Source organism: Actinokineospora fastidiosa (genome assembly GCF_014648415.1).
GTDB lineage: Bacteria > Actinomycetota > Actinomycetes > Mycobacteriales > Pseudonocardiaceae > Actinokineospora > Actinokineospora fastidiosa.
In genome coordinates, this window is sequence record NZ_BMRB01000009.1 from 113,457 (window position 1) to 194,991 (window position 81,535).

Below are 81,535 nucleotides of genomic sequence, written 5' to 3' on the forward strand. Positions count from 1 at the left end.
CCCTGAGCCCGTTCCAGGCCGAGGGCCACGACATCGCCCGGCCGCACCGCGGCCAGATGGACAACGCCGCCAACATGCGCGAGCTGCTGGCGGGCACCCGGCTCGCCGTCGAGCACGCCGACCTGCGCAAGCAGGCCAAGGAGCAGCAGACCGGCGACGTCTCGCGCACCGACGTGTGGATCCAGAAGGCCTACACGCTGCGCGCGATCCCGCAGGTCGTCGGCGCGGTCCGGGACTCGCTGTACCACGCGACCGCGACGGTGGAGACCGAGCTCAACTCCTCGAACGACAACCCGCTGTTCTTCGAGGGCAAGGAGGTCTTCCACGGGGCCAACTTCCACGGCCAGCCGGTCGCCTTCGTCATGGACTTCACCGTCATCGCGCTGACCCAGCTCGGCGTGTTCTCCGAGCGGCGGACCAACCGCCTGCTCAACCGGTACCTCTCCGGCCTGCCCGAGTTCCTGGTCGGCTCCGGCGAGCCCGGCCTGCACAGCGGCTTCGCAGGCGCGCAGTACCCGGCCACCGCGCTGGTCGCCGAGAACCGCACGATCGGCCCGGCCAGCACGCAGAGCGTCCCGTCCAACGGCGACAACCAGGACGTCGTCAGCATGGGCCTGATCGCCGCGCGCAACGCCCGGCGGGTCGAGTCCAACAACAACTACATCCTCGCCGTCGAGTACCTGGCCGCCGCGCAGGCCGTGGACGTCTCCGGCCGCTACGCCGGGCTCAGCGCCGCGGGCAAGGCCACCTACGACGCCGTCCGCGCCCTGGTGCCCACGCTGGAGCAGGACCGGTACATGGCCGACGACATCGAGGCCGTGGCCGCGGCGCTGGGCCGCGGCGAGTTCCTGGACGCCGTCCGCCGCGCGGGCGTCCAGCTGCGCTGACCGCCCGAGAACCGAAAGGTGCGCGACATGACCAACCCGACGTCGGCGGAGCGCTTCCCGGTGTCCTACGCCCAGCAGATGCTGTGTGTGTTCGACGCGGGGGAGGAGGACTCCGGCCCGTTCGGCCCCCGCCACAACATCACCTGGAGCTGGCGGATCCGCGGCAGCGTCGACAGCGCGACCCTCGCCGACGCGCTCCTCGACGTCGTGACCCGGCACGAGGCGCTGCGCACCAAGATCGTCCGCGAGGGCGACGAGCTGTACCAGAGCGTCGCGCCGCCGAGCCCGGCGCGGGTGTCCGAAGTGGATCTGTCGGACACCGCGCCGGGCGACCGCGACCGGCGCGCCGAGCGGCTGGTCATCGAGTTGGAGGGCGGCCGGTTCGGCATGGAGCCGCTGCCGCTGATCCGGGCAGTGCTCGGCCGCTTCGACGACGAGGACTCCGTGGTGGTGCTGATCATGCACCACGCCGCGATCGACGGCTGGTCGGCCCAGGTCATCGCCAGGGACCTCGCCGAGGCCTACGCCCGCAGGCGCGGCCACGACATCCCCGAGCGCCCCGAGGCCGTCCAGTACCGCGAGTTCGCGGTCTGGCAGCGCGAGTCGCCGGAGGAGGTCGTGCCGGAGAAGTCGGTGGCGTTCTGGCGGGAGAAGCTCGACGGCGCGCGGATGGCCACGGTCACCATGGACTTCCCGCGCTCGGCCGACCTGCCGAAGAACACCGCGGTCCTGCGCTACGCCGTCGACGACGAGCTGGCCGCCGGGGTGCGGGCGGTGGGCAAGTCCTGCCGCAGCACGCCGTTCATCGTGCTGCTGGCGGCGTACTACGTGCTGCTTGCCCGGCGCACCGGCGCGACCGACATCACGGTGCCGACCATCGGCGCGCACCGCAAGCAGGCGCGCTTCCAGGACACGGTGGGCAACCTGACCAACTTCCTCCCGCTGCGCACGGACCTGGCGGGCGCGGAGACCTTCGCCGACGTGGTGGCCAGGGCCCGCGCGACCTTCCTGGAGGCCTACTCCCGGGAGATCCCGTTCCTCGAGGTGATCGGCGCCGCGCCCACGCTGATGGCGGGCGCGGTCGAGGACGACCAGGCGCTCGTGGCGTTCCAGGTGCTCCAGCTGCCGTTCACCATGGACGGCGAGGTCGTCGGCGACCTGGAGCTGCGCACCGTGCCGAGGCGGATGTCGCAGGAGCGGGCCACCGAGATCCCCGACGGCGCGCTGTGGCAGCTGGACATCACGCCGAGCGGGCAGATCCACGCCTACCTTGGGTACAACACCCACAAGTTCACCGAGGCCACCATGCAGGCCCTGGCCGACGAGTTCGCCCAGGTGCTCAAGGAGACGGTCCTCGACCCGCAGGCGCCGCTGCGGTTCTGACGGAGAACGGGGTTTCAGACGTGAGTGAGTTGGCACGCGTGCCGGACTTCGGGCCTGCCGTCATCGAGGCGGACGACCCGAGGTACGAGAGCATGCTGCGGGGCGCGAACCACCGGTTCGTCGCCAAGCCGGACCGGGTCTGCGTGGTGACGACCACCGAGCAGGTCGTGCGGGTGGTCGGCGAGGCCGTCGCGGGCGGCCTGCGGGTCACGGTGCGCAGCGGCGGGCACGGGTACGAGGGCTTCACCGCGGCCGAGGGCGGCGTCCTGCTGGACATGTCGGAGATGGCCTCGGTCTACTTCGACGCCCACCGCGCCGCGTTCGCCATCGAGCCCGGCGCCACCCTCGGGCACGTCTACCGGGTGCTGTTCAAGGGCTGGAACGTGACCATCCCCGGCGGCGAGTGCACCGAGGTCGGCGTCGGCGGGCACTTCGCGGGCGGCGGCTATGGGCCCCTGTCGCGCAGGCTCGGCGCGGTCGTGGACTACCTGGTCGCGGTCGAGGTCGTGGTGGTCGACGCGGACGGCACGGCCCGCGCGGTGGTCGCCACCAACGAGCCCGACGACCCGCACCGCGACCTCTGGTGGGCGCACACCGGCGGCGGGGGCGGCAACTTCGGCGTGGTGACCCGCTACTGGGTCCGCGCGCCGGGGGCCACCTCCACCGACCCGGCCGAGCTGCTGCCGAAGGCGCCGAGCCGCTGGCGGATCGGCTACTGCATGTGGCCGTGGGCGGAGATGACCGAGGAGTCGTTCACGACCCTGCTGCGCAACGTCGGAACGTGGTTCGAGGAGAACAGTGCGCCCGGCTCGCGGCACGCCCAGCACTCGGCCTCGTTCTACGCGTCGCACCGCTCCGGCGGCGCGCTGCTGGTGCAGGCCATGGTGGACGACGACGTCCCCGACGCCGCCGCGCTGCTCGACGAGTACTTCGACGCGGTGTCCGAGGGCGTCGGCGTGGCCGGGACGCGCACCCAGTCGGTGAAGCCGTGGCTGTTCTTCGCGGCCTACCCGAACTGGGGCGATCCGGGCACACCGGACGTCCGCCGGGCCAAGCTGAAGGCGGCGTACCTGCGCAAGGGGTACACCGACCCGCAGCTGGCCGCCGTGTGGGAGCACCTGACCCGCGAGGGCTCCGAGCACAACCAGTTCATCCTGATCGGCTACGGCGGCCAGGTGAACACCGTCGCCCCGGACGCCACCGCGACCGCCCAGCGCGACTCGGTGCTCAAGGCGGCGTTCATGTCCGTGTGGGGCGACGAGGCCGACGACCACGACCGCATCGGCCGCCTGCGCGAGTTCTACCGCGACGTGTACGCCGAGACGGGCGGGGTGCCGGTGCCCGGCGAGCACAGCGACGGGTCGTACATCAACTACCCGGACATCGACCTGGCCGACCCGGAGTGGAACACCTCGGGGGTGCCGTGGTCCACGCTGTACTACAAGGACAACTACCCGCGGTTGCAGCAGGTCAAGGCGAAGTACGACCCGCGCGACGTGTTCCACCACGGGTTGTCCGTCGAGCTGCCCTGACCCGAGGGGCGCGCGGCCGGTGAGTCCGAGATCTCCTCGGGCCGCCGGCCGCGCGCGTCCCCTCGGTGGCAGTGTTGATCAGGACGGAGCACGTTGGAAGAGGACAACGGCGTCCGGACCGCTCCAGACTGGACGCGTTCGTGCCGGTGACCATGCCCGGCTGGCTCCTGCCACAAAACCGCTGCCACAGGACATGAGGTGATTTCCCACATGGCGGAGAAGACGAACCCGGCGGGCGAGCCGGTGATCGCCCGGCTGCGCGCCGAGGTCGGCGGCGCGGTCCTCGTGCCCGGCGACCCGGACTTCGACAAGGCGTGCACGATCTACCTCGGCGGGCTCGACGAGCGGCCCGCGGTCGTCGTGCGGCCCGACGGCGTCGCCGACGTGGCGCGGGTCGTCGCGGTGGCGCGCGAGACCGGGGTGGCGCTGGCGGTCAAGGGCGGCGGGCACAGCCCGTTCGCGCTCTGCGACGGCGGCATCGTGCTGGACATGTCCACCATCCGCGACCTGGAGATCGACCCCGAGACGCGCACCGCGTGGGCCGGGGCCGGTCTGACCGCGGGCGAGTTCACCAACGCCGCCCACGAGCACGGCCTCGCGCTGGGCCTCGGCGACACCGGCAGCGTCGGCCTGGGCGGCATCACCATCGGCGGCGGCATCGGCTACCTGGTCCGCAAGTACGGCCTGACCATCGACCACCTGCTGGCCGCGGAGATCGTCACCGCCGACGGCGAGCTGCGCCGCGTCGACGCCGAGAACGAGCCCGACCTGTTCTGGGCGATCCGCGGCGGCGGCGGCAACTTCGGCGTGGTGACCCGGCTGCGCTACAACCTGGTGGAGCTGCGCACGGTCGTCGGCGGCCTGCTGGTGCAGAAGGCGACGCCGGAGACGATCTCCGGGTTCGTCAAGCTCGCCCAGGAGGCGCCCGCCGAGCTGACCAGCATCATGAACATCTTCAACGCCCCGCCGATGCCGTTCGTCCCCGACGAGCTGGTCGGCACGCCGATCATCATGTCCATGATGGTCTACGCGGGGGAGGGCGAGGCCGCCGAGCGCGCCCTGGCCCCGTTCCGCGAGCTGGACGCGCCGATCGCCGACATGATCGAGACGATGCCGCTGCCCGGCATCTACCCGCCCGAGGACGAGGACGAGCACCCGATCGCCGCGTCCCGCAACCTCTTCACCGACACCGTCGACCTCGACGACGCGACCCTGATCCTGGACCGCATCGCCGCGGCCACCGCCGACATGGCCGCCACCCAGATCCGCGTCATCAACGGCGCCGCGGGCACCGTCCCCGCCGACGCCACCGCCTACGCCCACCGCGACCGCGACATCATGATCAACCTAGCGGCCATCTACAGCGACCTCGCCGACACCGACAACCAGCACCGCTGGATCGACGAGTTCACCACGGCCCTCGCCAAGGGCAAGCCCGCCATGTACGTCAACTTCCTCGACAACCGCCGCGAGGGCCGCATCCGCGAGGCCTACCCCGACGGCACCTGGGAGCGCCTGCGCGCCATCAAGCGCACCTACGACCCCACGAACGTGTTCCGCGTGAACAACAACATCCCCCCAGCCGACGCCTGACCACCGCCACCCGAAGCGGGCCCGCCCCACCGGCCGGGCCCGCTTCGTCGTGCGACCTGAAGGACCGGAAGCGCGCGGCCTACTAAGGGTTATCGGGTTCAGCGAGTCTTTCGGGGTCGGTCTGCGGCCCGGACAAACCGGTCGTGCCCTGGAAGCCGTCGAGTTCCTTGAGACGACCGCGCAGCCGCTCGGCCTGGGCGTCGTCCCGCAGCCGCGTGGCGGCGTGGAGGGCCTGGGACCACGCGGTGGCCGCCCCACGGCGGTCGCCGCGGTGGTGGTGGATGGTCCCGAGCAGGTCCAGACCGCTGGCGACCAAGGGCAGGGCGTTGATCCGCCGGGCGAGCGTGACGCCGCGGCGGGTGTGGTGCTCGGCCGGACCGACCTCGCCCCGATCGAGGTGCAGACGGCCGAGGTCGACGCAGAGCTTCGCGGTCACCGGCAGGTCGGAGTCGGAGACGAGGGCGAGCGCGCTGCCGTACAGGCCCACCGCGCTCGACCAGTCGTGGACGTCCCGCTTGACCGCGGCGAGGCTGGCCAGCGCGATGGCGAGCGCGGAGTCGTCCCCGATATGGGCGGCGAAGAACTGCGCCTGATGGAGGTGCGTGGTCGCCTCGTCGAGCCTGCCGGTCTGGTGGAGGGCGCCGCCGAGCGCGCAGTGCGCCCAAGTCAGTGCCTCGTGGTCCTGCAGGCGGTGGGCGATGTCGTACAGCCTGCGGTACAGCGCGACCGCGGCCTCGTGGTTCCCGCTGGTGCTCTCCAGATCGCCGAGTGCCTTCAGCACGGCGGCCATGGGCCGGTCTTGGCCGGATTCGTCCGCCCAGCGGTGCGCTTCCTGCAGGTGGCGGCGCGCTTCCTCGATGTCGCCTTCACCGATGAGGAGACGACCGACCTCGAGGTGCGCGGACCCCCAGGCCTCCCCCTGGCCGTCGGCCTGGGCCGCGGCGACGGCGATGAGGTAGGCCTTCCGGCAGTCATGCCGGTGACCCTGGCGCTCAAGGTAGGTGGCGACGTAGTCCACCAGCCGCCAGGCATAGCCGTGGTGGCCGCGTTCGGCCGCCATCGCGATGATGTGGTTGAGGGTCTGCCGTTCCTGGGCGAACCAGGCTCTCGCGTCGTCTTCGCAGGCGAAACCCGCGGCGGTGACGGTCTCCTCGTCGAGCGAGTCGAACGGCCTGGTTGCCTGGGACGGGAACAGGGCTCGGTGGGCTTCGTGAGCGTGCAGCGTGTAGTGCGCGAGAAGACGGCGTTCGGCGGCCCGGATCTCCTCTTGAGTGTCCTCTCTGGCCGCCCGACGTCGGGAATAGCGGCGGGATAAGTCGTGGCAGCGGTAACGGTGGTGGCCGCCCGCGCGGTCCAGCAGGTGAGCGCCGACGAGAATCGCCAGGATGTCCCGGGTTTCCGCGCGGTCCATCCGCGCACACGCCGCGATCGCGTCGAGAGTGAACTCCACGCCCGGGTGAACACCGAGGAGACGGAACAGGCGCTGCGCCGGAGGCGGGAGCGCGGTGTACGACCAACCGAAGACCCGGTCAGCGGATGTGTCGCCGTCCCCGTCGCGGCCGATCTCCAGGATCAGGTCCTCGATCTCGGCCATCGCGGGCGTGGCGGCGTGCGTGGCGAGGTACTGGGCCAACAGGTTGATCATGAAGGGCAGGCCGCCGCACAGGCCGAGGAACGCGGTGAGGTGGTCGGACTCCATGGCGGGGCCCGAGAGCCGGGCGGTCAGGAGGTCGGCCGACTCGGCCGGGTCCATCGGCGACACGGTCAGCGCGCGCCCTCCGGTGCGGGTGGCCAGCGTGGTGAGCCGCTTGCGGCTGGTGACCAGGACCAAGCAGCCCGCCAGCGAGGGGATCAGCCCGAGCACGTGGTTGGAGTCGGCGGCGTTGTCCAACACGACCAGCAGGTGGCGCCCGGCCAGCGCGTCCCGCAGCAGGGCCTGGCGGTGGACCGGGTTCGTCGTCGTGCCTGCGGGCGCGCCCAGGGCGACCAGGAACTCGTCGACGACGGCGTGCGGATCGACGGGCGGCGTGTCGGAGAAGCCGTGGAGGTCGATGTAGAGGTCGCCGTCGAAGTGGTCGCGGACGCGGTGCGCCCAGTGGACGGCCAACGCGGTCTTGCCGACCCCGACCATGCCGTCGATCAGGACCACGCCGCGGCGCGGGGAACCGCCCGCCACCCGGGCGACATCGTCGAGCGCGGCCAGTTCCCCAGCCCGTCCGGTGAAGTCCACGGGATCGGGCGGCAGGCTCCGCGGGCCGTTCCGGAGCGCCGCGCCAGGGCTCGGCTCGGCTTCCAGCGCACGGGTTTCGGAACGTTGTTGCTGAGTCACCAGGTGGTCGTAGTGCCGACGCAGCAGATCGGCCTTCCCGCTCTCCCCTTCCTCGCGCAGCATCGCTCTGATGGACAGGTGGTACTCCGCCGCGTCGCGGTCGTGGCCGCGGGCCATGAGCGCGGAGAGGCGGATCATCGCGAGGCGGACATCGGCGGGATGGTCGGCCTGGACGTCCTGGAGGCCGACGAGAACGCGGTCCGGGTCGCCCATCCTGAGCCAGGCGGTGAAGAGCGTCTCGTACGCGGGGATCAGTTCGTCGCGCACGGCCCGCCTGCGCCAGCGGTCGGCCTCGGCGGTGCGCAGGTCCTCGAGCGCGGGGCCGCGCCAGAGCCGCACGGCGGACTCCGCGGCCGCCGCCGCCCGCCCTGGGTCGGACATCCCGCGCGCGGCGGCGACCAGGCGGCGGAAGTCGTGGTAGTCGATGACGCCCGGGTCGACGTCGAGCCGGTACCGCCGCTCCCGAGTGCTCAGCACGCACCGGGTCGGCAGACGGTGGAGAACCGGTCGGAGTCTGCTCGCATAGCTGTCGAGCGCCCCTGACGGGTACTGCGGTTCGCTTTCCGGCGGCCAGATCCACGCGGTGAGCCGGTCTGATGACAGCCACCGCCCGGGATGCGCCAGCAGCACCGCGAGCAGGGCGCGCAGGCGCGGCGGTCCCCACTCGTCGGTCAACTCCCCGTCGAGCCGAAGTGCTGTCGTGCCCAAGATCGCGAACAGCGTGTTCACCAGCTTCACCCCTAAGCCGGTCAGACTCGAGTTCCGCTTGAACGTCACGCAGAGGCACCTTGTGCTCGACGGTGCGTGATCACGGAGTCTAGCGGAAAGGATGATGACCACGCACCGACAGCACACTGAAAGTCCATCGCCGGGGTTTCCCGTTTACCCCGGTTTTCCTCGTTGCCGCCGGAGAAAGTCGTCGTTTCCGGGGCAGCCATCCGAACAGGAGGCGAAGGGGGACGGCAAGACCGCCGGGGCGACGCTGGGCGCGAACAGGCGTTCTGGCGAGGGGAGTCGCGATGGACACGTCAGCGTGGATCCGCGGTCCGGTCGGCCGCGAGGCCAGGGACCGGCTGACCCGCACTGATCTCAAGGCGGTGCTGGTGCTGGTCCAGACCGTCACCGCGGCCAACCGGCTGGCGGACGTGCTGCCCGTCTTCGACGGCGACCACCGCGTGCAGCCGGTCTACACGGTGCCGCGGGGCGCGGACACGTGGTACGGGGTCGAAACCCACGTGCGCTCGCTCGGCGGTCTGGTGATGCCTTGGGAGCAGAGCGTCCGCTTGGAATGGGACTTGGTGGTGAGCGCGTGCCGCGAAGGCATCGAGCAAGTGCACGGGAATCTGCTCATGCTTCCGCACGGTGCGGGTGCGGGGAAATCCCGCGCGCGCAGTCGCATGTGCGCCGCGACCGAGGCGACGACCGGACTGGACCGGGAAATGCTGACCCATCGCGGCCGGATCCTCCCGGCCGCGATCGCCCTGCCGACCGAGTCCGACCGCGAGTTGCTTTCCGACCGCTGCCCGGAGGCGCTCGACCGCGCGTTCGTGGCGGGCGATCCGTGTCTGGACCGGTTGGTCGCCTCGCGCGTCCACCGGGAGCAGTACCGTGCCGCGCTCAACGTCGCGGCCGAACGGCCGTTGCTGGTCGTCAGCTCGACCTGGTCGCCGGAGTCGGCGTTCGGCCGCCACCCGGGTCTGTGCGACCGGCTCCTCGACGAACTGCCCGCGCACCGCGCCGCGGTCATCCTGCACCCCAACATCTGGGCGGTGCACGGCGCGGCGACCATCCGAGGCTGGCTGGCCAGGGCGATCGCGCGCGGCCTGCTGGTGATTCCGCCGGAGCGGGGCTGGCAGGGCGCACTGCTGGCCGCCGACGTGGTCATCGGCGACCACGGCTCCACCACCGCGTACGCCGCCGCGCTCGGCGCCCGCGTCGTCCTCGCCACCGCAGCCGAGGACAACCTGCGGCCCGGCAGCGTCGCCGACCGCCTCCGCCGCAGCGTTCCGTCCCTCGACCACCGGCGGCCGCTGGCGCCGCAGCTGGCGGAGGCGCGGTGTGCCAACGGTTTCGCCGCCGCGGTGTCCACCCAGAGGGGTGTCGCGCACGAGCGCGTCCGCGCTGTCGCCTACCGCCTCCTCGGCCTTGCCGAACCGCCGTGGCCCGCGCGGATCGGCCCGGTTCCGTTGCCGGAACCGCTGCCGTGGTAGGAGTGGAGCCCATGTCGACCGTCCGGATTCGACTCGTCTCCCGCGCGCCGGGCGTGTACCAGGCCACCTGGGATGACTCCGTCATCGGAGCGGGGGACGTGCTCGTCGCCGACGTCTGCCGGGCGAACGCCCGGTGGTGCCGCGTCGCCGACATCCTCCTCGTGCCCGACGAGGACCCGGTCGAGGCTGTGCTCCAGGCGGTCAGGTCCTATGTGGAGCGTCTTCGCCCGTGTCGCGAGCCAGACGCGACCGCATGAGTCCGGCCTTGTCGTCGTCGACGCCCTCGTACAGGGCGGCGGCCTGCGACCAGGCCTCCCGTGCCGCGGTGGCGTCGCCGGTCCGCTCGGCGACGCCACCGAGCATGGCCAGGATCTCGGCCTGGTAGTAGGGAGACCCGAATGCGCGCATCCGCGCCAACGCGTCGACCAGCACCGACCGCGCCTGGTCCGCGCGCCCCTGCCGGGACCGCACCTCGGCCACCAGCGCGATCGCCCTGGCGTGCTGGGTCGGATCAGCGAGTTCGGCCATCGTCGCCGCGGCCGCGAGCAGGTGGTCGGCCGCCTCGTCGAACCGGCCCAGGTCCGCCAGGACCTCGCCCGACCGTCTCCGGCACAACGCGACGCCGCGGTCCCGCCCCAGCCGCTCGTTCAGCTCACGGGACCGGGCGAGGCACTCCAGCGCCTGTTCCGGGTCGGTCCGGCGAAGCGCCAGAGCGAGTTGCTCCCACGCGGTCGCCTCGCCGGGCACGTCCTCACCGCGGCGCGCCAGCTCCAGCGCCCGCCTGCTCTGGGCAGCCGCGTCATCGGCCTGCCCGAGTTGGGCGTAGGCGTAGCCGAGTTGCGCGCGCAGCCTGCCCTCCGCCCGCATGTTCCCGCAGCGCCGCGCGCTGCCGATCCCCATCCGCTGCAACTCGATCCACTCGCCGTAGCGGCGGGTGTGCAGGAACTGACCCCACAACGCCTCGCAGAACTGCCACACCAGCTCATCCCAGCCGCGCTCCGCCGCGACCTCGACCGCGGCGCGCACGTTAGCCCGCTCCACGGCCGCCCACGCCAGCCCCGCCTCCGGACCGGCGAACACCGCTGCGGGCGCGGCGAACGCGGGCCCGATGCGCGGGCGGAGCGGATGCACGGCCAGGTCGGCGGCGACGGTCCGGTCGAGGTACCACTCGACCATCGACCGCACGACCTCCTCGCCGCCCATCGCGCGGCCGTGCAGCCGGACCAGGTCGTGGAGGGCGTAGCGGCCGTCGGCGACCTCGTCGACCAGCCCGGACTCGAACAGCGTCGCCACCGCGTCCTCCGTCTCCGGGGCAGGCCAGCCGAGCGCGGCGGCGAGCACGGCGGAGCCGAACTCCCGGCCCGGATGCCAGGCGCACGCTCGGTACGCGGCCCGCGCCCGGTCATCCAGGTCGAGGTAGGACACGTCCAAGGCCGCGCTCACCGACACGTCCCCCTCCAACGTCAGACGGGCCAGCCGCTCGTGTTCCGCCGTCAAGGCGCGCACCTCGCTCGACAGCGGGCGCCTACCGCGGATCAACAGCCGCGCGCCCACCACGGACAAGGCCAAGGGCAACCCGCCGCACAACCGTGCCAACCGCGCCGCGGCCCCGGTGTCGGCGCCGACCCGGCTCGGCCCGGCCACCACCTCCAGCAACCGGACCGCGTCCGCGTCGTCCATCGGCTCGACGCGGAGCCACCTGGCGCCGTCCAGCGCCAGGCCGGACAGCCAGGACCGGCTCGTGACGACGACAACGCTGCCCGGCCCGGCGGGGATCAGCGGCCGCACCTGCGCGGCGGACACCGCGTCGTCCAGCATCACCCGGAGCCGTCGTCCCGCGGTCATCGAGCGGTACAGCGCGGCGCGTCGCTCCGCGCTGAGGGGTATGCGCTCGGCGGGCACTCCCAAGGACAGCAGGAACCACTCGGTGACCTCGGCGGCCGACGCGGGACCGCGCAGGTCGGCGACCAGCGAGCCGTCGAACCCGGCCTCGTCCAATCCTCGCAGCCAGTGCACGGCCAGGGTCGTCTTCCCGACACCGCCGATGCCCGTCAGCACGACCAAGCCGCCGCCAGGCACCGAGGCCGACAGCTCGGCCAGCTCCCGCTCGCGGCCGACGAACGCGGTGGGGGAGCGCATGAGCTGAGCGGGAGTCACCTTCCATTCGCTGGGCGCGTGGAAATGGACCTCGTTCACGGCGCCCGCCTGGAGCACGGGGCCCGACACGTCGCCTTTCACGGAATTGGTAGCGAAGTGCCCGCCCGGCCCGTGCTGGTCGCCCACCATGCCCACCCCCGCGAACCGGATCCCACGCCCCTGTCTAGTCGCTCTCCGGCACCTCGAGGCAGCGCTGAGCGACCAGACCACCGGAACGGATCAAAGGTCCGGCAACCCGGGGCTTCCCGCCTCCGTCCTTGACGCCGCCGAAAACCCGTCTCGCGGTGATCGGGGCGTGCTTACGCTTCGTGGTGAAAGCGGCGGCTGTGACGCGCGTGCGGGGAAAGGGCACCTGAGGGTCCACCGCCTACGGCCAGCCGCGAGCAGTTGTCGGCGGCGGACAAATATCACCGGTTATGCGGTGACGTCCCTGCACTTTCGGTGGTGACACCGGCAGTGCTAGGGATACCTCCGCTCAGCTTCTTGTGGATAGGACGTGCATGGACAACTCTGGAGCCGGAGAACGCTGATGCCGTGGCGGCCCGTGGCGCAGGTGGTTACTCTGAGTGCACAGCTCTCGGCGTCCCCTCGACCCGGCATGTCGCACGCGTGGAAGGGGGGAGTCGGTCGTGCGGACTGACGGGGGGCCGTCCGCGGACGACATCACCCGGGCCGCTGGTCTGGAGCTGCGGCAGGCCCGCATCGCCGCGGGCCTCACGCTCGCCCAGCTGGTCGAACGCCTGCCGTCGGGCATCCGCGTGCCGACGCTGGCGGGCTATGAGACCGGAAGCAGGTCGTTCACCGTCGGCAGGTTCGTCGAGATCTGCGTGGCACTGGGGGTCTCCGGGCCGAATCTGCTCGCGGCGGCCGTGCGCCGCGCCCGAGTGAGCCCGATGCGGGCGGGCGCGGTGATCGATCTGCATGCGATCGCCCGGGATCGCCGGGCCGATCGCGCCGCACTGCGCCGGTGGGCGCGTCATCGGTTGGATGTCGATTCCGACGGCGAGGGTGTCGCCATCGTCGAGCCCGCGACGGTGCGGGAGATGGCCGCGCTCTGCGGTCTGTCCGAAACGGCCATGACGATCCTGTTGGAGCAGTACCCGCCGAATAGCTGAGGAACACTCCGCGATCTCGCCCCGGCCTTAGTGGAATCGCCACCAGACGATGTCCAGGAGCGCGGCGCTGTCCACGGCGGCATATGCGTTCGGGGCAAGGACTGCGGCTATCGCGACAGTAAGGAGCATGACCGCGACGCTGCGGCTCAGCCGGTGCTTCAACGGTTCCTCCGGGAACGGTTGGGGATTGGGAGACGCGGAAAGTAGATCTTTTCGCGATTCGCAGAAGATACCGGAGGGGTCGCCCGTGTGTGCGATCGGGGTACTGGAGGTCATGGGAGTGTGCATCCACTTCCCTTGGCCGCGCCACTAACCCGATCGGGGTTAACACGATAGGGCGTTTGGTGTCACGGCGTATAGCCAGGAAAGGCTTGGTTGGGGTACTGCGGGAGCATCCGCGCCGACGTGATCCTGCTTCGGATTCGTGGGGCTTTCCGGCCCAAACGCCATCGACCCCGGGCGAGCGGGGCTCGGCCGGGGTCGGCGGCAGGACGTCCTCCTGGTCGGGGCCTGGGTGGGGTCCCCGCCGGGGCGTCGTCTCAGACCTTTTCGGGGGTGGGGTCCTCGGTGGGCTGCTCGGTCGGGGCGGGGGCGCCGAGCGGGGGGACGTGGCGGAGTTTGACCATGATCATGACCGCGGCTGCCGCGACCAGGGTGGCGGCGATGGCGGAGACGACCTGCATGCCGCTGGTGAAGGCGTCGCGGGCGGTGGCCAGGACGTCCGGGGGGAGGACGTCGGCGACGGTCGTGGCGCCCGCGGCGCTCTCCCGGGCGGCCGCGGCGGCGTCCGCCGGGACCTCGGCGGGGACCGCGTCGCTCATCTGGCCCCGGTAGATGGCGGTGGCGCCCGCGCCCAGGACCGCGAACCCGAGCGCGGCGCCGATCTCGTTGCTGACCTGCGGCATCGCCGAGGCGGCCCCGGCCTTCTCCGGCGGGCTGGAGCTGACCACCAGGCCGATGCCCAGGGCCAGCAGCGGCGCGCCGCCCGCGCACCACAGGCCGAACGCGATCACCGGGACCAGCGGCGAGGTGCCCGGGCCGATCTGGGTGAACCACACCAGCGCGCCCACGACGACCAGCAGGCCGACGCCGATGATGACCGACGGCCGGAACCGGCGGGCCACGATGGGCGCCACCGTCGTGCCGATGGTGGACAGGGCCATGCCGGGCAGCAGCGCCAGGCCCGCCTGCAGCGGCGAGAGCCCGCCGACGGTCTGGAACCACTGGGTCATGAGCAGCAGCACCGCGCCGGTCAGCACGCTGTAGGTGAACAGCCCCAGCAGCCCCACCCGGAACTCGGTGATGGCGAACAGCTTCAGGTCCAGCAGCGGGTCGGCCAGGCGGTTCTGCCTGCGCACGAACAGCGCGCCGATCACCAGGCCGACGGCGACGGCGACCACGGGCACCAGGCCGAACCCGTGCTTGGCCGCCTCCTTGATGCCGTAGATGAGCGCCAGGATCGCCGCCAGCGACATGAGCGCGCTGACCAGGTCGAGCCGCCCGGCGTTGGGGTTGCGGTACTCCGGCAGCACGATGGGACCCAGCACGAGCAGCAGCAGCATGACCGGCACGCCGAGCAGGAACACCGACCCCCACCAGAAGTGCTCCAGCAGGATGCCGCCCGCGATCGGGCCGAGGATCGCGCCCACGGTGAACGCGCCCGCCCAGATGCCGATGGCCAGGCCCCGCTGCTTCTGGTCGTGGAACATGTTGCTGATCAGCGACAGCGTCGACGGCGTCAGCGTCGCGCCCGCGACGCCGAGCAGCGCGCGCGCCAGGATCAGCAGCTCGGGGGTGGGCGCGTAGGCCGACACCACCGAGGCCACGCCGAACACCGACGCGCCGATGAGCAGCAGCTTCCTGCGGCCGATCCGGTCGCCGAGGCCGCCCATCGTGATGAGGAAGCCGCCCACCAGGAAGCCGTAGATGTCGACGATCCACAGCTGCTCGATGCTGTCCGCGCCCAGGTCGGCGCTCAGGTGCGGCAGCGCGAGCAGGAGGGTGAACAGGTCGAACGACGTCATCATCGCGGTCAGGGCCAGTACCGCGAGGCCGGTCCATTCCCGCCTGCCCGCCAGGGCTGGCACAGCGTCGGAAGTCATGTGCTGGGTCCTTTCGGTCCTTGCGTGGTGCGCGGCTCAGGTGGGCTGGAGCCCGCGCTGGTCCTCCGGCGGCGGCGCGGCGCGCCGCGGGCGGGGTAAGGGAGCGGCCATCGGTACTCCTCGACGCGTTCTGTCTCGCACGTGCGCGTACCTGATTCTCCGCGCCCGCCACCACCCCGGACATCTCTCGTCTTGCTCACTTGGAGTCACCTGACAGGCACTTACGGAGACGCCCGCGCCCGTGGTCGGCGGGCACAATCGACGTCGGCTCACTCTGCTGGGAGGCAGCGCCATGAAGGTTGGTTTGGAGCTCGGGGAGTTCGTCTGGGACGGCGGTCCCGCCGCGATGGGTCGCACCGTCGCCGAGATCGCCACCGTGGCCGACGACGCGGGCTATGACCTGATCGGGGTCGGCGACCACGTGTGGCAGGGGCCGCACGCGGGCGGGCCGGGGATGCCGCAACTGGAGTGCTTCACCACGCTCGGCGTCATCGCCGCGCACACCCGCCGGTGCAGGCTCGCCCCGGTCGTTGCCGGTGTCCACTTCCGCGCCCCCGCCCTGCTCGCCAAGACCGTGACCACCCTGGACGTCCTGTCCGGCGGCCGGGCGGTGCTGGGCATCGGCACGGGCTGGGACGCCGACGAGGCCGCGGGCATGGGCATCGACTTCCCGCCGACGGCACAGCGGTTCGCCATGCTGGAGGAGGCGCTGCAGATCTGCCTGCGCCTCTGGCACGGCGACGAGCGGCCCTTCGACGGGGAGCACTACCGGCTCGCGCGCCCGCTCGCCGAGCCCAAGAGCCTGTCGCGCCCGCACCCGCCGATCATGCTCGGCGGCGGCGGCCGCAAGACGCTGCGCCTGGTCGCGCGCTACGGCGACGCCTGCAACGTCTACCCGGGACCGGACCTGGCCGAGAAGCTCGACCTGCTGCGCGAGCTCTGCGACCAGGAGGGCCGCGACTACGACGCGATCGAGAAGACCTGCATCTTCCCGTTCACCGTGGCCGAGGACGGCGCGGGCGCGAGCGAGCTGACCGACGAGCTGCACCGGCTGTCGGCGGCGGGCATCGACACCGCCATCGGCATCGTGTCCGGCTCGGACCCGGTCCGGCAGGTCTCCGTCATCGGCGACAAGGTGATCCCGGCCGTCACCGGATAGGACCGAGACACACGACCGCCCCCACCGGTTCCGGTGGGGGCGGTCGTGTGTCGTCACCCGTTGAGCAGGTCGTCGCGGCGCGCGCGGAGGCTGTCGAACGAGCTGAGGTCCGGCACGGTCCAGCCGTCCAGGTCGTACTCGGACAGGCACTGGTCCACGAAGGACTTGTAGCCGTCGACCTGGCCGTTGGCCAGCTGCGACGACCACAGCTCGACGCGCGTGTTCTCGTGGTTGCCCGCGTAGTTGCGCTCGTAGAGCTCGTGGCGCCCGCCGAACTCGGTGCCCACGGAGTCCCACAGCAGCTTCATGACCTTGACGCGCTCGACCGCGTCGACGCCGTTGGAGCCGCGCACGTACTTGTCGAGGTACGGCCGGATCTCGGGGTTCTTGAAGTCCTCCGCGCTGGAGTTGAGGTAGATCAGCCCGCTGGCGATGTCCTGCTCGACGATCTCCTTGACCCTCGGGTACCCGATCTGCATGAACCACCGGTAGGCCAGCATGTACTGCGGGTTGGGCAGCACCGCGCCGTTGGTCCACGGCACCGGGTTGCGCGCGGCCGCGTCCGACAGGCCCCAGAACAGGTTGCGCCAGGCCAGCACCTCGCCGAGCCTGCTCTGCACGCCGCGGAAGTCCTTCACTCCGGTGATCTCCACCGCCTTGGCCAGCAGCCCGGCGATGAACTCCAGCTTGACGGCAAGCCGCACGCAGCCCTGGAAGGTGAACCGCTCGGGGAACCCGGAGCGGCCGGTGAACAGCTGCACCTTCCCGAGGTTGCCGTAGATGAACACGTTCTCCCACGGGATGAGCACCTTGTCCAGCACCAGGATGGTGTCGTTCTCGTCCATCCGGGAGGACAGCGGGTAGTCGAACGGGCTGCCCATCACCGCGGCCTGCGCGGTGTAGGACGTGCGGCAGATCAGCTTCATCCCCGGCGCGTTCATCGGGATGGTGGCCACGAGCGCGAACTTGCGGTCCTTGATGGGCAGGCCGTAGTGCGCGATGAAGTTGTAGTGGGTGAGCGCCGAGCCGGTGGCGACCACCTTGGCCCCGCTCACCACGAGCCCGGCGTCGGTCTCCTTCTCGACGTGCACGAACACGTCGGCGACCTGGTCCGGCGGCAGGTTGCGGTCGACCGGCGGGTGCACGATCGCGTGGTTCCAGTAGAGGACCTTCTCCTGCGACTCCTTGTACCAGCGCCGCGCGTTGTCCGAGTACGGCGCGTAGAACTCCGAGTTCGCCCCGAGCGTGCCGAGGAAGGAGGCCTTGTAGTCGGGGCTGCGGCCCAGCCAGCCGTAGCTCATCCGCGCCCACGCGGCGATCGCCTGCTGGTCGGCGACGAGGTCATCGGCGCTGTGCGGGGTGGTGAAGAACCGGTGCGTGTAGCCGTCGCCGCCGGTGTCGGTCGGCGCGGTGAGGACGTCCTTGTGCTCCGGGTCGTGCAACGCGTCGTAGAGCCGCGCGACCATGCGCGCCGGGTTGTGGAACGCCGGGTGCGTCGTGACATCCTTGACCCGGTCGCCGTAGAGGTAGATCTCGCGGTCGTCGCGCAGGCTCTCGAGGTACTCCGCACCGGTGAGCGGGCGGGTGGTCGGTCGCGCGACGGGCGCGCCGCTCGGGATGTCCCGATCGTCGGTCATCGGATTCTTCCTTACTCGTCGCTGCTCCGGCAGATGTCGGGTCGTGGCTGTCCCATCGTCCCACCGGGAAACGGCCGGGGGATTCTCGCGGCGTGTGCTGTCTGCGCAATTCGCGAGATGCGGCGGCCGGTCGCCGTTGCGAGAGTTTGGGAAAACGCCTGACCAGGGTGTCTCCTGGCCGACACCGCATCGGCACCGCGCGCCGACGCGGCCCGCTGCCGCCGCAGGACGTCCCTCGAGGAGCCGATGTGACCACAGTGGATTGCTGGGACCTGCTGACCAGGAAGGACGACCTGGCGGTCGGCGAGCCGCGCCCCGCGCGCGTGCGCGCCCCGCGCCCGGGCGAGATCCGGGTCGCGGTCGAGAAGTTCGGCCTGACGATGAACAGCGTCACCTACGCGCGCCTCGGCGACGGCCACATGCCGTTCTTCGCCGCGTTCCCCGCGCCGGAGGGCTACGGCCGGGTGCCGGTCTGGGCGTTCGTGCGCGTCGAGGAGTCGAACCACCCCGGCGTCGCCGTGGGCGAGCGGTACTTCGGCTTCGTGCCGATCTCCACCCACCACGTGCTGCCCGTCGAGCCCACCGCGCGCGGGCTGCTCGACACCGAACCCGGGCGCGCGTTCCTGCCCACCTGGTACCGCACGTTCCAGCGCGTCGCCGAGCCCGACGCGCTCGACGACCGGCGGGCGGTGTTCCGCCCGATCTTCCCGCTGTCGTTCCACCTCGCCGACTTCCTCGCCGGGCACGCCGAGCGGGGCGTGAAGTCGGTGCTGGTCGCGGGCGCGTCGAGCAAGTCCGCGATCGCGCTGGCCGACCTGCTCTCCCGGCGGACCGACCTGTCGGTGGTCGGGCTGACCGCGCCCGCCAACCTCGGGTTCGTCGGCGGCCTCGGCTTCTACGACGCGGTGGCGGCGCACGACGACCTCGCCTCGGTCGCGCTCGCCGGGCCCGCGGTGCTCGTCGACTTCACCGGATCGCACCGGCGCATCCGCGCCGCCCACGAGCGCTTCGCCGGGGAGCTGGCGGCCGTCACGCTGGTCGGCTACACCCACCCGGAGTCGGTGCAGGCGCTGCCGGAGCTGGCCGGCCCCGAGCCGGAGTTCTTCTTCGCCCCCGGGGTGGAGGAGGAGACCCTGGCCGCCGAGGGCGAGGACGCGTTCTTCGCCCGCTACCACGCCGAGGAGGACCGCTTCCTCGCAGCCACCCGGTCCTGGCTCGGCGTGGCGCCGCGCCGGGGGCCGGAGGCGATCCTGGCGGGGTTCCGCGCCCTGCTGGCAGGCCCGCGGCCGCCCGCGGACACCGAGGTGTTCTGTCCGCGGTAGGCGGACATGGACGATCCGACGCCCACAAACCCCCACACGGTAGGAGCAATCGTGACGCAGGAGATGGACAGGGTCCGCACGCAGGCCCCGGATCCGGACGACTTACCCCCGCGGCGGCCGGTGGCCACGGAGCAGGCCAAGCCGTTCTGGCGGCGCCCGTGGATGATTCCACTGTGGCTGGTCACGGCCGCCTTCCTGTACCTGCAGGCAGGCCCGTTCGTCGGCACGCCGGAGGCCGAGGCGCCGGTCCCGCCGCACGACGGCTTCCCGGCCTACTACCCGCTGCTGCTCATCCACATCTCCTTCGCCACCGTGGCGATGGTGACGGCGACGTTCCAGGTGTGGCCCTGGCTGCGCAAGAAGCACCCCGGCGCGCACCGGGTCACGGGCTGGGCCTACGCGGTCTCGACCGTGATCTCCGGCGTGTGCGGCCTGATCATCGTGCCGTTCGCCCCGGTCGTCGGCCAGGTCGGCGTCACCATGTCGACCACGCTGTGGATCGCCACGACCGTGGTCGCGGTCTGGGCGGCGCGCACGAACCGCTTCGCGCTGCACCGCCGGTTCATGCTCTACAGCTTCGCGCTCGTGATGAACAACGTGTGGGGCCTGGCCGCCGCGAAGATCATCATCGGCTACCAGATCCAGATGGACTTCACCTACCTCGCCGAGTTCGCCCGCTGGGTGGGCTGGATCGTCAACCTCATGCTCGTGCAGTGGTGGCTCTACCGCACCGCCCGCAGGCCCGTGGAGGGCCGTGCCCGCCGGGCCGCGGCCGTCCGGTAGCCGCCCGCACCACGAAAAAGAACTCCTCCGGGATCGGTGGTCCCGGAGGAGTTCTTCGTCGTCGGGCGGCTCAGGTGCCGACGACGAGCCACTCGGGGTCGCGCGGGCCGTCGCCCAGGCAGGTGGCGTTGTAGTGGTCCAGCGCCTTCTGCGCCTCGGCCGTGGCGCGGGTGAACCGGGCCAGCGGGTCGGCGCCGCGCACCAGGACGTCCTCCATGGCCGCCATGATCGCGGTCTGGATGCCGTGCGAGCCCGGGAAGACCGGGACGCTGGAGCCGGGCTCGCGGGTGGTGCGCTCCAGCTGCTCGGTGGCCACCCGGTGCACCGGGTGCGCGTCGAACCAGCCCTCGCTCTCCAGCACCGCCACCGCGCCCTTGGTGGCCGGGGTGGACCCGCTCGCCTTGTGCCACTCGGCGGCGTTGCGCGGGTTGTTCAGGTACTGGATGAACGCCAGCGCGCCGTCGCGGGTCACCGGGTCCAGGCCGTCGGCCACCCACAGCGCGTCGCCGCCGATCCAGTTGCCCGCCGGGGCCTTCGCGCCGTTGTAGGGCAGCAGGCTCACGGCCGTGTCGGTGTCGTCGGCGGCCATGAAGTTGATGGCAAACGACGAGTCGACGCGGAAGGCGACGCGGCCCTCGGCGAACGTGGTGGCGTTGCCCAGCCAGTCCTCGAACTTGCCGGTGTAGACGTACTCCCCGCGCTCGGCCAGTGCCCGCCACCACTCGACGTAGGCCATGACCTCCGGCGAGGTGAGGTCGACGGTGGTGGCCCTGGCCAGCCTGCCGTTCTCGTTGTCCAGGAACAGCCCGCCCTGCTGGGCCACCGCCTGCTGGAACAGCTTGCCGTCGACCGGCCAGGTGACCGCGTGCTCCGGGCCGCCGTCGAGCCGGGACAGCGCGGCGCACGCGGCGGTCAGATCGTCCCAAGTGGACGGGATGGCGTCGATGCCCGCGGCGCGCAGCATCGGCTTGTTGCTGTAGAGCAGCATGGTCGACAGCGTCAGCGGGACCGCGGCGACCTGGCCGCCGATGGTGTAGAAGTCGCGGCAGGCGTCGATGAGGTCGTCGAGGATGACCGGCTCGCCGAGGATCTCCGACCGGTCGCCGATCAGGCCCGCGATCGGGGCGAACAGCGGCCTGCCGTCCTGGGTGACGGTGTCCATCGCCTGCTGGCTGGCCCCGGAGTAGTACGACGCGATCGTGGGCGGTTTACCCGCCAGCGCCTCGGCGGACACCTGCGCGGGCAGTTCCTCGTAATAGCAGCCGCGAATGGTGACGCGGTACTCCGGGTGTGCCTTCTCGAATTCCTCCGCCCGTGCGCGGATCGGTCCGAGGAAGTCCGGGAACGGGTACTCGGACAACAGCACGTCGATTTCGGTGCGCGGCGATCGGTCTGCTGCGCTGGACCCCATGGGACCTCCACTCGTGCGAGCGCGCCAGGAACGGGCGCGCGTCGGTAGCGGTTCTTCATCGTCGGGTCCGGCGCGGCGCGGGCGCATCTCCGGGAATGCCCGCCGCCGCCCGGCAACCGCGGAGATGCGGCCCGCGAAGCGCCGGTGCGATTCTGGGACGGCAGCCCATTTAAGGGAAAGGACGTGCTGTCACATGACATCCGTCGCGGCGAGTTTTCCCGAGCACGGCTTTCCGCCCCCGCCCGAACCGGGACTGACCCCGGCGGAGGTCGTCGCTCGCGCGGAGGCCATGGCCCCGGCCCTGGTCGAGCGCCAGGCCGAGACCGAGGACCGCACCTTCTACGCGCTGGACACGCACGAGGCGTTCCGCAAGGCGGGCTTCTACCGGATCCTCGTGCCCCGCCGGTACGGCGGCTACGAGTTCGGCGCGGACACGTTCATGCGGGTGGCCGTCGCGCTGACCCGCGGCTGCCCGTCCACCGGCTGGATGTACACCCTCGGTGCCGCGCACGCGCTGGCTGCGGCCACCATCTTCCCGGAAGAGGCGCAGGACGAGATCTTCGCGACGGGCGAGTTCATCGCGCCCGCGACGATCATGCCGAGCGGTTCCGCCGTGCGCGTGGAGGGCGGCTGGATCGTCAACGGCACCTGGAGCTACTGCTCGGGCTCGCCGTACGCCACGCACTTCATGGGGCACACCCTGGTCTCCCCGACCGAGGGCGCGCCGCCGGAGCCGATGGTGTTCATCGCCCCGCGCGAGGTGTGGCGCAGGCTCGACGACTGGGGCCAGCAGCTCGGCCTGCGCGGCAGCGGGTCGCACAGCATCACCATCGAGGACGGCTTCATCCCGGACCACTACACGATCCCCGGGCACATGAGCCAGTACTCCGTCGCCGACGGCACCCCGGGCGTGCGCCTGCACGGCAACCCGGAGTACGGCGGCGGGCCGCTGAGCTTCATGAACCTGGAGAGCGCCGTGCTCGCCGTCGGCATCGCCAAGGGCGCGCTGGACGCGTACTCCGACCTGATGCGGACCCGGTCGACGCTGTTCCCGCCCGTCGTCGGGCGCGTGCACGACCCGGACTACCAGTACTGGTACGGCGAGGCGGCCGGGATGATCGCCACCGCCGAGGCGGCGATCCTGGGCGCGGTCCGGCAGTGGCAGGAGGCCTGCGCGGTGGGCCCGGAGGCGTTCACCGCCGAGATGGAGATGCGGCTGGCGGGCATCAGCAGGCAGTCGGTCCAGCTGTGCTGGCACGCCGTGGAGGGGTACCTGCTGCCGACCGCCGGGTCCAGCTCGGTGCGCCGCGGTGAGCGCCTGGAGCGCACCTGGCGGGACATGTCGATGCTGCACACCCACGCCGGGTACGCGGTGTTCCTCGCCGCGAAGGCCCAGCGCGAGCTGGCGAAGGCCCACTTCGGCATCCCGGACGGCCTCGCGGGCTGACCCCGGGTCGACCACCGAGACGAGGGAACGGACGTGACCGAGGCAGCTGTCCCATCCGGTGTCCGGGAGGTCCCCGCGACCGCGGCCCAGCACGGGGCGTGGTTCCTGGCGGCGCTGGCCCCCGAGGCCGGGTCCGGCCGGGCGCGGGCGTACCGGGTGCGCGGCGACCTGGACGTCGACGCCCTGCGCGCGGCGTGGCTCGCGGTGGTCGGCAGGCACGACGCGCTGCGGACGACGATCGGCACGCGGGCGGGCAGGCCCGTCCAGCGCGTCGCCGCCGCGGCCGAGGACGCGACGCTCGCCCGGCTGCGCGTGGAGCCGGTGGGGCCGGGGGAGCACGTCGTCCGGATCGAGCTGCACGAGCTGGTGTGCGACGACGAGTCCGCCGGGATCGTGCTGGCCGAGTTGTCCTCGGCGTACGCGGCGGCCGTGGCGGGCGGTCCCGGCCTGGGCGGCACGCCACCGCAGTACGGGGACCACGCGCCGCGGTCGGACGAGGGCGCGCTGGACTGGTGGCGGGCGGCGCTGACGCCCCCGCCGCCCGCCCTGGACCTGCCGGTGGACCGCGAGCGCCCGCCCGCGCCGTCGTCGGAGGCGGGCGTGCTGCGCTTCGCGTGGGACGTCGCGGTCGACGCGCTGTCCGATGTGGAGCCGGTCGACGTGGTGCTGGCGGCGTTCCAGGCGTTGCTGCACCGCTACACCGGGGAGGAGCGCGTCGCGGTCGGGTCTGCGGTCTCGGTGCGTCCGGCGGAGCTGGCGGGGGCGGTCGGGGCGTTCGGCAACACGGTGGTGCTGTGCGCCGATCTCACCGACGCCCCGACGTTCCGCGCGCTGGTCGGCCAGGTGTCGGCGGTGAGGCGCGAGGCGCTGGCCCGCCGCGAGGTCCCGTTCCAGGAGGTCGTCCAGGCCGTCTGCGACGACCGCGACCCGCGCCGGGTCCCGATGTGCGACGCGGTGTTCGTGGCAGGCGGGGGGACCCCCGAGCTGTCGCTGGCCGGGACGTCCGTCGAACCCCTGCCCGCCGACACGGTCCCGGCCCGCGCCGACCTCACGCTGGTCGTCGACCGGACGGCGCCGGTGCTCGCTGGGGCGCTGGAGTACCGTGCGTGCCTGTTCGACCGCGCGTCGGCCGAGCTGATCCTCGCCCAGCTGCACACGCTGCTCACCGCCGCCTTGGCCGATCCCGACCGTCCGGTCCCGGACCTCCCGCTCGACACCCCGGACCGCCTGTCGGCGACCGCCCGCGCCGCCGACCGCCGCCCTGACGGCCAGCCTGCGTCCACCCCCGCGAACGCCCTGGTCCACCGCGCCGCCGCCGACGCCCCGGACGCGGCCGCGATCTCGTGGCAGGGCGGGACGACGAGCTACGCGGACCTGCGCGCCGACGCCGCCCGCATCACCGCCGCCCTGCCCAGGGACCTCGCGGGCAGCCCGGTGGTCGTCCGGATGGCGACGGGGCCGCGGCAGGTCGCCGCGACCCTCGCCGTCCTCGACACCGGGGCCCACCTGATCTGCCTGGGCGGCGGCGACACGGGCGACCGCGGCCGGACGGTCCTGGAGGACCTCCGCCCGGCCTGCCTCGTCGTCGACGGCGCGGCGGGCGACGACCCCTTGGCAGCGTGGTACGCCGAGGAGTTGGACGGGCACGTGGTCGACGTCGCGGACCTGCCTGCCGACGGCGCCGGCGGGCCCGCCCCTGTCGTCCCGGGCTCCTCCGACCGCGCGTACGTCGCGTACACGTCCGGGTCCACCGGGCAGCCCAAGGGGATCCCGCAGAGCCACGGGACGCTCGCGCAGTTCGTCACCTGGTTCGCCGAGGAGTTCCGCGTCGGGCCGGGGTCGCGGGTCGCGCAGTGGGCGGCGCCCGGGTACGACGCCAGCCTGTGCGAGGTGTTCGCCGCGCTGGTGGCCGGGGCGACGGTGTGCCCGGTGCCGGACCGGATCAGGGCCAACCCGGAGAAGATCGTCGACTGGCTGGCCGCCGAGCGGATCACGCACTTCCAGACCGTGCCCAGCTTCGCGCGGGAGGTCCTGCGGGTGGCGGGCGGCGCGCCCGAGCGGCTCGGGGCGCTCAACCACCTGCTGCTGGCGGGCGAGCGGCTGCCGGGGGACCTGGTCAACGGGCTGCGCACCACGCTGCCCGCCGTGCGGCTGGTCAACCTCTACGGTCCGACCGAGCTGATCCTGGCCACGTGGCACGAGATCACCGGGCCCGTGCACGGCACCGCCCCCGTCGGTCGGCCGATCCCCGGCAGGCGGGTCGTCGTGGTCGACGCGCAGGACCGGGCGTGTCCGACCGGGGTGACCGGCGAGATCGTCATCGTCAGCCCGCACGTCACGCCGGGCTATCTCGGCGCGGCCGGCGGGGACCGGGCGCGGTTCCGGCCGCTCGACGACTCCGGGCCCTGCTACCGGACCGGCGACCTCGGCAGGCTGCGCTGGGACGGCGCGCTGGAGTTCCGCGGCCGCAAGGACTTCCAGGTGAAGTTCAGCGGCATCCGCCTCGAACTCGGCGACATCGAGGCCGCCCTGGCCGCGCACGAGTCGGTGGCCGAGTGCGCCGTGGTGGCCGTCCCCGACGCCGACCGCCTGGTGACCCGCCTCGTGGCGTACGTCGTGCCCCAGCGCGGCCCCGACGGCAAGGCGACCGGCGCCCCGTCCGACTGGCGCGCCGCCCTGCGCGCCCGCTTCGGCAAGGCGATGCCCCCGGTGGCGTTCCAGACCCTGATCGGCATGCCCCGCAACGTCGGCGGCAAGGTCGACCGCCGCCGCCTCCCCGCCCCCGCCGCCACCACCCGCCGCACCGTCCGCGGCCCGGAGACGGTGGTGGAACGCGCGATCGCCGAGATCTGGTCCGAACTGGACGCCGAGACCACCACGGTGGACGACGCCTTCTTCTCGGTGGGCGGCCACTCCCTCCTGATCCCCGTCCTCCTCCACGAGATCCACGCCCGCTTCGGCGTGGCGATCCCGCTGTGGGAGTACTTCGCCAACCCCACCGTCGCAGGCCTGGCAGCCCTGGTCGAACCCCACACCGCCGCCGCAGGCCACGACGCCTGACGGGTACGACAGCGGGGACATCGAGGGCCAAGGGGTCGCGGGAAACCCGTGACCCCTGACGCCCACGAGCACCCACCGACCTCACGCCAGGGTCTCGGTGCGTGGAGGTGCGCGAGCCCGCGCCGACCGCGCACGGTGGGGTTCGGTGCCCGCGGGTTGGCGCCCCCGACTCCGCGCCTCCGACCCCGCACCCCCCCGGACCTCCACGCCCCTGGCCGCTGACCCCGCGCGCCCGTCCCCAGGGATCCCTGGTTCCCGGACTCGGGCCAGCCCATCCAAGAACACCAGCGCCCGGCAGCCCCAAAACCACCAGCGCCCCGGCAGGCCGGAAGCCTGCCGGGGCGCTGGTGTCCGTGGGTCAGCTGCCCGCCGTCCCCGTGCGGGGCGGGGAGGCGCCGGGGTCGGCGAGGTCGGGGCGTAGGGCGGCAGCGCCCCGGAGGTAGACGTGTTCGATGCGGGTCGTGCGGTCGGTCTGGACGTGGGCCAGGAGGCGGATGACGCGGGTCATCGAGTTCGGCACGTCGATCTCGGTGGCGCACAGCATCGGCACGTCGGTGAGGCCGACGGCCCGGGCGGCCGCGGCCGGGAAGCCGCTCTTGATGTCCGGCGTCACCGTGAAGAAGATGCTGATGATGTCCTCGGTCGCCAGCCCGTTGCGCCGGATGACCTCCAGCACCAGCGCCCGGGTCTCGGTGAAGACCACGTCCGGGTCGTCGCGGTCCACCTGGACCGCCCCGCGCACGGCGCGCACCGCGATCATCTGGGGGCTCCCGTCCGTGGGTGCATGGCTCCTCCTCGCCGCGGCGCCGGACGGGCTCAGCGGTCCGCGAACTGGCCGGGGGCGCGGCCGGGACCGGCGGGGCCGCGGTAGGCCTGCGCGATGTCCAGCCAGTGGTCGGCGTCCGCGCCGTCGGCGACGAGCGCGAGGTCGTCGCGGTGCCGCCGCCGGGTCGCCAGCAGGCACAGGTCCTCCGCCGGGCCGGAGATCCGCTGCGCGGCGTCCGCCGGGCCGAACGTCCACAGCGCGCCCGACGGTGCCGTCAGCTCGAAGCGGAACGGCTCGGCGGGCGGCGTCAGCCCCCGCGACTGGTAGCCGAAGTCCCACACCAGCGTCGTGAACAGCGCGACGTGCCAGAGCCCGTCGGTGCGCTCCCTGCGGACGCCGAGCGCGTCGGCGATGTCCTGCCCGTGCGCGAACAGCTCCATGAACCCCGCGCAGGCCAGCACCGCGGGCGGCAGCGGCCGCACCAGCCACGGCACCACCTGGTTCCCGGGCACCGCCGCGAGCGCCTTGATCGCGGTGTCGCGCTCGTCGCGCCACCGGGCGAACAGCACCGACGGCGGGTCGGACAGGTACTGGCCGAGCGCGGCGTTCACCGCGCCCTCGAAGTCCTCGCCCGCCGCGGCGGCCATCGCCGCGAAGGTCTTCGGGTCCGAGGCGGCCAGGCCCGCGAGCCGGAAGACGAACGCCACATGGGCGACCTGGTGCGCGACCGTCCAGCCGGGCGCGGGGGTGGGCAGCGCCCACCCGGCTTCGTCGAGTTCGGACAGCAGCCGGTCCACCTCGTCGGCTTCGGCGGCCAGATCGGAAAAGACGTCTCGCTGCTCAGTCACGTGTCGGTCCTCTTTCGCCACGATGTCCACCCGTGAGTCGCGTCAGGGCGCCGGAATACACGATGCCCGGCGCGCCCGCCCGCTGTCTCCTTCCCGAGTGCGCCGCGACTGAGCAATCCAGAAGATGCGCCGATGGCGCATTCCCCGATATACGTTGGCATTTGTCTACGCCCATCCCGGTGAAATCACACGGGGTGCGCGGAGAGTGCGCCAAGGATCGTTGTAAGGTGTCTTCGGCGCGTATAACGAGTCGGTCGACAGTCAAGAGGAGTGCGAACCATGCCCCAGTTTGCGGTGTTGATTTTCGACAAGGAGATCCCGTTCGAGGAGATCCCGCCGGAGATCCTGGAGGCGCACGGCGCGGTCGAGGGCAAGGTCGAGGGCACCGGCGGCAAGATCGTTGCCGGTTACGCGGCCGCGCCGACCGCCCAGGCCCGCGCCGTCCGCGGCGACGACGTCGCCGAGGGCCCGTTCAACGACACCAAGCAGCAGCTCACCGGCTTCTTCGTGGTCGAGGCGCGCGACATCGACCACGCCGTGGAGATCGCCAAGTTCGTCCCGATCATGGACGGCGGCGTCGAGGTGCGCCCCCTGCTCGGCGAGGAGTGACCCCCGCGGGCGGACCGCGACGCGGCAGCCCGGCAGGGCCGTGAGGACGGCCCCTGCCGGGCTGTCGGCTGTTTTCGTGTGTGAGCAAGCGGGAAGAAGGCCCGCCCGGTGCGCGTGGGTACGGTCCCTGGTTGTGCCGCCCGAGCCGCGAAAGCTCGGCGAATCGCCAGGGACAGAAGGGTTTTGCCATGCGCCTGAGCAGAAACCGCGGCGGTCGGTCCGCGGGTCGATTATCGTTCAGCATCCTCACCGTTGCCGGATTGCTCGTCCTGGGCGGGTATTACGGCGCGGCGCCGGAGTCGAGCGCCGCACAGAAACACCGCACGGCCTCGGACTGCGTCACCTGGCAGTGGTCGCAGCCCAACGCGGACAAGTCCAACACCCGCCGCATCCTCAGCCCGATCAACTCCTACAACGTCACCTCGCTCGAGGTCGCCTGGACCGTGCCGATCCGGGTGCCCGCGCCGCCGAACCGGTGGCCCGGCGTGTACGCCACGACACCGGTCGTGGTCAACGGCATCGTCTACACCCAGGACCTCGACTCCAACGTCTACGCCATCGAGCTGCGCACGGGCCGCGTGCTCTGGGTCAAGATGTACAACTCGACCATCAACGGCCCCAACGGCGTCAACGTGGTCGACGGCAAGGTCTACGGCGCGACGACGTCCAACGCGTTCGCGCTCGACGCCCGCACCGGCACGGAGCTGTGGAGCCGCAGCCTGATCCGCACCGAGACCGAGGGCATCAACATGGCGCCCGGTGTCGACCGCGGCACGGTCTACGTCTCCACCGGCCCCGGCAACGCCGACGCGTTCTTCACCGGCGGCGGCGCGGGCGTGCTGTGGGCGCTCGACGCCAGGACCGGCCAGACCAAGTGGACGTTCAACTCCGTCCCGCTCGACCTGTGGGGCAACACCGAGCTCAACTCCGGCGGCGGCATCTGGTACCCGCCCGCGTTCGACGCCAGCGGCGACCTCTACGTCTCGGTGGGCAACCCGGCGCCCTTCCTCGGCACCGAGCAGTACCCGTGGGGTTCGAGCAGGCCCGGCCCCAACCTCTACACCAACTCCATGGTGAAGCTCAACCACCTGACCGGCGACGTCATCTGGCACAACCAGGTGCTCCCGCACGACCTCTACGACTGGGACCTGCAGAACTCGCCGGTCCTGACCACGGCCAACGGCCGTGAGGTCGTCATCGGCTCGGGCAAGATGGGCTACGTCTACCAGTTCGACCGCGCGACCGGCCAGCTGCTGTGGAAGACGTCCGTCGGTGTGCACAACGGACACGACAACGACAACCTCTACGCGCTGAACGGCGAGTACGACAAGCTTCCCACGCTGCCCGTCACGGTGACCCCGGGCGTGCTCGGCGGCGTGATCTCCCCGCTGGCCGTGGACGACACCACGATCTACGCCGCGGTGAACAACCACAGCGCGACCTGGGTGACCCAGCAGCCGCCGCCGCAGATCGCCCCGTTCAACGAGGCCACCGGCGAGCTCGTCGCGATCGACCTGGTGACGGGTCGGATCAAGTGGACGCGCCAGTACCCGTCGTCGGCCTACGGCGCCGCGACCGTCACCAACGACCTCGTCTTCACCACGACCTTCGACGGCTACGTCCACGCCGTGCGGACCCGCACCGGCGAGGAGGTCTGGTCGGTGAAGCTGCCCGCCGCGGTGAACGCGCCGGTGGCCGTCCACGGCGAGTACCTGCTCGCGGCCAGCGGATGGCCGTTCACCCCCGAGGAGCGGGCCGAGATCGTCGCCTACCGGCTCCCCAGCACGAGAGGTGGATCGCAATGACCCTCACCGCGGGATGGACACTGCCCGCGCCGACCGTGATCACGGCCGGGCTGCACTTCCCGACCAGCGTGGCCGTCGCCGCCGACGGCCGGGTCTACGTGGCCGAGTCCGGGCTGCCCTTCGGCGGCGCCCCGCGCGGCGGCCGCGTCTGGCTGCTCGACCCCGCCGCCGACCGGCAGCGCACCCTCGTCGCCGACGGCCTCGCGGGTCCGGTCACCGGCCTCACCTGGCACGAGGACGTCCTGTACGTCTCCGAGGGCGGCGCGGGCCGGATCAGCAGCATCGACGCCGACGGCACCCGCAAGGTGCTCGTCGACGGCATGCCGGGGCCGGGCAACTACCACACGAACATGGCCGTGGTCGGGCCCGACCGCAAGCTGTACTTCAGCCAGGGCGCGATGGCCAACCTCGGCGTGGTCGGGCTCGACGCCTACGAGATGGGCTGGCTGCGCAGGCTGCCGCACGCCAACGACGTGCCCGGGCTGGACATCGTCCTCACCGGCGCGTCCGCGGTGACCCGCAACCCGCTGCCGGACCTGCCCGGCGAGCAGGCCACCACCGGCGCGTTCGCCCAGTTCGGCACGCCGACCGAGCCGGGGCAGCGGATCGCGGCCGCCCTGCCGTGCACCGCGGCCGTGATGCGCTGCGACCTCGACGGCGGCGGGCTGGAGCTGGTGGCCTGGGGCGTGCGCAACGCCTTCGGCCTCGGCTTCCTGCCCGACGGCAGGCTGCTCGCGGTGGACCAGGGCGCGGACGACCGGGGCAGCAGGCCCATCGGCAACGCGCCGGACCTGCTGTGGGAGATCCGGCAGGGCGCCTGGTACGGCTGGCCGGACTTCGTCGGCGGCGAGCCGGTGACCGCGCCCCGGTTCGCCCCGGAGCGCGGCCCGGCGCTGGAGTTCGTGCTCGCCAACCACGACGAGCTGCCGCCGCCGGAGCGCCCGCTGGTGGAGTTCGAGCCGCACGTGGCGGCCACGAAGTTCGCCGTCGTGCCCTCGGCGGCCGAGCGGTTCGCCGGGCAGCTGGTCGTGCCGCTGTTCGGCGACGAGGCCCCGATGTGCCTGCCCTCCGGCGGGCCGAAGCTGGGCCGGTACCTGCTGCGGGTGGACCCGACCGACTGGTCGACGCACCGGATGACGGTCGGGATGCCGCTGCACCGGCCGATCGACGTGGCCTTCGGCCCCGACGGCGGCGCGCTCTACGTGCTGGACTTCGGCGAGTTCGAGATGTCCGACGAGGGCGTGCAGGCCCGCGCGGGGACCGGCTGCCTGTGGCGGGTCGAGGACTGGCCCGGCGCGATGTCCGAAGTGGAGGACTGACCGGGAGCGCGGCGGTGGCGGGCAACGGAATGCCCGCCACCGCCGCTTCGTCCGGTGTCGCACGGTGGAAGTGGGGCGGGCCGGGCGTTCTGATGCATGCTTGATCCGCAGAGCACGGGACGCCGCCGAGCGGCGGACGATTCCGCATGGCCGAAACCTCCGTGGGCGGTGAGTGTGGGCAACGATCTGATCGCCACCCGGACGGTTCCGCCGAGCCGGTCGGCGGACCACGTGCTGGTGCACCGCCCGGGCGTCGAACGCGTCGTCGAGACCGAACTCCCGACGGGCCTGCCGGTCGGCCCGGCCGTCGCGGCCCTGGCCCGCACGGCGTCCGCGCTGCGGCCGGGCGTGCCGGTGCTGGCGGACGTCGACTTCGTCCGACCGCTGGAAACCACCGTCGTCCGGCTCACCGGCCAGGTCCGGGACGGAACCGTCGACCTGGCCGTCCGCGCCGGGGACACCGAAATGATCCGCGCCCAGGCGCGCTTCCCGTGCCCCGACCTCCCCGAGCGCCCGCCGACCGACGCCCTCGCGCTGCCGCCCCATCCCGTCGAGGCGGGCCTGGCCTACCGCAAGACGGGCGCGCGGCACGCCGTCGCCGACGTGGAGACCCGCGACGCGGTCCTGCGGGCGATCCGGTGCTGCGTCCCGGACGCGACCCTGGTCCCGCTGCGGATCGAGCGCCTGTATCCCGCCCGCCACACCGGACCCCTGGTCGTGGACGCGCGCGAGCGGTCGCAGGACGGCGACACCCACGTCTTCGACGTCGACCTGCTCGACCCGGCGGGCGCCGTCGTGGAGCGCTGGGAGGGACTGACGGTGCGCGCCGTGCGCGACCGGGACCCGTCCGCGCCCTGGCACCCCCTGCTCATCGGCGGCTACCTGGAGCGGGCGCTGGAGAAGCGGCTGGGCGGCCGCCGCGCGATCGCCGTCGAGCCCGACCCGCCCGTCGGGGACCGGCGCGCGCAGACCGACCTCGCCGCCAGCCGCGCCCTCGGCCGCCCGGTCCGCGTCCGGCACCGCCCGGACGGCAAGCCGGAGATCGACGGCGCCTCGATCACCGCGTCGCACGGCGCGGGCGTGACCATGGTCGCCGTCGGAGCCGGACGCCTCGGCTGCGACGTGGAGACCGTGCTCGACCGCGACGCCCGGACCTGGGCCGACCTGCTGGGCCGGGCCCAGGTGCCGGTGCGCGACCTGGTCGCCGCCGAGGCGGGCGAGTCGGCCGCCGCGGCGAGCACCCGGGTCTGGAGCGCCCTGGAGTGCCTGCGCAAGACCGGGTCGGTCACGCAGGCGCTCACCGTCGACCGGGTCGAGCCGGGGGGATGGGTCGTGCTGTCCGCCGGGGATTCCCGCATCGCCACCTGGGTGACCACCATCGCCGATCTCACCGCACCGGTGGTCTTCGCCGTCCTGTCGGGAGAGGAGTGATTTGGACACCATGGCCGGGTACTTCGAGATCCGCCACACCGTCGGGTTCGAGGAGACGAACTTCGTCGGCAACGTCTACTACGTCAACTACCTGAGGTGGCAGGGCCACTGCCGCGAGCGGTTCCTCACCGAGAAGGCGCCCGGGGTGCTGGCCGAGATCATGCACGACGATCTGAAGCTGTTCACCCTCAAGGCGGACTGCGAGTTCTTCTCCGAGATCACCGCGTTCCACAACCTGTCGATCAGGATGCGGTTGGAGGAGCTGACCCAGACGCAGATCGAGTTCGGCTTCGACTTCGTCCGGCTCGGCGACGACGGCCAGGAGACCCTGATCGCCAAGGGGCGGCAGCGGATCGCGTGCATGCGCGGCCCGAACAACGCCACCGTCCCCGCGCGGGTGCCCGCCGAGCTCAAGGCGGCACTGGCCCCGTACACCAGCGGCCGCGCGCTCGCGGGCCAGCGGACAGGAGGCTGACACATGGCACAAGACCGCCACCTCGCGCCGGTTCCGTCCGAGGGCGGCCCGCCCACCCCGTCGCCGACGGTGCTGCGCGACGTCATGTCCCACTTCGCGACCGGGATCACCGTCCTGACCGCGGGCGGGGAGCACTGCAACGGCATGACGGCGAACGCCTTCAGCTCGGTCTCGCTCGACCCGCCGATGGTCCTGTGCTGCGTGGCCCGCACCGCGCACATGCACGAGACCATCCTGCGCACCCGGCACTTCGGGGTGAACGTGCTCAGCGCCGACCAGGAGCACATCGCCCGCTACTTCGCCAGCCGCGACCGGCCGAGGGGCATCGCCCAGTTCGCCACCGTCGAGTGGTTCCCCGGACGGCACACCGGGTCGCCGCTGCTGAAGGGCTCGCTGGCCTGGCTGGAGTGCGAGCTGGCCGAGGTCTACCACGGCGGCGACCACTCCATCTTCCTCGGCACCGTCCTGGACGCCGCCAAGCGCAACGGCGACGCGCTGCTGTTCTTCGGCGGCGGCTTCCACCAGGGTCTGCCCTCGCCGCACAGCGCCTGACCCGCTCCGCCTCGCCCGCGATCCCCGCCAGGGGTCGCGGGCGAGGCGCGTTCCGGGCTTGCTCCCGTCTTTAGACCTGCCTGGAACCGTCCGGTGTGTGGAAGCAGGCACCGGGAGGACAGCGATGGCGAGCCCAGACCCCGCCCGCACGGTGGTCGACATCGTGACGGGCACCTGGCGGGCGCAGGCCCTGCACGCCGCGGTGACGCTGCGCCTGCCCGACCTGGTCGCCGCGGGCCACGACACCGGCCCCGACCTCGCCGCGAAGGCCGACGCCGACACCGACGCCGTCGTGCGCCTGATGCGGCTGCTGACCGCGATCGGCGTGTTCGACGGCGACGAGACCGGCTACCGCCCGACCGCGGTCTCCGAACTGCTGCGCGACGTCCCCGGCTCCATGCGCGACATGTGCCTGCTCTACGGCGCGGAGTTCCACCAGGCGTGGGGCGCCACGGCGGAGGCGGTGCGCACGGGACGGTCGGGATTCGCCCACGCCTTCGGCCGCACGCTGCACGGCTACCTGGCCGACGAGCCCGACGCGGGCCCCCGGTTCCTGCGCGCGATGAACGCGGGCAGCGTGTTCTTCACCGACGTGCCCGAGGTCCACGACTTCGCGGGCAGCCGGGTGATCGCCGACATCGCGGGCGGCAGCGGGATGCTGCTGTCCACAGTGCTCAAGGCGAACCCGGACGCCGTGGGCGTGCTGTTCGACCGCGAGCACATGCTCGCGACCGCGCGGGCGCACCTGGCCTCGACGCTGGAGCCGGGCCGCTTCGAGGTGGTGGCGGGCGACTTCTTCGACGCCGTGCCCGAGGGCGCGGACACCTACCTGCTCTCCCGCGTGCTGCAGGACTGGGACGACGACTCGTGCGTCACGCTGCTCACCAACGTGCGGCGGGCCATGCGCGAGGACTCGGCGCGGCTGGTCATCGTCGACCGGATCATCGAGGGCGACCGCGTCCTGCCCCTGCTCTACGACCTGCACCTGCTGATGATGGCGGGCGGCAGGCAGCGGACCCTGGACGGCTACCGGTCCCTGCTCGCCGCGTCGGGGCTGCGCCTGCTGGCCGTGCACGGGCTGGCGCTGGAGAACAGCCTGCTGGTCGTGGGGCCGGAGTGAGGCGATGATCCCCGTCGTCATCGTCGGAGCCGGACCGGTCGGCCTCGTGCTCGCGCTGTACCTCGACCACTACGGGATTCCCTGCACCCTGGTCAACGACGAGTCCACGGTCTGCGCCGTGCCCAGGGGCAACACGCACAACGCCAGGACCATGGAGCACTACCGCAGGCTGGGCCTGGCCGAGGAGGTCCGCGCGCTCGGCCTGCCCGCCGACCACCCCACCGACGTCGCCTACTTCACCCGCTACGGCGGCCACGAGCTGGCCCGCCTGCCGATGCCGTCGACGGCCCAGAAGCGGGCCGCGGTCCGGACGGCGGCGGCCACCGACCAGGTCCCAGAGCCGCTGCACCGCGCCAACCAGCTCTACGTCGAGCGGGTCCTGCTCGACCGGGCCAAGGCGCGGCCGCGCGTGACGCTGCGGTTCGACTGCCGCGTCACGGCCGTGCGCCAGGACGCCGACTCCGTCACCATCAGCACCGAGCAGGGCGACCTGCGGTCCCGGTATGTCGTCGGCTGCGACGGCGCCCGCGGCGTCGTGCGGGCGGCGATCGGCGCGGAGTACCGCGGCGAGGGCGGCGTCGACCAGCCCGTCCTCGGCGGCCGGGCGATCGCGGCGCACCTGCGGGTCCCCGCTCTGCGCCACCGCGTCGGGCGGGCCGGGCGGGCGTGGGCGTACTGGGCGATCACCGAGGGGTTCGCGACCAACCTGATCTCCCTCGACGGCGCTGACGAGTACGTCCTGCTGACCAGCTCCGCCGACGCAGGCGGCGTGCCCGCGCTCGTGCGCCGGGCCGCCGGCGCGGACATCGAAGTCGACGTGCTCGGCCACCGGCGCTGGACGCCCGGCGTCGCGCTGGTCGCCGACCGCTTCGCCGACCGCAGGGTCCTGCTGGCCGGGGACGCGGCGCACCTGTTCACCCCGACCGGCGGATTCGGCATGAACACCGGCGTGGACGACGCGGCGAACCTGGCGTGGAAGCTCGCCGCCGCGCTGACCGGCTGGGGCGGCCCCGCCCTGCTCGACTCCTACGAGCGCGAACGGCGGCCCGTCGCCCTGCGCAACACGGCGGCGGCGCGGGAGCTGAACCGCGGCCTGGCCGGTCTCGCGCCGTCGGCCGAGCTGGAGAGCGACAGCCCGGAGGGCAGGCGGGAGCGGGCCCGCGTCGGCGCGCTGCTGGCGGCCCGCGGCGAGCAGTTCGCCTCGATCGGCGTCCAGCTGGGCGCGCGGTACGACGGCTCGCCGCTGGTGTGCGCGGACGGCGACCCGCCCGCCGACTCCCTTGTGGACTACACGCCGTCCGGCGTACCCGGGGGGCGCGCACCGCACGCCTGGTGCACCGCCGGACGCGGGCCGGGGGACTCGCTGTTCGACCGCCTCGGCGACGGCTTCACCCTGCTGCGCCTGGGCGACCGGCCGCCGGAGGCGGGCGCGTTCACCGCGGCGGCCCGCGCCGCGGGAGTCCCGCTCACCGTGCTCGCGGTGCCGAACCCGGACGTTCGCGACCTCTACGGCCGGGACCTCGCGCTGGTCCGGCCCGACCACCACATCGCGTGGCGCGGCGACCGCGCGCCGGACGACGCCCGGGCCGTCATCGCCGCCGTCACCGGACACCAGGGGAGGACGGGCGATGCCCGCTGAAACGACCGTGCCTGTGCTGATCGTCGGCGGCGGCGGCTCCGGGCTCACCGCGTCGGTCGTCCTGGCCGACCTCGGCGTCCGGTCGCTGCTCGTGGAGCGGCACGCCACCACGTCGCGCTACCCCAAGGCGCACATCCTCAACGGCCGCACCATGGAGATCATGGCCCAGCACGGGCTGGCCGACGACATCTACCGCGAGGGCGCGCCGCCGGAGAAGTCCTCGGCGATGGTGTGGCTCACCAGCCTCGGCGGCGACGCCCCGTACGACAGGAAGGTGCTGCACCGCACCGACGCCTACGGCGGCGGGGCCCTCGCCGAGGAGTACGCGGCGGTGTGCGCGCAGCGGCACGCCAACCTCGGCCAGCGGTGGCTGGAGCCCCTGCTGCGGCGCCACGCCGAGCGGCGCACCCCCGGCGGCGTGCTGTTCCACCACGAGCTCGTCGGCTTCGAGCAGGACGCGACCGGCGTGACCGCCACCGTGCTCGACCGCGGCCGGGGCACGACCCTGCGCGTGCGCGCCGACTACCTGGTCGCCGCGGACGGCGGCAAGGCGGTCGGCCCGGCCCTGGGGATCGGCATGGCGGGCGCGCCGACCTTCACCCACTGGATCAACCTGCACGTCCGCGCCGACTTCTCCGCGTTCATCGAGCACGACGACGCCGTGGTCAACCGGGTCTCCTCGCTGACCGACGACGGCACGGTCGAGCACTGCGGCGTCGTCCCCATGGGCCCGACCCGGTGGGGCAGGCACAGCGAGGAGTGGACGCTGATGGTCGCCCGCCCGCCGGGAGCCGCCGCCGCGATGGACGACCGCGCCGTCGTGGACCTGGTCCGCCGCACGCTGAAGCTGCCCGCCTGCCACCCCATGGAGGTGCTCTCGATCAGCCGCTGGCCGGTCGAGGGCACCGTCGCCGAGCGCTTCCGCGACGGCCGGGTCTTCCTGGTCGGCGACGCCGCCCACCGGCACCCGCCCTCCGGCGCGCTCGGCCTGAACACCGGCATCCAGGACGCGCACAACCTGGCGTGGAAGCTGGCCGAGGTGCTGGCGGGCCGGGCCGACCCCGCGCTGCTGGACAGCTACGAGGCCGAGCGCCGCCCGGTGGCCCGCCGGGTGGTCGACCGGGCGCTGTACTCGGCGTTCAACCAGCTCGCGATCACCGCGGGCACCGGGGTCAGCCCGGCCGCCACGCCGGAGTGGAACCGTGCCCAGCTGACCGCGCTGTTCGCCGACACCGAGGACGGCCGCGCCCGCCGGGCGGTCATGGCCGAGTACTTCGCCACCAACCGGATCACCTCCCGGCACCTGGGCGTGGAGATCGGCTACGACTACAGCGGCTCCCCCTACGTCCTGCCCGACGGCACGCCCGCGCCCGAGACCGACCCGCTGGGCCTGCGCTGCGTGCAGACCGCGCGGCCCGGCCACCGGCTGCCGCACGCCTGGCTGGAGCGCGACGGCCGCGCGGTGAGCACGCACGGGCTCCTGCGCCCGGGCGCGTTCCTGCTGCTGGCAGGCGCGGAAGGCGGCCCGTGGCTGGACGCCGCCGCCGCGCACGGCGTCGACGCGCTGCGCGTCGGCCACGAGCTGCGCGACCCGGACGGGACCTGGACGTCCCTGCGCGGCCACGGCGAGCGGGGCGCGGTCCTGGTCCGCCCCGACGGCTTCGTGGCCGCCAGACAGCACTCCCACGACGACCCGCACGCGTGGCTCGCCCGCGCGCTGGCGGTCGCCAGGGGCCACCGAACACCCACCGAGGAAGGACACCGACCGATGACCACATGGGACGCCGACACCACCGAGGTGCTGGCCAAACTCAAGGAGTACGCGCTCGGCCCGATGCGGTTCATGAACGTGCTGAGCTGCTTCGAGCTGGGCATCGTGGACCTGCTGGCGAAGAAGCCCGGCCTGACCGCGCGGGAGATCGCGCGGACCGTCGGCGGCACCGAGTCGGCCATCGAGCAGCTGCTGTTCCTGCCCGTCAAGGACGACCTGATCAGCCACGACGAGACCACCGGCGGCTACGCGCTGTCCGGCCTGGCCCTGCCGTCGGAGGCCGATCTCAACCGGGTCGTGCCGTGGATGGACATGATCAAGGTGATCTGCCTGCGCCAGCTGTACTACCTGTCCGACAGCGTGCGCACCGGCAAGGTCGTCGGCCTCCAGCGGTTCTACGGCTTCGACGGCACGCTCTACGCGGCCACCGCCGAGAACGCGGACCTGCGCGCCTCGTGGAGCGCGATGATGGACTCGGTCACCGACTTCATCGACGAGTGGTTCTTCGCCCACTTCGAGGTCGCCCCGGGCGCGCGGGTGCTCGACGTCGCGGGCAACACCGGGCTCGGCGCGATCCTGACCCGCAAGTTCAAGCCCGAGGCCGACCTGACCGTCGCCTGCTTCGACTTCCCGGAGAAGGAGGCCGACGCGCTGGCCAACTTCCGCGCGCACGGCGTCGCCGAGCACTGCTCGTTCATCGGCGGCGACGTCTTCCTCGGCCTGCCCACCGGCTTCGACGTGGTGATGATCAAGCACTTCCTGGACATGTTCGACCACGAGAACGTGCTGCGGATCATGCGCAACGTGCACGCCGCGCTCGAACCGGGCGGGCAGGTCTACATCCTCGTGCCGATCCACCCGGAGAACCTCAGGGACACCAACTCGGTGGACTTCTTCCCGGCCTACTTCCTCGGCTGCACCATGGGCGAGGGCGGCCCGCAGAAGCTCTCCACCTACAGCCGGTGGCTGGAGGAGGCCGGGTTCGAGGTGACCGCCGCCCTCTCCCAGGACGTCGCCACGATGCCGCCCGACATGGTCCCCGTGCACGGCCTGCTGCGCGCGACCAGGAAGTGACATCCCGTCCGACACTGGGAGGAACCATGTACCTGCTGGGCGCGCACCGGTCGCCGGTGCGGCGGCTGCGCCTCGCCACCCGGAGGGACCTCGGCGCGGGCACCTTCTTCTGGCACGTCTGGGACGTCGCCGACGACCCGGACCGCCCGCTGCTGCACCGGATCGAGAACGGCGCGGTGCGCGGCTACTCGCTGCGCGAGCTGCGGACCCGCGCCCTGCGCTACGCCAACTGGCACCGCGCGGCCGGGGTGCGCCCCGGCGCCCGCGTCGGCGTCTACACCACCGACGGCCTCGCGGGCCTGCTGCACCACATCGCCATCACCAGCCTCGGCGCGGCCACGGTGCTGACCAACCCGAACATGGCCCCGCCCGTGGCCGAGCACTACTTCGAGCGCACCGACACCACCCTCCTGGTCGCCGACGCCGACCTCATCGCCGCCGCCTACCCCGGCAGCGGCCCGGCCGCCGGATCAGGCGGCCTGGTGACCGCGGCGGTGGCCGAGGTGGACCGGGAGGCTACCGACGCGTCCGTCCCGCCGGGGCACCCCTACCGCACCGCGAACGACGACATCGTCCTGGTGTCGCACTCCTCGGGGACGACGGGCGTGCCCAAGCCGACCTCGTTCGCCCACCGCACGTTCGCCGCGGGCAAGCGGGAGCGGCTGTGGAAGTTCCCGTCCGCGCGCTCCGACCGCATGGTGACCGCGCTGCCGCAGAGCCATTCGGCGGGCATCAGCTACCTGAGCCTGGCCATCATGCTCGGCCTGCCCACGCTGATGACCGACGACCCGTCCGGCGCCGGGGTCGCCGAGGCGATGAACGCGTTCCTGCCCACCGTCGTGATCGGGTTCCCGATCTCGCTGGCGGACCTGCCGGTCGACCGGCTGTCCGACCGGGCCAAGCAGAGCGTCCACACCTGGATGGGCATGGGCGACGCGTCGCACGAGCGGCACATCCGCCCGCTGCTGCGCCTGGGCCGCAGGCCCACGCGCGGCGGATGGCTGCCCGGCTCGACCTATGTGGACGGACTCGGGTCCTCCGAGATGGGCATGGTGCTGTTCCGGAACGTCCACACGCCGGAGACGGACAACTACGGCCGCATGATCGGCAGGCCCGTCCGGGTCGTGCGGTCCGCCGCCGCGCTGGACGAGCGCGGCGCCGAGGTGCCGGTCGGGCAGGCGGGCCTGCTGGGCGTGCGCACGCCCAGCGTCACCCCCGGCTACGTCAACGCCCCCGACCTCACCGGCGACGCGATCCGCAACGGCTACTTCCTCACCGGCGACGTGGTGCGGCGCGACGCGGAGGGCAACTGGTACCACCTGGACCGCACCCCGGACGTGATCCGCACGGCCGACGGCCCGGTCTACAGCCTGCCGCTGGAAGAGGTCGTGCTGAACGCGACGGCCGCGTTCGACACCGCCGTCATCGCCGTCGACGACGGCGCGGGCGCGGCGAGACCCGCCGCCGTGGTGCTGTTCAAGGAACCGTCCCCGCACGACGCCCGGGAGCTGCTGTCGCGGTGCAACGGCGCGCTCGCGGCGGCCGGGCTGGCGCGGCTGGCCGCGCTCGTCGTCGCCCGCGACCGCGCGGAGCTGCCGGTCGGCGTGACCGGCAAGGTGCTCAAGAAGGTCCTCCGCGAGCGGCACGCCGACCTGCTCTCCGCGCCCGGGTCCCCGGCCGTCGCCGTCGACGCGGGCGCGCGGTCGGCGAGCGGGACGAACTAGCTCGATTCTCCAGACCCCGCTGCCAGAGTGGGAACCAGCTACGAGGGGAGCCGTGTGATGATCACGACCACGTTGACCGGCAAGTCGCTGCGCCTCGCCCGGCTGTCGCGCTCGGGGGACGGCCGGTTCCTGTTCGTCCCGCTGGACCACTCCGTGTCCGACGGGCCGATCGGCGACGTGGCGGGGTTCCCCCGGCTCGTCGAGGACATCGTCGCGGGCGGGGCCGACGGCGTGGTGGTCCACAAGGGACGCGCCCGGTTGATCCCCGCCAGCCTGCTGTCGGACTGCGGGCTGATCGTGCACCTGAGCGCCAGCACCGCGCACGCCCCCGACGTCAACGCCAAGGTGCTCGTCGGCGAGGTCGACGAGGCCGTCCGGCTCGGGGCGGACGCGGTGAGCGTGCACGTCAACATCGGCTCGGACACCGAGGCCGCCCAGCTGGGCGACCTGGGCATGGTCGCGTCCGAATGCGACCGCTGGGGCGTCCCGCTGCTGGCGATGATCTACCCGCGCGGCCCGCGCATCGACAACCCCGGCCTGCCCGAGCTGATCGCGCACGCTGCCAACATCGCCGCCGACCTCGGCGCCGACATGGTCAAGACCGTGATGGCGCAGCCGATCGAGCGGATGGCCGACGTGGTGGCCAGCTCGCCGCTGCCGGTGGTCGTCGCGGGCGGCGGCAGCGGCGGCGACCCGGCCGGGCTGGCCGCATCGGCCATGGCGGCGGGCTGCCGGGGCCTCGCCGTCGGGCGCCGGGTGTTCACCAGCGCGTCGCCCCGGCTCACCGTCGCCGAACTGGCCGCCATCGTGCACGGCCGCGCCCCCTCCACCGAGTCCGAACCGCGAACCCGATTGGCAGGAGTGCTGTGAAACTCGCCTGGATCGATCTGCGCACCGTCCCGTCCGACCAGCGCGCGGCCGTCGTGGACGCGGCTGTCCACGCCCGCGTCGACGCCATCGTGGACAGCGACATGGCGGTGCTGGAGACCTTGCCCAACACCGTCAAGCGCGTCCTGGTCGACGGCGACGCGCCGGGGTCGGCCATCGACCTGCGGCCGGTCGCCGACGCCGCCGAGCTGGCCGCGCTCCCGCCGGAGGCCGCCGCCCTCGTCGACGTCGTCGACGACCGGACCCTGCGGCTGGCCTGCGACGCGGCGATCGCGATGCCGCACACCGTGGTGCAGTTCGCCGACCCGACGAAGATCCCGCTGGAGATCGTGATCGCCGCGGCCGACCGCTCGGCGGGCAACCTGGTCTGCCGCGCCGAGGACATCGAGGAGGCCCGGGTCATCGTCGACGTGCTGGAGAAGGGCTCCGAGGGCGTGCTGCTGGCCCCGAGGTCCGCGGGCGACGTCTTCGAGCTGGTGCGGATGCTGCGCGCCACCACCCCGGACCTGACGCTGGCCAAGCTGAGCGTCGACCGGATCACCCACCTCGGCCTCGGCGACCGCGTCTGCATCGACACCTGCAGCCACTTCGACGAGGACGAGGGCATGCTCGTCGGGTCCTACGCGCACGGGTTCGTGCTGTGCTGCAGCGAGACCCATCCGCTGCCCTACATGCCGACCCGCCCGTTCCGGATCAACGCGGGCGCGCTGCACTCCTACGTGCTCGGCCAGGACAACCGCACGAACTACCTCAGCGAGCTGAAGTCCGGCGACGCGGTCCTGGCCGTCGGCGCGGACGGGCGGACCCGGCGCATCGTGGTCGGCCGCATCAAGCTGGAGTCCCGGCCGCTGCTGGGCATCGACGCCACGTCGGAGGACGGCGTCAAGGTCAACCTGATCGTGCAGGACGACTGGCACGTGCGGGTGCTCGGCCCCGGCGGCGCGGTGCTGAACGTGACCGAGCTGAAGCCGGGCGACGCCCTCCTCGGCTACGTGGCCACCGACAAGCGGCACGTGGGCTGGCCCGTCGGCGAGTTCTGCGTCGAGAAGTGAGCACCGGGAGGAACCGATGCGGTCCTGGTGGGGCGCCGAGCTGATCGACCACCGCCCGGACGACGCCGTCTGGGCCGTGGCGCACCACCCGGTGACCGTCGGCAGGCTGCGCGCCGAGACGCAGGCGCTGGCGCGGCTGTTCCGGGTGCAGGGCGTCCGCGCGGGCACCACGGTCGCCCTGCACGGGCGTCCCAGCCTCACCCAGCTCTGGGCGCTGTTCGCGCTGTGGTCGCTCGGCGCGCAGGTGGTCCAGCTCGAACCGGGCGTCGGCGCGGCCGACCGGCGGGCGCTGCTGGCGCTGTGCGCGCCGCAGTACCTGGTCACCTTCGGCGCGCCCGGCACGGGTTTCGTCGCGGAGTGCTCCGTGCTGGTCCGCAGGCTGCCGGGCGGGCGGCCCGCCCGGTCGAGCCACTGCGTGGTCCAGTTCTCCTCGGGCACGACCGGGCGGCCCAAGGTGGTCGGCCGCACCTCGGAGTCCCTGCTCGTCGAGCTGGACCGCTGGCGGGCGCTGGCAGGCGGGCCTGCCGAGGGCGAGACCGTCGCGGTGCTGGAGTCGACCGCGCACTCCTTCGGCCTGATCGGCGGGCTGCTGCACGCGCTGGACGTGGGCGCGACGGTGATGTTCCCGCCGTGCCCGGTGTCGGCGGCGCACGCCGTGCTCGGCTCGCCGCGCCTGCTCGCCGGGCTCCTGGCCGCCGACCTGCCCCGGCTGCGGCTGGCGGTCTCCAGCGGCGAGCCGCTGCCCGCCGACACGCACGCGGCGTTCCTCGCCCGGTTCGGCGTCCGCGTCGGCCAGGCCTACGGCACCACCGAGACCGGGGTCATCGCCGCCGACCTCGCGGGCGTCTTCGGCCCGCCCACCGTGGGCGTCCCGGTGCCCGGCGTGCGGACCCGGGTGGTGGGCGGCGTGCTGGAGGTCCACGTGCCGCAGTCGCCGTACCTGGACCAGGACGAGCCGTGGACCGGCGGCTGGATGTCCACCCAGGACCTGGTCGCGGTCGACCAGGCCACCGGGGCCCTGCGGCTGCTCGGCCGGGCCACCACGCCCGCGCTCGCCGAGATCGAGGCCGCCCTGCGCGCGCACCGGCACGTGACCGACGCCGTGGTGTTCGACGGCGAGCCGATCGAGGCGCACGTCGCCGCCACCGAGGACATCGAGCCCGGCGAGCTGCGCCGGTGGTGCCTGCGCCTGCTGGGCGCCGATCGCACGGTGCCCGCGCGCTACCACGTCGTCGGCGAACTCCCGCGCACCGCGAACGGGAAGCTCATGCGCGACCGGCGACAGATCCTCCACCAGCGCGGGGCGTGACCCGCCCCGCGCGAGAACCCGACAGCGAAGGAGCAGCCATGCCCGTGAGCGCCGGTGAGGTCTACCGCAACCCGCCGTGCAGGCAGCGCATCGTCGTGCGGACCCCGGCGGCCGAGACCGGCGGGACCGCATCGCTCATGGACCTCTACGTCGCGCCGGGCGGCTTCGCCGCCGACTACCACGTCCACCCGCTCAGCGAGGAGCGGTTCACGCTCGTGCGCGGTCGGCTGCGGGTGCACATCGACGGCCGGGACGTGATCCTCGACGAGCCCGGCCGGCACGTCGCCGTGCCGCCCGGCGTCACGCACCGCTTCTTCAGCGCCAGCGACCACGAGGAGACCTTCGCCGTGGTCGAGTTCCGCAACCGCGCCGACCGGTTCGAGACCCTGCTGCTGCGCCAGCTGTTCTGCCTGGCCGAGGACGGCAAGGCCGACGAGCACGGCGTGCCCGGCCTGCTGCAGCGCTCGGTGACCCTGCTGGAGTTCTCCGACGTCCTGCGGTTCACCAGCAGGCCGTGGCCGCTGCAACGCGCCGTCTACGGCGCCATCGCCCCGCTGGCGCGCCTGCTGGGCTACCAGGGGTGCAACCCGGAGTACCTGGGCCGCTGGTCGGGCGAGCGGGCCGACCTGGAGGACCTGCCCGCCGAGGTGACCCGCCACCTCACGGCCGCGTAGCCACCCCGACGGCCCCGACCCGCGCAGGGTCGGGGCCGTCGCGTCCTCAGCCCTTGCGCGCCAGGCTCCGCAGCCCGGCGAAGGCCACGATGCCCACCACGACCACGATCGCCGCCAGCAGGAACAACGCCGTGCGGATGCCGTCGGCGAGCGCGACGGGCCCGGCGCCCGCGCTGGACGCGATCGGGATGAGGATGGCGACGCCGACGGCGATCCCGAGCTGGAACGAGGTCTGCCGCACGCCCGCGGCCAGCCCCTGCTCGTGGTTGGCCACATTGGACGTCGCCGCCAGCGTCGAGGTGACGGTGGTCGCCATGAACGCCATCCCCATCGGCAGCAGCGCGATCGCGTACACCCAGATGTTCGTCTCCGGCGAGACCTGCGACGCGACGAGCGCGATGAGCAGCCCGGAGCCGACGGTGGCCGCGGTGACCGACACCCGCAGGCCCAGCCGGGTGATCAGCCTGCCGAGCACGAAGCCGAAGGAGATGTTCAGGACGCCGACCGGGGCGACGATCAGCCCGGCCTGCAGCGCCGAGTACCCGAGCACCTCCTGCAGGTACATCGTGACCAGCAGGTACGCCGAGCCGGAGCTGATGCCCGAGGCCACCGACACCAGGTTGGCAGCGCGCACGACCGGGGAGCGGAACAGCCCCAGCCGCACCAGCGGCTCCGGGTGCCTGCTCTCCAGCCACAGGAACGCCCCGAGCAGCGCGACGCCCGCAGCCAGCGGCCACAGGAACGCCCCCGAGGTGAGCCCGGAGGACACGCTCTGCGCGGGCGCGGCGACGAGCAGCGCCACGCCGAGGGTGATCAGGATGGCGCCCAGCACGTCGATCCGGTGCGGCTGCCTGGGCACGTCCGGGATGAACCGCGGCGCGAGCACCGCGACGAGCACGCCGACCGGGACCGTGGCGTAGAAGACGCCCTGCCAGCCCCACGCCTCCACCAGCAGCCCGCTGAAGACCAGACCGCTGATGAAGCCGACGACGGTGGCCATGCCGAACTTGCTCATCGCCTTGGCCCTGGCGGGCCCCTCGGGCACCGACGTGGTCAGCAGCGCCAGCGCGGTCGGCGCGATCAGCGCGGCGGAGAAGCCCTGCAGCACGCGGCCGATCACCAGCGTCACCGCGTCCTGGGCCAGCCCGCACAGCAGCGACGTGACGGCGAAGGCGACCATGCCGATCACGAACACCCGCCGCCTGCCGAGCAGGTCGCCGACGCGGCCGCACAGGATGAGGGCGCCGCCGAACGCGGTGTTGTACGCGGTGATCACCGACTGCACGGTGGTGGCGGAGAAGCCCAGCTCGTGCTGGATCTCCGGGATCGCGACGGTCACGATGGAGGCGTCCAGCATCACCATGAACTGGGCGCAGAGCATCAGGACCAGTCCGAACCCCGGACCTCGGGCGGCCGAGGTCGCCGCCCCGGTCGTCCGGGCTGCGGAGTGCGCGTTCATGGCAGTCCTTCCTCGTTGTTCGGGCCGGTCACAGCAGGGCGCCGTGGTCGGCTGAGCTGCGTGGCCGGGGGACCGGCGGGGCGGTCCACTCCAGGCCGGGGTGGCCGGTGAGGATGTGGGTGTAGAGCCGCTCGGTCTCCGGCGCGGGCGCCGCGCGGTGCTCGCGGGCCAGCTCGCGGCGCAGGTCGCCGTAGGCGGCGATGGCGTCGGCCTGCCGCCCCGCCCGGTACAGCGCCCGCATGAGCAGCCGGACCAGGCGCTCGTCGTCGGGGTGCAGGTGCGCCAGCCCGCTCAGCTCGCCGATGAGCTCCAGGTGGCGGCCCAGGCCCAGGTCGGCCTCGATGCGCGCGGCGACCGCGTCCAGCCGGTCGCGCTCGGCCCGGTCGATGGCCTCCTGCAGCAGCGGGCCGGACTCGACGTCGACCAGCACCCGGCCGCGCCAGAGGCCGAGCGCGTCGCGCAGCCGCCGTCGGGCCGCCGCGAGCTCGCCCGCCGCCAGCCGCTCCCGCCCGGCCGCGGCGGCGTCGGCGAAGGCGTCGAGGTCCAGCTCGCCCGGCCGCACGCGCAGCAGGTATCCCTGCTCGACGGTGACGAGCCGGTCGTCGTCGCGCAGCGCCTTGCGCACCTGCATGACGTAGGTGTGGACGGCGGCGACCGCGCGCGGGGGCGGGTCGTAGTCCCACAGCTCCCGCACGACCTGGGCCATGGAGACGGGCCGATTCGCGTTCGCCAGCAGCAGCGCCAGCAGAGCGCGCTGTTTCGGCGCGCTCGGCGTGACGTCCTCCCCGTCCTTGAGGACGGTAAGCGGACCAAGGATCAGAAACCTCACGAGCGTCCCCCGATGCGTCGTTCTCCGAAATGCGTGCGTGAGACCACGCCATTGAGCGCAAACACCGACTGGGAAGCGGCGGTTGCAGGGAGTGATGCAGGTCACAGATCGAATCGGCAATAGTCCGTCTTCATGCGGAGTGTCCCGAATTCAACCCACCTTTGCTGGCGCATCGTCGCTGATCACGAGCACGAAGCGTGATCACTCGATCGGGGAAAACACACGAAAAGAGTAGCCCGAGCGGACTAATATCGAGGCCGAGAGTCCGACCGCTGGGGATGAATTGAAGGTCGCTCACGTTGGGGGAACATCCATGCGGATGAGTTTGCTCGGCCCTGTCGTCATATCGGCCGGGGGCGTCGATCGCGCGCCCACGGCGCCCAAGGTCCGCCAGCTATTGGCATTTCTCATGCTCAACGCCGACACGGTGGTGCGGTCCTCGGAATGCATCGAGGAGCTCTGGGCGCACTCGCCGCCCAAGAGCGCCATGTCCACCCTGCAGACCTACGTGCTGGAGATCCGCAGGACACTGCGCGCCGCGGGCGGCGGCGACGGACTGCTGCACACCCGCAACCCCGGCTACCAGCTCGACGGCCGCCGCGTCGACTGGGTCGAGTTCCAGCGGCTCGCCTCGGCCGGGCGCGCCGCGGCGGCCGCTGGCGACCACCGGCAGGCCTCGGCCCGGCTGTCCGACGCGCTCGCGCTCTGGCGCGGCCCCGCGCTCGCCGACGTCAACCCCGGCCCGCTCAGCGCGGCCAAGGTCATCGAGTTCGAGGAGTCCCGCAAGGTCGTGCTGGAGCAGCGCATCGAGGCCGACCTCGCGCTCGGCAGGCACCGCGAGCTGCTCGACGAGCTGGAGCCGCTCACCGCCGCCTACCCGACCCACGAGAGCATCCACGCCCAGTACATGGTCGCCCTCTGCCGGTGTGACCAGTCCGAGCGCGCCCTCGCGGTGTACCAGCGGCTGCGCGCGGTCCTGGTCGACAACCTGGGCGTCGAGCCGACGCCGCGGCTGCGCAGGCTCCGGCAGGCCGTGCTCTCCCGGGAGCCGGTGCTGTCCTCGGCGCGGTTCGGCGGCACCCGGCGCGCCGCGCTTCCGTGCGCGGGCTACTGACCCGCTCACGCGGGCGCCGCCGCGGCCGGGGCGCAGTGCTTGCACGGCCGGTAGCCGTGCGCCCGCGCCTCCTCGACGGTCCGGAAGCCCCTGCGGTGGCGCTCGGTGATCCGCCGGGCGTTGGCGCAGGTCGGATAGCACACGATGCGCGTGGTGTCGCTGCCGATGAAGAACACCCGGTGCCGGGCCAGGTCGCCCACCTCGTCGAGGTTGACCCGCTCGGCGCGCAGTAACCGCTCCTTCATGGCGGGCCCGAAGACGTAGCCGCCGGGCTCCCCGGTCGCCTTGGTGACCCGGTGGCAGGGCACGAGCAGCGGCACCGGGTTGTTCCCCAGCGCCGTGCCCACCGCGCGCACCGCCCTCGGCCTGCCGATCTGCGCGGCGACCCAGTTGTACGGCCGGGTCTGGCCTGCGGGGATGCGCCGGGTGGCGGCCAGCACGGCCCGCTCGAAGTCGCTGAGGCCGGGCAGGTGCAGCCGCAGCGCCCGGCTCGGCCGTCCGCTCAGCGCGGCCAGCACGCCGGCGGGCGGGGCGTCGGCGCGCCGCAGCGGGCGGCCGAACCGGGCGCGGTACGCGGCGCGGAACCCCCCGTCGCCGTCGGGCAGCGCGGCCGCGGGCCGGGCGTACTCGACCCCCTGCCGGGTGAACGCGAGGAACACCTCGCCCAGCGGGCCGGGGACGGCGACCCACGACGCGTACACCAGGTCGACCAGGCTGCGCGGCGGCTCCTCGGTCAGGTCGCCGAACGCGAACGGGTCCTCGGTGGTCATATCGCCCTCCTTCCGGCGGGGCTGGCGTTGCGATGGATGGTGCGCAGGGACGCCAGGCCGCGGGACACGTGCGACTTGGCGGTGCCCTCCGGGCAGCCGAGCACCTCGGCGACCTCGCCGATCGACATCCCGGCGACGTGCCGCAGCACCACGGCGGCCCGCTGGGGCGCGGGCAGGCGGGCCAGCAGCGCGCCCAGCTCGCGCTGGGTCTCGGCGCTCTCGGCCGCCTGCTCGACGCCGCGGCCGTCCGAGCGCGGCTCGGGCAGCTCCGCGGTCGGGATCGCGGCCGGGTGCCTGCTGGCGGAGCGCAGCGAGTTGCGCCAGGTGTTGATGGCGATCGTCAGCAGCCACGGCCGCAGCCGCAGCGCCCTGATGCGCTCGCCGTCGTAGCCGAGCAGGGCGCGGTAGGCCCGCAGGAACGTCTCGGCGGCCAGGTCCTCGGCGTCCTGGTGCGCCCCGGTGACGCGCAGGGCCACGGAGTACACGACGCGCTCCTCGTGGCGCACGAGCACGGCGAACCCCTCGTCGAGGTCCTCGACGAGGCGGGTCAGCGTCGGGTCGGCGTGGGGGTCGTCCGACCGCGGCCGCGTGCCTGCGCGCGAGTCCTCCATACCCAACAGAACACCAGACCGGCGCGGAGCGTTGCACGCGGGTGGACGGGAACTTTAGCCCCGCCCGCCAGGCTGGCACCGGTCACCACCCGCGCACACAGGGAGGAATGCGGTGTCGACACGCCTGTTCACCTCGGAGTCCGTGACCGAGGGGCATCCGGACAAGATCTGCGACGCCATCAGCGACTCGATCCTCGACGCGCTGCTGGCCCAGGACCCGCGCTCCCGCGTCGCGGTGGAGACGCTGGTGACCACCGGCCAGGTGCACGTGGCGGGGGAGGTCACCACCCGCGCCTACGCCGACATCCCCGCGATCGTGCGCGAGGTCGTCCTCGGCGTCGGCTACGACTCCTCGGCCAAGGGCTTCGACGGCAACTCCTGCGGTGTCAACGTCGCCATCGGCGCGCAGTCCCCGGACATCGCCCAGGGTGTGGACACCGCCTACGAGTCCAGGGTCGAGCACGCCGATGACGAGATCGCCCGCCAGGGCGCGGGCGACCAGGGCCTCATGTTCGGCTACGCCTGCACCGACACCCCCGAGCTGATGCCGCTGCCCATCGCCCTGGCCCACCGCCTGACCCGGCGGCTGACGCTGGTGCGCAAGCAGGGCGCGCTGCCCTACCTGCGTCCGGACGGCAAGACGCAGGTGACGATCGCCTACGAGGGCGACAGGCCGGTGCGGCTGGACACGGTGGTGGTGTCGTCGCAGCACGCGGCGGGCATCGATCTGGAGAACCTGCTGGGCGCGGACGTCCGCGAGCAGGTCGTGCTGCCCGAGCTGGCGAACCTGGAGCTGGACACCGAGGGCGTGCGCCTGCTGGTGAACCCGACCGGTCGCTTCGTCATCGGTGGTCCGATGGGTGACGCGGGCCTGACGGGTCGCAAGATCATCGTCGACACCTACGGCGGCATGGCCCGCCACGGCGGCGGCGCGTTCTCCGGCAAGGACCCGTCCAAAGTCGACAGGTCCGCCGCCTACGCCCTGCGCTGGGTGGCGAAGAACGCCGTGGCCGCTGGCCTGGCGGACCGCGTCGAGGTCCAGGTCGCCTACGCGATCGGCAAGGCGGCCCCGGTGGGGCTGTTCGTGGAGACCTTCGGCACCGAGAACGCCGACCCGGTGAAGATCCAGGAGGCCATCCGCGAGGTGTTCGACCTGCGCCCCGCCGCGATCATCCGCGACCTGGACCTGCTGCGGCCCATCTACGCCCCGACCGCCGCCTACGGGCACTTCGGGCGCACCGATGTCGACCTGCCGTGGGAGCGCACCGACCGGGTCGACGACCTGAAACTGGCGGTGAGCGGGTGAAGCGCATCGCCGTCACCGGCTCGATCGCCACCGACCACCTGGCGACCTTCCCCGCGCGGTTCACCGACCAGCTGGTCGCCGACAAGCTGACCCGGGTGTCCCTGTCGTTCCTGGTGGACGAGCTGTCGATCCGCAGGGGCGGGGTGGGCGCGAACATCGCCTTCGGCCTGGCGTCGCTGGGCATGGCCCCGCTGCTGGTCGGCGCGGTGGGCCGCGACTTCGACGACTACGCGGCCTGGCTGCGCCGCCGCGGCGTCGACATCGGGTTCGTTCGGGTGTCCCGCGAGCGCTACACCGCCCGCTTCCTCTGCACCACCGACGTGGACCAGAACCAGATCGCCTCGTTCTACGCGGGCGCGATGCGCGAGGCGCGCGACATCGACCTGCGCCCGGTGCTCACCGGCCCGGACCGCGCCGACCTGGTCGTCATCGCCCCGAACGACCCCGACGCCATGCTCCGGCACACCGCCGAGTGCCGGGACCACCGCGCGCCCTTCGCCGCAGACCCGTCCCAGCAACTCGCCCGGTTGCCAACGGACGCGATCGAGTCCCTGGTCACCGGCGCCCGCTACCTCTTCACCAACGACTACGAGCGCACCCTGCTGCTGGAGAAGACGGGGTGGACCGACCGCGACGTGCTGGCCCGGGTCGACACCTGGATCACCACCCTCGGCGACCGCGGCGCGCGGGTGGACCGCGCGGGCGCCGACCCGATCCTGGTCCCGGCCGCCCCACCACTGGACACAGTGGACCCAACCGGAGCGGGCGACGCCTTCCGCGCCGGATTCCTCTACGGCGTGGCGTGGAACCTGGGCCTGGAACGCGCGACGCAGCTGGGTTGTCTCGTGGCCACGGCGGCGCTGGAGACGCTCGGCACCCAGGAGTACACCCTCGACCGCACGGCCATCGCCAAACGCGCCGCGAGCACCTACGGATCGACCGCGGCCGGGGACATCGAGGCCGTGCTGCGCACCTGATCGCGGCTGTCGACGGCACAGCCGGACTTGACACGGTCCGGAGAATGGAAAATCGGCGTGCTCTCCAGAAATACCAGGAGAACCCGCCGAACCTGGTGCCAGATTAGCCGTTGTGAGGGGCATGTGTCAACTCAGGGGTACGACGAGGAACTGCGGTCCGAGCAGGACTACGTGGCCGGGCTCTACACGCGGCTCGACGCCCAGCGCGCGCGGATGAAGGCGAAGCACGCCGCCGCGCTCGGGGGAACCGGCGGAACGGCCATGGAGCGCGACGACGAGGTCCGCGCCCTGGCCAAGGAGGTCCGGCGGCTGGACGTCGCGGACAACGGCCTGTGCTTCGGCAGGCTCGACAGCCTCTCCGGCGAGGTGTCCTACATCGGCAGGATCGGGATCTTCGACGAGGAGAACGGCTACGAGCCGCTGCTGCTGGACTGGCGCGCGCCCGCGTCGCGCGCGTTCTACGTCGCCACGGCGGTCAACCCGGAGAACACCCGGCGCCGCCGCCAGTTCCACACGCGCGGGCGGCGCGTTCTCGACTTCACCGACGAGGTGCTCGGCCGCCCCAGCAGCGAGGAGCGCGGGGACGCTGCCCTGCTCGCGGCGGTGAACGCGCCGCGCGGCGAGGGCATGCGCGACATCGTCGCGACGATCCAGGCCGAGCAGGACGAGATCATCCGCCTCGACCACCCGGGCGTGCTGGTGATCGAGGGCGGCCCGGGCACCGGCAAGACAGTGGTGGCGCTGCACCGCGTCGCGTATCTGCTCTACACGCAGCGGGAGCGGATGGAGCGCCACGGCGTGCTCGTGGTCGGGCCGAACCCGGCGTTCCTGAACCACATCGGCCGCGTCCTGCCGTCGCTGGGCGAGTCCGACGTGGTGTTCATGACCACCGGCGACTTCGTGCCCGGCCTGCGCGTCACAGCCGAGGACACCGAGCGCGCGGCGCGGATCAAGGGCTCGCTGAAGGTCCTCGACGTGCTCGCGGCCGCCATCGCCGACCGCCAGCGGCTGCCGGAGGTACCGCTGCTGATCGATCTGGCGGACACCACCGCCCGCATCGACGCCCCGACCGCCGAGTGGGCCAGGGAGGAGGCCCGCGCCAGCGGCCTGCCCCACAACGAGGCCCGCGCCGTGTTCACCGACATCGTCACCTACGTCATCACCGAACGCGCGATCGCCAGGATCGGCCGGGGCTGGCTCACCCGCGACGACCGCGACGGCTGGGAGCAGCTGCGCGCTGACCTGCTCAAGGAACTGGCGGAGAACGAGAAGTTCACCGCGGCGATCGACCAGCTCTGGCCGATCCTGACCCCGGAGTCGCTGCTGGCCGAGCTGTACGAGTCCCCGACCCGCCTGCGCGCCGCGGGCGCCGACGAGTCCCTGCACCGCGCCGACGGCGCCGCGTGGACCGTGTCCGACGTGCCGCTCCTCGACGAGCTGGTCGACCTCCTGGGCCGCGACAAGTCCGCCGACCGGACCGCGGAACGCGAACGCAGGGCCGAGGCCGAGTACGCGGCGGGCGTCCTGGACCTGCTGGTCGACCGCCAGGACTCCATGGACGACGAGGACCACCTCTACGCCACCGACCTCCTCTACGCCGAGGACCTGGCCGACCGCTTCCTCGAACGCGACACCCGAACCCTGGTGGAACGCGCCTCAGCCGACCGCGACTGGACCTACCGCCACGTGGTGGTGGACGAAGCCCAAGAACTGTCCGAAATGGACTGGCGAGTCCTGATGCGCCGCTGCCCCAACCGCTCCTTCACGGTAGTAGGCGACCTGGCCCAACGCCGCTCCCCAGCAGGCGCGAAGACCTGGGCCGCGATGCTGAACCCCTACGTCCCCGACCGCTGGGTGTACCGCAAGCTCACGGTCAACTACCGCACCCCCGCCGAGATCATGGCGGTAGCCGCCGGAGTCCTGGCCGACTTCGCCCCCGACGTCCAACCCCCCGACTCCGTCCGCTCCTGCGGCGTCCAGCCTTGGTCCAAGCAGGTCACCTCCCACGACCTCCCCACCGAGATAGCCGCCTTCACGGAATCAGAGTCCACCCGAGAAGGCACCAGCATCGTCATCGGCCCCCCAGGCGTCCCCGGCGCAGTACCCCCCTCTCAAACCAAGGGCCTGGAGTTCGACGCCGTCCTGGTGGTCGACCCCGCCCGCATCCTCACCGAAAGCCCCCGAGGAGCAGCCGAACTCTACGTAGCCCTAACCCGAGCCACCCAACGCCTAGGCGTCCTCCACCAGGACCCGCTACCCGCAGCCCTGTCCGGCCTGGCCGAACCGGTGACCCACTCCGGCTAGGGGCCAACCGGCCAGCCTCCGCCCGGAGGCTGGCCGCGCGGCTTCCCCGCGCAGCTCCACTGAGCACTCGGCACCAGAACCCAACGACCCGCGAGCCGCACCGCCGCGAGCAGGCACGATCCCGGCCAACGTTCTGAGACACCCGCCCCCATGGCTGCTCGGCTCCAGTCCTCGCCAACCGGGGTATCCGGGTTGCCGGACAGGTCAGGGCTTCGGGCAGCCGCCGGTCCCACCTGCTGGTAACCGTTGTGTTGGGTGGACAGTCGATCCGTGCTGGCGGCCAGTCCGGCGCCTCCGGTGATCTCCCCTTCCGCGTCGTCGGGCACGGAACGATCGGGTCGGGCTTGGAAAGCTGCGCCAGGCAACACCCGACCGGGTGATGCGTGTTCGCGAGGGGGTGAACGGGCTCGTGCCCGTCGGTGATACCGGGGAGCTTGGGTTGCGATGCCTGGTCGGGGTGGAGCCTGCAGGAGTGATTGCCCCGAATGGCGGATAAACCGCGGTTCCGGACGTGTCACACTCTGAGCCGTTGCGTTTGGGTCGCGTGGTGTCGGGGGACATGCGCAGACCACTGGGGAAGTCGTTGAAAACTCGTCGTAAGGCGGGCCGCTTGGGCGTGCCCGTCGGCACACCGCTGCCCGCGAAGCTGGCGTTGACGGCTCTGGCACTCGCCCTGATCGCCGATCTCGTCATCGCGCTCACGCCCTCGCCGGAACGGGTGGTCGGAGAGCCTGTGGCGCAGGCCCAGGACGCCGCGACCGCGCTGCTCGCCGCGCGGAACCAGGGATCGCGGGTCGAGGTGCTGGCGGCGCGCACGGAGACCCGGACGGTGTTCGCCGAGCCGGACGGCACCCTGTCCGCCGAGATCGGCCTGGTCCCCACTCGGGTGCGCAAGGGCGCGGATTGGGTCACCCCGGACACCGCACTGGTGCGCGGAGACGGCCTGCGGCCCGCCGCCACCACGGCCGACGTGCGGTTTGCCGCCGGTGCGGACGAGCCGTTGGTGCGGCTTGGCGGCGACAGCGCCCACGTCGAGCTGACCTGGCCGGGGCGGCTGCCCGAGCCGAGGGTCGACGGCGCAGAGGCGACCTACCCCGATGTCCTCCCCGGCGTCGACCTGGTGATGACGGCCACCCTGGACGGCTACACCCAGCACCTGGTCGTGAAGGACCGCGAGGCGGCGAAGAGCCCTGCCCTCCGCGCCGTGCGGTTCGGCATGAAGACCTACGGCGTCACGCTGCGCGATGAAGGTATAGCGGGCCTGCAGGCCTACGACAGGGACGGTGACCTCGTGTTCGCCGCTCCCACGGCCGTGATGTGGGACTCGGCGAAGCGCGCCGCGGAGTCCCGGCTGCAGCACGGCGCCGTGGTCGCTGTCGACCTCACGGCGGACACGCTGACCCTGCGCCCGGACCAGTCCATGCTGGACGACCCGGACACCGTTTTCCCGGTGATCATCGACCCGGACATGCGGACGGTGAACAAGACCGGCTGGACCACCGTCTATGACGACGGCACGACCTCGATGCGCGAGGGCACGCACTGGAACGGGGCGAACTCCGAACCGGAGGAGAAGGGTTACGTGCCCTCCCCGTCGGCCCGGGTCGGTCGAGCCTATGGGCGCAACCTGGTGACCCGGTCCTTCTTCCAGTTCGACACCAGTTTCGTCGGCAGCAGCCAGGTGCTCGGCGTGCAGTTGAAGGCCGCGGTCGCGTACGGGCCGTCCTGCTCGTACAACACACAGCAGCACCGGCTCTACGTCGCGTCCTCGGGCATCGGCGCGGGCACCAACTGGAACAACCAGCCGTCGGGTACCGCGGCCGGGACCTCGGCCGTCCCGAGCGTCTGGGACAGCTGCCAGGGCTACAGGCACGTCGGGTTCAGCGCCCCCTCGGTGAACCCGAACGGCTCCTCGACGTACTTCCTGCGCGCGGTCGACGAGAGCGACCAGAACGCCTGGCGCAAGTACGTGCCCGCGGAGTTCAAGCTGGAGGTCAGGTACAACGGCATCCCCGGCTATCCGACCAACCGGCACACCGTTCCCGACGTCAAGACCTGCGCGCGCTGCGCGGGTAAGTACTACACCGGTGACTCGTCGCTCCAGCTCAAGGCGACACTGTCCGATCCGGACGGTGATCAGGTCGAACCCGAGTGGGACATCTACTACAACGGCGTGAAGACCACAGACTGGGACAATCCGCTGCAGGGCTCCGGCACGGTCGCGACGAAGACGATCGATCTGACGGCGCGACACGGCGAGTCGGTGTCGTGGTACGTCCGCGCCCGGGACAGCGCGGGCGCCACGAGCGGCTTCATCGGCGGTGTTCAGCGCGACTTCTATGTCGACCGTTACGCCCCGTACCAGAAACCGACCGTGTACTCGGCGCTCTACCCGGCCGACAACGCCTGGCACGGCGGGCCCGGCGTCGCGGCCACCTTCGGGTTCGGCCCCGGTGCGTCGAAGCCGGACGAGTGGGACGACGACATCGCGGGCTACTACTACGGGTGGTCTGACCCGCCCACCCAGTGGGTCGACGCTGTCGAGCTGGGACGGGGGGCGCAGACGCCACCGCTGACCCCGCCCGGGGACGGCCCGCAGGACCTGTATGTGCAGAGCGCTGACCGTGCGGGCAACCGGAGCCCGATGGCGGTGCACCACTTCTACGTCCGTCCCGGCAACGGTCCGCTAGCGCACTGGCCGCTGGAGTCCGACGCCGAGGACACCGCCTACCTCGGTGCCCGCGATGGCGTGGTCGTCGGTGACCCGGACTACACCGCGGCCGCGGTCGGCTCGGGCATCCACCTCGACGGCACCGGCAACCAGCACGCCACCGCGCCCACCGCGCTTCCCACTTCGCTGGGGCACACCGTCTCCGCGTGGGTCCGGCTCGATGAGTCCAGCGGTGTGCCCCGCATAGCGGTGAGTCAGAGTGGGCAGAACCTGCCGGGCTTCGCACTGGGGTATCGACCCAAAGTGCCGGGGGACGCGGCCCAGGGTGGCTTCTGGGCGTTCGGCGGCGGAATCTCGGACGTGGCCCAAGGAGAGAGCGACTGGGTGTTGTCCACCCTCCCGGCACAGGCAGGGGCCTGGACACACATCACCGGTGTGCGCGACACGGTGAACAATCAGGCGCGTATCTACGTCAACGGCAGTTTGGCGGGCACGAGATCCTGGACCCACCCGACCTGGTCGGCCGGGGGCGAGGTGTCGATCGGCCGAGTGTGGCGGGACGGCCAGTGGGCCGACCCGTGGCGCGGCGGGATCGATGAGGTGAAGCTCTACGACCGGGAGCTCACCGAGGCCGAGATCAAGGCCGCGGTGAGTCGGGACAACGTGCGGGTCGCGCACTGGAAGTTCGATGAGGTCGAGGGCACAACGGCCGCGAACGAGGCAGCGGGCGGCGAAGCGCTCGTTCTTCAGCCCGGCGCCTCCTTCGGAAGCGGTGGCGCGGTGGATCGCGCCATGTTCACCACCCTGCCGGGCGCTGCCACGACCGCTGGGCCGATGCTGCGCACCGACGGCGCGTACACGGTGACCGCTTGGGCCAAGTTCACCGGAGAACTCGCCGATGACCGTTCATACGGGGTGGTCAGCCAGGCAGGCCAGACGGGGAGCGCGTTCCTCCTGGGCATTCGCGGCAGGCAGTGGAAGTTCGTGACCACCAAGGCCGACGGCGACGTGTCCGGCTGGGCCAGCTCCCCGGCGTCCGCGGTCGGCGCCGTCGACCTGAACGACTGGACGCACCTGGCCGCGGTGCACGACCCGGCCGCGGGAGTGGCCACGCTGTACGTGGACGGCCACAAGGTCGGTGAGACGCCGATCACCGCGGCCTGGAACGCCACGGGCGCGCTCAACATCGGCCGCTCGCAATGGGGCGGCGCCTGGGTCGACCGGTGGACCGGTGGCATCGATGAGGTCCGGCTCTACAGCCGGGTGCTTGGCGCCGACGAGATCCAGGGCATCGTCAGCGGCGACGCCGTCGATCTCGCCCAGTGGCGGCTGGACGGCGACGCCGCCGACGCCGATCCCCAGCGCGGGTTGAACGGCATTCCGTCGACCACCGGCCTGGATTGGACCGGCGGGCAGAGTTCGGCGCCCTCGCACACCGACCTGGCCGTTCGGCTCGACGGCACAAGCGGGCATATCGCGGCACCGCACGTCGTCGACACCTCCCGCAGTTTCTCGGTGGCCGCGTGGGTGAAGCCGGATACCGCTTCCGGAGGCGGTGCCGTCCTGTCACAGGACGGGGAACTGACCCCGTCCTTCGGCTTGTTCGCAGGCGGAGACGGTCGCTGGAACTTCTCGACGTACGAGCACACCCTCCCGCGCGGCGGGGTGCGCGACACCGTCCGGGGGTCCGCCGTGCAGGCCGGTGTCTGGTCGCATGTGGTCGCCGTGTACGACGCGGACGTCCAACTCATGCAGCTGTACGTCAACGGTGTTCAGGTGGGGTCGAGCGTCAGGACGACCACCGCGTCCGCGGGGACCGGAGGCTTCCAGATCGGGCGCAGCAAGTCCGAGCGCGGCTACCTGGCCTACTTCGCCGGAGCGATCGATGACGTCAGTGTGCATTCGCGCGCGCTGTTCGCCGACGAGATCCGGGTGATGTCCGGCCGGGACACCGCGCTGGTGCACCACCTGGCCTTCGAGGAGCCCAGCGGGACACGGGCGGGGGATTCCGCGGGCGCGCGGGCGGCGACGCTGACCGGCGGTGTCGCGCACGTCCCCGGCAGGCTCGGCAACGGCCTGTCCTTCGACGGCGCCACCGGCGTCGCAGCCACAACCGGGGTAGACCTGCGCACCGATGACAGCTTCACGGTGTCCGGTTGGGTCTACCTGCCCGATACGGTGCAGTGCGACTTCGGCGAGCATGACGTGTGCATCCGCTCGGCGATCAGCCTGGACGGACCGGCGAAGAGCAAGTTCCGCCTTGGCCACGTCGCCAGCCGCGAGTTCCCCTACGGCCGGTGGACCTTCGAACTGCCGGAGGCGAGCGGCGAGACCGAGGTGACGAAGGCGTCGGTGTCGACCGAGACCGCCGACTTCGGCTCCTGGGTGCACTTGGTCGGTGTGTACAACGTCCAGACCGGCAAGACGTGGATCTACGTCAACGGCGACCGCCAAGGCGACGGCACGCTGGAGACGAAGTGGCACTCCGAAGGCGGGCTGGTCGCGGGTCGGGGGAAGAGCGCGGGCGCCGTGGGCGAGTACTGGCCGGGCAAGGTCGACGATGTCCGCGTCTACGCCGGGGCCTTCGACAAGCCCAGGGTGGAGTCCCTTTACGGCGGCTTCCCGCCCTCGGTCGACGAGAACCTGCCCGCGGAGCTGCCGACGCCGAAGAACCACTGGTTGTTCGATGAGCTCGATGGCACGACGGTGGCCGACGTCCGGCCCGGTGCTCAGACGGCCACGATGCACGGCGGTGCTGAGCGCATCGGCGGACGCGCGGGCAAAGCCGGTTGGTTCGACGGCACTACCGGCTACGCGCAGACCGCTGCACCCGCTCTGGACACCGCGCGCGACTTCTCGGTCGCGGCGTGGACATACCTGACCACCACGACCGGGGGAAACCGCACCGTGGTGGCCCAAGACGGCAACCGCGCCAGCGCGTTCATGCTCCAATTCAACGGCGCGACCAAGAAGTGGGCGGTTTTGGTCCCGAGACTGGACCAGGACAACCCGCCGGTCGCGGTACTGACATCGGAGAAGCAGGCCCACATCAGCGAGTGGAGCCACCTGGTCGTCACCTACACCGCGGCGAGCAGGCAGCTGCGCTTGTACGTCGACGGACATCTCGCAGGCGCCATGACCGACGTGACGCCCTTCGCGTCGTCCGGTCCCATGACGTTCGGACGGTCGAAGTGGAACGGGCAGAACACGGACTTCTACGCTCGCGGTGTCGACGATGTCCGCACATTCAGCCGGTCGCTCGGCGCTGGTGAGGTCAGCCGGTTGCACGCCGATGCCCCGGCCGCGTCGATGAGCTACTGGAAACTCGACTCGACCACCGACGACAGCTACTGGCGTCAGAACTACCTGACCCTCTCGCCGACCGGGACGTCGTATGTGCCGGGTGTCCACGACGCCGCCCTCGCCCTGGACGGGGTCACCGGCTCAGCTGTCGCCCGGTACACGGCCGCGTCGCTGAAGAGCAGTTTCAGCGTGGCCGCCTGGGTGCGACTGGACAACGTGGATCGCACCCAGACCATCCTCAGCCAGGACGGACTCCGTACCAGCGGGTTCGTCCTCCAGTACCGCCACGAGGCGCGGCGGTGGGCGTTCGGCATCCCCGACTCCGACTCCGACGACCACGAGCTGCGGTACGCGGGATCGGCGGGACCGGCGGTGGCGGGCGAGTGGACACACCTGGCCGGTGTCTACGACGGCAGCGCACGCCAGCTGCGGCTCTACGTCAATGGCGCGCTGTCCGGTGTCACGGACAACGTCGTGTCCTGGTGGCTGAACGGGCCCGCGGTGATCGGCCGGGGCAAGGTGAACGGGCAACCGGCGCACCTGATGGACGGCACGGTCGACGAGGTGCTCAGCTGGATGGGCGTGACGACCCCGGAGCACGTCGCGAACCTGGCGACGTGGCCTGCCCCGCCGCAGGGTCAGCTCGGCCGGTTCGTCGATGACGAAGGCAACCGGTACACCGCGAGCACCGGGGACTCGGTTCGGCCCGGCTTCCACTTCGAGACCCCGATGGGCGTTCCGGCGCAGGACGGCCCGAACACCGTCATGCTGCACGGGTGCCGGGACGCGGTCGGTGATTTCACCTCGACCGACCCGGCGTGCGCCGGGCAGCAGGTGGTCGGCCAGGTCGGCAGGGTGTACTCGGTCAAGCCGACGAACATCCCCACCCTGCCTCTGCACCGCTGCGTCGCCGCGGACCAACGGCGCTTCGACGCCCACGCGTGCGACGGCGCGACATCGGACGGGCTCCTGGGTCATGTGCCCGCGTACGCGGCTCTGGCCCGCTATGGCCACCGCGTCCCGCATTGGGAGCACCACGAGACGATCCACGGCGCGCCGCCCGGCCACGCCGCGGTCGGGGTCGTCTCGTTCGTCTCGCTGGTCGAGCAGGCGGGCACCACCCGCCTGTTCAGCTGCCGCGACGGCGAGGACGTCTTCTCCTCGGTGGACCCGGCGTGTGAGGGCAAGCGCGTGCTCGGCGGCATCGGCTGGGTGTGGACGGCTCCGCTCAGCGCCCCGGACGCCACGACACTGCGCCGCTGCGGTGCCCCCGGCACCCTGTTCGTCTCGGTCGAACAGGACTGCGAGGCCAGGCCGCTTGACCGTGTCCTCGGACATGCGGCCCGCTCGGTGCCCGTGGTCACCGCCCAGTTCCCCTCAGCCTGATCCGACTCCCCAGGAACGTCCATGCGAACTCGTCTCCTGACCCACGCCCTTGCCCTGACCATGGCCCTCACGACAGCCACCGCGGTCGGCGCGCCGAGGCCGCCGTCCGCGGTGGCCGAAGGCGGGCCTTCGGTCACCGATCCCGCGATCCCGAGCGTGCCGGTCACGGCGCCGTCGATGGGGCCTAGGGAAGCTGATCAGGCCACTACCAACGCGCTGAGCGGCGACCAGCCCTCGGCCGCAGGCCCGCCGGACGGTGTCGGCACGTTCGCCAAGACGCCGTTCTCGGCATCGGCGTCGTGGTCGGTCGCTGAGCAGACCGGGGACTTCTCCTGGTCCTACCCGTTGCGCATGCCGCAGGTCCCGGGTGGGCTCGTCCCGGCTTTCAACCTGTCCTACCGGTCGTCCGCGGTCGACGGCCTGACCAGCGCGACGAACAATCAGGCGTCGTGGGTCGGCGACGGCTGGAACCTGTCGGCAGGCTTCATCGAGCGCTCGTACGGCGGGTGCGCCGAGGACACCGAGGGCGGCACCACGCCGCCGCAGACCGGCGACCTGTGCTGGCGCACCGACAACGCGACCGGCACGCTCGGTGCCCTGGTCAAGGGCGCCGACGGCTGGCGGCTGAAGGACGACGACGGTTCCCGCGTCGAGCGCATGACCGGGGCCGCCAACGGCGACGACGACGGCGAGCACTGGAAGGTCACCAAGACCGACGGCACGCAGTACTTCTACGGCTCCAGCCAGGCGGCGGGCTCCACCTGGACGGTGCCCGTGTTCGGCGACGACGTCGGCGAACCGTGCCACGGTGCGACCTTCGCCGCCTCGTCCTGCGCGCAGGCGTGGCGCTGGAACCTTGACCGCGTCGTCGATCCGCACGGCAACGTCATCGTTTACAGCTACGAAAAGGAGACCAACTCCTACGGCCGCAACCTGGAGGACACCGCGGTGTCCTATGTGCGGGCGGGCACGCTGCGCAAGGCGGAGTACGGCTTGCGGGACGGTGGCACGGGTCCCGCGCTCGCCGTGGTCGAGTTCACCAGCGCGGACCGGTGCGTGCCGGGAAGCCAGTGCGCCCCCGACAAGAAGGAGAACTGGCCGGACGTCCCGTGGGCGGAGAAGTGCGACACCCCCACCTGCGCCGACCGGCACGCACCCACGTTCTGGTCGACCAAGCGCCTGGCGAGGATCACGACGCGGACCTGGTCGGGCACGGCGCACGTCGATGTCGACTCATGGGCGCTCGACCATCAGTACCCCGATCCGGGTGATGGTGAGAAGGCCGCGCTGTGGCTCAAGAGCATCACCCACACCGGGCACGTGGGCGGCACCGCGGCATTGCCGCCGGTGACCTTCGAGGGCAAGAAGATGCCCAACCGCGTCGAGAGCGTCGACGGGGTCGGACCGCTCAACCGCTACCGGGTCACCGGGATCGTCTCCGAGTCCGGGGGCATCGTCGACATCTCCTACGCCGCTCCGGACTGCGTCGCGGGCGTGTCCATGCCTGTGAGCCCCGAGTCCAACGCATTGCGCTGCTTCCCGGTGACGTGGAGCAAGAAGGACTTCGCGCAGCGGACCGACCATTTCCACAAGTACGTCGTCGACACCATCCGGGTGTCGGACCGGCTGGCGGTCAACGCCGATCAGCTCACCCGCTACGAGTACCTCGATGGCGCGGCATGGCACTTCAGCCAGTCGGAGTTCACCAAGCCGGACAAGAAGACCTGGGACGAGTTCCGCGGCTACGGCCGGGTCCGCGTCCACCGCGGCGACCCGGACGACACCAGCCCGGTCACCATGATCGAGCACCGCTTCTTCCGGGGCATGCACGGTGACAAGCTGCCGAGCGGCGCCCGGAACACCTCGGTGACCGACTCGCGTGGCGTCGCCCGCGTCGACCACGACTGGCTCAACGGCTTCGCGTTCGAGCGCAAGACGCACCTCGGGCAGTCCGAGACTGTGGTCGACACCGCCATCCACACCCCGGGTTGGCGGGGTCCCACCGCCGTCCGGGGTGAGTTCGAGGCCTACATGGTGCACACGGCCGCCACCGACGTCCACACCGCCGTGCCCTCGGGCTGGCGGATCACTCGGGTCGAGCACACCCACGACGAGTGGGGCCAGACCACGATGGTCAACGACCTCGGCGACCTGGCCATCGCGGCCGACGACCGCTGCACCCGCACCTCGTACGCGCGCAACACGACGCGGCGGATGTCGCTAGTGCATCGTTCGGAGACGGTGGCCGTCAGCTGCTCCCAGACCCCGGTGTTCCCGGACCACGCGATCTCGGACCGCCGGGTCGCCTACGACGACGGTGGCTTCGGTGCGGCGCCCACCGTGGGCAACGTGACCCGGATCGAGACACTGCGCGAGCGCCCGGCGTCCGGCCCCGTCTACGAAACGACGAGCACCACGGAGTACGACGTCCACGGGCGTCCGATCGCGGTGACCGACGCCCTGGACGTGACCACGACCATCGCGTTCACCCCGGCCACCGGGGGACCGGTCACCCAGGTCAAGACGACCAACCCGATCGGGACGACGACCGTCACCATGGAGAAGGCGCGCGGTCTCACCACCAAGATCCGTGATCCGAACGGGAACACCACCGAGGCTCGGTACGATCCGCTCGGCCGCACCGTGTCGATCTGGCTGCCGAACCGGCCCAGCGCAGGCTACGGCCCGAGCACCAAGTACGCCTACGCCGTCCACAACGACAAGCCGTCGTCGATCACCACATCCTCGATCAACACGGACGGCACCTACCTGGTGTCGACCGCGATCTACGACGGCCTGCACCGCGAACGCCAGACGCAGGTGCCGACCGACGGTGGGCGCCTCATGACCGACACGGTCTATGACTCCCAGGGGCGTGTCGTCAAGGAGACCAGGCCCTATTTCAACGCCGGCCCGGTCGACACCACGCTGTGGGCGGCATCGGACGTCGATGTGCCCTCGCTGACGTTCACCGAGTACGACGGAGCGGGCAGGCAGGTCGCGCAGATCGTCAAGACCGGCAGCACCGAGCGATGGCGGACGACGACGGCATACGAGGGCGACCGCGTCCACCGGACACCACCGGCTGGTGGTACTGCCACGACGACCATCGTCGACGCTCTGGGCCGCACGACGGAGCTGCGCCGGTACGCGGCTCCTACCCCGACGGGCGCGTTCGACAGCACGGTGTTCACCTATGCGCCGTCGGGGGGCATGGCCACCGCGACCGACGCCGCGGGAAACCGGTGGCGCTGGGCCTACGACGTGCGTGGCGACATCGTGCGCTTCGAGGACCCCGACAAGGGCACCACCACCTCCAAGTACGGCCTCGCGGGACGGCTGGATTCCACGACCGACGCGCGGGGGACGACGCTCGCTTACCGCTATGACGGTCTCGGGCGCAAGATCGAGGTCCGGCAGGGCGACCTCAACGGCCCACTGCTGCAGCGGCGGACGTATGACACGGCGCTTTTCGGCAAGGGGATGCCCGCGACATCGACCCGGTTCGTCGACGGCCACGCTTACACAACGGCGGTCGACTCGTACACGCCGCTGTACGCGCCGAGCCGCTCGTCGGTGACCGTGCCCGAGGTCGAGGGCGCGCTGGCGGGCACGTACACCACCGACTACACCTACACCTTCGACGGCAGGCTCGCCGGGGAGACCATGCCACCGGTCCCTGCCGCGGGCATCACGGCCGGTGAGGCCGTGACCTACGCCTTCGACGCGTTGGGCAGGCCGATCACGACCGAGGCGGGCACCGACGACATCGTCTCCGCCACGACGTACACCAAGTACGGCGAGGTATCCCGCATCCACCTCGGCTCACCGGGCAGACGCACGTGGCTGAGCAGGTACTACGAAACCGACACCCGCAGGCTCAACCGGTCCATAGTCGACGCCGAGGTGCCTGCTCCGATGCAGTCGGACGTCAACTACACCTACGATCCCGCGGGCAACGTCACGTCCATCGTCGACCAGCCGATCGGCCAGCCGCGCGACCTGCAGTGCTTCCGGTACGACCATCTCCGGCGGCTTACCGAGGCGTGGACCCCGCGGCACGATTGCTCCGCCCGACCCGCCACGGCGGAGCTCAGCGGCCCGGCGCCGTACTGGCACTCGTACACCTATGACGCGTCGAGCAACCGGAAGACCGAGGTACAGCACTCGGCTGGCGGTGACCTGACACGCACCTACGCGTACCCGGAGGCGGGGAAGCCGCACGCGCTCGAAGCGGTGACCTCGGTCGGGCCCGACGGCACGTCCGTCGACGAGTTCGGGCACGACGCCTCAGGTAACACCGTGAGCCGCCGCGTCGGGTCCGTCGAGCAGACCATCGAGTGGGACGCGGAAGGGAGGGTCGGTCAGGTCGGCACCGCCGGCTCCGAGACGTCGTTCGTCTACACCGCCGACGGCACGAGGTTGCTGCGGAAAGCACCGGACGCGACGACGCTGTACTTGGGCGGACAGGAGATCCGGCTGCCCGAGGGTGGGACGACCGCGACCGTCACCCGCTACTACCGGCACGGCGGGGAAGTCGTGGCGATGCGCCGCGGCGCCACTCTGACCTGGCTCGCTAGCGACCGTCAGGATACCTCGCAGATCGCCGTGGAAAGTTCCACGATGGCCGTCACCAAGCGTCGGCAGTTGCCTTTCGGCGCACCCCGCGGCACCGCGGTCCCGGACCTCGCGGGCGACCGCGCTTTCGTCGGCGGGATCCGGGACGCGAGCACCGGGCTGATCGAGATCGGCGCGCGTGCGTACGACGCCGAGTTCGGCCGGTTCGTCTCCGTGGATCCGGTGATGGACACCGGGGACCCCACGCAGTGGAGTTCCTACGCCTATGCGGGCAACACGCCGGTCACCATGTCCGACCCCACCGGCCAGGTCCACTCGTGCCCGGACTTCGACTGCAGGGGCGGCAAGGGGCCCAACCCCAATCTGCCGGGGAAAGGCTCCGGAAACCCCGGGCCGCACCAGCCGACCCAGGAGGAAGAAGTCACAGCGGCGGTGATCAGCACCATCGCCAACGACGGCAAGCGCGTCCTGAAGGACGACGACAGCCCCGAGGCCTACGCCTACTGGGAATACTCGGCGACCAAGAACGTGGTGAACGCCTTCTCCATGGAAATGCTCCTGCAGGGACACCCCCTGTGGATCGTGGAGATGTTCCGATCCGACTACTGCAAGTGGCTTGTCTGCCACGTCGACAACCCGGTGGCCGCCGCGCTGTGCAACTGCCTGGTCGAGGATCCGCTCAACCGGGTCACCCTGGCCGAGGCGGTGGCCGCGGGTCTCGGCGGCAAGCTGCCTGCCGGTCGGAGCGCGGGCGCACGCGGGGGCCAGACGAGTTCGCCGAGGCTGGTCGCGGGGATAACGGTTCACCGTGAAATGGAACTGGCCGGGGCGTTGCGGGAAATTCGATTGTCGAAGCACAACTACACGATTCCCGGCCTGAAGGCCACGCGAAATGAGGCGGACCTCATGGGGATGGCATGGGTGGGACCGGGCTACAAGCGCGCCAGCGATGGCCGGACACTGGTCAGCGCGGACGGCCTGCGCCAGTACCGCCCGCCGTCGATGAAGCCGAACAACCCGGACGAGTATGGTGGCCCCGGTATGTACGCCAACTTCGAGTCGAGATATGAAGGTCAGGTCACGAAGAGGTGGCAGGGGAACGGTCACCTGGTGATCGTGGAAGGGCCGTAGTGGTGCACGCTGAGGTCAAGCACTTTATCTCACCCGACATTGATCTGTCCGACCCGACGGCTGACTTCCCCGACGACGATGCGGTGCTGATCGTAGCGCTCGTCGGGCCGAAGGGCGGTGAGGGCGAGGAGTCGCTGCAGTTCGAGGTGATGACGCCGAACGCCCTGGCCCGTCGACTGGAGGCACTGGGGGTCGTGTTCGGCCAAGGCGTGGTGGTCGTCGAACACCTGAGGGTCGGCGCGGTGCTCGACCTGATCCGCGCCCGCGTCGAACGTGTTGCCGGACTGACCTGGTCCGACGTGGCTCGGCGGTTGGGCAGGCTGGGGGAGATGGAGGGGGAGGACTGACGGCGCGACCGGGCGACTGTCGACTTCAACGGCTGCCCGGTCGCCGTGTTGGCGCGACCCGCCTGACGCGCTGTTCGGGGTCTTCGGCGGTGAAGGTCAGCAAGACCTGCGCTGACGGACAGGTCGAAAGCACCGTGGCCAGGTGCGGGCGCCGGGAGCGCCGGTCGGTGCCCGCGATGCGGGCACGCCGTATGCGGACAGCAGGCAGGGCGCTCGAGGGAGCGCGGCAGGAACCGGCCGAGAAAGAACCGCAGGTCGAGTTCGACGGTCCTCGATAAACCCCGCCACGACCGTAGCGGTCGTGCTTGGGCGCGCTGGCGCTTTGGGCGGTGCGGGTATTCGTCCTTCGCGCTGGTTGGCAACCGCCTAATCCGGTCGTAGCCCTTTCGGCTCTAACGTTCGCCGGTCGCTTGTGCGATCATTCCCTACGACGATTCGGTCCGCGTGCCGTCGGGGGACATGCGCTGGCTTCTGGGGTGACGGTTGCATTCTCGTCGGAAGGCGAGCCGTTCGCGCGCGCTCGTCGGTATCGTGCTGGCTAAACGCCGTAGTGCCTTCTTCTCGCCAGTGCCGACACGGGTCATCGCCCGGGTCCTCGTGCCGGTGCTCGTGTTCACCGCAGTCAGCGGGCTGACGGCGACGAACGCGCTCGCCGCTTCCGGGCCTTCCATCGACATCCCCTCGATCCCGGCTGTGCCGGGCTCCCCCGCGGTGGTGGCGCCGCGCCAGCAGGACCAGGCGACGGCGAACCAGCTGGTCGGGAACCAGCCAGCAGGCTTGACGGCGCCGGACGGCGGCGGCGCCTTCACCCAGACCCCGCTCGCCGCGTCCGCCACCTGGGAGGTGTCGCCCCACACCGGCGACTTCACCTGGACGTACCCGCTGCGGGTGCCGCCCGTGCCGGGCGGCCAGGCGCCGGACCTCGCCCTGACGTACAACTCAGCCACAGTGGACGGCCGTACCAGCGCCACCAACAACCAGGCTTCCTGGGTCGGTGACGGGTGGCAGCTGTCCGTGGGGTTCATTGATCGGACCTACGGCGCCTGCTCCACCGACGACATGGGCGGGACGACGCCGCCGCCCTCGGGGGACCTCTGTTACCGCAGTGACAACGCCATATCCTCGTCCTGGGGCGTCCTCGTCAAGGGCGGTGGTACCTGGAAGCTGAAGAACGACAACGGCACTCGAGTCGACTTGATCAAGAAGCCCGCCCTCGGGAACGGGGACGACGACGGCGAGCACTGGAAGATCACGACGGTCGACGGCGTCCAGTACTTCTACGGCTCGCGCCCGACGGCGAACTCCACCTGGACCGTGCCGGTGTTCGGCGACGACGCGGGCGAGCCGTGCCATGCCTCCACGTTCGCGGACTCGTCGTGCTCGCAGGCATGGCGGTGGAACCTGGACAAGGTGATCGATCCCCACGGGAACGTCATCCACTACTCATACGACAAGGAGATGAACTCCTACGGCCGCAATCTGGAGGACGCGGCGGTGCGGTACGTCCGCGGCGGCACGCTGCGCAAGGCGGAATACGGGCTACGTGAGGGGCAGAGCGGCAACGCGCTCGCGATCGTCGACTTCGAGACCGCCGACCGGTGCGTGCCGGGCAGCGACTGCACTCCTGACAAACCTGACAACTGGCCGGACGTGCCGTGGGACGACCGGTGCGACACGGCGACGTGTGAGGACAAGCACTCGCCGACGTTCTGGTCGACGAAGCGCCTGTCCAAGGTGATCACCCGGGCCTGGTCGGGATCGGCTTACACCGCCGTCGACTCCTGGGCCCTGGATCACCAGTACCCGGATCCAGGTGACGGCGAGAAGGCCGCGCTGTGGCTCAAGGGCGTCACCCACACCGGCCTGGTCGGGGGATCGCTGTCCCTGCCCCCGGTCACGTTCGAGGGCAAGAAGATGGCGAACCGGGTGGAGAGCGTCGATGGCGTCGGTCCGCTCAACCGCTACCGGGTCACCGCGGTCGTGTCCGAGGCGGGCGGCATCACGGAGGTTGTCTACGCGGCGCCGAACTGCGTCGCGGGCGGTTCCATGCCCGCGAGCCCGGCGACCAACACGCTCAGATGCTATCCGGCCACGTGGAAGAAGAAGGACTTCGCCGAGCGAAGCGACCACTTCCACAAGTACGTGGTCGACACGGTCCGCGTCTCCGACCGTATGGCGACCTCGGCCGACCAGATCGTGCGCTACGAGTATCTCGGCGGCGCGGCGTGGCACTACGACGAGTCGGAGTTCACCGATCCCGAGGACAAGACCTGGGACGAGTTCCGCGGCTACGGACGGGTACGCGTGCACCGCGGCCTCGACGAGGACATCAGCCCGATCAGTACGGTGGAGCACCGGTACCTGCGTGGAATGGACGGCGACAAGCTGCCCGTGGGCACCCGCGACGTCTCCGTCGTCGACTCGGAGAACCTGGCCAGGGAGGACCACGACTGGCTCCGAGGCTTCGAGTACGAGACCCTGACCTATCTCGGCCAGACCGAAACCGTCCTCGCCAAGACCATCAGCTCCCCGGTGTGGCGCGGCCCGACGGCCACCCGCGATCACCTTAAAGCGTATATGGTCCACATCGGAAAGTCGGAGTCGTACACGGCTTTGACCACGGGGTGGCGCAAGACCCGCACGGAGTACACCTACGACGAGTGGGGCCAGAAGACCTCGGTCGATGAGCACGGCGACCTGGCGACCACGACGGACGACAAGTGCACCCGAGTGCACTACGCGCGCAACAGCGCAGACTGGTTGATGGCGTTCCCGTACCGCTCGGAGACCGTGTCGGTGAGATGCGCGGCCGACCCGGTGTTCCCCGAGGACGCGCTTTCCGACAGCCGGGCCGCTTTCGACGGCCAGGCTTTCGGCACCCCGCCTATCAAGGGCGACGTCACCAAGACCCAGACACTGCTGGAGCGGCCCGCCGCGGGCCCGGTGTACCAAACCACCGGCACCGCGGACTACGACGCCTACGGTCGGGCGGTCACCGTGGCCGATGTGCACGGCACGACGACCGCGGTCGCCTACACACCGGCGACCGGTGGACCGGTCACGCAGGTGAAGTCCACCGGCCCGCTAGGCGCCGCGACGCTCACCCTGGATCCCGCCCGCGGTCTCACGACGAAGTCCAGGGACCTCAACGGCAACACCAGCGAGGTGAAGTACGACCCGCTGGGCCGGACCGTGGAGGTCTGGCTGCCCAACCGGCCTCGGAGCCGGTACTCGGCGACCACGAGATACACCTACGACATCCGCAACGACCGGCCGTCATCGGTGACGACGGCGTCCATCGGGGCCAACGGCACCTATCTGGTCGGCAGCACCATCTACGATGGCAACTACCGGGAACGGCAACGCCAGGTCGCCACCAACGGCGGCAGGCTGCTCATCGACACGCATTATGACTCTCAGGGCCGGGCGTCTGTGGTGACCAAGCCCTACCTGGCCTCGGGGGCGGTCGACGGCGTGTTGCTGAACCCGTCGGAGACCGACGTCCCGGCGGCCACGCGCAACGAGTACGACGGCGCGGGACGCCTGGTGGCCGAGGTCTTCCTCGCGGCGGGGCAGGAGCGGTGGCGCACGACAACCCGGCACGAGGGCGACCGCACGCACGTGATCCCGCCTGCGGGCGGCACCCTCAGCACCAGCATCGTGAACGCCCAGGGGCAGACCACCGAGCTGCGCCACTACAAGACGAGCGACCTCAACGGCTCCTACGACAAGACCACCTACACCTACGACGCGGCAGGCAACCTCACGAGCACGACGAACGCCGCAGGCGATGTGTGGAGGTGGTTCCACGACCTGCGCGGCAACACCGTGCGGACCGAGGACCCCGACAAGGGCGTCACGACCTCCACCTTCGGACCGACCGGTCTGCAGGAGACCACCACCGACGCCCGGAACGTCACGTTGGCGTACAAGTACGACGCCCTGGGCCGTAGGACTGAGGTGCGTGAGGACAACCCGACGGGACCATTGCTGCAGCAGCTCACCTACGACACCGCGCTCTTCGGCAAGGGGCAGTTGGCCGCCTCGACGAGGTTCGTCGGAGAGCACGCCTACACCACCCGGGTGGACAGCTACACCCCACTGAACAAGCCCAGCCGCACGTCCGTGGTCATCCCCGAGGTAGAGGGCGTTCTGTCGGGCACCTACACCACCGATTACACCTACACCTTCGACGGCCAGCTGTCCGGGCAGACACTGCCGGGGGTCCCCGCCGTCGGCCTGTCCGGTGAAGCGGTCACCCACACCTTCGACCAGTACAACCGGATCACCGCGACCGAAGCGGGCTCGGACACGGTCGTGTCCGCCACCGACTACACCTCCTACGGTGAGGTCGCCCGACTTCACCTCGGCGTCGAAGGCCACCGGGCGTGGGTCACCCACGTCTACGAGCCGGACACCCGCAGGCCCTCTCGCACGGTCGTGGACGCCGAGGTGCCCGCGCCGATGCAGGCCGACATCAACTACACCCACGACCCGTCCGGCCGGATCACCTCGATCAGCGACGCTGTGATCGGGCAGCCCGCCGACCGTCAGTGTTTCGAGCACGACCACGTCGGCAGGCTGACCGAGGCGTGGACGCCTGCCGGTTCCTGCTCCGAGTCCCGGTCGGCCGCGTTGCTCGGAGGGCCCGCCCCGTACTGGCATTCCTACACCTACGACGCGGCGGGCAATCGGCTCACCGAGACCCGCCATGCCACCGCGGGCGACACCACCCGTGCCTATACCTACCCTCCGGATTCCCAGCCGCACACCGTGCGGTCCGTCGCCACGACTGGTCCCGGCGGGACGACCACGGACACTTTCGGTTACGACGCCAGGGGCAACACCACCGGTCGGTCCCTCGACGGTGTTGACCAGACCTTGGAGTGGGACAGCGAAAGCAGGCTGGCCAAGGTGACCGCGGGCACCGAGTCCACCGGTTTCATCTACACCGCCGACGGGTCCCGGCTCCTGCGCAAGGCCCCGGACGGCGTCACTCTGTACCTTGACGGTCAAGAGGTGCGTCTGGTGGCAGGCACCGCAACGGTGACCGTCACGAGGTACTACAAGCACGGCGAGCGGACGGTGGCGATGCGGGTGAGCGGCAAGCTCAGCTGGATCGCCTCGGATCACCAGGCCACGCCGCACATCTCGATCGATGTGAGCAGCATGTCGGTGGTCAAGCGCAGGCAACTGCCGTTCGGCTCACCACGCGGTGGCGCTGCTCCTCTGCTCGCCGGGGATCGGGGCTTCGTCGGCGGTGTCATGGACGCCAGCACCGGCCTGACCCACATCGGGGCACGGCAGTACGACCCGGAGATCGGTCGGTTCCTGTCGGTCGACCCGCTGATCGACGTCAAGGACCCGCGTCAGTGGAACCCCTACGTCTACGCGGCGAACTCGCCGGTGACCATGTCCGATCCGACCGGCTTGGCGTACGCGTGCCCGGACTTCAGCTGCCGGGGCCAGCGCGGCCCCAACGGCCCCAATGTCGGGCCGGGGCCGAAGGAGACCGACATCAGGGCCGCCCAGGACCAGGCGCGGAACAACCAGGTCTTCAAGAAGTACCAGGTCGCTGAGGACCCAAGGGGCATGTACGCGATCATGGACGCGGAGCCGCTGGTCATCGCCGAGTGGGACGCCCTCATCGAGTACGCGTGCGGCGAGAGGATCTCGATCGAGTCCTTCACCGGGTGCGGGCCGGTCGACACCGTTCAGTTCTTCGCTCTCGCCCACAACATGAAGGCGCTGAAGATGCAGGCCTTCGCCGTCTCCGAGCGCCTGTACCCGGACGAATACTGGGTCGGGGGCAGGCGCGACGCGTTCCGCCACATGTACTGGAGCGCCACGATGGCGTTGATGTACGGAACCGACTTCTCCTTCGAACTCGGCACCGCACACGAGCAGCGGCCGGGGAACTCCCCGCTCCAGGAGTCCATGGACCTCTACAACAATTCCCTGGGCCGAAGTATGCTCCTTTCCGCGCCCTACCACGACATGGCGCTCGACGAGGCGTTCGCCTTGCTCGAAGTCGAGATCCAGGCCGCGGTCGACGGCGGCGAGGCGAAGGTGATCGGGCCTGACTTCCGTCTGCGGGACAGCAACCAGGTTCCGCGCGGGTACCAATACGACGAGCCGGGCGAAGCCGGTGCTCTCGCAGACACCGGGCGGTCGAGTCAACCGGGCGTGGCGCCCGTGGACACGCCCTGCGTGGGAAGCTGGCACGGGCATTGCTTCGACCGCTGACATCTATCGAGCTGGAGTGGCGAGTGAGGTTTCGGGTCAAGCGAGGGGCGCTCGCGGCCAGCCTGATCGCAGTCCTGTCCGCGTGCGGCGGCGGCCCTGCCGCGGAGCTGAACCAGGCCATGTCGGACGAGGTGCACGGGCTGATGAAGACGGACGGCCCGGTCACGCCGTTCTCGGAGATGACCGATTGGGAATGGGACGAGGTCCACGTCTTCGACCTCAACGACACGCCGCGCTGGGAGATCGAGAAGTTGCTCCCCGTCGCCGACCTCTCGTTCCCGAGCAGCGGCAGCGGCCTGTTCGTCTACCTCGACGACGGGCGCCTGGTCCGGGCAGACGTGATCGGCGTCGACGAGATCTGCCCGGGCGTCTACACCCCGACGGCGATCGTCGACCCCAAGGCCGGATGTTGGCTGCGGGACGAGAACATGCGCCGCTTCCCCCCGACGTGACGTCCCGGCGCTGCCACGCTCCGTTGTCGACCTCACCGGCGGCTTGCCGGCGTTTACAGGCCTTGGACGGACCCCGCGGCATGCAATCGGGACAAGCGCTCAGATCGTGATGAAGTCGGCGACCAGGTCGCTGGCGTGCGGGCGGCACTCCTCGAAGTACGCGTGGCGGGCGCCGGGGAAGACGTGGAAGCGGGCGTCGGGGATGAGCTCGGCCAGCAGCGGGGCGTTGGCCGCAGGCGTCATGACGTCGTCGGAGCCGTGCAGGATCAGGGTGGGCGCGGCAACGCGGTGCAGCGCGTCCCGAGCGTCGTGGCCGTCGCTGGCGGCGAGGTGGCCCCGGGAGGCGTGGGGCGGCATGGTCGGGTCGCCCATCGTGGTGCGCGGGCCGGGGTGGGCGGCGCGCCAGCGCGGCGAATACATCATGTCCTCCAACGCCTCGCGCCGCGCTGCGGCGTCGGGTAGGGCCAGGGTCCTGCGCACGGCCTTGGTCCGCTCGTGGGCGCGGGGGCCGCCCGGGGAGGTGCAGCCCAGCACGAGCCTGCGCACCCGCCCCGGGTGGTTGATCGCGATCCACTGGGCGACCCGCCCACCCATCGACGTGCCGTAGACATCGGCGCTCTCGACACCGAGCGCGTCGAGCACGGCGATGGCGTCGTCGGCGAACCCGGGTGTCGAGTAGGCGGAGCGGGGTCTGCCGCTGTCCCCCGTGCCCCGCCAGTCCATGGTGATGGTGGCGTGTGTCCCGTGGAAGTCCGCACGTATCGGGTCCCACCATGTGTGGTTGTTGGCCTGGCCCGCCAGGAGCAGGAGCGGGCACCCGTCGCCGCGGACCTGGTAGGCGATGGGTGTGCCGTCAGTGGCGTGGGCGTGCCCGTTCATCTCTGCTCCACTCTTTCGCCGCTGGCGCTATCAGATCACCTGCGAGAGGTCGCGGTCATGAGCGAACCAGCGGGCGGCGAACAAGGGCGGCCATCAGATCACAGCGACCAACTGGTGGAGTCCCACCGTCGACGGCCTCACAACCCCTGCCCGCCCCCGGCCGCCCGAGCCCTCGGAACTTCGGCACCTATCGGACACGCCCACCCCGCAAACAGCGGCTCAGAGCCCAACGGCTGGACATCCACCCACAACGCCAACCACCCGCTGACCGTGTTTCCGCTGGTCAACGGGCTGTTCGTGGATGTGCCCGGCAAGAAGATCGGAGTCAGGGATGCAGGCTCGCATCCCTGGCGTGACCGCAAGACCCACAGGGTTATGGGAGGAGAAAGCACGCTGTCGCGCAGATCCACCTGGTGGAGTCGGGCATGCTGCACGTAATGCCGTAAGGCAGCGAGTGCGATGCCAGCGACCGCATCGGCGTGGTCAGGTCCAACTCCCCGACCACCCGCACCCGAGGAGCACGCCGCGGCGGCCGAGTTCGCCGGGGGCGGTCCATCAGTAGTTCCCGGATCAGCCCCGCCCGCGCACGCAGCCGGGAATCCTCGGTCTCGGCGGGCTGCTCGGGTGTGAGATGGCGTCGGGTCCTGTCCAGGTGCCTCGGCGGGCGGCGTCGATGACCGCTTCCTCCAGCAGGCATAGTCCGTTCGGGTCGAAGCGTCGAAAGTGAGGTGCTGTCAATCCCCGCTGGTATCCAATCGTGCTCGCTCATGATCCTGGCAGGTGATCGTGTTCCATCGCTCGATGGTCCGGATGCGTACGCGTCCTTCGAACGCTCTACCGCTGGCGGTGATCGCCGGAGTGTGCGTCGAGTGACCGAACGCGTACGGGGCGACCGTCTAGTGGACAGGCAGGCCAGACTGTCTCCAGCTTGTCGGTTGCCGGTTCGATATCGATTTGTCAGCGAACCGAGCGAACGCCTCACAGGGCTCAGGGCACACTGTCACGCGTGCCCATGAGCGAACTTCTGGACAGCGACCCAGAACGACTCGGTCCTTACCGGTTGCGCGCCCGACTCGGCGCAGGCGGAATGGGCGTCGTCTACCTCGGCTTCGCAGAAGGCGAACGGCCGGTTGCGGTCAAGACCCTTGCGGCAGACGCCGTCGATTCCGCTCGTGCGCGGATGCGTCGGGAGGCCACGCTCCTGGCTGCCGTCGTGTCGCCCCGACTCGCCCGGTTGGTCGACTCAGACCTCGATTCCGCCACCCCTTGGCTGGCTATGCAGTACGTTCAAGGTCCCACGCTCTTGGAGATCGATCTCCCCTTGTCGGACCTGCAGTTGTATCAGTTGGCGACCGGGCTTGCCGAGGCGCTGGCCATGCTGCACTCGGCCGGAATTGTCCACCGCGATGTGAAACCCGGCAACGTCATCCTAACTCACTCCGGGCCTGTGCTCGTAGATCTGGGCATAGCCCACTCTCCGAAGGAAACCGCGGTAACTCGGACCGGTTCGCTGCTTGGGTCTCCTGGATGGATGGCACCAGAGCGGCTTTCGGGAGACGAGGTCGGTACTGCTGCCGATGTGTGGGCGTGGGGCGCTCTTCTCGCATATGCCGCTACGGGAGCCGCGCCGTTCGGTGCTGGCACCTTCGAGGTAATGTCGGTTCGGGTGTTGAACGAGCAATACGACCTAGCGGGCGTTCCCGCCTGGTTATCGCCGGCAGTGAGGAGCGTGCTGATTCGAGATCCGGCACGACGCCCATCTGCTCCCCGCCTGATCGAGGCGATGGGGCCGCAACTGCCGGAGAGTTCTCCAGTATTCCCTACCCTTCAGAGCACACGAACGAGCGGCTGGGGCGGGTACGTTGGAGTGCCGCAACCGCAGGTGATGTCGGCGCGTTCCCAGTCTGGCTGGCGGGCCGTCGGCGCACTGGCGGCCGTGATCGTGGTCGCTCTCGTTCTAGCAGTCGTTGTGATTACTAGCCGCAGCGGGAGCAATGCGGCAGAGGTCCCGGATCCGACAGCCCGCGATTCCGTCGCCGCCAGTCAGACCACGTCCTCTGCTGCCGCCACTAGAACCGCAGCCGTCAATACCACCTCGACATCCGAGCAGTCTACCCCTACTGCTGACGGTGACATGATCCAAGTTCCCGAAGGAAAAGAGGTACTGGCTGCACTTCCAGGTGGGGGCACTCCTCCAGTGTTTCCCTTGGCAATCACTGGTTACTCGCTCGCACAGGAGTGGCGGGACACTCTCCGAACGTTCGAGGGCGACACTGAATGGTCCATCCTGTACGAGTTCCCTGCCTCGATGAACGGATGCGCTCACCGTAGAATAGTAATTCGATGGCGCGCTGCGTACTCGGGAGCGACGATCAAATCTGCGCTGCTCAGCTACGACGCATCGGTCGTTTTCGAAGGACCTGAGAGCGGCGTCTCGGGTTGGATGGCGAGCTACGGCTGCGCCCAGCCTGGCTTCCAACTCGAGTCGCTTCCCGGCGAAGGGAACTTGGTTGATGTCGTCGTCGAGGTGCAGGTATGGGAGATTTCGGTGTAGGGGCACGGCTCTACGCGGAAAGGAGAGCCGTGCTGCGTCGATCTGCTACCGGCGCGGTGAGTCGAGCCAGCGGCCGTCGCACTGAGGTCGCGTCCCCGCAGTTCGTTCTCCTCTCGCCAGGCCCTGGATGCGCCGTGGCTGGATCTGGAAGCTCTGGTAGGGCTCGGGAGCTGGCGCGGGTCGAACCCGGTCCTGACCGCGAAGACGTCGCCGGTCTCAGGTCTGGGGTCCACCGGCGGCGGTGCCATCGACGATGACGACATCGCGGGTCGGTCCGAGGCTGAGCCGCACTCGGGCATCTGCCAGCAGGTTGCGGGTGGTGATCGAGGTTCGCGGTGTCGAGATGAGGAATGCGGTGCTGCCCCAGGGTAGGAGAGAGGGGTGAGGTGGGTGCCGCCGCCGGTGGAGTCCGAGGTCGCGACCCGGACATCGACATCGGTGGCCGGTTTCACGCGAGTGTCGCGCCGTCTCTCGGCAAGTCCACGCGGCGGCGGGCCTATCATGGTTCCTCCGGTTCAGGATGTGTGCGCCGGTGATTCGGCCTGCCAGGCGAACCCGTCGGGGTCGGTGAAGGACCCGGCGTCGCCGCCGATCGTGAGTCGGTGCGATCCGGTGCCCTCGGGAGAGACGCCCGCGTCCTTGGCGAGGGCGCGGCGTCGGTACAGCGCCAGTTTCACCGGGCTCGTCCCCGCGTCGAACTCCACGTACATGCGGCCGAAGCTCCTCGCCACGACCAGGCCGTGGTCGACGTAGAACCGCTTGCTCGCGGCCACGTCCGCGACTCCCAGCAGGAGCACGAAGTCGTCGATCCGCCGGGTGGTCGGGCCGGTGTCCTTCTTCGCCGAGGTCGCCACTTTCCAGATCGTTCCGTCCGGGGCTTGGAGGACACCGCCGTAACCCCACAGCGACTTCGCCGCGGGCTTCAGCGTGGTGGCGCCTGCGGCGAGAGCGGAGCCGATGAGGCTGTCGACGTCGCCCGGCTGGGGCACCGTGAGCGACAGCGTGAACCCGCGGAAACCGGTTGTCGGTACCTCCGACGCCCGCAGCCGGATCTGCGTGTCCACACCGAACGCGTCGGTGTAGAAGCGTCGGGCGGCCGTGGGGTCGGCCACCTCGAGGGTGACGGATTCGATCGATGTCATGGCGGTCACGCCATTTCCCGCGCTTCTCGATTGCTGACCGGTCCCACAGCCCGTGCGACCAGCGCACCGATCCGCGTCTCCACCTCAGCCGTGACCTCCGTCATGGCGAAGCCCGACGCCCACATCGGGCCGTCGTCCAGTGTGGCCAGATCGCTGAACCCGAGCGTCGCGTAGCGCGCCTTGAACTTCTCCGCGCTCTGGAAGAAGCACACCACCTTGCCGTCCAGCGCGTAGGCGGGCATCCCGTACCACAGCTTCGGCTCCAGGACCGGAGCGTTGGCCTTGACGACGGCATGGACCCGCTCTGCCATGACCCGGTCCGACGGCCCCATCTCGGCGATCTTCGCGACAACCTCCCGCTCCGCCCGCGCCGCCTTGTCCGCACGCGAACCGCCGCGCGCCGCGGCCTTCAGTTCCTTGGCGTGGTCCTTCATCGCGGCCCGCTCCTCGGCGGTGAAGCCCTCGTGCGTCCTTCTTGTACTGCTGCCCACAGCAGTGTCCTTTCGACGATCGCGACATCGGCACGGACCGTGCCGTTACCTCGAATGATGCACATGTCGGCCAGGGCGTGTCAACGGAACGCTGCGTGCCGATAGACTGACGGTATGTCCGACCAGCCCGCCACCCCGCGACGGAGAGGCGCCGCACGCACCAACGCGCTACTTCAAGTGACCCTCGACCTGGCCACAGAAGTCGGCTACACGGGCCTGACCATCGAGGCGGTCGCCCGCCGGGCCGGAGTCGGCAAACACACGATCTACCGACGCTGGCCATCCAAAGCCGCACTCCTGCTGGACGCGCTCAGCCGCGTATGGACCACCGACCTCGACTACCACGACACCGGCGACGTCCGAGCGGACCTGCGCGAACAGTTCCTCCGCTCCGCCCCCGCGCTCGCCAGTCCACCCATCGGCCCCGTCTACCGCGGGTTGATCGCCGAAGCGCAATCCGACCCCGCACTGCGAGCGACCCTGCACGAACGATTCCTGCTCACCGTGGAGAAGCGCACCCTCGACAGAATCACCCGCGCGCAACACGCAGGCGAACTGGTCGCAGGCGTGGACCTGGAGTTCGCAGCCGAGGTGCTGTGCGGCACGTTGTACTACCGCCACCTACTGTCGACCCGTCCCGTCGACGAGGACGCCGTCGACAACCTGCTGGACATGTTCATGGCCGCCTACAGCATCGCCCGGTGAACAAAGCCCAACCGCAGCCCGGCACACCCGAGCACTACCGCAGGCCGCGGCCCCCAAGCCAAAACCGATCTGGCCACCAGGCATCCGCCAGACAGCAAGCCCCCGATCGGCGACCGCCGGGCAACGTCCAACAGGACTGCCGACAGTTGAATACGCGACCGTGCCAGTAGCGGTTCGCTGATCGCGTCGGATGCCGACTCGCGAGTGGGTAGTCGGCGTGGCGGACCCCTCCTCGCGGTCACGCCCCAGCTGGAGACGGGCGTCCGGCGCTATCGGCAAGTAGGTCACTGCGGGCGGCCGCCATAGCCAAGCCCAGCTCGGCGAGCTGTGCTTTCGTTGCGGCATCGTCGGTCGCCTGCGCCGACTCGGCGCGGGTGCGCGGTTTCCTCCCGGCTTGTGGCGGGGTCCGGACTGTCGAAGTTCCGCACCGACAGTGAGTACAGCTGTCCGTCCGACAGGTAGATCCGCAGGGTTTGGTTGGGCGACGCGAAAGGGTCGCTCTGCGCCACATCGCAGATCTGCAGCACGGCGCCGTCCGCCACCACGTGCCGTTTCGGTGGCTGGCAGTTGCCCATCTCGAAGTTGCCACACGACTGGATGTTTCCAGGCGCGTTCCCAGACGAAGGCTGGGCGCGTCCTGTCAGGTGAGCTGTTGGGGACATTGCTTACCGTTCAGCGTTGTGGTCGCCCGTGCGGTCACCATTCCGAGCTCGCTGGCCGCTTACTTGCGCCAGCGCACTTCCGCAGTCTTCGGTGACGCCGACTGGCGAACCGACAGTCGTGCTCGCACCGATCGGCTCCCTCCGGGTCGGAGCCACCCACGCGGCGACCACGACTCAGCGCGGGCCGGTGATCTGCCCAACAAGAGGACCGGACCTGGATCCGGTGTCGCCCACCTGCCGACGAAACCCAGGGCACAAGTAGGGCACAGACAGCCGCAAACAGCCGTTCAGCGTCGCCGTCAGCCGGACAGGATTGGACACAAGCGAACAGCCCGCTGACCGTGTTTCCGCTGGTCAGCGGGCTGTTCGTGGATGTGCCCCCGGCAGGATTCGAACCTGCGCTCCCGCCTCCGGAGAGACAGGCTCCGAAGCGGT

The 81,535-nt window shown here is 71.3% G+C and carries 50 protein-coding genes (1 of these 50 running past the window's edge); 36 read left to right on the forward strand and 14 right to left on the reverse strand.

Annotated features, from left to right (window positions below; genetic code table 11):
- The 4 genes from cmdF to IEY98_RS30115 all read left to right on the forward strand — a co-directional run.
- On the forward strand, positions 1-887 hold the 3' portion of the coding sequence (gene cmdF, locus IEY98_RS30100) for a tyrosine 2,3-aminomutase (protein ID WP_189214070.1). It extends 715 nt beyond the left edge of the window; 887 of the gene's 1,602 nt are visible here — the last part of the coding sequence; its start codon lies off the left edge, out of view; its stop codon occupies positions 885-887.
- A gap of 27 nt (positions 888-914) precedes the next feature.
- Entirely contained in the window at positions 915-2,270 is a 1,356-nt protein-coding gene (locus IEY98_RS30105) for a condensation domain-containing protein (protein ID WP_189214071.1), read from the forward strand.
- Between the two features lie 20 nt (positions 2,271-2,290).
- The gene (locus IEY98_RS30110; protein ID WP_229787738.1) at positions 2,291-3,802 is read left to right on the forward strand and encodes an FAD-binding oxidoreductase; all 1,512 of its coding nucleotides are present in this window, start codon (positions 2,291-2,293) and stop codon (positions 3,800-3,802) included.
- A 210-nt stretch (positions 3,803-4,012) separates the two neighbouring features.
- A complete protein-coding gene (locus IEY98_RS30115; protein ID WP_189214072.1) occupies positions 4,013-5,395 on the forward strand; it encodes an FAD-binding oxidoreductase in 1,383 nt (460 codons plus the stop codon).
- A gap of 82 nt (positions 5,396-5,477) precedes the next feature.
- On the opposite strand, the gene IEY98_RS30120 is transcribed toward IEY98_RS30115, so the two are convergent.
- The gene (locus IEY98_RS30120; RefSeq protein ID WP_189214073.1) at positions 5,478-8,501 is read right to left on the reverse strand and encodes an AfsR/SARP family transcriptional regulator; all 3,024 of its coding nucleotides are present in this window, start codon (positions 8,499-8,501) and stop codon (positions 5,478-5,480) included.
- 242 nt (positions 8,502-8,743) lie between these two features.
- On the opposite strand from IEY98_RS30120, the gene IEY98_RS30125 reads away from it, so the two are divergent.
- The gene (locus IEY98_RS30125) at positions 8,744-9,934 is read left to right on the forward strand and encodes a hypothetical protein (RefSeq protein ID WP_189214074.1); all 1,191 of its coding nucleotides are present in this window, start codon (positions 8,744-8,746) and stop codon (positions 9,932-9,934) included.
- 201 nt (positions 9,935-10,135) lie between these two features.
- Here IEY98_RS30125 and IEY98_RS30130 read toward each other — a convergent pair whose 3' ends face one another.
- Positions 10,136-12,091 carry a tetratricopeptide repeat protein gene (locus IEY98_RS30130; RefSeq protein ID WP_189214075.1) on the reverse strand — a complete coding sequence of 652 codons (1,956 nt, stop codon included), beginning with the start codon at positions 12,089-12,091 and terminating at the stop codon, positions 10,136-10,138.
- Between the two features lie 629 nt (positions 12,092-12,720).
- Between IEY98_RS30130 and IEY98_RS30135 the strand changes: the two genes are divergently transcribed.
- Complete coding sequence (locus IEY98_RS30135; RefSeq protein ID WP_189214076.1) at positions 12,721-13,206, forward strand: helix-turn-helix domain-containing protein; 486 nt, start codon at positions 12,721-12,723, stop codon at positions 13,204-13,206.
- A 539-nt stretch (positions 13,207-13,745) separates the two neighbouring features.
- Here the strand turns inward: IEY98_RS30135 and IEY98_RS30140 are convergent.
- Positions 13,746-15,308, reverse strand: a complete 1,563-nt coding sequence (locus IEY98_RS30140; protein ID WP_189214077.1) for an MFS transporter — start codon at positions 15,306-15,308, stop codon at positions 13,746-13,748.
- Between the two features lie 292 nt (positions 15,309-15,600).
- Here IEY98_RS30140 and IEY98_RS30145 point away from each other — a divergent pair, with 292 nt between their 5' ends.
- On the forward strand, positions 15,601-16,467 hold the full coding sequence (locus IEY98_RS30145) for an LLM class F420-dependent oxidoreductase (RefSeq protein ID WP_189214078.1): 867 nt from the start codon (positions 15,601-15,603) through the stop codon (positions 16,465-16,467).
- A 53-nt stretch (positions 16,468-16,520) separates the two neighbouring features.
- Here IEY98_RS30145 and IEY98_RS30150 read toward each other — a convergent pair whose 3' ends face one another.
- Entirely contained in the window at positions 16,521-18,104 is a 1,584-nt protein-coding gene (locus IEY98_RS30150) for a 4-hydroxyphenylacetate 3-hydroxylase family protein (protein ID WP_189214079.1), read from the reverse strand.
- Between the two features lie 248 nt (positions 18,105-18,352).
- Between IEY98_RS30150 and IEY98_RS30155 the strand changes: the two genes are divergently transcribed.
- Positions 18,353-19,426 (forward strand): DUF2855 family protein, encoded by a 1,074-nt coding sequence (locus IEY98_RS30155; RefSeq protein WP_189214080.1) that lies wholly within the window; start codon positions 18,353-18,355, stop codon positions 19,424-19,426.
- 51 nt (positions 19,427-19,477) lie between these two features.
- Positions 19,478-20,209: a DUF2306 domain-containing protein gene (locus IEY98_RS30160; RefSeq protein ID WP_189214081.1), complete on the forward strand. Its 732-nt coding sequence runs from the start codon at positions 19,478-19,480 to the stop codon at positions 20,207-20,209.
- Between the two features lie 70 nt (positions 20,210-20,279).
- Here IEY98_RS30160 and IEY98_RS30165 read toward each other — a convergent pair whose 3' ends face one another.
- Positions 20,280-21,575, reverse strand: coding sequence for an extracellular solute-binding protein (locus IEY98_RS30165; RefSeq protein ID WP_189214082.1), 1,296 nt, complete (start codon positions 21,573-21,575; stop codon positions 20,280-20,282).
- Between the two features lie 238 nt (positions 21,576-21,813).
- Between IEY98_RS30165 and IEY98_RS30170 the strand changes: the two genes are divergently transcribed.
- Together IEY98_RS30170 and IEY98_RS30175 are read left to right on the forward strand one after the other, a co-directional pair.
- On the forward strand, positions 21,814-23,067 hold the full coding sequence (locus tag IEY98_RS30170) for an acyl-CoA dehydrogenase family protein (protein WP_189214083.1): 1,254 nt from the start codon (positions 21,814-21,816) through the stop codon (positions 23,065-23,067).
- A gap of 33 nt (positions 23,068-23,100) precedes the next feature.
- The gene (locus IEY98_RS30175; RefSeq protein ID WP_189214084.1) at positions 23,101-26,127 is read left to right on the forward strand and encodes a non-ribosomal peptide synthetase; all 3,027 of its coding nucleotides are present in this window, start codon (positions 23,101-23,103) and stop codon (positions 26,125-26,127) included.
- Positions 26,128-26,485: 358 nt separating this feature from the next.
- Here the strand turns inward: IEY98_RS30175 and aroH are convergent, their stop codons facing one another.
- Positions 26,486-26,887 (reverse strand): chorismate mutase, encoded by a 402-nt coding sequence (gene aroH / locus IEY98_RS30180; RefSeq protein ID WP_229787740.1) that lies wholly within the window; start codon positions 26,885-26,887, stop codon positions 26,486-26,488.
- Positions 26,888-26,943: 56 nt separating this feature from the next.
- The gene (locus IEY98_RS30185; protein ID WP_189214085.1) at positions 26,944-27,741 is read right to left on the reverse strand and encodes a TIGR03084 family metal-binding protein; all 798 of its coding nucleotides are present in this window, start codon (positions 27,739-27,741) and stop codon (positions 26,944-26,946) included.
- Positions 27,742-28,020: 279 nt separating this feature from the next.
- Between IEY98_RS30185 and IEY98_RS30190 the strand changes: the two genes are divergently transcribed.
- The 14 genes from IEY98_RS30190 (at position 28,021) to IEY98_RS30255 (ending at position 45,183) form a co-directional block, all read left to right on the forward strand.
- Complete coding sequence (locus tag IEY98_RS30190) at positions 28,021-28,350, forward strand: YciI family protein (protein ID WP_189214086.1); 330 nt, start codon at positions 28,021-28,023, stop codon at positions 28,348-28,350.
- A gap of 188 nt (positions 28,351-28,538) precedes the next feature.
- Positions 28,539-30,155 (forward strand): outer membrane protein assembly factor BamB family protein, encoded by a 1,617-nt coding sequence (locus IEY98_RS30195; protein WP_189214087.1) that lies wholly within the window; start codon positions 28,539-28,541, stop codon positions 30,153-30,155.
- Positions 30,152-31,474, forward strand: coding sequence for a PQQ-dependent sugar dehydrogenase (locus IEY98_RS30200; protein WP_189214088.1), 1,323 nt, complete (start codon positions 30,152-30,154; stop codon positions 31,472-31,474). Before IEY98_RS30195 ends, IEY98_RS30200 begins: the two co-directional genes overlap by 4 nt.
- Positions 31,475-31,648: 174 nt before the next feature.
- On the forward strand, positions 31,649-32,905 hold the full coding sequence (locus IEY98_RS30205) for a polyketide synthase dehydratase domain-containing protein (RefSeq protein ID WP_189214089.1): 1,257 nt from the start codon (positions 31,649-31,651) through the stop codon (positions 32,903-32,905).
- 10 nt (positions 32,906-32,915) lie between these two features.
- The gene (locus tag IEY98_RS30210; protein WP_189214090.1) at positions 32,916-33,380 is read left to right on the forward strand and encodes an acyl-CoA thioesterase; all 465 of its coding nucleotides are present in this window, start codon (positions 32,916-32,918) and stop codon (positions 33,378-33,380) included.
- Between the two features lie 3 nt (positions 33,381-33,383).
- Positions 33,384-33,932, forward strand: coding sequence for a flavin reductase family protein (locus tag IEY98_RS30215; protein WP_189214091.1), 549 nt, complete (start codon positions 33,384-33,386; stop codon positions 33,930-33,932).
- Positions 33,933-34,056: 124 nt separating this feature from the next.
- Positions 34,057-35,052 carry a methyltransferase gene (locus IEY98_RS30220; protein WP_189214092.1) on the forward strand — a complete coding sequence of 332 codons (996 nt, stop codon included), beginning with the start codon at positions 34,057-34,059 and terminating at the stop codon, positions 35,050-35,052.
- 4 nt (positions 35,053-35,056) lie between these two features.
- Positions 35,057-36,691: an FAD-dependent monooxygenase gene (locus IEY98_RS30225; protein WP_189214093.1), complete on the forward strand. Its 1,635-nt coding sequence runs from the start codon at positions 35,057-35,059 to the stop codon at positions 36,689-36,691.
- The gene (locus IEY98_RS30230; protein ID WP_189214094.1) at positions 36,681-39,536 is read left to right on the forward strand and encodes an FAD-dependent monooxygenase; all 2,856 of its coding nucleotides are present in this window, start codon (positions 36,681-36,683) and stop codon (positions 39,534-39,536) included. The genes IEY98_RS30225 and IEY98_RS30230 overlap by 11 nt, the downstream gene beginning before the upstream one ends.
- Positions 39,537-39,562: 26 nt before the next feature.
- Entirely contained in the window at positions 39,563-41,260 is a 1,698-nt protein-coding gene (locus tag IEY98_RS30235; RefSeq protein WP_189214095.1) for a class I adenylate-forming enzyme family protein, read from the forward strand.
- 57 nt (positions 41,261-41,317) lie between these two features.
- Positions 41,318-42,130 (forward strand): 2-amino-3,7-dideoxy-D-threo-hept-6-ulosonate synthase, encoded by an 813-nt coding sequence (locus IEY98_RS30240; protein ID WP_189214096.1) that lies wholly within the window; start codon positions 41,318-41,320, stop codon positions 42,128-42,130.
- Positions 42,127-43,200 carry a 3-dehydroquinate synthase II family protein gene (locus tag IEY98_RS30245; protein WP_189214097.1) on the forward strand — a complete coding sequence of 358 codons (1,074 nt, stop codon included), beginning with the start codon at positions 42,127-42,129 and terminating at the stop codon, positions 43,198-43,200. Before IEY98_RS30240 ends, IEY98_RS30245 begins: the two co-directional genes overlap by 4 nt.
- Before the next feature lie 16 nt (positions 43,201-43,216).
- Positions 43,217-44,509, forward strand: a complete 1,293-nt coding sequence (locus IEY98_RS30250) for a class I adenylate-forming enzyme family protein (protein WP_189214098.1) — start codon at positions 43,217-43,219, stop codon at positions 44,507-44,509.
- Positions 44,510-44,547: 38 nt separating this feature from the next.
- Positions 44,548-45,183 carry a cupin domain-containing protein gene (locus IEY98_RS30255; RefSeq protein ID WP_189214099.1) on the forward strand — a complete coding sequence of 212 codons (636 nt, stop codon included), beginning with the start codon at positions 44,548-44,550 and terminating at the stop codon, positions 45,181-45,183.
- Positions 45,184-45,229: 46 nt separating this feature from the next.
- Here IEY98_RS30255 and IEY98_RS30260 read toward each other — a convergent pair whose 3' ends face one another.
- Positions 45,230-46,642, reverse strand: a complete 1,413-nt coding sequence (locus IEY98_RS30260) for an MFS transporter (protein WP_189214100.1) — start codon at positions 46,640-46,642, stop codon at positions 45,230-45,232.
- A gap of 28 nt (positions 46,643-46,670) precedes the next feature.
- Positions 46,671-47,471, reverse strand: a complete 801-nt coding sequence (locus tag IEY98_RS30265) for an AfsR/SARP family transcriptional regulator (protein WP_189214101.1) — start codon at positions 47,469-47,471, stop codon at positions 46,671-46,673.
- A 319-nt stretch (positions 47,472-47,790) separates the two neighbouring features.
- On the opposite strand from IEY98_RS30265, the gene IEY98_RS30270 reads away from it, so the two are divergent.
- On the forward strand, positions 47,791-48,585 hold the full coding sequence (locus IEY98_RS30270) for an AfsR/SARP family transcriptional regulator (protein ID WP_268244619.1): 795 nt from the start codon (positions 47,791-47,793) through the stop codon (positions 48,583-48,585).
- 5 nt (positions 48,586-48,590) lie between these two features.
- On the opposite strand, the gene IEY98_RS30275 is transcribed toward IEY98_RS30270, so the two are convergent.
- Positions 48,591-49,355 (reverse strand): methylated-DNA--[protein]-cysteine S-methyltransferase, encoded by a 765-nt coding sequence (locus IEY98_RS30275; RefSeq protein WP_189214103.1) that lies wholly within the window; start codon positions 49,353-49,355, stop codon positions 48,591-48,593.
- Complete coding sequence (locus tag IEY98_RS30280; protein WP_189214104.1) at positions 49,352-49,966, reverse strand: RNA polymerase sigma factor; 615 nt, start codon at positions 49,964-49,966, stop codon at positions 49,352-49,354. The genes IEY98_RS30275 and IEY98_RS30280 overlap by 4 nt, the downstream gene beginning before the upstream one ends.
- Positions 49,967-50,090: 124 nt before the next feature.
- Between IEY98_RS30280 and metK the strand changes: the two genes are divergently transcribed.
- The 8 genes from metK (at position 50,091) to IEY98_RS30320 (ending at position 74,667) form a co-directional block, all read left to right on the forward strand.
- Positions 50,091-51,272, forward strand: a complete 1,182-nt coding sequence (metK, locus tag IEY98_RS30285; protein WP_189214124.1) for a methionine adenosyltransferase — start codon at positions 50,091-50,093, stop codon at positions 51,270-51,272.
- Positions 51,269-52,249 (forward strand): carbohydrate kinase family protein, encoded by a 981-nt coding sequence (locus IEY98_RS30290; protein ID WP_189214105.1) that lies wholly within the window; start codon positions 51,269-51,271, stop codon positions 52,247-52,249. The genes metK and IEY98_RS30290 overlap by 4 nt, the downstream gene beginning before the upstream one ends.
- 123 nt (positions 52,250-52,372) lie before the next feature.
- Positions 52,373-54,553 (forward strand): RNA polymerase recycling motor ATPase HelR, encoded by a 2,181-nt coding sequence (gene helR, locus IEY98_RS30295; RefSeq protein ID WP_189214106.1) that lies wholly within the window; start codon positions 52,373-52,375, stop codon positions 54,551-54,553.
- 559 nt (positions 54,554-55,112) lie between these two features.
- Entirely contained in the window at positions 55,113-61,913 is a 6,801-nt protein-coding gene (locus tag IEY98_RS30300) for a LamG-like jellyroll fold domain-containing protein (RefSeq protein ID WP_189214107.1), read from the forward strand.
- Positions 61,914-61,934: 21 nt separating this feature from the next.
- Positions 61,935-67,622 (forward strand): RHS repeat domain-containing protein, encoded by a 5,688-nt coding sequence (locus IEY98_RS30305; RefSeq protein ID WP_189214108.1) that lies wholly within the window; start codon positions 61,935-61,937, stop codon positions 67,620-67,622.
- Between the two features lie 2 nt (positions 67,623-67,624).
- Positions 67,625-67,969 carry an Imm8 family immunity protein gene (locus IEY98_RS30310; RefSeq protein WP_189214109.1) on the forward strand — a complete coding sequence of 115 codons (345 nt, stop codon included), beginning with the start codon at positions 67,625-67,627 and terminating at the stop codon, positions 67,967-67,969.
- A gap of 567 nt (positions 67,970-68,536) precedes the next feature.
- Positions 68,537-74,215 carry an RHS repeat-associated core domain-containing protein gene (locus IEY98_RS30315; RefSeq protein WP_189214110.1) on the forward strand — a complete coding sequence of 1,893 codons (5,679 nt, stop codon included), beginning with the start codon at positions 68,537-68,539 and terminating at the stop codon, positions 74,213-74,215.
- A 23-nt stretch (positions 74,216-74,238) separates the two neighbouring features.
- Positions 74,239-74,667: a hypothetical protein gene (locus IEY98_RS30320; RefSeq protein ID WP_189214111.1), complete on the forward strand. Its 429-nt coding sequence runs from the start codon at positions 74,239-74,241 to the stop codon at positions 74,665-74,667.
- Between the two features lie 99 nt (positions 74,668-74,766).
- Here IEY98_RS30320 and IEY98_RS30325 read toward each other — a convergent pair whose 3' ends face one another.
- Positions 74,767-75,546 carry an alpha/beta fold hydrolase gene (locus IEY98_RS30325; protein WP_189214112.1) on the reverse strand — a complete coding sequence of 260 codons (780 nt, stop codon included), beginning with the start codon at positions 75,544-75,546 and terminating at the stop codon, positions 74,767-74,769.
- A gap of 1,012 nt (positions 75,547-76,558) precedes the next feature.
- Here IEY98_RS30325 and IEY98_RS30330 point away from each other — a divergent pair.
- Entirely contained in the window at positions 76,559-78,100 is a 1,542-nt protein-coding gene (locus IEY98_RS30330) for a serine/threonine-protein kinase (protein ID WP_189214113.1), read from the forward strand.
- Between the two features lie 515 nt (positions 78,101-78,615).
- On the opposite strand, the gene IEY98_RS30335 is transcribed toward IEY98_RS30330, so the two are convergent.
- Positions 78,616-79,242 (reverse strand): VOC family protein, encoded by a 627-nt coding sequence (locus IEY98_RS30335; protein ID WP_189214114.1) that lies wholly within the window; start codon positions 79,240-79,242, stop codon positions 78,616-78,618.
- Between the two features lie 5 nt (positions 79,243-79,247).
- Positions 79,248-79,676 carry an iron chaperone gene (locus IEY98_RS30340; protein WP_189214125.1) on the reverse strand — a complete coding sequence of 143 codons (429 nt, stop codon included), beginning with the start codon at positions 79,674-79,676 and terminating at the stop codon, positions 79,248-79,250.
- 171 nt (positions 79,677-79,847) lie between these two features.
- Between IEY98_RS30340 and IEY98_RS30345 the strand changes: the two genes are divergently transcribed.
- Positions 79,848-80,438: a TetR/AcrR family transcriptional regulator gene (locus IEY98_RS30345; protein ID WP_189214115.1), complete on the forward strand. Its 591-nt coding sequence runs from the start codon at positions 79,848-79,850 to the stop codon at positions 80,436-80,438.
- Positions 80,439-81,535: the final 1,097 nt, after the last annotated feature.

What these genes read in the sequence shown, in the direction of transcription:
- IEY98_RS30195 (WP_189214087.1), top strand. Translation starts at nt 28,539, where the DNA reads ATGCGCCTGAGCAGAAACCGCGGCGGTCGGTCCGCGGGTCGATTATCG.
- IEY98_RS30330 (WP_189214113.1), top strand. Translation starts at nt 76,559, where the DNA reads ATGAGCGAACTTCTGGACAGCGACCCAGAACGACTCGGTCCTTACCGG.
- aroH (WP_229787740.1), bottom strand. Translation starts at nt 26,887, where the DNA reads ATGATCGCGGTGCGCGCCGTGCGCGGGGCGGTCCAGGTGGACCGCGAC.
- IEY98_RS30210 (WP_189214090.1), top strand. Translation starts at nt 32,916, where the DNA reads ATGGCCGGGTACTTCGAGATCCGCCACACCGTCGGGTTCGAGGAGACG.
- IEY98_RS30325 (WP_189214112.1), bottom strand. Translation starts at nt 75,546, where the DNA reads ATGAACGGGCACGCCCACGCCACTGACGGCACACCCATCGCCTACCAG.
- IEY98_RS30125 (WP_189214074.1), top strand. Translation starts at nt 8,744, where the DNA reads ATGGACACGTCAGCGTGGATCCGCGGTCCGGTCGGCCGCGAGGCCAGG.
- IEY98_RS30335 (WP_189214114.1), bottom strand. Translation starts at nt 79,242, where the DNA reads ATGACATCGATCGAATCCGTCACCCTCGAGGTGGCCGACCCCACGGCC.
- IEY98_RS30190 (WP_189214086.1), top strand. Translation starts at nt 28,021, where the DNA reads ATGCCCCAGTTTGCGGTGTTGATTTTCGACAAGGAGATCCCGTTCGAG.
- IEY98_RS30140 (WP_189214077.1), bottom strand. Translation starts at nt 15,308, where the DNA reads ATGACTTCCGACGCTGTGCCAGCCCTGGCGGGCAGGCGGGAATGGACC.
- IEY98_RS30255 (WP_189214099.1), top strand. Translation starts at nt 44,548, where the DNA reads ATGCCCGTGAGCGCCGGTGAGGTCTACCGCAACCCGCCGTGCAGGCAG.
- IEY98_RS30235 (WP_189214095.1), top strand. Translation starts at nt 39,563, where the DNA reads ATGTACCTGCTGGGCGCGCACCGGTCGCCGGTGCGGCGGCTGCGCCTC.
- IEY98_RS30270 (WP_268244619.1), top strand. Translation starts at nt 47,791, where the DNA reads ATGAGTTTGCTCGGCCCTGTCGTCATATCGGCCGGGGGCGTCGATCGC.
- IEY98_RS30150 (WP_189214079.1), bottom strand. Translation starts at nt 18,104, where the DNA reads ATGACCGACGATCGGGACATCCCGAGCGGCGCGCCCGTCGCGCGACCG.
- IEY98_RS30220 (WP_189214092.1), top strand. Translation starts at nt 34,057, where the DNA reads ATGGCGAGCCCAGACCCCGCCCGCACGGTGGTCGACATCGTGACGGGC.
- IEY98_RS30215 (WP_189214091.1), top strand. Translation starts at nt 33,384, where the DNA reads ATGGCACAAGACCGCCACCTCGCGCCGGTTCCGTCCGAGGGCGGCCCG.
- IEY98_RS30275 (WP_189214103.1), bottom strand. Translation starts at nt 49,355, where the DNA reads ATGACCACCGAGGACCCGTTCGCGTTCGGCGACCTGACCGAGGAGCCG.
- IEY98_RS30225 (WP_189214093.1), top strand. Translation starts at nt 35,057, where the DNA reads ATGATCCCCGTCGTCATCGTCGGAGCCGGACCGGTCGGCCTCGTGCTC.
- IEY98_RS30260 (WP_189214100.1), bottom strand. Translation starts at nt 46,642, where the DNA reads ATGAACGCGCACTCCGCAGCCCGGACGACCGGGGCGGCGACCTCGGCC.
- IEY98_RS30345 (WP_189214115.1), top strand. Translation starts at nt 79,848, where the DNA reads ATGTCCGACCAGCCCGCCACCCCGCGACGGAGAGGCGCCGCACGCACC.
- IEY98_RS30280 (WP_189214104.1), bottom strand. Translation starts at nt 49,966, where the DNA reads ATGGAGGACTCGCGCGCAGGCACGCGGCCGCGGTCGGACGACCCCCAC.
- IEY98_RS30305 (WP_189214108.1), top strand. Translation starts at nt 61,935, where the DNA reads ATGCGAACTCGTCTCCTGACCCACGCCCTTGCCCTGACCATGGCCCTC.
- IEY98_RS30230 (WP_189214094.1), top strand. Translation starts at nt 36,681, where the DNA reads ATGCCCGCTGAAACGACCGTGCCTGTGCTGATCGTCGGCGGCGGCGGC.
- IEY98_RS30145 (WP_189214078.1), top strand. Translation starts at nt 15,601, where the DNA reads ATGAAGGTTGGTTTGGAGCTCGGGGAGTTCGTCTGGGACGGCGGTCCC.
- IEY98_RS30300 (WP_189214107.1), top strand. Translation starts at nt 55,113, where the DNA reads ATGCGCAGACCACTGGGGAAGTCGTTGAAAACTCGTCGTAAGGCGGGC.
- IEY98_RS30200 (WP_189214088.1), top strand. Translation starts at nt 30,152, where the DNA reads ATGACCCTCACCGCGGGATGGACACTGCCCGCGCCGACCGTGATCACG.
- IEY98_RS30250 (WP_189214098.1), top strand. Translation starts at nt 43,217, where the DNA reads ATGCGGTCCTGGTGGGGCGCCGAGCTGATCGACCACCGCCCGGACGAC.
- IEY98_RS30115 (WP_189214072.1), top strand. Translation starts at nt 4,013, where the DNA reads ATGGCGGAGAAGACGAACCCGGCGGGCGAGCCGGTGATCGCCCGGCTG.
- IEY98_RS30240 (WP_189214096.1), top strand. Translation starts at nt 41,318, where the DNA reads ATGATCACGACCACGTTGACCGGCAAGTCGCTGCGCCTCGCCCGGCTG.
- IEY98_RS30170 (WP_189214083.1), top strand. Translation starts at nt 21,814, where the DNA reads ATGACATCCGTCGCGGCGAGTTTTCCCGAGCACGGCTTTCCGCCCCCG.
- IEY98_RS30340 (WP_189214125.1), bottom strand. Translation starts at nt 79,676, where the DNA reads ATGAAGGACCACGCCAAGGAACTGAAGGCCGCGGCGCGCGGCGGTTCG.
- IEY98_RS30105 (WP_189214071.1), top strand. Translation starts at nt 915, where the DNA reads ATGACCAACCCGACGTCGGCGGAGCGCTTCCCGGTGTCCTACGCCCAG.